Source organism: Massilia sp. AB1 (assembly GCF_018119385.1).
Classification (GTDB): Bacteria; Pseudomonadota; Gammaproteobacteria; order Burkholderiales; family Burkholderiaceae_D; genus Telluria.
The window spans coordinates 1-113670 of sequence record NZ_JAGKSG010000010.1; the positions used below are offsets into that span (position 1 = coordinate 1).

Here is a 113670-nt window from a genome sequence, read left to right on the forward strand (position 1 = left end):
CGGACAGCAGTGCGCGAAGGCGGGGATCCAAGTTTGCATGCGTATCGATAACGCCGGCAGCACTTGGATCCCCGCCTGCGCGGGGACGACGGGTGTTCTTACGTAGCTGGTGCTTAGCTTTGCGCCTTCAGCTTGCGAGCGATCTCCAGCGCGAAATAAGTCAGCACGCCATCAGCGCCGGCGCGCTTGAAGGCCATCATCGATTCCATCATGACCTTGTCATGATCCAGCCAGCCATTCTGCGCCGCCGCCTTGAGCATCGCGTACTCGCCGCTCACCTGGTAAGCAAAGGTCGGCACCTTGAACTCGTCCTTCACACGGCGCACCACGTCCAGGTAAGGCATGCCCGGCTTGACCATCACCATGTCCGCGCCTTCGGCGATGTCGAGCGCCACTTCGCGCAGGGCTTCGTCGCTGTTGGCCGGGTCCATCTGGTAGGTGTTCTTGTCGGCCTTGCCCAGGTTGGCCGCCGAGCCGACCGCGTCGCGGAACGGACCATAGAAGGCCGACGCATACTTGGCCGAGTAAGCCATGATGCGGGTATGGATGTGTCCCTGGCCTTCCAGCGCCTTGCGGATGGCGCCAATGCGCCCGTCCATCATGTCCGACGGCGCCACCACGTCCACGCCGGCTTCGGCCTGGGCCAGCGACTGCCTGATCAGCATCTCGATGGTCTTCTCGTTGACGATGTAGCCGTTCTCGTCCGGCAGGCCGTCCTGGCCGTGGGTCGTGTACGGGTCCAGCGCCACGTCGGTCATGATGCCCAGCTCGGGGAAGTTGCGCTTGAGCTCGCGCACCGCGCGCGGCACCAGGCCTTCCGGATTGGTCGCTTCGATGCCGTCATAGGTCTTCAGCGAGGCGTCCACCACCGGGAACAGCGCCAGCACCGGGATGCCCAGCGCCACGCTTTCCTCCGCCACCTTCATCAGCAAGTCCACCGACACCCGCTCCACGCCCGGCATCGAGGCCACCTGCTGGCGCTGGTTCTGGCCGTCGAGGATGAACACCGGGTAGATCAGGTCCGAGGGCGTTACGACGTTCTCGCGCATCAGGGCGCGCGAGAACGGGTCGCGGCGCATGCGGCGCATGCGGGCTGCGGGATAGGAGGCGGGGGTGATGATGGTCATCGCGTGATTCCTCAACGTTATTCGGTAGGCTGCTCGTCCGCCGGCGGCGCTTCCTCGTCGGCCAGGCCCAGCAGTTCGATGATCTTGTCGTTCGCTTCGTCGATGCCCACGCGCTTCAGGGCCGAGAACAGCTGCACCGTGAACGGGAAGCCGTTGCCTTCCTCGTCGACATAGCTGTCGAGGATCTGGCGCGCCTGGCGCAGGGCGTTGGTCGATTCGTTGCGGTTGAGCTTGTCGACCTTGGTCAGGATGCAGTGGATCGGCTTGCCGGTCGGGGCGAACCATTCGAGCATCTGGATGTCGAGGTCGGTGAACGGGCGGCGCGAATCCATGATCAGGACCAGCGCAGCCAGCTGCTCGCGGCGCTGGACGTAGTCGCCCAGCAGTTTTTGCCAGTGCAGCTTGGCATTGCCCGAGACTTCGGCATAGCCGTAGCCCGGCAGGTCGACCAGCAGTGCTTCGATCTCGTCGACGCGCACCGCATCCTTGCGGTGCTGGCCCACGTGGGCGCCGCCGATCGAGAAGAAGTTGATGTGCTGGGTGCGGCCCGGCGTCTTGGACGCGAAAGCCAGGCCCTTCTGGTTGGTCAGGATATTGATCGCCGTGGATTTGCCCGCGTTCGAGCGCCCGGCGAAAGCGATCTCGGGAACCTGGGTGCCAGGGAGATCGCGCAGCTGATTAACGGTCGTAAAGAACCGGGCTTGCCATAATTTGGACATGGAAAGAGGTGTAAGTGACAACAGAATGGCGATAAGGAAACAAAGCTATTGTACAATAAGGGGTTGTTTGCCGCTCCTCCGGGGGCGGCCGGTAAGGCCGCTGCACTGACATTCCGATTTTGTTTTCGACTTTTTCAGGGTGCTTGAATGAATCGTTTGACGTTTGCGTTGGTGAAATCTCTGTTTGCCCTGGCTGTCTGCGGTAGTGCTGCTGTCGCGGCCGAAGCACCGAAGGCCGCCGCTGCCAAGCCGGATCCGGCCAAAGGCGGCACCCTGTACGACGCCGGCGACGCCGCGCGCGGCCTGCCGGCCTGCATGTCCTGCCATGGCGCCGCAGGCAACTCGACCATCGTGGCCAATCCCAAGCTGGCTGGCCAGATCGACGCTTACACCTACAAGCAGCTGGTCGACTTCACCACCCCGCAACGCCAGAACCCGGTCATGACGACCTACGCCAAGATGCTGACGGACGACGAGAAGAAGCACATCGCCGCCTACCTTGGCACCCAGAAGCAGAAACCGGGCGCCGCCAAGAACAAGGATACCGTGGAACTGGGTCGCAAGATCTACCGCGGCGGCATCGCCGAGAAGGGCGTCGCCGCCTGCGCAAGCTGCCATGGCGCCACCGGCAGCGGCATCCCGGCGCAATACCCGCGCCTGTCCGGCCAGCACCAGGATTACACCTACGCCCAGCTGGAAAACTTCAAGAACGGCGCACGCAAGAACAGCATCCAGATGACCACGCTGGCGCAGCGCATGTCGCCGGAAGAAATGAAGGCCGTGGCGGATTACATCGCCGGCCTGAAATAAGCGGCGGGCCATAGGAAATAGAAAGGGCGGCGGCGTCGAGCTGGCTGCCCTTTTTGCTGTATGCTCAGGCGTTTGCGCGCCTCATGTGAGTAGTGGAAGATGAGTACCACCGGAATTGAACTGAAGACCCGCCGCCGTGGCCTGGCCGAGGCGGTCGAGCTGGTCTCGTCGATGCGTTTCGCGATCAGCCTGCTGACGATCATCGCCATCGCCTCGGTGATCGGCACCGTGCTCAAGCAGAACGAACCGATGCCCAATTACGTCAACCAGTTCGGCCCGTTCTGGTTCGAAGTGTTCGGCAAGCTGGGCCTGTACAGCGTGTATTCGAGCTGGTGGTTCCTGCTGATCCTGGTCACCCTGATCGTCTCCACCGGCCTGTGCGTGGTGCGCAATACGCCCAAGATGCTGCGCGACATGCGCAGCTGGCGCGAACAGGTGCGCGAAGTCTCGCTGCGCAACTTCCACCACAAGGTCGAATGGCTGGCGCCCCTGAAGCGCGCCGACCTGGCCGCCCAGACTGCGGCGCGCCTGCGCCATGCCGGCTACGCCACCAGGATCGTCGAGAAGGACGGCGGCGTGCTGGTGGCGGCCAAGAAAGGCGCCGGCAACAAGTTCGGCTATATCTTCGCGCACTCGGCCATCATCGTGATCCTGCTGGGCGGCATGCTCGATTCCGAGCTGCCGGTGCGCTTCCAGCAGTGGTTCCTTGGCAAAACCCCGTTCACGGGCGGCGGCGTGATCGCCCAGATTCCCGCCCAGCACCGCCTGAGCGTGGCCAATCCCAGCTTCCGCGGCAACACGGCGATCGCCGAAGGCCAGACCACCCATACCGCCATCCTGACCCAGCCGAACGGTGTGCTGGTGCAGGAGCTACCGTTCTCCATCGAGCTGAAGAAATTCATCATCGAGTTCTACTCGACCGGCGCGCCCAAGCTGTTCGCCAGCGAAGTGGTGGTGCGCGACCTCGAGAACGGCCATACCTTCCCGGCTAGCATCAAGGTCAACCAGCCCCTGATCTACAAGGGCATCGCCGTCTACCAGTCGAGCTTCGACGACGGCGGCAGCAAGCTCAAGCTGACTGGCCACCCGATGGCGGGCAACAGCGCCGAGCCCTTCCAGCTCACCGGCGAAGTCAACGGTTCCACCGAGCTGAAGGCCGGCGGCGAGACCTATGCCGTCGAATGGTCGGGTTTCCGTCCGTTCAACGTCGAGAACGTGAACGCCAGCGGCGACGTCCGTGCGGTCAAGAAGGGCGAATCCTTCGAGGAGCAGTTCGCGTCCACCCTCGGCAAGGCGTCCGGCTCGGCCGCCAAGAACGCCAACAACAAGGATTTCAAGAACGTCGGCCCGAGCGTGCAGTACAAGCTGCGCGACAAGACCGGCCAGGCGCGCGAATTCCTGAACTACATGCAGCCGGTGACCCTGGAAGGATCGCAGGTCTACCTGGCCGGCGTGCGCTCCAGCCCGGCTGAGCAGTTCAGCTTCCTGCGCATTCCGGCCGACGACAAGTACGGCGTGGGCGACTGGATGCGCCTGCGCGCCGCCCTCAACGATCCCAAGGCGCGCGCCGAAGCGGCGCGGCGCTACGCCCAGCGTGCGCTGGCGCCGGAACAGCGCGACGGCGCCCTGGCGTCTCAGCTGCAGGAATCGAGCGCCCGCACCCTGGAGATCTTCTCCGGCGAGGGCAGCGGGCGCGGCGGCTTTGTGGCGGTGGCCCAGTTCCTGGAAAAGATCCCGCAGGCCGAACAGGAAAAAGCCGCCAATATCTTCATGAAGATGCTCAACGGCACCTTGTGGGAGCTGTGGCAGGTCGCGCGCGCCCAGGCCGGCAGCGCGCCCGCCGAGCCGACCGAGGCCAATGGCCGCTTCCTGCAGCTGGCCACCAATGCGCTCTCGGACAGCTTCCTGTATGGCGCCCCGGTCTACCTGCAGCTGGACGAATTCAACGAGATCAAGGCCTCGGTGCTCCAGCTGACCCGTTCGCCGGGCAAGAGCGTGGTTTACCTGGGCTGTCTGCTGCTGGTAGCCGGCGTGTTCGCAATGTTTTATATTCGTGAACGACGCATGTGGGTCTGGGTGACCGAGCACGAGGGCGGGGCCCACGCGCTGATGGCGATGAGCACCCAGCGCAAGACGCTCGATTTCGAGCGCGAATTCGACGAACTGAAAGCCAAGCTGCCGCAAGCTTAAGCGGCAGCGGCGTGGAGAACACCATGGAATTGTCCCAAGCAAGCCAGTCCACCTACCAGGAAGAGCCGGGCTACTTCCGCCGCCTGAACGCCGTCGACTGGGTCTACGCCCTGGCCCTGTGTGCGGCGGCGCTGTTCGCGCTGAACCGCTACGCGGACTACATGGACATCTACGAAAAGGCCATCCTGCTGTGCACCGCGCCGGTGTTCGCGGCGCTGGGCTGGCACTGGAAGCCGATGCGCTGGCTGCTGCCCCTGGTGGGCGCGCTGTCGCTGTGGGCGATTTCGATGTACGACGGCTCGCTGGCGGCGGCCAACCAGAAATTCTTCCTCAAGTACATGCTGTCGAGCCAGTCCGCGATCCTGTGGATGAGCGCGCTGTTCGTGTTCTCGACCGTGTTCTACTGGGTCGGCCTGCTCAGCCGGGGCAGCTTCGGCAGCGGCGCCGGCGCCAACCTGTGCTGGGCCGGCGTGGTGCTGGGCGCCACCGGCATGATGGTGCGCTGGTACGAGTCCTACCTGATCGGGCCGGACGTGGGCCATATCCCGGTGTCGAACCTGTACGAAGTGTTCATCCTGTTCGCCCTGATCACCGCCCTGTTCTACCTGTACTACGAAGGCCGCTACGCCACCCGCCAGCTGGGCGCCTTCGTGATGCTGATCATCTCGGCCGCGGTCGCCTTCCTGCTGTGGTACACCGTGTCGCGCGACGCCGCCGACATCCAGCCGCTGGTGCCGGCGCTGCAGAGCTGGTGGATGAAGATCCACGTGCCGGCCAACTTCATCGGCTACGGCACCTTCGCGCTGGCCGCCATGGTCGGCACCGCCTATTTGCTGAAGTCGCACGGCATCCTGGCCGACCGCCTGCCCGCGCTGGAAGTGCTGGACGACGTGATGTACAAGTCGATCTCGGTCGGTTTCGCCTTCTTCACGGTCGCCACCATCCTGGGCGCGCTGTGGGCGGCCGAGGCCTGGGGCGGCTACTGGTCCTGGGACCCGAAGGAGACCTGGGCGCTGATCGTCTGGCTCAACTACGCGGCCTGGCTGCACATGCGCCTGATGTCCGGCCTGCGCGGCCGCATGGCGGCGTGGTGGGCGCTGGTCGGCCTGCTGGTGACGACCTTCGCCTTCCTGGGCGTGAACATGTTCCTGTCGGGCCTGCATTCCTACGGGGCGCTGTAAGCCGGCCGCCGTGGATCACGCGTCCATCGCCTCGGCCTACGACGCCCTGGCCGAGCGCTGGACCGATGCGGCATTCGACCCCAGCAACGGCCTGCGCCTGCACGCGCAGGCCTTGTCGTTTTTGGAAGCCGCGAAGGGCCGGGCGCTGAGCGTCGGCTGCGGCTGCAATACCCGCTTCAACCCGCTGCTGCGCGAACGCGGCTTGCGCCTCGAAGGCATCGACATCTCGGCGCGCATGCTGGCGCTGGCCAGGCAGGCCGATCCCGATGTCGTGCTGTACCACGCCGATGTCTGCGCATGGCGGCCCCCGCACGCCTACCGCTTCATCTCGGCCTGGGACAGCATCTGGCATATCCGGCTGGACCGGCAGCGACCGCTGATGCTGAAGCTCATGCGCGCGCTCGAACCCGGCGGCGTCTTCCTCTTCTCCGCAGGCGGGCTCGACGAGCCGAGCGAGCACACCGACGCGGCAATGGGGCCGGAGGTCTATTACGGCACGCTCGGGATACCGGGACTGCTCGGCGTCGTCAGGGAGGCCGGCTGCATGCTCCGGCATCTCGAATTCGACCAGCTGCCTGAAAAGCACCTCTGCATCGTCGTCCAGCGCCCGGCTTGCGGCATCGGCTAGTCTTCCGTGCGGCCCCGGCCCTCGCGATTGCCTTCGTAATGCCGCGCCAGCGGAAAGGCCGGCAGCCAGGATTCGCGCCGGACGGTCCAGTTCTCGTAGGTCGGCATCAACTGGTCCGGCGCGTCCAGGGCGCCCAGGTGCACCTCGGTCTCGTCCCCGCTGCGCGCGAACACGGAAGAGCCGCAGCGCGGGCAGAAGTGCCGCCCGGCGTAGTCGCGCGTCTCGCCGTCGACCTCGACCGCATCCCGGGGGAAGACCGCGGCGGCGTAGAACAGGGCGCCGTGATGCTTGCGGCAATCGAGGCAATGGCAAAGACCCACGCGGTAGGGACGTCCCGTCGCCACCAGGCGAACGCCGCCGCACAGGCAGCCGCCAGTGAATCGGTCCATGCGATGTCTCCTTGTATTCCTTCAGGGAGTTCCGGCGCCGCCTTTCGACGCCCGATCCAGGTGCTTTGTGCCACGGATCTCGTGCATTGTCGGCATCTGGAACTGCCCGGCCCGCTCTCTGCCTACTATCTTGCTGCAAACAAGGCTTCATGACAAACGTAAAGGAGAGAAAACCATGATCGAGAGCTTCTTTGGCGTGTTCGCGCTGGCGATCGTCGAGTTGTGGGCGGCCATCCCGCTGGGGATCCACCTGAAGCTGCATCCCGGCTTGCTGATTGTCGCAGCCTCGACGGGCGCATGCCTGGGCGCCGTGATCGCGATGTTTTTAGGAAATGGTCTGCGCCGCCTGATGTTCTGGCGCAAGAGTAAAAGCAAAGAGGGTGGGCGCCTTTCGCAGTGGCTGGCCGCGAAAGGGCCATGGGCGATCGGCTTGCTGGGCCCATTGCTCATCGGACCTGTCTTGTCGGCTGGCCTTGCAGGAGCGATCGGCTTGCCGCGGGCTTTCTCACTGGCGCTGCTGGCGGCCGGCATCGTCTTCTGGACGGTGAGCTTCAGCATGCTGGGCACATTCGGACTGGCGGCGCTGCGTTGACCGAAGCGGGTGGTATGCTTCGTCCATGACTACCGATTCCGATATTGAACTGTCCGGCGCCTTCCAGGCCCGGGACAGCAGCGGCCGTACCCTCGACGTCAAGGCGATTCGCATCTTCGACGAGGGTTACGGGATCATCGACGTGTACGTGGAGTTCGCGAAGAAGCTCGAGCCCGGCGCCTACAAGGACACGGTGCTGGTGCGGCAGATCATCGACCGTCTGCGCGCGGTCGGGTACAAGGGGCCGGACTTCGGGCACAGCGATCCGGGCCTGCAGGAAAGCCGCCTGATCGTGCTCGAGGCGCCCGAGGAATTCGCGGCCTTCGCCAAGAGCCGGGGCTGGAAGAACCTGGCGGAAGACTTCGACGAATAAGCCTTGCGGCCGCAGCCCGCATGGCCGAAAGCAGCGCCGGCAGACGCGCGAGGAGGGGGGAGATGAAAACCGCAGTCTTCAGCGCGCGCCGCTACGACAAGTCGATGCTGGCGGACGCCAACCGCGATGCCGGCCATGAACTGGTCTTTTTCGAGGACCGCCTCAGCGCCGCCACCGCTCCCCTGGCCGCGGGATGCGAGGCCGTCTGCGTGTTCGTCAACGACAGCGTCGACGCCGAGGTCCTGGCCATCCTGGCCACCCAGGGCACGCGCCTGGTCGCGACACGCTCCACCGGGTATAACCAGATCGACACGGCGGCCGCCGCGCAACATGGCATCGCCGTCGTCCGCGTTACCGATTATTCGCCGTATTCCGTGGCCGAATTCGCCGTCGGCCTGCTGCTGGCCGTGAACAGGAAGATCGCGCGCGCCAGCGCCCGCACCCGCGACGGCAACTTCGACCTCGAGGGCCTGATGGGTTTCGACCTGCACGGCAAGACGGTCGGCGTCATCGGCACCGGCAAGATCGGGGCGATCTTCGCACGCATCATGCTGGGCTTCGGCTGCACGGTCCTGGGCTACGACCCCTATCCCAGCGCCGCATTCGAAGCGCTGGGCGCGCGCTACGTCCCGGTCGGGGAATTATTGTCCCGCAGCGATGTCGTGTCCCTGCACTGTCCCTTGACCGAACAGACCAGGCACATCGTGAACGGCGACAGCCTGGCGCGCGCCAAGCGCGGCAGCGTACTGATCAACACCAGCCGTGGCGGGCTGATCGATACGGAAGCGGCCATCGGCGCGCTCAAGACCGGGCAACTGGGCGGCCTGGCGATCGACGTCTACGAACAGGAAGCCAATCTGTTCTTCCAGGATTTGTCGTCCACCATCATTTGCGACGACGTGATCCAGCGCCTGGTTTCCTTTCCGAACGTAATCGTCACCGGCCACCAGGCTTTCTTCACCGTCGAAGCCATCGGCCAGATCATGCAGACGACCATCGCCAGCCTGACGGCCTTCGAACGCGGCGAGGAACTCGTCAACCGGGTGCCGCCCGCCTGACATCATTTCGTGCGGCTATGACGGTCTCCGGTTCGAGACAGTTTCGTGATGCTTTTGCCCGCAACCCTTGTCCTGGAGGGACGCCGGACTAGACTGAATTATCCGCAAGCGCAGTGCCGGCTTTGCGGCATCCGACGCCCGCCACGAGGCTGATCCGGCGTGACGCCTGTCCAAAGGTAACTGCTTTGCGAAGGAACGATCATGCGACGCTTATCTCTCCTGATACCCGCATCCCTGCTGGTGCTTGCCGCCGGCGCCGGTGCGCAGACCCAACCCTACCCACCGCCCGACACGGCGCCGATCTCGACCGTGACAGTGACAGCCGCCCCTGCCAAGCCGATCCGGCTCAGGACCGAGGAAGTCAAGCGGATTGCCGGTTCCTATGACATGGAAAACGGCTGGCATTTGAAAGTCGACGCCAGGCCGCAATACATCGACGCGACCATCGACAAGGAAAAGCCGATGCGGCTGCGCGCGGTCTCGAAAAACAAATTCGTTTCCGGCGATGGCAACGTGACCATGGAATTCAACCAGGACACGGGCGACGACATGAAGCTGAGCTACGTACCCGACCCCAGCAAGCCGTCGATGGTGTCGATCCCCGCGCAGAGGACCAAGCGCTGAGCGCCTGGCATCGGGCAGCGAAGCTGGAACGCCAACCGCCGCGGTTGGCGTTTTTCCTGGAGGGCCCCCTTGTCCCGTTCCTGCCGCGCTTCTGCGGCTGAGTATGTTGGCGTACTAACGTTCTTTTAAGCCAATCCGTGTAAGCTGAAGTTTCTCTCTGCTTGCGGGGTTCATCATGCTCATCAAACGCAATCCGAACGGGATCGACCTCCCCTTCCCCTCCGAGATCACGCCCCGCGAGGTCTACGAAGAACGGCGGCGCTTCATCGCCCGCATCGCGGCCACGGCCGCCGTCGGCTCCGGCATCTGGGAAATGGCCAACCGTGAAGCCTTCGCCCAGGACGCGGCCCAGCGCCTGGCCGCCAGCGCCAACCCGGGGCTGTCGACGAAGGAGCCGCAGACCTCGTCCAAGGACGCCACCCACTACAACAATTTCTACGAATTCGGCACCGACAAGTCCGACCCGGCCGAGAACGCGCATACCCTGCGCCCACGGCCCTGGACGGTGACCATCGATGGCGAGGTGAAGAAGCCGCTGACGCTCGACATCGACCGCCTGCTCAAGCTGGCGCCGCTGGAGGAGCGCATCTACCGCCTGCGCTGTGTGGAAGGCTGGTCGATGGTGATTCCCTGGGTCGGCTATTCGCTGTCGAACCTGCTCAAGCAAGTCGAACCGACCGGCAATGCGCGCTACGTCGAATTCACCAGCCTGGCCGACCGCAAGCAGATGCCGGGCCTGCGCAGCCCGGTGCTCGACTGGCCCTATGTCGAGGGCTTGCGCATGGACGAGGCCATGCATCCTCTGACCTTGCTGACCCTGGGCATGTACGGCCAGGTGCTGCCGAACCAGAACGGCGCGCCGGTGCGCCTGGTGGTGCCCTGGAAGTACGGCTTCAAGTCGGCCAAGTCGATCGTGCGCATCCGCCTGACCAGCAAGCAGCCGCGCACTGCCTGGAACGACTCCGCCCCGAACGAATACGGCTTCTATTCGAACGTGAACCCGAACGTCGACCACCCGCGCTGGTCGCAGGCCAGCGAGCGGCGCATCGGCGAGGACGGCTTCTTCAAGCCCAAGCGCAAGACCCTGATGTTCAACGGCTACGACCAGGTGGCTTCGCTGTACACGGGCATGGACCTGAAGAAGTTCTTCTGACGATGGCCTTCAATCCCTCCCCGAAGCAGCTGGGCGCCATCAAGGTGGCGCTGTTCCTGGCGAGCCTGCTGCCCTTCGCGAACATGGCCTGGCTGACGGTGCAGGGCGAGCTGACCGAGCCGCTCGAGTACATCACCCACCAGACCGGCGACTGGGCGCTGTACTTCCTGTGCATTACCCTGACGGTGACGCCGCTGCGCCGCTTCACCGGCTGGAACTGGGTGATCCGCCTGCGCCGCATGCTGGGGCTGTTCTGCTTCTTCTACGCGCTGCTGCACTTCACCACCTTCCTCTGGTTCGACCATTTCTTCGACTGGGGCGAGATGTGGAAGGACGTGCTCAAGCGGCCCTTCATCACGGTCGGATTCATCGCCTTCCTGATGCTGGTGCCGCTGGCGGCGACCAGCACCAACGGCATGGTCAAGAGATTGGGCGGCAAGCGCTGGCGCTGGCTGCACCGCCTGATCTATGTGATCGCGCCGCTGGCGATCCTGCATTTCTGGTGGATGAAAGCGGGGAAGAACGATTTCGCCGAACCGATCCTGTTCGGGACCATCGTGGCGGTGCTGCTGGGCTTGCGGGTATGGTGGAGCCGGGCGCGCACGCAGGCGGCGCCGGCCTGAAAGTAACAGGCCCGCTTGCGCGGGCCTTTTTTCATTACTTCAGCATCGATTCCAGCGCGAACAGGTCGGCCGGATTCTCGCGCTGGCGCACCAGGTGCACCTGGTCGCCGTCGACGATCACCTCGGCCGCGCGGCCGCGGGTGTTGTAGTTCGAGGCCATGGTCATGCCATAGGCGCCGGCGGTCATGACCGCCAGCAGGTCGCCTTGCTCGACCGCCAGCGCGCGCTCGCGCGCCAGCCAGTCGCCCGATTCGCACACCGGGCCCACCACGTCGTAAGTCAGCTTGTCGCCCGCGCGCGGCGCCACTTCCTGCACGCCCATCCAGGCCTGGTACAAGGTCGGGCGCATCAGGTCGTTCATCGCGGCGTCGACGATGCAGAAGTTCTTTTCCTCGCCCGGCTTCAGGAACTCGACCCTGGTCACCAGCACGCCGGTGTCGGCCACGATCGAACGGCCCGGTTCGAAGATCACCTTGATCGGCTGGCCGCCATGCTTCTCGGCGCGCCAGGCGTCGATGCGGGCGAACAGGCGGCCCAGGTAGTCGCGCACCAAGACCGGCGGCTTGTCGCCTTCGGCGCCGTAGTTCACGCCCAGGCCGCCGCCGATGTCGAGGTGGTGCAAATGGATGCCTTCGCTGCCCAGGGTGTCGATCAGTTCGATCAGCTTGTCCAGCGCTTCGAGCAGCGGCGCGTCGTCCAGCAGCTGCGAGCCGATGTGGCAGTCGATGCCGACCACGTCCAGGTGCGGCAGGCTGGCGGCGGCGCGGTAGGTTTCCAGCGCGTCGTCGAAGGCCACGCCAAACTTGTTGGCCTTCAGGCCGGTGGCGATGTAGGGGTGGGTCTTGGCGTCCACGTTCGGGTTCACGCGCAGCGACACTGGCGCGCGCTTGCCCATGCTGCCGGCCACCTCGTTGAGGCGGTGCAGTTCGGGAATCGATTCGACGTTGAAGCACAGGATGCCCTTGTCGAGGGCCAGTTTCATTTCCTCGACGGTCTTGCCGACGCCCGAGAAGATGGTCTTGCCCGGGTCGCCGCCGGCCGCGATCACGCGCAGCAGCTCGCCGCCCGAGACGATGTCGAAGCCCGCGCCCTGACGCGCCAGCAGGTCGATGATCGCCAGGTTCGAGTTGGCCTTCATCGCATAGCAGACCAGCGCGTCACGGCCTTGGCAGGCGTCGTGGTAGGCGGCGAAGTTCTGCAGCAGGGTGGTCTTGGAATAGACGTAGGTCGGGGTCCCGAATTCTTCGGCGATCTTGGGCAAGGCGACGGCTTCGGCGTGCAGGACGCCGTCTTGGTACGAGAAATGCGACATGGCGGTGTTTACTTGGTGGGGGCGGGGACGGAGGCGTTGTTCGACGGGACGGGCTGGGCGGGCTGCTCGACAGGGGCGGTGGCAGGAGCCGATGCGGGTCTGGCGGGCGGATTCGGCAGGTACAGCGGGCCGGTCTGGCCGCAGCCGCTCAGGCTTGCTGCGAGCAGAACGGCAGCAGTTGGGAGCGCGATGGAGGACTTCACGATTAGAATCACGTTTTATTGGCAGATTTTGGAGTGTAGCATGACCGAAACGGAATTTTTGGCGCTGGCCAAAAGCACCCTCGACCAGATCGAACAGGCGCTCGACCGCCTGAACGACGAAGACGCGATCGACGTCGAGTGCAAGCGCAGCGGCAACGTGCTGGAAATCGAATTCCTCGACAACGGGTCGAAGATCATTGTCAACAGCCAGGCGCCGCTGCAGGAGATGTGGGTGGCGGCGCGCTCGGGCGGGTTCCACTACAAGCGGGTGGGGGACGAGTGGCGCAATACGCGCGACGAGTCGGAGCTGTTTGCGTCGCTGTCGAAGTATGCGAGCGAGCAGGGCGGGGCGCAGGTTTCGCTGGTTTGAAAATGGAAACGGCGCCTGAGGCGCCGTTGTTGCGTTTGCGGTGTGCTGCGAACTTGGGCGGGACAATGCCAGTGGCATTGTCCCGGCCTGCGCGGGGACGACGTTGGTTAAGGGTGGGTGATCTACTCGCCCAGCGACTTCGGCCACGTCCTCTGGCACGTCGTCCCCGCGAAGGCGGGGACCCAAGTTCAACCAGCTTTAGAACAACTCATTCCTCACCGCATCCCTCGCCTTCTGCTCAGCCGGCGCCGGCGGCGGTCCCACATCCAGCGTCTGCACCCCGGTCCCCGGCGGGCTCTCCGCATAGTAGTAGTCGTTCCCATACAGCACCAGACCAGGCGGGACTTCGCGCTCCACCACCGGCTCGTTCTTGAGCGCCTTGCCCATGTAGCTGATCCAGATCGGCAGCGCCAGGCCGCCGCCGGTCTCGCGGTTGCCCAGGTTCTTCGGCTGGTCGTAGCCGATCCAGGCGATGCCCACCAGCTTCGGGTTGTAGCCGGCGAACCAGGCGTCGATCGAGTCGTTGGTGGTGCCGGTCTTGCCCGCCAGGTCGGGGCGCTTGAGCGACAAGGCCTTGGTCGCGGTGCCGTAGCGCACCACGTCCTTCAGCATGCTGTCGACCAGGTAGGCATTCCTCGCATCGATCACGCGGTTGGCCTCGATCCCGGCGCGCTCCGGACGCGCCTCCGACAGCACCTTGCCGTCGGCATCGGTGACCTTCGAGATCAGGTAGGGGCTGATGCGGTAGCCGCCGTTGGCGAACACGGCGTAGGCGCCGGCCATCTGCAGCGGGGTGGTCGCGCCCGCGCCCAGGGCCAGGGTCAGGTAGGCCGGGTTGCGGTCCGGGTCGAAGCCGAAGCGGGTCGCATATTCCTGGCCATAGCGTGCGCCGATCTTGTTCAGGATGCGGATCGAGACCATGTTCTTCGACTGCGTCAGGCCGCGCCGCATGGTCATCGGGCCTTCGTACTTGTTGTCGTAGTTCTTCGGCTCCCAGGCCTGGCCGCCGGTCTGGCCGGCGTCGAAGGAGATCGGGGCGTCGTTGACGATGGTCGCCGGCGACAGGCCGCGCTCCAGCGAAGCCGAATAGATGAAGGGTTTGAACGAGGAACCCGGCTGGCGCCAGGCCTGGGTCACGTGGTTGAACTTGTTGCGGTTGAAGTCGAAGCCGCCCACCAGCGCGCGGATCGCGCCGTCCTCGGTGCTGGTGGCAACGAAGGCCGATTCCACTTCCGGCATCTGGGTGATCAGCCACTTGGAGTCGTCGTCCTGCATCACGCGGATCACGGCGCCGCGGCGCAGGCGGCGGTTGGGCGCGGCCTTGTCGCTCAGCCAGGATTTGGCGAAGGCCAGGCCCGGGCCGCCGATCTCGATCGTCTCGCCCGAGGCGATGGTCGCCGACACCTTGGTGGCCGAGGCGCGCAGCACGATGGCGGCGACGATGTTGTCGCTGTCCGGATGCTCGGCCAGCTCGGCCTCGATCGCTTCGTCGGCCTCGCTCTTGTCGCTCGGGATCTCGATATAGCCTTCCGGGCCGCGGTAGGGGTGGCGGCGCTCGTACTCCATCACGCCGCGGCGCACGGCCAGGTAGGCCGCGTCCTGGTCGGCCTTGGTGATCGTGGTGAACACGTTCAGGCCGCGGGTATAGGTGTCTTCCTTGAACTGCTCGTAGACCAGCTGGCGCGCCATCTCGGCCACGTACTCGGCGTGCACGCCGAAGGCGTTGCTGTCGGACTTGATCTTGAGCGGCTCTTCCTTCGCCTGCTTGTACTGGGCGTCGCTGATGTAGCCCAGCGAATGCATGCGCTGCAGGATGTACTGCTGGCGCGTCTTCGCGCGGGTCGGGTTGACCACCGGGTTGTAAGCCGACGGCGCCTTCGGCAGGCCGGCCAGCATCGCCGCCTCGGCCACGCTGATGTCGCGCAGGTCCTTGCCGAAATAGATCTGGGCCGCCGACTGGAAGCCGAAGGCGCGCTGGCCCAGGTAGATCTGGTTCATGTACAGCTCGAGAATCTGGTCCTTGGAGAGGTTCTTCTCGATCTTCCAGGCCAGCAGCGCCTCGTAGGCCTTGCGCTTGAAGGTCTGTTCGGAGGACAGGAAGAAGTTGCGCGCCACCTGCTGGGTGATGGTCGAGGCGCCCTGGCGCGCGCCGCCGGTCGCGTTCTTGAACACGGCGCGCAGGATGCCCCAGTAGTCGATGCCGCTGTGCTCGTAGAAGCGGTCGTCCTCGATCGAGAGCACGGCCTTCTTCATGACGTCCGGGATGTCCTTGAAATGCACCAGGGTGCGGCGTTCCTCGCCGAACTCGCCGATCAGCACATTGTCCGCAGTAAAGATGCGCAGCGGCATCTTAGGACGGTAGTCGGTGATGGTGTCCAGCGCCGGCAGGTTGGGGTAGGCCATCGCGAGCGCGAACACGACCACCAGCACGCCGATGACCGCGAGGCCGGCGAGGGCGCCGATGGCCATCAGGACCAGGCGCTTGGGACTGTATTTCGAGGAAGAAGACTTGGATGCTGCTTGGTTCTCTTTCATGCTGGCTTTCGCTTTATTGATCCGCCTCATTATAAGGCAGCGCTATCGCGTCTGATACTGGATCTAGGGCAACAGAACAGTGCAATATTGCCTTCGAGTACACAGCCGTTGTTGCCTTGAACACAGTGGTTGCAAGGGTGATCAGAGCTTGCGCGCATATGTGGCGCGCATGACGCAGTCGAGGGGGGGATAGTAATGTTCCAGTGCAGAAATTTCTTGTCGCTGGTCAACCTTATTGCTACGATTCAACGCAGTGCCTCATATATATGCACTAAATACCGGTTTTATAAGACAAATTTTCCCTCGCGGGCGTTCACAGCGCCGCTGCAGGGCAGGAAGGGCAGCTGAGGGAGTGCGCTCGTGATCAATCTAGGTTCCTTGTTTGGAAAGTCGAGCCCGCCACTCGCCGGTCTCGACATCAGCACATCGGGCGTACGCCTGGTGGAGCTGGCCGATGCCGGCAAGGGTGAACTGCGCCTGGAGCGCTATGCCGCCGAACCGCTGCCGCGCGGCGCGGTCGTGGACGGCAACATCGAAAATATCGACCAGGTCGCCGAAGCCGTGCGCCGCGTCTGGAAGAAGAGCGGCACCAAGGCCAAACACGTGGCCCTGGGCATGCCGCCGGCTGCCGTCATCACCAAGAAAATCATCCTCCCGGCCGGCCTGGCGGAAGACCAGCTCGAAGTGCAGGTCGAATCCGAGGCCAGCCAGTACATCCCCTTCGCGCTCGACGAAGTGAGCCTGGACTTCGACGTGATCGGTCCCGCGCCGAATTCGGCGGAGGACATGGAAGTCATGCTGGCCGCCGCGCGCCGCGAAAAGGTCGAGGACCGCGTGGCGATCGCCGAAGCCGCAGGCCTCACGGCGACCGTGATGGACATCGAATCCTATGCCGCCCGCAGCGCGCTGGAGCGCGCAATGGAGCGCTCCGCGAACAAGGGTCCCGAGCAGATCGTCGCCCTGTTCCAGATGGGCGCCCAGGCCACCCACGTCTCCGTGCTGCTGGACGGCGAAACCGTCTACGAGCGCGAGCAGCCTTTCGGCGGCAACCAGCTGACCCAGGACATCGTGCGCGCCTACGGCCTGTCCTTCGAGGAAGCCGAGACCCGCAAGAAGTCCGGCGACCTGCCGGAAAACTACCGCGCCGACCTGCTCGCTCCTTTCCTCGAGAACGCGGCGCTGGAAGTCACGCGCGCGATCCAGTTCTTCTACACGTCCACGCCCTACACGCGCATCGACCAGCTCTACCTGGCTGGCGGCAGCGCGCTGGTGCCGGGACTGCTCGACATCATCGCCGGCCGTACCCGGATCCCGAGCGCGCTCGTGAATCCCTTCGAGGACATGCTGATGGGCGCCCAGGTGCGTGAACAGCAGCTGCGCCAGGAAGGCGCCGCCTACCTGGTGGCCTGCGGCCTGGCGATGCGGAGGTTCGGCTGATGATCCGTATTAATCTCCTGCCTCACCGCGAGGCCAAGCGCAAGCAGAAGCAGGCCGCGTTCTACGCCCTGCTGGCCCTGGGTGCAGCCGCCGGCGTCGCCGTGGTGCTGGCGGTCGGTGCCTACAACGCGCGCCAGCTGTCGGCCCAGGACCAGCGCAACCTGGTGCTCAAGAAGGCCAACGCCGAACTCGACAAGCAGATCGCCGAGATCAAGACCCTCAAGGAAGAAATCGAAGCGCTGAAGGCGCGCCAGCAGGCGGTCCAGGACGTGCAGGGCGACCGCAACCAGCCGGTCTACCTGCTGGACGAACTGGTGCGCCAGACGCCGGAAGGCATGCACCTGAAGTCGCTCAAGCAGGAAGGCCGGCGCGTGGTCCTGACCGGCTACGCCCAGTCGCAGGAGCGCGTGGCGGAACTGCTGCGCAATCTGTCGGGCAACTCGGCCTGGCTGGAGCGTCCCGAACTGGTCGAAGTGAAGGCCGTTACCCTGGCGCAGAGCAAGACCGGCCGCAAGGTGGTCGAGTTCACGCTGTCGGTGGCGATCAAGCGCCCGACCGACGGCGAGGAAGAAGGCCAGGACGTGGCAGGCGCCGCCAGGCCTGCGGGCAAAGGCGGGTCCGGAGTGAAGTCATGAACATCGATCTGAAAGACATCGGTCCGCGCCTGGCGGAACAGTTCCAGGACCTGCAGGGCCGCCATCCGGGCCAGTGGCCGCTGGCGCCGCGCCTGCTGTGCGCGGCCGGCGTGATGGCGCTGGTCGCCGGCCTGGGCTACTTCTTCTACTGGAGCGGCCAGTTCGAGAAGCAGGAAAAAGGCGCGCGCGAAGAGCAGAAGCTGCGCGACGAATACAAGAGCAAGATGGCCCAGGCGATCAACCTGGAAGCGCTCAAGCAGCAGAAGATCGAAGTCGACAAGTCGGTTGTGCTGCTGGAAAAGCAGCTGCCGAGCAAGTCGGAAATGGCGCGCCTGCTGTCGGACATCAACCAGGCCGGCGTCGGCCGCGGCCTGCAGTTCGAGCTGTTCAAGCCGGGCCAGGAAGTGGTGCGCGACTACTACGCCGAGCTGCCGATCGAGATCAAGGTGACGGGCCGCTACAACGACATCGGCGCCTTCGCCGCCGACATGGCCAACCTGCCGCGTATCGTCACCCTGAACAACATGTCCGTCGTCACGGGCAAGGACGGCGCCCTGCAGATGGACGCCGTGGCCAAGACCTTCCGCTACCTCGACCAGGACGAGCTGAACGCCCAGCGCCAGGCGCGCGAGGACAAGAAAGCCAAGGGCAAGAAGGGCAAGAAGGCCAAGGGCAAGGGCAAGAACGCCGAAGGAGACGCCAAATGATGCGCCTGAACCGCATTGCGCCACTGCTGGCGGCCGTGCTGCTGGCCGGCTGCGGCGACGGCGGCGTGAACGAAGTCCGCACCTGGATGAAGAAGGTCGAGAAGGAAACCAAGCCTTCGGTCAAGCCGCTGCCGGCCGTCAAGCCCTTCGTCCCGTACGCCTACAATCCGGGCGCGGCCATCGAGCCCTTCAGCCAGGACAAGCTGCTGACCGAAATGGCGCGCGTGGCCGAGGCCTCGGCCAGCAAGAACAAGCCCGACACCAGCCGTCCGAAAGAACTGCTGGAGAATTATCCGCTCGACACCATGCGCATGGTCGGCACCCTACAGAAGGCCGGCGTCAGCTATGCGCTGGTGCAGATCGACAAGGCGGTGTACCAGGTCCGTGCGGGCCAGCGCATCGGCGAAAACTACGGCGTCGTCACCCGCGTGACCGACGGCGCCATCCATATCAGGGAAGTGATGCAGGACGCCACCGGCGACTGGGTCGAGCGCATGGCGACGATCGAGCTGCATGACAGTAAGGAGACTGGGAAATGACCCATCAAGCAATGATTCGTTTCGTCGTCCCGGCATGGCTGGCGCGCGGCGCCGGCGCGATGCTGCTGGCCATGGCGGCCGGCAGCGCCCTGGCGCAAGGCAATGCGATCGAATCGATCACCGCCAACCAGCAGGGCTCGAACGTCGTCATCAACGTGGCGATGCGCGCGGCGCCCGCCAAGGCGCCGATCGGCTTCTCGATCACCAACCCGGCCCGCATCGCGCTCGACTTCGGCGCCACCGCCAACGCCACCGGCAAGAGCTCGCAGGAGATCAACCTGGGCGACGTGCGCGGCGTGAACGTGGTGCAGGCCGGCGAGCGCACCCGCCTGGTGCTGAACCTGGCGCGCCCGCTGAACTACGCCACCGCGGTCGACGGCAAGTCCGTGATCGTCACCGTGGAAGGCTCGGGCGGCGTGGCCCAGGCCGTGAACGCGGCCGGCATGCCTGCCGCGGCGGCGCCGGCCCCGGCGGCCGCCGGCCGCCAACTGCTGCGCAACCTCGATTTCCGCCGCGGCGCCAATGGCGAAGGCCGCGTTGTGGTCGACCTGCCGCACAGCCAGGTGGCGGTCGACGTGCGCCAGGCCGGCAACCAGATCCATGTCGACTTCCTGCGCACCGGACTGCCGGAAGCGCTGCGCCGCCGCCTGGACGTGACCGATTTCGGCACCCCGGTGTCGCGCGTGACCACCTCCGCCCAGGGCGAGAACGTGCGCATGACCATCGACGCGCAAGGCAACTGGGAGCAGTCGGTGTACCAGAGCGACACCCAGCTGGTGGTCGATGTGCGCCCGGTCAAGGAAGACCCGAACCGGGTGGGCCCCGGCCCCCAGGGCTACCGCGGCGAGAAGCTGTCCTTCAACTTCCAGAGCGTGGAAGTGCGCGCCGCCCTGCAGGCGATCGCCGACATCTCGGGCCTGAACATCATCACCAGCGATTCCGTGACCGGCAACCTGACCCTGCGCCTGCGCGACGTGCCCTGGGACCAGGCGCTCGACGTGGTGCTGCAGGCCAAGGGCCTGGACATGCGCAAGAACGGCAACGTGCTGTGGATCGCGCCCAAGGAAGAACTGCTGACCAAGGAAAAGCTCGAGCTCGAGCAGCGCGCCCAGATCGCCGACCTCGAGCCGCTGCGCTCCGAGATCTTCCAGCTGAACTACCAGAAGGCGGAAGCCTTCCGCACCGTGTTCGGCCTGGACGCCAGCGGCGCCGCCGCCGCCGACAGCAAGAACCGCGTGCTGTCCAAGCGCGGCAGCGCCATCATCGACCCGCGCACCAACCAGCTGTTCGTGACCGACATCGCTTCCAAGATCGAGGACATCCGCAAGCTGATCCAGAAGACCGACATCGCCTCGAAGCAGGTCCTGATCGAGGCCCGCCTGGTTGAGGCCAACGACGGCTTCTCGCGCAACCTGGGCGCCAAGCTCGGCTTCGCCGACCTGCGCACCCTGCGCGGCGGCGACTCGGGCTGGCAGGTCAAGGGCAACGAGCGCGTCGCCATCGGCGGCAACCTCACCGGCGTGGGCCAGGTCACCGGCCAGACCCCGGACGAGGGCGACGGCTACACCAACACCACCATGGTCAACCTGCCCGCCGCCGGCATCGCGGGCATCCCGGCCACCTCGCTGGCCTTCAGCCTGTTCTCCTCGGCCGCCAACCGCTTCCTGAACCTGGAACTGTCGGCGCTGGAAGCCGACGGCAAGGGCAAGATCATCTCGAGCCCGCGCGTGGTCACCGAGGACAAGCAGATCGCCGTGATCGAGCAGGGCATCGAGCTGCCCTACCAGGTGGCGACCAGCAGCGGCGCGACCTCGATCGCCTTCAAGAAGGCCAACCTGCGCCTCGAGGTGACGCCGCAGATCACCCCGGACGGCAACGTGGTGCTGGACGTGGACGTGAACAAGGATTCGAAGGGCGAGGAAACCCGCGCCGGCTTCGCCATCAACACCCAGCACGTGAAGACCAAGGTGATGGTGGAGAACGGCGGCACCGTGGTGCTGGGCGGTATCTACCAGCAGGCCGAGCGCAACAGCGAGAGCAAGGTGCCGGTGCTGGGCGACGTCCCGGTCCTGGGCCATCTGTTCAAGACCACCGGCCGGGAGAATACCAAGACCGAATTGCTGGTGTTCATCACACCAAAGATCGTGACCGAGCGCAGTAACAACCTGCGCTGATCATCGCGCCGGCCGGGTCGTCCCGGCCGGTTTTTCGTTTACCACGACGAATTTACCCAAACGGCATAAACAACAGGAACAAGAACGTCATGCAACACACTCCAGAACAGGGAACCCGGACCTCGCCCGGGCATCTGACCCAATTGGCGCTGGCCGCGCTGGTCGCGGCCAGCCTGGCCGCCTGCGGCGGCGGCGGCGGCTCGGCAGGCGTCGGCGGCGACGGCAGCGGCACCGGCACAGGCACGACCCCGGGCACCGGCACCACCCCGGGCACCGGCACGGTCGCCGCGCCGAAGATGGACCTGACCCTGGCCGACGGCGCCGGCACTGCCGTCACCTCGCTTTCCGGCGGCCAGAGCGCCTCGGTCAAGGCGACCGTGCTGACGGCGGCCGGCAAGCCGGCGGCCGGCGCCATCGTCCAGTTCACTGCGGGCACCGCCAACCTGGTCAGCTTCATTCCCGAAACCGGCTCCGCGCTGACCGATGCCAACGGCGTGGCCGTCGTCACCGTCAAGCCGGCCAGCACCAGCGCCGCGGGCGCGGTGGCGATCACCGGCACCGCCGTGGTCGAGGGCAAGACCGCCACCTTCACCCGCAACATCACCATCGGCGCCGCGCCGCTGACGATCGGGACGCTGAGCTTCGCGCCGCAGCCGGCCGGGCGCCTGCCGGCCTTCAGCACCCTGTCGCTGAACATTCCCGTCACCAGCGGCGGCCAGCCGGCCAGCTCGGTCTCGGGCCTGACCATGACTTCGCTGTGCGTCAACAACGGCACCGCCTCCCTGGTGCCGGGCAGCTTCGCCAACGGCGTCCAGACCGCGACCTATACCAACAACGGCTGCCTGCTCGGGCGCGACACCATCACCGTTTCGCTCGGCAACTCGACCCAGACCATCGGCGTCGACGTCGACGCGGCCAATATCGGTTCCATCCAGTTCTCCAGCAGCAGCGTGGCCGGCAGCTCGATCGTGCTGAAGGGTTCGGGCGGCCTGGGCCGCTCCGAATCGGCGCAGCTGATCTTCCGCGTGGTCGACCAGCACGGCAACGGCCTGCCGGGCGTGGACGTGAACTTCAGCGCCACCACCAGCACCGGCGGCCTGGCCGTGTCGCCGGCGCGCGCCACCACCGACAACAGCGGCCAGGTCTCGACCATGGTCTCCTCTGGCACGATCCCGACCCCGGTGCGCGTGGTCGCCGAGGCCACCCGCAACGGCGTGACGATCAGCGGCCTGTCCGACGCGCTGACCATCTCGACCGGCCTGCCGATCCAGAAATCGATGTCGATGAGCGCCTCGAAGTTCAACATCGAGGGCATGGACTACGACGGCGAAAGCACCGACATCACGGTGCGCCTGGCCGACCAGTACGGCAACCCGGTGTCGGACAACACCGTGGTCAACTTCGTCACCGAAGGCGGCGCGATCGGCTCGTCGGCGCAGGGCGCCTGCGTGACCACCGACGGCGGCTGCACGGTGCCGCTGCGCAGCCAGGCCTTCAGGCCGCTCAACGGCCGCGTCACTGTGCTGGCCTATGTGCAGGGTATCGAGAACTTCGTCGACCTGAACGGCGACGGCCAGTACACCTGCACCGGCTACACCGGCAGCACGCCTTACCGTCCGCTGGTCGACGCCTGCCCGAGCGGCGGCGAGCCTTTCCCGGGCGCGAGCACCGGCCAGAGCGGCGACCTGCCCGACGCCTTCCTCGACGCCAACGTGAACGGCGCCTATGAAGCAAGCGCCGGCGACCTGCCGTTCCCGTACAACCGCAGCGCCTACAGCGCCGCGGGCGACGGCAAGTGGGGCCTGAACTACATCCGCCGTTCCTTCGAGATCGTGTTCAGCGGTTCGGACGCCAACATGGTCCGCCAGGTCTGCAGCACCGACAGCAGCGGCAATCCGAGCTGCCGCGACTGGAACAGCGCCCCCGGCGGCGACGGCGACCCGAGCGTGCTCCAGGGCCTGTCGGGAGGCTCCTGCAAATCGGTCGACCTGACCTTCCGCCTGTACGATTCCAACAATAATCCATTGCCTGTCGGCACCAAAGTCGGCGCGACGGACGTGACCAAGGTGAAGCCGGGGACCTTCTTCCCGGACGTGGTGCCCTCGACCAACAACGCCGGTGGCACGATCCACACGGTGACGGTCAAGCCGGAAGACGCTTGCGCAGCGGGCGACTTCCTGCTGCAGGTGGTCACCCCGCGCGGCAAGGGCAAGAGCTACCGCTTCAGGAGCGCATGATCCGGGGCGGGCCTGAGGGCCCGCCTTGCGTTTTTTTACCGGAACAGGGAACGGCCAGTCTATACTGGCCGTTTTACCATCTAAGCGGGTTTGGTAGTGCCTCATCCCAAGAACAACAATATCTTCCTCGTCGGCCTGATGGGAGCGGGGAAGACCACCATCGGCAGGCTGCTTGCACGGAAGTTGAACAAGCGCTTCGTGGACTCGGACCACGAGATCGAAGCGCGCACCGGCGCCTCGATTCCCTGGATTTTCGAGATCGAGGGAGAAGCCTGCTTCCGGCGCCGCGAAGCGGACGTGATCCGCGACCTGAGCGCCCAGCACGACCTGGTGCTGGCCACCGGCGGCGGCGCGGTCCTGAATGCCGCCAGCCGGGCCTTGCTGGCCGAGCGCGGCACCGTGGTCTACCTGCGCGCCTCGATCAACAGCATCCTGCAGCGCACCGCGCACGACAAGAACCGCCCGCTGCTGCAGACCCTTGACCCGCGCAAGAAGCTGGAGGAATTGCTGGCCCAGCGCGACCCCCTGTACCGCGAGATTGCCGACCTGGTCATCGACACCGGCCGTCCTAACGTACAATCGATGGTACAGACCATATTGGACCAGATCGCCGCGCTCGAAGCAGCACGGGCGCGCCGGCTGGCGAAGACATCGATGAACGAACAGGCACCCATTACCCTCAACGTCGAACTCGGCGACCGCAGCTATCCGATCGTGATCGGCCCCCACCTGCTGGACGACGGCGCGCTTCTCTCGCGCCACATCGCCGGCAGCAAGGCCGCCATCGTCACCAACACCACCATCGCGCCGCTCTACCTGGAGCGCGTCGCCGGCCATCTGCGCGCGGCCGGCCTGGAAGTGGTGGAGATCGTGCTGCCGGACGGCGAGGAGCACAAGAACTGGCAGTCGCTGAACCTGGTGTTCGACGCGCTGCTGGCCGCCAAATGCGACCGCAAGACCACCCTGGTGGCCCTGGGCGGCGGCGTGATCGGCGACCTGACCGGCTATGCGGCCGCCAGCTACATGCGCGGCGTGCCCTTCGTGCAGATCCCGACGACCCTGCTGTCCCAGGTCGATTCCTCGGTGGGCGGCAAGACCGGCATCAACCACCCGCTGGGCAAGAACATGATCGGCGCCTTCTACCAGCCGCGCGCGGTGCTGGCCGATACCTCCACCCTCGACACCCTGCCGGCGCGCGAGCTGTCGGCCGGCCTGGGCGAGGTGATCAAGCACGGCGCCATCCTGGACGCCGCCTACTTCGAATGGATCGAGCAGAACATCGCCAAGCTGGTGGCGCGCGATCCGGAAGCGCTGGCGCACGCCATCGCGCGCTCCTGCGAAATCAAGGCCGACGTGGTGCGCAAGGACGAGCGCGAAGGCGGCCTGCGCGCGGTGCTGAACTTCGGCCACACCTTCGGCCACGCGATCGAATCGGGCCTGGGCTATGGCGAATGGCTGCACGGCGAAGCCGTGGGCTGCGGCATGGTGATGGCGGCCGACCTGTCGGCGCGCCTGGGCCTGATCGACGAGGCCGCCGTCGAACGCGTGCGCAACCTGGTGCGCGCGGCCGGCCTGCCGACCACGGCGCCCGACCTGGGCGAGCAGCGCTGGATCGAGCTGATGGCGGTCGACAAGAAGAACGAGGGCGGGGAGATCCGCTTCATCCTGCTCAAGCCCCTGGGCAGCCCGTCGATCACCACGGTGCCGATCGACACCCTGCGCGCCACCCTGGAGGCCTGCACATCATGATGGATTTCGACGCCCATCTCGCAGCTTATGCGGCGCACTCGTCGAAGTCGCGCGGGCGTCGCTACCCGGAACCGGCCCCTGGCTCGCGCAGCGAGTTCCAGCGCGACCGCGACCGCATCATCCACTCGACGGCCTTCCGCCGGCTCGAGTACAAGACCCAGGTCTTCCTCAACCACGAGGGCGACCTGTTCCGCACCCGCCTGACGCACAGCATCGAGGTGGCCCAGATCGGCCGCACGCTGGCGCGCAGCCTGCGCCTGAACGAGGACCTGGTCGAGGCCACCGCGCTGGCGCACGACCTGGGCCACACGCCTTTCGGCCACGTGGGCCAGGACGTGCTCAACGAATGCATGAAGGACTACGGCGGCTTCGAGCACAACCTGCAAAGCCTGCGCGTGGTCGACCACCTGGAAGAGCACTACGGCGCCTTCGACGGCCTGAACCTGAGCTTCGAGACGCGCGAGGGCATCCTCAAGCACTGCTCACTGAACAACGCGCGCCAGCTGGGCGAGCTGGGGCAGCGCTTCATCGACAAGGCCCAGCCCAGCCTGGAAGCCCAGCTGACCAACCTGGCGGACGAGATCGCGTACAACAACCACGATATCGACGACGGGCTGCGTTCGGGGCTGCTGACGATGGCGCAGATGGAAGAAGTGGAGCTGTTCGCGCGCCACCGGCATGCGGTGGAGGCGCAGTATCCGGGCTTGCCGGGCAGGCGGGCGCTGTACGAGACCATCCGGCTGATGATCACGGCGATGACGGCGGACCTGGTGGAGACCTCGGCGGCGCGCATCCTGGACGCCGCGCCGAAGAGCATCGACGATGTCAGGGCGGGGCCGCCGCTGATTCGTTTTTCTGACGAGATGCGGGCGCAGACCACGGCGCTCAAGCGCTTCCTGCATGCGAACCTGTACCGCCACTTCCAGGTCAACCGCATGCGCGTCAAGGCCAGCCGCGTGGTGCGGGAGCTGTTCGATGCGTTCATGCAGGATCCGGTGCTGCTGCCGACGGATTACCAGGTGCAGGGCGATGTGATGAAGCAGGCGAGGAAGATTGCGGATTACATTGCGGGGATGACGGATCGGTATGCGATCCGGGAGCATAAGCGGATTTTTTCGCTTGATCAGTTCTGAGCTGCGGGCCTGCACGCAAACTTGGAGCAGCCACTCACACAAACAAACTCGGCTGCCCCAACTCCACCAACAGCTTCTTGACCGGCGCCGGCAGCGGCGCATCGGCGATGGCATCCAGATGCCACCACACATGCCTCCCGGTGGCGCCCCCACGCGCATCCAGCCTCACCATGAACGGCGCGATATGCAGCCGGTAGTGCGTGAACACATGCACCAGATGCCCCAGCGCCTGCACTTCGTCCACCGTCCCGAACTGCGCCGCCTCGCGCGCGATCTCCGCCGTATCGTATTGGTCGGCCTCGTCCTCCAGCGCCACGTGCCCGCCGACTTCCGGCAGCGACAGCAAGCCGCCCCAGATCCCGGTCCCCGGCCTTTGCTCCAGCAGCACCTGCCCGTTATCGACGACGACCAGCATCGCCGTGCGCTTCTCCGGCGTCGCCTTCTTCGGTTTGCGCACCGGCAGCTCCGCGGTGCGCCCGGTGGCGTAGGCCACGCAGCGCGCCTGCAGCGGGCAGCGGCCGCAATCGGGTTTCGAGCGCGTGCACAAGGTGGCGCCCAGGTCCATCAAGCCCTGCGTGTACGCCTGCATGCCGTCGCCCTCCGGAAGAAGCGCATCCGCACGCCGCCACAGCGCATCCTCGACCGGCTTGGCGCCCGGATAGGCGTCGATGCCGAACACCCGCGCGAACACGCGCTTGACGTTCCCGTCCAGGATCGCGGCGCGCGCGCCGGACGAGAAGGCAGCGATCGCCGCCGCCGTCGAGCGTCCGATGCCGGGCAGCTCGGCCAGCAGCGCCGGGTCGCTCGGAAACACGCCGCCGTAATCCGCGACCACCCGTTTGGCGCAGGCATGCAGGTTGCGCGCCCGGGTGTAGTAACCCAGGCCGCTCCACAGGGCCATGACGTCATCAAGCGGCGCCTCGGCCAGCGCCTGCACGGTGGGGAAGCGCTCCAGGAAGCGGCCGTAGTAGCCCAGCACCGCAGCCACCTGCGTCTGCTGCAGCATGATCTCGGACAGCCAGATGCGGTAGGCGTCGCGCGTGTTCTGCCACGGCAGGGTATGGCGGCCGTGCGTGCGCTGCCAGTCGATCACCGCCTGGGAGAAGCTCGGGTCGGTGAGCTCCTCGAGGTGTTTCATGTTCCCGTCCCTCATGCCGCCGCCCTCCGTTCCGGCGCATCGGCATCCAGGCTGGCGCTCACGCGCCCGGCCAGGTCGGCCAGGTAGGCGCGGGTGCGCTCCAGGTCGGCCTGGCTGGCTTCAAAAGCGCCGATCTTCTGTTCCAGGCTGTCGGTGGCGTCGTGGATGCGCTGGATCGAGGCCTGGCGGTGGCGCAACTGCTCGCGGTGCTGGCGGATCTGCGCTTCCAGCGGCGCCATGATCACCTTCAGCCAGTTTTCCGCATCCAGGTTGGCGGCGCGGAAGGCGCGCCGCACGCGCGAGGCGATCGAGTCGAAGAAGCGCTCCAGCAGGGCCGCGCGGCTGCTGAAGAGCAGGGTGGCGGTGCCGAACTGCTTGTCGAACAAGGCTTCGATCTGGTCGATCTCGTCGCGGTAGCGCGCGAGCGAAAGGCTCATCGGCAGGTTCAGCGACAGGCCATGCTCGGCCGAGAACTTGCGGTACATGGTTTCCATCATCGCGCCGATCTCGCCGACCTTGGCCTGCGATGCATCTAGGCTGGCGCGCAGCAGCTCGAAATAGGTGCGCACCGGGGCGCGCATGCCGGTGGCGAAGCGCGCCGCCTGCATCGCCGCGCGCACGGACTCGGTCTGCTCCTGCACCACGTCCATGCCCAGGGTCGTGTACAGCTCCGTGGACAGGCGCGCGAATACCGCGCGCGTGCCCTGCAGCTTGAACAGGCTGGCGTCGAATTCCTTCTTCTCCGCTTCGACCCGGCGCACCATGTGGGCGATCACGCCCTGGTTCTTGCCGCGCAGGCTTTCCAGTTCGTGCTGCTGCTCGACCAGGTCGCGCAGGCGCGCGCCCGCCAGCGCCTGCGGGCCGGCCAGCAGGGCGTCCAGGTCGGCGCGCAGCTGGCGCCCGATGATCTCCTTGCGCGCCGGGATCAGGTCGTGGAACAGCGCCGCTTCCAGCGTGCCCAGGCGGCTCTTCTCGAACAGGGCCATGTCGCCGTTGATCTTGCCCACCAGGGCCTTCTGCGCCGATACCGGATACACGCGCGCCGTCTCCAGGCCCAGCAGCTGGGCCACGCCGCGCTGCTGGCGCGCGATCTCGGCCTCGTTGTCCTCGCTGGACTTCAGCTCGTCCCACATGGCGTCGATCTTGTTCAGCACCGCCAGGCGGCCCGGCCCCGCGCCGATATGGGTGCGCCAGACTTCGATGTCGCTCTTGGTCACGCCGGTTTCGGCCGCCAGGATGAACAGCACCGCGTGCGCGTTCGGGATCAGGTTCAGGGTCAGTTCCGGCTCGGTGCCGATGGCGTTCAGGCCCGGCGTGTCGAGGATCACCAGCCCCTGCTTGAGCAGCGGGTGGGGCAGGTTGATGATGGCGTGGCGCCATTGCGGGATCTCGACCGCGCCGTCCTGGGCCAGGCCGGCCGCGAGATCGGGGTCGGCCGGGTCGTACAGGCCGTAGCGCTCCGCCTCGGCGGGCGGCACATGGCGGGTCTGGCTGACCTGGCGGAAGGCCTCGATCATGCGCTCGGGCGAATCGAGTTCCAGCGGCAGCACGGTCCAGGCGCCGGCGTCTTCGCGGAAGTCGCTGGTCGACAGCTGCTGGGCGCGGGTCTCGATCGGCAGCAGGCGGATGCAGGGCGGCAGGGCCGGGTCCCACAGCAGCTCGGTCGGGCACATGGTGGTGCGTCCGGCGCTGGACGGCAGGATGCGCTGGCCGTAGTCGGCGAAGAAGAGGGCGTTGATCAGCTCGGTTTTACCGCGCGAGAATTCGGCCACGAAGGCGACCGAGAGCCGGTCGTCGCGCAAGCGCGCCAGCGCGCGGGCCAGCTGCTGTTCGCCGGCGCCGTCGATCAGCGACGCATCCTGCAGCGCCGCGCCGTAGCCCTCCAGCGCGGATGCCACGAGCGCGCGCCACGCTCCATACTGTTGAAAATCCTGCATGTGTTGCCCTACTTATAAGGTCCGGCCTAGCGCTGGCACTGCGCGCAGTAGAAAGTCGAGCGCTGGCCCTGTTTGATCTGGCGGACCGGCGCCCCGCAGTTGCGGCAAGGCACTCCAGCACGATCATAGACGAAATATGTCTGCTGGAAATATCCAGATTGACCATTTACCGCAATAAAGTCACGCAGGGTCGAGCCGCCTTGCACGATGGCGGCGGCCAGGATCTCCTTGATCGCCTCGGCCAGCTTGTCGTAGCGCGCCCGGCTGATGCGCGAAGCGGCCGTCTTCGGGTTGATCCCGGCGCGGAACAGGCTTTCGCAGGCGTAGATATTGCCGACGCCGACCACGATGTCGCCCGCCAGCAGCACCTGCTTGATCGGCGCGTTGCGGCGCCGCGTCTCCCGGTGCAGCAGGGCGCCGGAAAAACCTTCGCCCAGCGGCTCCACGCCCAGGCCGCGCAGCAGTTCGTGCTCGTCCAGGGGCCCTTGTTCGTTACCGTGCCAGAGCACGGCCCCGAAGCGGCGCGGGTCGTGCAGGCGCAGCACCTGGCGCCCTTCCGGTCCGTTTACGATGAGGTCGAAGTGGTCGTGCTTGCGCGGCTCGATCCCCGGCGGCAGCACGCGCAGGTGCCCGGACATGCCCAGGTGCACGATCAGGGTGCCGTGCTCGAAGCCGATCAGCAGGTATTTGCCGCGGCGATCGGTGTGCGTGATGCGGCGCCCGGCCAGCAGTTCCGACAGGCCCGGCGGGAAAGGCCAGCGCAGGCCTTCGCGGCGGAACACCGCCTGTTCGACGACGCGGCCTTCGATATGGGGCGCGACACCGCGCCGGGTGACTTCTACTTCTGGCAATTCAGGCATGGGGGAGGGGATTCGTGTAATCTGTGCAGTAGAGCGACGAGCCGATGGAGCCGCGTGGCGGGGCCGGCTTGAGCGTAGAATCAGACATCATCTCAAACCTGGACTTGCCTTGAAAAACGCTTTCGTCATTGTAACCCTGTCCGGCCTCCTGACGGCGTGTGCTGTCGCGCCGCAACAGCAGCCGGCGGCGCCTGCCCAGGAGGAGGCGACGCCGCTCGCCCAGGAGCAGGCGGAAGATCTTGCGCTGGACGAAGAAGAAGCCCTGGCCAAGGCGCGCGCCGAACTCGAGGCGCGCCTGCCCAAGGTCGAGCTCAGCAGCAACATGCTCTACCAGCTGATGAAGGCCGAGTTCGAATTCCGCAGCGGCGACTGGCAAGGCCCTTATCTGACGATGCTGAGCCTGGCCCAGCAGACCCGCGATCCGCGCCTGGCGCGCCGCGCCGCCGAGATGGCGGTGGCCGCCAAGCAGGCCGACGACACCCTGGCCGCCGTGCGCCTGTGGCACGACCTGGATCCGGAATCCGAGGAAGCGACCCAGTATTTCGTCGGCATGGCCGTCACCTCCGAGAACATCGCCGATATCGAGCCGATCTTCGAGAAGCGCCTGCGCGAAGCGGCGCCGGCCCGGCGCGGCCTGCTGATGTTCCAGATGCAGCAGCTGCTGACCCGCGCCAAGGACAAGGACGCCGCCGGCGCCATGCTGGAACGCCTGATCGCGCCCTATGGCCAGACCATGGAAGCGCGCATCGTACGCGCGCAGATGGCCCTGAGCCGCGGCGACAAGGACGCGGCCCAGCAGGAAGCGCGCGCCGCGCTCGTGGCCAAGCCCGATTCCGAGATCGCGGCCCTGATGCTGGCCCAGACCATCGAGGACGAGGACCAGGTGATGGCGCTGCTGGACCAGTTCCTGAAGAACAACCCGAAGGCGCGCGACGTGCGCGCGGCCCGTGCCCGCATCCTGGTCAACCGCAAGGATTATCCGGGCGCGCGCCAGGAATTCGAACTGCTGCTGCAGGACCAGCCCGATAACGCGGCCCACCTGTACGCGCTCGGCATCCTGGCCACGCAAATGAACGATGCGCCCGGCGCGGAAGGCTATTTCACCCGCTTTATCGAGGTGCTGGGCCGCAATCCGGAGGATGAGCGCGACCCCTCGCGCGCGCTCCTGATCCTGTCCCAGCTGGCGGAGGAGCGGGGCGACCTGGCCGGCGCCCTCCAGTGGCTCGACAAGGTGCCGGACGGTACCGACGCGCAGACCCTGTTCAGCGCCAAACTGCGCCGCGCCCACCTGATCGGCAAGCAGGGCGACCTGCCCAGCGCGCGCCGCCTGCTGTCCGGGATCAAGACCGAGGATGCGGGCCAGGCGGCCCAGGTGGCGGTGGCCGAATCGCAGCTGCTGCGCGACGCCGGCCGCACCATGGAGGCCTATACCCTGATGGAAGCGGCCGCCAAGCGCCATCCGAAGAATCCCGACCTGCTGTACGACTTCGCGCTGCTGGCCGAGAAGATGGGCCGCGTGGACGTGATGGAAAAGCAGCTGCGCGAAGTGATGGCCCAGGCGCCCGACAACCACCACGCCTACAACGCCCTCGGCTATTCGCTGGCCGAGCGCAACGTGCGCCTGCAGGAAGCCTATGGACTGATTGCCAAGGCCATGGAAATGGCGCCGGGCGACCCCTTCATCATGGACAGCATGGGCTGGGTGCACTACCGCCTGGGCAACCTGGACGAGGCGGAAAAGCACCTGCGCCGCGCCTACGGCCTGCGCCGCGACCCCGAGATCGCGGTGCACCTGGGCGAAGTGCTGTGGAAGAAGGGCGACAAGCTCGCGGCCCAGCAGCTGTGGAAGGAAGCGCGCGCCAAGGACCCGCAGAACGACACCTTGCGGACCACGCTGGCGCGGCTCGGCCTGTCCTTGTGAAATAATCCACGTTTTATAGGTTTGGCCGGGATGCGTCCCGGCCAAACCTGTCTGCCATTCACCGATACCACTACCGATGCCGATTTCCCGACGCCTCTCCCTGATCGTTCTTGCCGCCGCCCTGGCCGGCTGCGCCACCACCCGCGCGCCCCTGTCCACCGCCACCGTCGGCGCCTACCGCGAAACCATCGACCTGGCCGGCAAGCTGTCGGTCAACTACATCAAGGACGGCAAGCAGGAATCGCTCAGCGGTAACTTCACCTGGGACCAGGCCCCGGGCCGCATCGACGTCAGCCTGGCTTCGCCGCTGGGACAGACCATCGCCACCATCGTCGTGACGCCCCAGGGGGCGACGCTCACCCAGGCCAACCGCCCGCCGCGCACCGCGGCCGACATCGACGGACTGACCCAGCAGACCCTGGGCTGGACCCTGCCGGTCTCGGGCCTGCGCGACTGGCTGCAGGGCTATGCGCTGGACGCCGAAGGCAAGCGCTTCGCCGCCTCGCCCGCCAACAACAGCGTGGTGACCAAGGACGGCTGGCGCCTGCGCTTCGTCTCCTGGCAGGACGAAACGAGCGCCCAGCCGATCCCGCGGCGCATCGACGCCGAGCGCAGCGCCGCCGGCGACATCCAGGACCTGGCGATCCGCATCGTCGTCAATCCGGCGGGCTGATCCATGCGTTCCCTGCACCATTGCCCGGCCCCGGCCAAGCTCAACCTGTTCCTGCACGTGCTAGGGCGCCGCGCCGACGGCTACCACCTGCTGCAAAGCGTGTTCCAGCTGATCGACCGCGCCGATACCTTGCATTTCGACCTGCGCGAGGACGAGCAGATCCGCCGCACCACCGAAGTCCCGGGCGTGCCCGAGGAGCAGGACCTGATCGTGCGCGCGCTGCGCCTGCTGCAGGCTGAATACCAGCGCCGCCACGGGCGCCTGCCGCCCGGCATCGACGTGGCGGTGGAGAAGATCCTGCCGATGGGGGGAGGGCTGGGCGGCGGTTCGTCCGACGCCGCCACCGCCTTGATGGCGGCCAACCATTTGTGGCAGGCCGGCCTGTCGCGGCAGGAGTTGATGGACCTTGGCCTGCCGCTCGGCGCCGACATTCCCTTCTTCCTGTTCGGCGAGACCGCGTTTGCCGAAGGCATCGGCGAAGCGCTGCAGGCGGTGCCCGGCCCGGACTGCTGGTACGTGGTGATCGAGCCTGGCGTGGCCGTTCCGACCCCTGCAATTTTTTCGGCGCCGGATTTGACAAGGGATACGAAACCGGTCAGAATAGCGGACTTTTCCAGCAACACCGATTCAGGCATTCGGTTGAGCTTCGGAAAGAATGATTTGCAGGACGTGGCCATGCGCCTGTTCCCGCCGGTAGCAGAGGCGGTTGAATGGTTGAGCGGCTACGGCGATGCCAGGATGACTGGCTCAGGGGCGTGCGTGTTCTGCGCGTTCTCCAGCGAAGCCGCTGCCGACCAGGTGTTGGCGGCCATGCCAAATAAGTGGACGGCATGGAAGGCGAAGTCGCTGAAGAGTCACCCGCTGATGAAATCGCTCTTGCAAAATCAGTGAGTTATAGAATAAAATCCTGCCTGTCGACGCGTTAGACGATACAATGTAGAACGCAGCGGCAAGTAGTAAAAGGTCGTGTAGGGGAATCGCCAAGCTGGTTAAGGCACCGGATTTTGATTCCGGCATACCAAGGTTCGAATCCTTGTTCCCCTGCCAAAGTTTTCTTGATCTGTCGATGCGAATGCGTCCAGCAAGGAAATCCGGCGGCGCTAAGCGCCCGTCACTAGCCTAATCAGCCGGACCTCCCGGCTGATTGTTTTTCTAGAATCAACGCTCACCTCTTGGGACTCCCATGGCTTACGAAAACCTGATGGTTTTTACCGGCAATGCCAATCCGGCGCTAGCAGAAGGGGTCGCAAAAAACCTCGGCATTCCTCTCGGCAAGGCCGTGGTCTCGAAGTTCTCTGACGGCGAAGTAATGGTCGAAATCAACGAGAACGTTCGTGGCAAGGACGTCTTCGTTCTGCAATCGACCTGCGCTCCCACCAATGACAACCTGATGGAAATCATCCTGATGGTTGACGCGCTCAAGCGCGCATCGGCAGGCCGCATCACCGCCGCCATTCCTTACTTCGGCTATGCCCGCCAGGACCGCCGTCCGCGTTCGGCGCGTGTGGCGATCTCGGCGAAAGTCGTGGCCAACATGCTGGAAGAAGCCGGCGTCGAGCGCGTCCTGATCATGGACCTGCACGCCGACCAGATCCAGGGCTTCTTCGACATCCCGGTCGACAACATCTACGCTTCCCCGATCCTGCTGGGCGACCTGCAGAAGCGCAACTACGACGACCTGCTGGTCGTATCGCCGGACGTCGGCGGCGTGGTGCGCGCCCGTGCGCTGGCAAAGCGCCTGGGCTGCGACCTGGCGATCATCGACAAGCGCCGCCCGAAGGCGAACGTGTCGGAAGTCATGAACATCATCGGTGAAGTCGAAGGCCGCAACTGTGTGATCATGGACGACATGGTCGACACCGCAGGTACCCTGTGCAAGGCTGCCGAAGTGCTGAAAGAGCGCGGCGCCAAGAAAGTGGTTGCTTACTGCACGCACCCGGTTCTGTCGGGCCCGGCGATCGAGCGTATCTCGAACTCGCCGCTGGACGAACTGGTCGTCACCGACACCATCCCGCTGAGTGCCGCCGGCGCCGCCTGCAGCAAGATCCGCCAGCTCACCAGCGCACCGCTGCTGGCCGAGACCTTCAAGCGGATCGTGAAGGGCGACTCGGTGATCTCGCTGTTCGTCGACTAAGCAACACCCGCTGTTTTTTCGCGGCGCGCCAGGCTGAATAGCCGGCGCGCCGTTGACGTATAAAAGTTTCAGTATTTTCTTGAGTGCGCAGTACGGCGCTCATTTTTTGGCTGTCCCTGGTCGCGGGGATGGCCGCCACTCTGGGCAACCGGGCTGGGGAAATTTCTCCTGCATTCGGGCCCGTTTATTTTTGGAGTTTCACATGAAAGTAGTCGCATTCAACCGCACTCAGCAGGGGACCGGAGCGAGCCGCCGCCTGCGCAACGCTGGCCAGACCCCGGGCATCATCTACGGTGGCGCCGAAGCCCCGCAACTGATCGCTCTGGACGGCAACGCGTTGTTCCACGCGCTCAAGAAAGAAGCTTTCCACGGTTCGATCCTGGACCTCGAAATCGAAGGCAAGACCCAGCAAGTCCTGCTGCGCGACTTCCAGATGCACGCATACAAGCAACTGGTCCTGCACGCTGACTTCCAGCGCGTCGACGCATCGAAGCCGATCCACACCAAGGTCACCCTGCACTTCGTGAACGCCGAGATCTCGCCGGCCGTCAAGCTGAACAGCGCTGTCATCTCGCACGTCGTGAACGAACTGGAAGTGGCTTGCCTGCCGGGTAAACTGCCGGAGTTCATCGAAGTCGACCTGAGCAAGCTGGAAGCCGGCCAGTCGGTCCACGTGAGCGACCTGACCCTGCCGGAAGGCGTGACCGCGGTCGCCCACGGCCAGGACCTGACCATCGCCACCTCGACCATCCCGCGCGGCGCAGCTTCGGCTGAAGCAGCTGCTGAGTAATACCTTCCTTGTGTGCCGCGCAAGCGGCACGCAGGAAACGAAACCCGCCGTGGCCTAGCCCGGCGGGTTTTTTATTGGCCTTGTCCGGCGCATTACCGGAACGTGCGGCGACCGTTTTCAGCGATAATCCTGTTTTTCCCAGAATCAAACTAACGACACGATGTCCATCCGCCTGATCGTCGGCCTCGGCAACCCCGGCCCTGAATACGAACAAACCCGCCACAACGCCGGCTTCTGGCTGGTCGACAACCTGGCCAACAGCATCCCTGGCTGCCGCCTGCAGCGCGAAGCGCGTTTCAACGCCATGGTGGCCAAGACCCGCATCGCCGGCAACGAAGTATGGCTGCTCGAGCCGCTGACCTACATGAACCGCTCCGGCCAGTCGGTCGGCGCACTGGCGCGCTTCTACAAGATCAACCCGGACGAAATCCTGGTCGTGCACGATGAACTCGACATGCTGCCCGGCGCCGCCAAGCTCAAGAAGGGCGGCTCCTCGGGCGGCCACAACGGCCTGAAGGACATCACCTCGGCCCTCGGCACCCAGGATTACTGGCGCCTGCGCCTGGGTATCGGCCACCCGCGCAGCCTGAACCTGCAGCAGGGCGTGGCCGACTTCGTGCTGCACCGTCCGCGCCGCGAAGAACAGACCCTGATCGAGGAATCGATCGACAAGAGCCTGCGCATCATCTCGCTCGTCTGCGAAGGCAAGTTCGACGTGGCGATGATGCAGCTGCACACGCCCTGACCCGTCAGCGCCGCATCACTTATCTTCTTTCGATGACGACCTGCGCGCGCAGGTCGCGCATCATCTTGTCCAGCGCCGGCCGCATGCGCCGGTAGTCCTCCGGCGTGCAGGTGGCCTGCGTATGCCGGAACTGCAGCCGGCGGATCACCGACACCGTGGCGCCGCGCCGCGCATAGCGCGAGCGATAGGCGAAGTTCCCATCCTCGACCACCAGCGGGCGCGGCAGCGCCAGCACCCGCGCGCGCGGCGGCAGCCGGAACTGTAGCTCGTCCTCGGCATCGATGGACGGACACACGAAGTCCTGCTTGCGTTCCGGTTCCTGGACGAAGCCCGACACCGCATCTCCCAGCCCGCCCCAGAAGTTGTAGGTGGTGGCCAGTCCCACCGGCCCCGGGAAGTGGGCGAAGGCGAGGCTATTGCCCGAGAACGAGAGCGTGTAGTCATCGGTGCTGCCGTCGGTATCGCCCGGCTCGAACACGCCCGCTCCCTGTTGCCCAAGTCCTTGCAGCATGCGCTCGACGAAGCGTTCGCGCTCGGCCTGCGGCGTGGCCCGCACCACGCGCCGGTAAGGCTCGGCCGAGGCGCCGCTGCTGGTGCGCGTGACCGTGAAGCGGCTGCTGCCGTCGGCCAGGATGTCGAAGCGGGTGCTGGTCTTGCTGCGCGCGGGCTGCGAGCCGGGCGTCATCGCGAAGCCGCCGCTGTTGCTCAGCAAGACAGGCTTGCCGAGCAGGGCGGGCGGCAAGAATCCTCCCGCCACCGATTCGGCCGTCGGATCCAGGTAGAGCTGGAGGACGGGGACGTAGACGATGGCATGGTTCAATACGCCAAGCGTGGGGACCTCCGGCAGGCGATAGGCGTCGCCGTTGTTGACCAGGGCGGCGGTCGACTCGATGCCGCTTGCGCGCAGCAGGGCTTCGAGCAGCACGGCATGGTCCTTGCAGTCGCCGTAGCGGTTGGCCAGGACGCTGGCCGCGTCGTGCGGCACCACGCCGCCCGGTCCCAGGTAGACGCCGACGTAGCGGATGTTCCTGCGCACCCAGTCCGCCAGCGCGACGGCGCGCGCGTACGGATCGGCGATGCCGCGCGTGATCGAGGCGGCGAGCGCTGCGATGTTCGCATTGGGCACGGCCTTGCCGGCGGCACGCGCGTGGTAGGCGCGTGCGAAGGCCGCGTAGTCGGGGAAGGTCGACACGGCCAGGCGCTTGCCGTAGTCGAGGTAGCTGACGGAATCGAGTTCGATGCGTTCGTTGTCGCCGTCGACGTAGCGCCACTGGTAGCGCCTGCGCCCTGGCGGACTCTGGTCGGGCAGGGGCGCGAAGCCGACCGCGTCCGCGTACAGCGTCATCGTGGGCGGCATGTCGTAGATCAGGCGGAAATCGCGGTGGCGATGAAAGCGCGCCGCGGACAAGTCCTCGAACTGGCCGGGAAACAGCGGCGTATGGCGGCGGATGACGTAGCGCACCGCGACCCGGTCGCCCGGCTGCACGTCCGGGAACACGACGATCTTCAGGCGCGTGTCCTGGAACATGGGCGCTTCCTGGCTGGCGGTTTCCTGCTGGTCGCGGATCTGGTGCGGCTGCACCGCGAGCCGTCGGCCGTCGGCCTTTTCGGTATGGGCATCGATGGCGAGGACTTCGTCGAGCGACTGGTTGTAGCTGATGGTGTACTGCGCGTGGTCGTGCAGCGCCTCGCGCGCGGCCAGGGTCTTGACCTGCTCGACCGTGAGCAGGTAGCTGCCGTCGGGTTCGACCACGAAATGCTGGATGTAGCGGTCGATCACGACCGAGTGGTCGGTGCCGGTATCGCGGCCGAAGGCCGGATGCAAACATAGCAATAGCCACAGCAGCATAACGAGGCGGAAGGACATGGGCGTTCTCCGGACACGCGACCGATCCATGTTACGTACCGGCCACAAGCGATCCTTGAGCCGACGCAAGCCTGCGCTTCCTGCGATAATTTCGGTCATGAAGTCGCTTACCTTCCATGCGGGCCCGCTGGCGCTCGCACAGATCCGCGCGCAGGGCCTGCGCGCCCAGGACATCGCCATCGTGCCCGCCGCGGCGGGCGGCCCGAAAGGCCTGATCTTCCAGTCGCTCGACCAGTGGATGTTCGGCGAGTGGTTCGCCGGCGCCCCGCGCGAACGCACCCTGATCGGTTCCTCGATCGGCGCCTGGCGCATGGCGGCGGCTTGCCAGAAAGACCCGGTCAAGGCCTTCGCGCGCCTGGGCGAACTGTACGCAGGCCAGCGCTACACCAGCAAGAAGCCGACCCAGCAGGAGATCGACGAAGTGGTCCAGGGCCTGCTCGGCGAATTCGTGCGCGGCCACGAGGACGACATCGTCAATCACCCGCACCACCGCCTGCACCTGCTGACCGTGCGCGGCCTGCGTTCGCTGGCGGCGCCGGCGCACCGCTATGCCGAGCTGCGCGGTTTCGCCTCGGCCGCCCTGCACAACATCGGCTCGCGCGCCTGGCTGGGCCGCCTGATGGAGCGTGTCGTGATCGGTGACCGGCGTTCCACGGCGCCCTGGCTGCGTGAGCGTTTCGACGCCTTCACCACCCATTTCTCCGCCTTGAGCCGAGAAAACCTGGCTTCGGGCCTGCTGGCCTCAGGCACCCTGCCGCTCATCATGAAGCCGGTGACCGGCATCGCGGCCCTGCCGCCCGGGCACTATTGGGACGGCGGCATCATCGACTACCACCTGGCGCTGCCCTATGCGCGTGCGGCAGGGGAAGGGCGCAGCGACATCGTGCTGTATCCGCACTTCACGCCGCATATCGTGCCGGGTTGGCTCGACAAGGGCCTGCCGTGGCGGCGTGCCGCGCGCGGCGCCAATCGTGGCTGGCTCGACAACGTCGTGATCGTCGCCCCATCCGAGGAATTCCTGAAAACCCTTCCGCATGCAAAACTCCCAGACCGCAACGATTTCAAGTTCTACGGCCTGGACCACGACGAGCGCATCCGCAACTGGCAACGCGCCATCGGGGAAGGCGAGCGGCTGCGCGACGAGCTAGCGGAGTTTGCCGAGCGGCCGGATCCTTCGCGCATCCAGCCGATCTGATTCCAAGATATTGTTATCGGAGTTCCCAAAACCAGACTTCGCGGGAACTCCAGTAGCAGCCCGTCATTGAGCCATCCAGCTCGTTCCCGCACCGGGTGTACAGGCCCCAGCGGTCCTTCGCCACGATGGCAATGTGCCCCTGCGGATCGACGTCGCCGTAAATGCTGAAGAAGGAAATGATGCCTCGCCGCGTCCCGATCTTTTCCTCGGCCTTTTTGCCACTGCTGAATGTCTCTGGCTTACCAAGGTGGCGTACCAGCCAACTGCTCAGCTTGCGCTGCCTGGTCTCGATGGCGCGGCCCTTGTATTTCCCGGCTTTGATCGGCCAGGCGCCGGGATTGGGATAGCCAGCCCCCAGCAAGGCCAGGCTGAGCCGAATTGCGCAGGTGTTCCGGAAGTTGGGGTTGGCGGTGTTCTCCGGATAGCCGATCCATTGGTACAGCTCATCGGGACTGACGTTGCCGGTATCGGGGAAGTGCATTCTCAAAGTGGCGTAAGGGACTCTCATTGTCTTCTCCGCAGGTGGTCGGGGCAAGGCCATGTCTTGCGCCACACCTCGACGATCAGCTCGGCCGCATTGCGCTTGAGCTGGGCGTCCGGCATGCGCTGAAGGCTGTCCATCGCGGCACTGATGAGTGTGTCCGGCTTGGGCTTGTACTGGCTCCAGCACCATTCTTTGCCTTCGGTCGCATCGTGCAAGGCGTGGATGTAGCCCTGGACGAACTGGCCGTTCGCCATGTCGCGGTATTCGGCGGCAAGCGCCTTGCTGCGGAAGGGACCGTCCGGTGTCCACGCCACCTCGGTGGCGTTGACATTGCCCATCAGCTTGACGAGCCGCTCGCCCGTCATCCACGGGGACAGTGAAACAGCTTGTGCCTGACCCAGCGGCGAGCTGAATGCAAAGGCAATAAACACGCTCAAGCGTGAGAGGACTCGTGCTGGCATAAGCTTTTCCGCGAGTGATAGCACATGCGATTGTTTAATACCGGCATCTCGCACTCGTTGTTACGACGCAAGAAAGATATGCATGGACGACAAGCCTTTGCGCCATCCGGGGACGAGCCGCAGACTGCGGAGCGGCGCCAGTTTCATGTTCCCCAGCCTTATCCGGATGGCACCAGACAGGTCAAGCTGTTGCGTCACGAGATCGTTTTTTGGGCAATACGCCCCGTCCAGAGGTACAATGTGAGGTTTGAGGGCGGCCGCGTCGCCGCCTGCGTCTACCGAGAGAAAGAATTCCCATGAGCCTCAAATGCGGCATCGTCGGCTTGCCCAACGTCGGCAAGTCCACCCTGTTCAATGCGCTGACCAAGGCCGGCATCCCGGCTGAAAACTATCCGTTCTGCACCATCGAGCCGAACGTGGGCGTGGTCGAGGTGCCGGACCCGCGCATCGACCAGCTGGCCGAGATCGTCAAGCCGGAGCGCGTCGTCAAGGCCATCGTCGAGTTCGTCGACATCGCGGGCCTGGTGGCCGGCGCGTCGAAGGGCGAGGGCCTGGGCAACCAGTTCCTGTCGCACATCCGCGAAACCGACGCCATCGTCAACGTGGTGCGCTGCTTCGAGGACGACAACGTGATCCACGTGGCTGGCAAGGTCAGCCCGATCGACGACATCGAAGTCATCCAGACCGAACTGGCGCTGGCCGACATGGGCACCGTCGAAAAGACCATCCACCGCGAGCAGAAGAAGGCGCGCTCGGGCGACAAGGATGCGGCCAAGCTGGTCGCCCTGCTGGAGCGCGTGATGCCGCACCTGGACGCGGGCCAGCCGGTCCGCACCATGGGCCTGGACAAGGAAGAAATGGAACTGGTCAAGCCGCTGTGCCTGATCACCGCCAAGCCGGCCATGTACGTGGCCAACGTGTCGGATACCGGCTTCACCAATAACCCGCTGCTGGACCAGTTGACCGAGTTCGCCAACAAGCAGAACGCGCCGATCGTGGCGATCTGCGCGGCGATCGAATCGGAAATCGCCGAGATGGACGATGCCGACAAGAAGGACTTCCTGGCCGACATGGGCATGGACGAGCCGGGCCTGGACCGCCTGATCCGCGCCGGTTTCAAGCTGCTGGGCCTGCAGACCTACTTCACCGCCGGCGTGAAGGAAGTGCGCGCCTGGACCGTGCCGATCGGCGCCACCGCGCCGCAGGCCGCGGGCGTGATCCACACCGACTTCGAGCGCGGCTTCATCCGCGCCCAGACCATTTCCTTCGACGACTACATCACGCTGAAGGGCGAGCAGGCCGCCAAGGAAGCGGGCAAGATGCGCGCCGAAGGCAAGGAATACATCGTCAAGGATGGCGACGTGCTGAACTTCCTGTTCAACGTCTGATCCGGCAACACGATGCGCCAACGAAGGCCCCGCAGTGCGGGGCTTTTGCTTTTCCAGCCTTGATTACGAGGCCGACAATTCTTCCAGCGCGTCCTCGATCGCCTTCTCGTTGTAGCCGTCCAGGCGGCGCCCTCCGATGAGGATCAGCGGCACCACCTGGCCGTGCAGGGCCGTATAGTCCTGCCGGCCCTTCGCGGCGTCGTTCACGTCGAAGTCGACGAAGGCGATATTGCGTTGTTTGAGGTAGGCGCGCGCCTCGGCGCAGTAGGGGCAGTTGCCGGCGCCGTAGACGATCACTTTGGTCCGCGCGTCCGGATAAAAGGCCTTGAAGTCGCCGGCGACATAATCCGGCGCCATCAGCTGCCCGGTCTCCGGCAAGACGTAGCCGGCGCCCAGGACGAGCGCCAGCATCACTCCAAGCTTCGCCACGGTGTTGACCGACCTGTGCATCATGCGCCTCACGTTTTCATAGTTGCGGACATGCTATTTAGCCACGCCAGGTAATGGCGAAACAGCCCCCGGCATGGGGGAAAACGGATGTGTTGTGCGTGGTAAAGTACTGTTTTGGCAGCAGCGCCATGAGCCCGCGCTGCACCCCTCTGCAGGGGCTTAAAAGCTCCCTTGTTCGCGTGTGCGAGGTGAATGATGAAGAAGTGTTTGCAAGCCGTGGCCGCCAGCCTGGCGCTGAGCTGTGCCGTGCCGGCCTTCGCCGACGAGGCGATCAAGTGCTCGATGTGCGAGGAATGGAACAAGCCCGTGGCCCCGTTCAAGGTCTACGGCAATACCTGGTACGTGGGCACCGCAGGCCTGTCGGCGCTGCTCGTCACCGGTCCCCAGGGCCATGTGCTGCTCGACGGCGCCTTGCCTCAGTCCGCTCCCCTGATCCGCAAGAACATCGAAGCGCTGGGCTTCCGCATGGAAGACATCAAGCTCATCCTCAATTCGCACCCGCACTTCGACCATGCCGGCGCCATCGCCGAATTGCAGCGCGCCAGCGGCGCCACCGTGGTCGCCAGTCCGCAGGCGGCCCAGGTGCTGCGCGAGGGCACGCCGGGGACCGACGATCCGCAGTACGATCCGAAGGAGCGCTTTTATATCCCCAAGGTCGCCGAGGTGAAGGAAATCGCCGACGGCAAGAGCGTCTCGGTGGGCCCGCTGCGCCTGACCGTGCACTACACGCCGGGCCACACGCCGGGCGGCACCAGCTGGAGCTGGGAATCCTGCGAGCAGGGCAAGTGCGCGAGCATCGTCTACGCCGACAGCCTGAACCCGGTGTCGATGGACGGCTTCCACTACAGCGGCGATGCCACCCGCCCGGACCTGAGTGCGAGCTTCCGCAAGTCCATCGCACGGCTCGCCGGCCTGAAGTGCGACGTGCTGGTCGCGGCCCATCCGTCCTTCAGCGACCTGTTCGGCAAGGCGGCCGCCAAGACCGCCGACACCAATCCCTTCATCGATCCGGAAGGCTGCGCCAAGTACGCCGCCTCGGCCAGCCGCAGCCTCGAGGCGCGCCTGCAGCGCGAACGCGACGAGAAGGACAGGGCCAGCCCCACCGCCGCACGCTGAGCCGATTGCTGCCATACTGACGCTCTTTCGCCGCACTCGCATCCTCGCATGGCCACCCTGACCGAACTCGTCGTCTATCCGATCAAATCCTGCGCCGGCTTGTCCGTGCCGCAGGCCACGCTGGCGCCGTCCGGCCTGGTGGCCGAGGGCGTGCACGACCGCGAATGGATGCTGGTCACGCGAGAAGGACAGTTCCTGACCCAGCGCGAGTACCCGCGCATGGCCTTGATCGCGCCGCGCGTCGACGGCGACGCCCTGGTGGTCGAGGCGCCCGGCATGCCGCTGCTGCGCCTGCCGCTGGCGCACGACGCCACCGCCGCCATCTTGCAGGTGCAGATCTGGGACCACAGCGTGCCCGCGGCGGATTGCGGCGACGCCGCCGCGGCCTGGTTTGCCGACGCCATCGGGGGCGCCTGCCGCCTGGTGCGCTTCCGCTCGGACGTGCACCGTCCCACCAGCACCAAGTGGACCGGCGGCACGCCGTCCGAGACGCGCTTCGCCGACGGCTATCCGCTGCTCCTGATCGGCCAGGCCTCGCTCGACGACCTGAACGCGAAACTGGTCGCTGCCGGCCGTGCTCCGTTGCCGATGAACCGCTTCCGCCCGAACCTCGTGGTCGAGGGTATCGAAGCGTTCGAGGAGGATTTCGTCGAATCGTTCTCGACGGATGGCCTGTCCCTGCGGCCGGTCAAACCCTGCGCGCGCTGCCCGATTCCCGCCATCGACCAGGCCAGCGGTATTCCCGGCCCCGATCCGCTCGACATCCTCCAGACCTACCGCGCCAATCCGCGCATGGAAGACGCCGTGTGCATGGGCATGAACTGCATCGTCCAGGAAGGCGCCGGCCAGGTCCTGCGCGTCGGCCAGCACCTGGACGCCAGCATCGCTTTCTAAAGGCGCTCCGGCGGCTGTTGCCAATGCCATAACAGGTGTCGCAAATTCGCCTCCGCCGCGCCCCTCCCGGGGCGCTTTTCGTTTCCAAGCGGCGACGGATGGCGTAATGTTACGGGTAATTGCTGAAAGGAATTCCCATGCACGAGCCGGACGCGTTGACGCGAGAACTGATGGCGGAAAACGAAACCCTGCGCGCGCGCATGGCCTACCTGATCGAACAGGCGGAGCGCAACCACGAAATCATGTGCCGCCACCAGGCCTTCGATCTGCAGATCGTGGGCGCCAGCAGCTTCCCCGAGCTGGTCGGCACCATCTTCCGCACCTTGCCCGTGATTTCCGAGCTCGACATCGTCACCCTGTCGCTGGTGGACGAGGAAGCCGACATCTACACCGTCATGCACAAGCTGGGCGTGGATTTCGAGCAGTTCCCGAACCTGCTGTTCTGCGAGCAGGCGGTGGAGCTGGGCTTCGACCTGGCGGACGGCAAGCGCCTGTGCCCGCTGCTGGGCGCCTATGCGCCGGCCCAGCACTGCGCCATGTTCCCGCACCCGCCCGCCGGGCTGCAGAGCGTGGCCCTGGTGCCCCTGATGCGCAACACGCGCCTGATCGGCAGCCTGAACCTGGGCAGCACCGACCCCAACCGTTTCACGCCGAACCTGGGCACCGATTTCGTCGAGCACATGGGCTCGATCATCGCGATCTGCCTGGAGAACGTGATCAGCAACGAGATGCTGAAGTACATCGGCCTGACCGATTCGCTCACCGGCGTCTACAACCGCCGCTACATGGACCGCCGCCTGCTGGAAGAGATCGCGCGCGCGCGGCGCCAGGGCTACAAGCTGTCCTGCATGTACATCGACATCGACCACTTCAAGCGCGTCAACGACACGGTCGGCCACCAGGGCGGCGACGATGTGCTGCGCGAGGTGTCCGCGCGCATCAAGGCCGAGCTGCGCATGTCCGACGCCCTGGGGCGCTTCGGCGGCGAGGAATTCGTGGTGCTCCTGATCGACGCCGACCTGGAAGCGGCCAGCATGGTGGCCCAGCGCATCCGCGCCAGCGTGGCCGGGCAGCCGGTGGACCTGAGCACCGGCGAGCAGGTGGCGGTGACGGTGTCGATCGGCGTGACGGCGCTGTCCGACTTCGAACGCGATCACGCGATCGAGGGCGTGGCCCAGGACCTGGTGGCGACCGCCGATTCGGCCCTGTATCAAGCCAAGGCGGGCGGCCGCAACAAGGTCGTCACGGTCGCCTGATCGCGCGTCCCTAGAGCAGCCGGGCCTCGGCCCGGCTGACCGATTCTCCCTCGCCGCGCAGCACCACCACATCGCCCGCGTCCAGCACCGTCTCCGGTCCCGCATCGAGCTTTTGTCCTTCGCGCCGCAGGGCCGTCACCTCCGCACCCACTTCATCGAGGCGCAGCTCGGCCAGGGTCTTGCCGACCGCCGCCGCGCCTTCGGGCAGGGTCACCGAATGGAGGCGCACATAGCTGTGCTCCGGATCGTCCGTGATGTCGCCCGCGCCGTGGAAGTAGCCGCGCAGCGCCGCATAGCGCTCGTCGCGCGCGGCCTGCACCCGGTGCACCACGCGCCGCAGCGGCACGCCCAGCATCACCAGCGCGTGCGAGGCCAGCATCAGGCTGCTCTCCAGCGCTTCCGGCACCACTTCGGTGGCGCCCGCGGCCTTGAGCATGTCGAGGTCGCTGTCGTCGTGGCTGCGCACGATCACCGGCAGATTGGGCGCCAGCTCGTGCGCCAGGTGCAGCAGCTTGATCGCCAGGCGGGTGTCGGCGAAGGTGATCACCAGCGCGCTGGCACGGTTGATGCCGGCTGCAATCAGTGCTTCGCGGCGCGAGGCGTCGCCGTAGGAGACGTTGGCGCCGGCGGCGCGCGCTTCCTGCACCCGCTCCGGGTCCAGGTCGAGCGCATACCAGGGCAGCTTTTCCTCGCTCAGCAGGGTCGCCAGGCTCTGGCCGCTGCGCCCGAAGCCGGCGATGATCACGTGCTTCTGGGTCTTCATGGTGCGCGTGGCGAGCTGGGTCAGGGCCAGCGACTGCATCATCCATTCGTTGGCCGCGATCTTCATCACGATCTTGTCCATGTTGGCGATCATGAAGGGCGCCGCCAGCATCGACAGCACCATCGAGGCCAGCACCAGCTGCATCAGGAAAGGATCGATCAGCTTCGAGTCCGAGGCCAGGTTGAGCAGCACGAAGCCGAATTCGCCCGCCTGGGCCAGGGCCAGGCCGGTGCGCATCGAGACGCCGTCCGAGGAGCCGAACAGCTTGGCCAGGCCGGCGATCAGCGCGAACTTGAGCAGCACCGGCAGGACCAGGAGGGCCAGCACCAGCCACCAGTTGGCCAGCACCACCTTGAGGTCGAGCAGCATGCCGATGGTGATGAAGAACAGCCCGAGCAGCACGTCGCGGAAGGGCTTGATGTCTTCTTCCACCTGGTGCTTGTACTGGGTCTCGGAGATCAGCATGCCGGCCACGAAGGCCCCCAGGGCCAGCGACAGGCCGGCCTGCTCGGTGATCCAGGCTCCGCCCAGGGTCACCAGCAGCAGGTTGAGCATGAACAGCTCCTGCGAGCGGCGCTTGGCCACCACCGTGAACCAGCGCCGCATCAGCTTCTGGCCGAAGAACAGCAGCAGGGCCAGCACCGCGGCCGCCTTCAGGGCCGCCAGGCCGAGCGTGGCCGGCAGGTCTTCCGGGTTGCGCGCCAGCGAAGGAATCAGGATCAGCAGCGGCACCACCGCCAGGTCCTGGAACAGCAGGATGCCGATGATGCGGCGCCCGTGCTCGCTCTCCAGCTCGAGCCGCTCGGTGATCAGCTTGACCACGATCGCGGTCGAGGACATCGCCAGCGCCCCGCCCAGCGCGAAGGCGGCCTGCCAGCTGATGTTCAGCTGCGGCGTCAGCATCGCGATGAGTTGTCCGAACAGCATCGTGGCGACGATTGTCAATACGACTTGCGCCATGCCCAGCCCGAATACGATGCGCCGCATCGCCTTGAGCTGGGCCAGGGAGAACTCCAGGCCGATCGAAAACATCAGGAACACGACCCCGAATTCGGCCAGGGCGTGGGTGGCGGGGCTGTCGTCGGCCAGGGCCAGGGCATGGGGGCCGATCAGGACGCCGACGGCGAGGTAGCCGAGCATCGGCGGCAGGTGCAGCATGCGGAAGGCAACCACGCCGAGCACGGCGCAGCCCAGCAGGAGCAGGGTCAGTTCAAGTCCAGAATGCATGCCCCGTTCCGGTCGGTGTTGTTGTTTGTTATGACTGGCAAGTTTTTTGCTTTCCCAATTCGTTTATACTTCCGGTATGAGTTTAACCGATGAAAAAACAATGCTGAAAAGTTTTGACGAGAGCCAGGCCCGCCGCGTGCTGGAGCTGGGGCGCGAGACCCTCGCCATCGAGGCCGACGCGATCCGCGCGCTGCATGCGCGCCTGGGCGACGACGACAGTTTCGTGCGCGCCGCCGACCTGCTGTACGCCTGCAAGGGCAGGGTCGTGGTGTCCGGCATGGGCAAGTCCGGCCACATCGGCCGCAAGATCGCCGCCACCCTGGCATCGACCGGCACCCCGGCGATGTTCGTCCACCCCGGCGAAGCCGCGCACGGCGACCTGGGCATGGTCACGCCCAACGACATCTTCATCGCCATCTCGAATTCGGGCGAGTCGAGCGAGCTGCTCGACATCCTGCCGGCCGTCAAGCGCATGGGCACGCACGTGATCGCCATGACCGGCAAGCCGGCCTCGCGCCTGGCGCAGCTGGCCGAGATCCACCTGAACATCGCGGTGGACAAGGAAGCCTGCCCCCTGAACCTGGCCCCGACCACCAGCACCACCGTGACGCTCGCCATGGGCGACGCGCTGGCGGTGGCGCTGCTCGACGCGCGCGGCTTCCGCGAGGAAGACTTCGCGCTGTCGCACCCGGGAGGGGCCCTCGGCCGCCGTCTCCTGACCCACGTGCGCGACGTGATGCGCAGCGGCGCGGCGATCCCCGCCGTGGCGCCGGAAGTCCCGCTGGCCAAGGCCCTGCTCGAGATCACCCAGAAGGGCATGGGCATGACCGCCGTGGTCGACGCCGACAAGCGCCCGATCGGCGTGTTCACCGACGGCGACCTGCGCCGCCTGATCGAGCGCATGCACGACTTCTCCAACCTGACCATCCGCGACGTCATGCACGCCAACCCGCGCCGCGTGCATCCGGACCAGCTGGCCGTGGACGCCGTGGCCGTGATGGAAGAATTCCGCATCAACCAGATGCTGGTGGTGGACGAGGACGACCGCCTGGTCGGCGCCCTGCACATCCACGACCTGACCCGCGCCAAGGTGATCTGATGCTGCCGCTCGCACACATGGAACGCGCCAAGCGTGTGAAGGTCATGATCTTCGACGTCGACGGCGTGCTCACCGACGGCAGCCTCACCTACGGCCCGGACGGCGAAGTCACCAAGACCTTCAACGTGCTCGACGGCCTGGGCATCCAGCTGCTGAACAAGACCGGCGTGCAGACCGCCATCATCAGCGCGCGCAATTCGCCGATCGTGGTCAAGCGCGCCGCCGACCTGGGCATCACCCACGTGTGGCAGGGCTTCCACGACAAGCGCATCGGCTTCGCCGAACTGCTGGCGAAAACCGGCGTGACGCCGGAGGAATGCGGCTACATCGGCGACGACGTGATCGACCTGCCGCTGTTCACGCGCGTGGGCTTCGCCGTCACCGTGCCCTCGGGCCATCCGGAAGTCCAGCACCGCGCCCACTACGTGACGCGCAACGCGGGCGGCCGCGGCGCCGTGCGCGAAGTGTGCGACCTGGTGATGCGCGCCCAGGGCACCTACGAACAGGCGCTCGCGCCTTACTTCGCCTGATTCGCCGACGCGCCATGGCCGCCTACCTCACCAACAAGCGCACCGCGCACCGCTGGAAGCTGCTGACGATCATGATGATCGCGGTGTTCTGCGCCTTCGGCAGCTTCTGGCTGCTGCAGGCCTTCGACGGCGACGACACCAATGCGCGCCTGGGCGGGCCGCCGACCGAACCCGACTACATCGTCGAGAACTTCTCCTTCGTGCGCATGACCGAAGGCGGCCAGCCGAGCTACCTGGTGTCGGGCAAGCGCCTGACCCACATCCCCGAGGGCGACGTCTCGACCGTGGTGCAGCCGGTGCTGCGCGGCGTCGAGCCGGGCCGCCCGGCCATGACCGTCACCGCCGACAGCGCGCGCATCTATCACCAGGAGCACCGCGTCGACATGCTCGGCAACGTCGACCTGCAACGCCCGCGCACGGCCACCTCGGAAGCGCTGCGCGTGCGCACCCAGTCCCTGACCGCCTTGCCCGACGAGGAAATCCTCAAGACCGATCAGCCGATCGAGATGCAGCTGGGCGCCTCCAGCGTGCGCGGCACCGGCATGGTGGCCAACAACGCGACCCAGAAGATGCACATCGCCAGCCGCGGCCAGATCGTCTATCCGCCGCGCGGCGCCCGACAATGAAGGCGCCGCGTCAACCCAGGACCCAGCACACCATGAAGAAACTATTCGCTGCCGTTTGCCTTTCCCTGCTGTCGCTCACGGCCTTCGCCGAGCGCGCCGACTCGCTCAAGCAGGCCGTCATCAACTTCGATTCGCTCGACGTCGACGAAGTCACCCAGACCCGCATCCTGACCGGCAACGTGGTCGTCACCCGCGGCACCCTGGTGCTCAAGTCGGACCGCGCGCTGGTGAAGGAAACCCCGGAAGGCTACATGAGCGTGACCCTGACCGCGAACCCGGGCAAGGTCGCCACCTTCCGCCAGAAGCGCGACGGCGGCCCCGACTTGTGGGTCGAAGGCCAGGCCCAGCGCATCGAATACGACGAGCGCTCCGAGATGGTCAAGCTGTTCGCCGACGCCGTGGTCAAGGAGCTGGAAAGCAAGCGCGTGACCAACGAGATCATCGCCCCCTTCATCTCCTACGACAACCGCAAGGAAGTGGCCAGCGTGCGCAACGACGCCAGCGGCCAGAGCAAGGTGGGCGGCGGCCGCGGCACCCTGATCCTGTCGCCCAAGCGCACCGCCGCTCCGGCGGCTCCGGCTCCGGCAGGGAAGCCCTGATGGAGGCGCGCGACAGCGGCAGCACCCTGATCGTCAAGGGCCTGCAGAAAAGCTACGGCAAGCGCCTGGTGGTGCGCGACGTCTCGCTCCAGGTCGAGTGCGGCGAAGTGGTCGGCCTGCTGGGCCCGAACGGCGCCGGCAAGACCACGTCCTTCTACATGATCGTCGGCCTGGTGCCCTCGGACGCCGGCTCGATCGACATCAACGGCACCGATATCTCGAGCCTGCCGATCCACCGGCGCGCGGTGCTGGGCCTGTCCTACCTGCCGCAGGAAGCCTCGGTGTTCCGCAAGCTCACCGTCGAGGAGAACATCCGCGCGGTGCTGGAACTGCAGCAGGTCGATGGCCGGCCGCTGGGCAAGGACGAGATCAGCGAGCGCCTCGACACCCTGCTGGCCGAGCTGCAGATCGAGAAGCTGCGCGAGAACCCGGCCATGTCGCTGTCGGGCGGCGAACGGCGCCGGGTGGAGATCGCGCGCGCGCTGGCGACCAACCCGCGCTTCGTGCTGCTCGACGAGCCCTTCGCCGGCGTGGATCCGATCGCGGTGATCGAGATCCAGCGCATCGTGCGCTTCCTGAAGGAGCGCAAGATCGGCGTGCTCATCACCGACCACAATGTCCGCGAGACGCTCGGCATCTGCGACCGCGCCTACATCATCAACCAGGGCGCGGTGCTGGCCTCGGGCCGGCCGGATGATATTATCGCCAACGAATCCGTGCGCCGCGTCTATCTGGGTGAACACTTCCGCATGTAGACATGAAACAGTCCCTGCAACTCCGCACATCGCAGCATCTTGCACTGACGCCGCAACTCCAGCAGTCGATCCGGCTGCTGCAGCTGTCCACGCTCGAGCTGCACCAGGAGATCGAGCAGATCCTGTCCGACAATCCCCTGCTCGAGCGGCTCGACGACCCGCTCGACCGTTCGGTGCGCCTGCTGGCCGACGGCGCCATCAATAACGCGCCCGCCACTGGCGAAGCGCCCGCCGCTCCCGCGCAGGAAGGCGAGGGCGCGTCGGAGGCCTCCGCCGCCTCGGGCGAGAACGGCGAAGGCTTCGAAGGCGGCGACGGCGAGCGCGACGCGCCGGACGCCGACTGGGGTTCGGGCGGCGGCGCGGGCGGGGGCGAGGACGAAGACGGCCGCCCGCAGCTGGAAGCAAGTTCCGTCACCTTGCGCGAGCACCTGATGGAGCAGATCCGTGTCACCGGCTGTTCCGCGCGCGACCGCGCGCTGGCCGAGCTGGTCATCGACGCGCTGGACGACAACGGCTACCTGGAAGAACCGCTGGACGAGATCCATGCGCGCCTGCCGGAAGAGCTCGAGATCGAGATGGACGAGCTGCGCTGCGCGCTGGCGCTGGTGCAGAGCCTGGACCCGGTGGGCGTGGGCGCGCGCAGCGCGGGCGAATGCCTGGCGCTGCAGATCCGCCGCATGCAGGGCGTGCCCCTGGTGACGCGCCGCCTGGCGCTGAAGATCGTCGAAGGCTACCTGAGCTGGTTCGCCCAGCGCGAGTACAGCAAGCTCAAGAAGGCGCTGGATTGCGACGACGAAGACTTGCGCGAGGTGCAAGCCGTGGTGCGCCAGTGCAATCCTCATCCGGGCGCGGCCTTCGCCTCGAACGTGTCAGACTACGTGGTACCGGATGTGATCGTGCGCCGCGCCAAGAACGGCTGGGCCGTGATGCTGAACCCGGACGTGATGCCGCGCCTGCGGGTGAACAGCCTGTATGCGTCGCTGATGAAGCAGGGCAAGTGCGAAGGGCAGATGAACGCCCAGCTGCAGGAAGCGAAATGGCTGATCAAGAATATGCGTCAGCGTTTCGATACGATTTTGCGTGTGGCAGAGGCGATTGTGGAGCGCCAGAAGAACTTTTTCTCCCACGGCGCGGTTGCGATGCGTCCCCTTGTTTTACGTGAGATTGCTGATACACTAGGCCTACACGAAAGCACAATTTCTCGTGTTACAACGCAGAAGTACATGCTGACCCCGCACGGCATGTTCGAGTTGAAATACTTCTTCGGAAGCCACGTCGCCACCGAAGCGGGGGGAGAAGCCTCCTCGACGGCGATCCGCGCTCTCATTGCGCAATTGACAGGAGCAGAAGACCCTAAGAATCCTTTATCCGATAGCAAGATCGCGGAGATGCTCGGGGAACAAGGCATGGTCATTGCGCGCAGGACGGTCGCCAAATACCGAGAAGCGCTCAAGATCCCTCCCGTCAGCCTCCGCAAAGCCTTGTAACAGCGCTGCCCACTCCTGCCTTGCGCCTGGGCGGCGCGCTTTTCAAAGGAGTGTGTATGAACCTCACAATCAGTGGCCACCATCTCGAAGTGACTCCCGCTATCCGTGAATACGTTCAGAATAAGCTCGAGCGCATCATCAGGCATTTCGATCAAGTGATCGATACCCATGTCTTCCTCGCCGTCGACAACCTCACTGAAAAAGAAAAAAGGCAAAAAGCGGAGATTAACGTCCAGGTGTCCGGAAAGACCCTGCACGTGGCGAGTGTCGCCCAAGACCTGTATGCCGCGATCGACACGCTGATGGACAAGCTGGATCGGCAGGTTCTGAAACACAAGCAGATGTTGAAAGACCATAACCACCAGGCGATCAAACGCCTGCCGGATCAAGGCAGCGAAGAAGCCGCTGCGGCCTGACCGGCAGCAGGGCATACCAGCTAAGGGCGTCTGAGGGGGCGCCCTTTTTGCATCCAGCCTTTCCTTTCCCGCATTCCTCCCTAGCGAGCGGCGACGCTCCCGAGCTGCCTGGGCGCAGCGCCCGGGTCGGCTACCAATGTCCACAGGAAACAAGAGATCAGCAGGGCCGTGCCGGAGATCAGGAACAATGTGTGGGCGCCGGCGCCTTTCGCGAGAAGAAAGCCGACCTGGGTGGTGGCCAGCTGCGGGATCACGACCGACAGGTTGAAGATGCCCATGAAGAAGCCCATGCGCTGGCGGTCGATTTTTTCGCTCATGATGGCGAACGGCAGGCTGATGACGGCGCCCCAGCCGATGCCGGCGACCGCCATCAGCACGTACAGCGAGGCCTGGCTGCGCGCGAACAAGGCGATGGCGAGACAGGCGCCGGCCATGAGGGCCAGGCAGGCGGCATGCACCCTGACACGCCCGAACCTGCCCGATGCGCGCGGGAGCGCCAGCGCCGGCACGATGAAGCCGACGACGTTCATGATGGCGAAGGAGACGGCGACGACCTTCCCGGATGCGGCCGCTCCCGCGGCGGCCGCGGGAACGAGATAGGCCTGCACGAAGGCGATCAGGTAGACGAAGATCGCCTGGATTCCGAACCACGCGAACCCATGGGCGATCCAGATCTTCCATAGTTCCGGCCACTCGGTGCCGGTGGAGACGCTCGCATGCGCTGTTTCCGTTTTCGCGAGCACAGGCGCTTCCTTCACGAACAGCGTGGCGCAGGCGAACACCAGGACGATCAGGCAGCCGGCCTGGATCAGCGTCTCGTTGCCGATGAAAGCGCCGATCAGGTAGGCGACCACTCCCCAGAATCCCGACATGGCCTGCATCCACGAGAATCCCCGGGTCCGGGATTCGCCCTCCGGCGTCAGGTCCGCGATCAGGGCGCGCGCCGGATTCAGGCCGATATTGATGGACAAGTCGAGCGCCAGGGCGACGGCGCCGGCGACGATCACCAGGTCGGCGATGCCCAGGGCGCCGGCCAGCTTGTCGATCTTCGTCAGCAGATAGAGCGAGAGGGAGGAGGTGATGCCGGCGAGCAGGATGAACGGACGGCGGCGTCCGCCCCACAGCCAGGTCCTGTCGCTGGACAAGCCGACCAGCACCTGCCCGAGCATGCCGGCTACGGGGCCGGCGGCCCAGACGATCCCGATCTCGTGGATGGCGAGGTGGTATCTGGTGCTGAGCAGCCAGCTGAGCGCCGAGATCTGGACGCACAAGGCGAAACCCATGGCGGTGGCGGGCAGGCTGTTGAGGACGAGGCTGGCCTTCGAGGCAGGGGAGGGCTTGTTCATGCGAGGGGAGTCTTGAAAGTCTGTCTTGCGCAGGCCATGCGGCCTACGACACGGCTTGCGCTTCTTCGATGCGGCGGCCAGGATCGACCGATTGCATCATCTCGATCACAGCGCCGTCCTTGATCTTGATGATGCGCTGCGCGCCCTTGATCGTCTCCGGGCGGTGCGCGATGATCATGCGCGTCACGTCCATGCGCTTGAGCGCTTCCGTGATCAGCTTTTCGTTGTCGACGTCGAGATGGCTGGTGGCCTCGTCGAGCGCGAGGATCTTCGGCTGCTTGTATAGCGCCCGCGCCAGCAGCAGGCGCTGCTTCTGTCCTCCCGACAGGCCGGTGCCCAGGTCGCCCACCAGGGTGTGGAAACCCATCGGCATCCTGACGATCTCCTCGTGCAGGTTGGCGAGCCTGGCGCACTGCTCGACGCGCTCCCGGTCCGGCAGCGTATCGAAGAAGGTCACGTTGTCGGTGAGGCTGCCCGACAGCAGCGCGTCGTCCTGCATCACGGTGCCGATCTTCTTGCGCACGTTCGCCAGGCCGAGCTGGCGAATCGGAATGCCGCCGTAGCGCACCTCGCCCTCGGTCGGCTGCTGCAGGCCGAGCGCGATCTTGAGCAGGGTCGTCTTGCCCGCGCCCGAGGGCCCGGTGATGGCCACGCTTTCCCCGGAGCGGATGGTCAGGTTGACGTCCTTGAGTACCCAGGGCTCGCCCGTCGCATAGCGGAAGCTGACGTTGCGCAGTTCGATCGACGGCTCCAGGTGTTCGAGGTCGTTGTAGGGAATGTTGCCGTCCTCGGTGTCGCGTTCGCGTTCCGTCAGGACGATGTCGCCCAGGCGCTCGGTGTGCAGGCTGAGCATGCGCAGCTGCACGGTGTAATTGATCAGGCCCGCGACCCGGCCGGTGAACTGGCCCTTGTAGCTGAGGAAGGCGAACAGCATGCCGACCGAGATCCCGCCCGCCACGCCGGTCTGGCCGTGGATCACCATGCGCGCACCGAGCCAGAAGATCACCAGGTTCTCGATCCCGAAGATGAGGGTGTTGGCGCAGGCGTACCAGATGTTCATGCGCGCGGTCTTGATATCGCGGTTCTGCACTTCGACGATCAGGTTCTGCCAGCGCGCCCGGCGCTCGTCCTCGCGGCCGTACAGTTTGAGCGGGACGATCGAGCGGATGGTTTCGATGAAATGGGTGTTCTCTTTCGCGGACAGCACCATGCGCTCGGCCGCCGCGTTGCGGTAGGGCTGGTAGCTGAGCCGGCGCATCAGTGCGTAGGCGGCGCAGGAAATCAGGACCGGCACGGCCAGCACCGGCGCATACACGAACATCATGACCAGCGAGGTGATCGCCATGAGCCCGTCGAGCATGGCTTCCACGACCGAGGTGGTGAGGGTGCGCTGGATCGCGCCGACGGCGGAGAAGCGCGAGGTGATGTCGCCCAGGTGGCGCTTCTCAAAGTAGTCCGCGGGCAGCTTCACCATGTGCGCGAAGACGTTGCCGACCCATTGCAGACCGACGGTCTGCCCCAGCACCATGACCATCCAGGAGCGCACCAGCGCGATGAAGGTCTGGACCAGGAGCAGCAGCGCGAAGCCGGCGATCAGGACGTCGAGCAGGTCCAGGTCGCCGGAGGTCAGGACGTTGTCGAGCACCAGCTGGTTGAGGATCGGCCCGGTGATCGCGAACAGCTCGAGCACCAGCGCGAGCGCGAAGATCTGCGCCAGCGAGCGCCACACGCCCGACACCTGCCCGGTCAGCCTCGACAGGCTCAGGCGCGGCTTGGGCGGCTGTTCCTCGAATTCGACGGTGGGCGTGAGCTCCAGGGCGACACCGGTGAAGTGGCGCGACACGTCGGCCATGGCCACGCGCCGCCGGCCCACCGCCGGGTCGAGGATGGTGATGTCCGCACGCGAGACCTTTTCCAGCACCACGAAGTGATTCAGGTCCCAATGCAGGATGCAGGGAAGCACGAGTTCCCGCAGTTCGTCCAGGTCGAGGCGCAGGGGGCGTGCGGCCAGGCCCAGCTCGGCCGAATACGCGATGATGCTCTCGAGCGTGGCCCCTTTGAGCGACAGGGGAAAACGGCGGCGCAGGTCGTTCAGGTCCCAGTGCTGGCCGTGCGCCGTGGCGATCATCGCCAGGCAAACCAGGCCGCACTCGGCCGCCTGGGTTTGCAGCTTGGGTGTCATCGGACTTGTCCTTCAGGCCGCGCGGCAGCCGCGTTGACATCGTCGAGCGCGCGAACCACTTCATCCAGCACCGCGCCGGGCGGGAATCCGCCGGCGTCTTCCAGGCCGTGGCTGACGCCATCCACCAGCTTGACGCTGCAATCGGCCGGCGCGGAGGTCTTGGCGCCCTCGACGCGGCAGGGCCCCGGCGCGGGCAGGGGGAAGAAATAGTCCTGCGCGCCAAACAGGTAGATCACCTTGCCGGTGTAGGGGCCCAGTTGTTCCAAGGTGGTCTTGTTCGCGTTTTGTTGCTCCTGGGCGTAGCGGAGATTCCATCCCACCGGCATCGGGTGTCCCTCGAAGCTGGCCGACAGGATGGCGTTCTCCGGCAGTACCTTGTCATGGAGGCCCAGCCGGTAGATGTCGCGGAACATTTGCTGGCGTAGCGGGAGAAACTCGCGGCTGAGCACTTCGCCGCCCGCGAATTCCCGCATCCTGTCGAGCTGCGGCGGCGTGCCTGGGCTGCCGGCGCAGCTGAAGATCTTTTCCACCGTCAGCTGCTTGTCCGGACAGCGGGCGAAGGCCTTCCTGGCAAGCGCGGCAAAGTGCTCGCGGCTGGTCTGGTACCAGGCGACGTGGGAGACCGGCACCTGCGGCCCGCCGATCGAGACGATGCCCGCCGGCTGGATCGCGCCTTGCCCGGCGAGGACGCTGACGTGATGCATGCCTTCCGAAAACGGCAGGGCGATCTGCCGCAGCTTCCCGGTGCGTGGATGTTCCCGCAGCGCGGTGAACACGCGGCCGGTGTCGGCGGTGATCGACGAGAGGCTGACGCCGGCACGCAGCCGGTAGTCGACGCAGTGCTGCACGAAGGAAGCCGCGCGTGCCGCCGGCGTATCGCCGCGGATGCATGTGCGCGGCAAGGCGTAGCCACGCTGGCCGTAGTAGGCGACGGCATAGCCCGCGGCCAGCAGGCTTGCCGTCGTGCCGCCGCGGCTGTCCGGGTCGTAGGCGGCCCGCTTCAATTCGGAGCCCAGGTAAGGATCCGCTACGCCACCGGAGCCCGGTACGACGACCACGAGCGCCCGCGGCGTGCGGTTCTCCGGCCACGCGACCTCGATCGTGATGGAGGCGCCCTGGTCGAGCGCCACCGGAATATCGATACGGCTGGCCGGGGGAAGCGGCGCGGCGATGCCGGGGGCGGCGATCCAGGCAGCCGAGCAAATGAGCAAATGGCGAAGACGGCGGAATCCGGGCATGGCAAGGCAAAAATAGGTCATTGTAAAGCTGGTATGGCACGACAGGGACGGCGTGGCCGGCCCTGTCGTGCCGGTGATGCTAGTTCAGACGCTTAGCGCAGCAGATTACGGCTTGCAGGACATTTCGTCATCTTCCGGCTTGTCCGAGCTGCTCGAGCTCGAGGTGCTCGGCGACGACGAGGAGCTGGTGGAGCCCGACGAACCCGACGAAACCGGCAGGCACTGCTGGGTGTAGGTCGTGGTCGTGGAGGTGGTCGGCGAGTTCAGGGTGCCGCTCGCGCCCGGGACCGGACCGGTCGCGCTGATGGTGCCCGAGGTGCTGAAGCCGGTCGTGGTGGTCGACTGGGTCATGGTGGTCGTGCCGGCATAGCCCGGTGGGCAATAGTTCGGGAAGGCGGTGCTGCTGCCGCTGCTGGTGCTGGTCGAGCCGGTGCTGCCGCCGGAATCGCCATCGGCCGCCATCATCAGGCCGCCATAAACCACGGTAACTTCTTGTTTTTCTAAGACACGCATTTGAATCTCCAATCAAACTAAAAATCGCCGGACCTTGCCGGCACTTGCTTTCGCATCCCTGCATGGCAGGGGCGAAATCTGGGGGGGCGTCACTGGTGCGCTCAAGGCACCATGCACACGCCTTCGTCGTCTTCGCTCTGGTCGGAAGCACTGCTGCTGCTGCTGTCGCCGCTGGAGCTGGTCGAACCGCTGCCGGTCGAACCGCTGCCGGTGGAACCGCTGCCGCTGGTCGAGCCGGAATTCACCGGCGGCAGGCACTCGTAGCGGGTGCTGGTCTCGACTTTCGGCGCCGGCATGGTGGCCGTGGTCGAGCCGGTGCCCATGCCGCTCGTGGTGCTGCCGGAGGGGTAGGACTGGGTGACGGTGGTGGTGTACAGCGTCACGCCCGAGTAGCCGTCCGGGCAGCCGTAGCGGCCGCTGAAATTCGGGTCCATGGTCGGCTCGGCCATCAGGCCGCCGGCCACGCTTGCCACTTCACTTTGCTGCAAGATTCGCATCTAGTCTCCTTCGATGATTACTGCGATTGATCGGTCCGGCCCCTTGCCGGACCGTCCGTTCGGCCGCGCACTTCGCCGCGGCCTACAAGGTCCCATGTCTGGCGCGTGCCGCCAGGAGCGGGTCGAGCACGAGCTCCCACACCCTGCGCCGGTCCTGCACCACGTCTCCCTCGAGCGCCATGCCCGCCACCAGCGGATACCGCTTTCCATAGGCGTCCACGCTTTGCTCCTTGAGACGTACTTCGATCCGGTACAAGGGCTCGTTCGCCTGCGCGCCCGCCAGCAAGGCCTGCGCCTGCCCCGCCGGCAAGTCCTGCGGTGCGATCGGCGAACTGCTGATGCGGCTGACCTCTCCCTGCGCCATGCCGAATTTCTGGTACGGGAAGGCCGCGTAGCGCAGCCATACTGTCTGTCCGGGCTGCACGAAGCCCCGGGTCCTGCTGGGCGCGTACAACTGCGCCTGCAGGTGCACGTCGCCCTGGTGGTCGGTCGGCAGCAGCACGCCCAGCGTCTGTCCGGCATTGATGGCCTGGCCGGGCTTGACGGTCAGCCCCGAGACGACGCCGTCGCGCGTGGCGCGGATCACGAGCCGGCGCCTGGCTTCGGTTTCGATGCGCTCCTGGCGCAGGGCGGCCAGGCCGCGCTCGACTTCGCCCAGCTCGGTGTTCAGTTGCAGTTCCGCCTGCCGCTGTTCCGCCGTGAAGGCGTCGAGCTGGCTGAGCAGCTCATCGCGGTTGCGTTCGGCGCTGTGCTGGCGCGCCTTGGTGTCGAGGAATTCCTCCTGCTTTTGCTGGGCCTGCATGCCGGAGACGAAGCCGGAACCGGCCAGGCGCGTGAAGCGCTGCAGGCCCTGTTCGGCCAGGTCCACGCGCTGGCGCGCCAGGTCCACTTCGTCTTTGCTCCGCTGCACTTGGGCGGCGAGGCTGCGCACCCTGGCGGCCAGGGCTTCCTGGCGCTGTTGCCCCAGCATGGCGCGGCTGCGGCGCTCCGCCTCCAGCGCGGCGGCGCGCGAGTCGATGTTCTGCAGCACCAGCTCCACCGTGTCGCCTTGCCCGGTCGAGCGGTCCATGCCCAGCGTGGCAAGCACGGCGCCTTGCCGGACCTGCTGGCCTTCCTGTACCGGCAGGTCGACGATCGTCCCCGAGCTCGCCGCGATCACCTGCAAGGCGCCCGCAGCCGGCACCAGGACGCCGGAGACATGCGCCTTGCGCGTGATTTCGCCGAAGGTGCAGAAGGCGATCAGCCCCGCGCCCAGCGCCAGCGAGATCCCGGTCATCAGGGAGAAGTCGAGCCGGCGGCCGACCCGGATGCTGCCGAGCAGGGAGTCGTTCTTCGCCTCCAGGGCTTCTTTCCTGAAGAGCAGGCTCATGCCGATGCCTCCGGCAGATCGGCGAACGGGGCCGCGATGCGCACGGCCGCTTCCAGCACCGGTAGGGCGGGATCGGCGAATTCGATCGTGTCCGCCGTGAGCCGGCGTATCGGCAAACGCTGCGTATCGCCTGCCGATTCGCGCACTGCGAACAAGCCGCCGCCGTGGTCGCAGCGTGCGATGATCCATGCGCCATCGGCGCCGGCCGCGAAGCCGACCGTGGCCGCATGCGCGAGTTCGATGCGGTGGTCGCGCCGTCCGCCGGCAATCTGCTCCCGGATGAAGCGGCCGATGTGCGCGGGATCGGGGGCCTCGCCGGCATGCGAAGGATCCACCGCGCGGAAGATCGCGCGCTTGGCGGCTTCGCGATACAGGCCGGTGCGGTCGGCGCAGAGCCTGGCGCATTGGCGCGCGGCGGCCGCGCGCTGCGCCGGCGCGACCAGGTCGTCGAGCAGCGCGCGCAGCGCAAGCAGGTGCGCGGGCGGCGCCTCGTCCCACACCGCCGCCAGGTCCCATGCCAGGGCCGGCTGCGGGCTTGCGTGGACCATGTCGATGCGCTCGCACTGGAAGTAGCCGATCAGGGCGGCCACGGTCGACCAGAGCAGGGCGCCGTCAGGGCCGCATGCCGCCGCCTGCGCCGCCTCGCGCGGGACGCCGCACAGCCGCAGCGCTTCGCCGGCCAGGGTCTGGCGATAGGCCGATTGCGCGCGTTCGGCCAGCATGGCGATGCGTTCCTCGGTGGCGAAGACGGGATCCAGGTAGCGCCCGAAGAAATAGGCGCTCGCGCGCAGCGCGTCGGGCAGGGTGGCGAAATGCCGGCTGAAAGGCAGGGAGGCCAGCATGGTCGCCACATTGGCCCACGAGGGCACCGCCGAGGTGGCGCCGAAATCGAGCAGTTTGCCGTCCAGGGCGATGTTGGACACGGTGTTGCTGCCGTGCGGCAGGCGGTGGACGAAGGAATACGCGAGTTGCTGCGCCCAGTTCACCCACAGGCGCTCGTAGAGTGCCGCCAGCGTATGCGCGCCCCAGGCGGCGCCGGTGCGGGCGAAGCATGCGGCCACGCGCAGGGTGTCGAACATCCCTTCTTTCGGGTAGCCGGAGTGGAAGGCCGTGGCGCGCTGGAAGTGCGCGGGACGGACGAAGCATGGCCGTACGAGCAAGGTGCGGCGCTCGAGCTTGGGGCCGGCGGATTCCTGCCATTCCTGGACCAGCCCGGTGTCGATGATCGCCAGGGCCGGGATCGCGGAATGGGGAAACTCGGCGCGCACGATTTCGCCGTAGATGACTTCCCTGACCGATTCTTCGAGGTAGGCGCCGCCGGAGGCGTGGGCCGGATCGGTGAGGGCGCTCACCAGCGGCGTGCGTCCGCAACCCTTCACCAGGTAGCCGTTGACGACGACGGCGCGTCCGCTGCCGCCGTTGGCGCCGATGCCGAGGCCGCCATAGCGGTCCGCATGGCCCGTCGTTTCCGCGCCGCTGGTCCAGGCTTCCTCGTCCACCAGGTAGGCGCACGCGGACAGCAGATGCTCCTCGTAGCGCGCGGCATCGCCGCCGCAGGCGGCAAACTGCGGATCCGCCTCGGCTGCGCCGAGGTTCAGCCAAAGGACCCGCGCGTTCTCGATGCGGCGCAGCCTGACCGGTACGTGGTGGCTGCCTTCGCCGAACAGCCACTGGCTGCCGGCTGCGCCGAGACAGGAGACGTCCGGCATCGGCGGATGGCTTTCGGCAGACTGGAGATCACGCATGGCCGGCCCCCGCCTGCTGCAGCCAGCGTGTACCGCGGGCGGCCTGGCTGCTGCGATCCATGCCGATGACATGGGCCGGCCCGTGCTGGCTTGCCGGTACATAGAGCAGGATCCGCCGCTCCTCGGGGAACAGGCCGGTGTGGATGTCGGCCTCCATGGCGTCGAATACCGGCGCCGATACGGAGGCCAGCCACAGGCACAGGATGCCGCCTTCGTTCCATTCCGCGGTATTGAGCTGATGCAGCGGCGCTTGCGCGATACGGGCGATCGTTCGTTCGGACAGCCATGTCCAGGCCAGCAGGCCTGCGGGGGCACCGTCTTCCGTGCGGTACAGGCGCAGCTGGCGCAAGGCCAGCGATTCGCCGACCAGGTGCAGGGTCGCCGACAGCGGCGCCTGCATGTGGACCGGGGCGAAGCGCAAGGCGGTCAGGCTGGCGCCGGTTTCGCCGGCGCGCACGAGGTTCGGCAGGCGTCCGTGCAATACCTCGTCGCGCGGCGTCAGGGGACCCCGGGCGCAGGGCGGGGTGCCGGGCGAAGCGAAAAAGCTGGTGCGGTCGTGGCGCGACACCTGCTTCACCAGTCGGGTGCGGCCCTTGTAGCGGAAATAGGTGGCGCTCTGCGCTTGTGCGAACAGGTGGTCGCGCAGCGCCGCGAGGATGTGGCGCAGGCTGCCGTTGACGGCGCTGAAATCGATCACCCACAGCTCGTCGCCGCTGCGCCAGTCGGCAGGCGCGAGCGCGGCCGGGCCGGAACGGAGCAGCGACTGGCTGAGCGCCGGGCTCACCATTGCCCAGCTGACGAAGCCCACCGTACGTCCGACAGCGTCGGTGAAAAAGCAGTATTGGCTGTTTTCGATTGCCGCCATCAGCCGGTTCAAATGAACCCCGGCAGGAATGCCGCCCCATTGTCCATTGAAATAGCGAACGGCAAGGCCGAGCGCCAATTCTTTTCTGGACTGAGGGTCGCCCGGGAAATGCAGGCGAGCGAGCAATTCTTCAATGACGGCAATACTCATCAAGACGGCTTCTTGTTTTACTACGGCTGGATTATTTATTTAAAGCGGGTAATAAAACTACCTCACCGCATTCCGGGGGCGCTGCGCGACATCGTGCTGCCTGTCCGTCAATATCCCGGCGGGCCAGATTCTAAAGCGTTAACCCGCTTGTTCAGCCGATCTTTAATGATTTCCCGTCAACCTTGCCAGGTTGTTACTTTGATTGGAAATCATATATGCATCTTTGTAGTAAAATTAAAAGAACGCCAGTTATTATGCAGAATGAATGAACTCGGCGCATGCGAATTGGATATATTCGATGGTGCTTTTCATTTCGCGAAGTTTGACTACTTTTATTGCTTGCCGTAGGAAAGCGAATATCGCCGGGAGATAATCCGCATTGGGTAATCCATATTGGATAATTAAAATATCGGATGTAATGCGCATAAATAAAAGCGGCGCGAGTCGATAGCGGCAGAAAGCGATGGGGAAAGCTTGCCCCTGCCGATGTTTCTATCGCGATTCGAGTTCTGTAGAATAGATATCTTTTCGATCACAGAACACGCCATGACCGACCATGTCCTGACCCGCGTCGCCAACCGTACCGGCATCATTACCCTCGATCGCCCGAAGGCCCTGAACTCCCTGTCGCTCGAGATGGTCCGCGCCATGACCGCCATCCTGCTGGACTGGCAGGACGACAGCGCGGTCGATGCGGTGGTCATCACCAGCACCAGCGAAAAAGCGCTGTGCGCAGGCGGCGACATCCGCTTCTTCCATGACGTGGGCCATGCGACCCCGATGGGCGGCAGCGCGCTGCTGGAAGACTTCTTCACCGAAGAATACGCGCTCAACCACCTGATCCATTTCTATCCGAAGCCCTATATCGCCATCATGGACGGTGTGGTGATGGGCGGCGGCATGGGTATCGCCCAGGGCGGCCCGGACTGCGGCCTGCGCATCGTGACCGACCGCACCAAGATGGCCATGCCCGAGGTGAACATCGGCCTGTTCCCGGATGTGGGCGGCAGCCACTTCCTGTCGCATGCGCCTGGGCAGCTGGGCAACTACCTCGGCCTGACCGGGCTGACCGTGGGCGCGGCCGATGCCCTCTATGTGGGACTGGCGGACGTGTTCGTGCCGGGCGCCGGGCTGGCGGGGCTGAACCAGATCATCGAGACCACGCCGGGCAAGGAACTGCCGGCGGCGATCCGCGCATTCGCGGCGCAGTTCGCCGGCCAGGCAGGCGCAAGCGAGCTGCAGGCGCAGCGCGGGGTGATCGATGCGCATTTCGGCGCGGCTTCGGTGGCGGCGGTGATGGCATCGCTGGAACGTGACGAGAGCCCGTTCGCGCAAAAGGCGCTCAAGGCGATGCGGCTGCGCTCGCCCTTGATGATGTGCGTGACGCGCGAGCTGCTGGCGCGCGGGGCGGCGATGGATGTGGCGGATTGCCTGCGCATGGAGCGCAACCTGGTGCGCCGCAATTTCGAGCACGGCGAGGTGCTGGAAGGCGTGCGTGCGCTGGTGATCGACAAGGACAATGCGCCCAAGTGGAATCCGGCGACTTTGGAAGAGGTGACGCCGGAGATGGTGGAGCGCTTCTTCGTGCCGGCGTGGCCGGCGGTTGCGCATCCGTTAAGGCATTTGAAGTAAGACTGCCTCTAGGGGGCAATACAGCATCGTTCGGCCCGCACCACCAGCACGTCGTACGCGCCACTGGCGCCTACGACGTGCTGGGGTAGCGGGTACTAAGTGAGGGGGGAGAGCACAGACAGCTTACGCCGTCAGATTCTTCGGCTGCTCCCGATGCCTGACGATCACCCGCTCGGTCGCTCCGAAATACGCCCCCAGCCTTTCGGCCATGTACACCGAGCGGTGCTGCCCGCCGGTGCAGCCCACGGCCACGGTCAGGTAGCTGCGGTTATCCGTCTTGAACGACGGCAGCCACTTCTCCACGAAAGCCCGGATATCCTCCAGCATCTCCGCCGCGCTCGGCTGCGCGTCGAGGAAGGCGATCACCGGCGCGTCGCGGCCGGTCAAGGGCCGCAGCGCCAGGTCGTAATACGGATTCGGAATCGCCCGCACATCGAACACGAAGTCGGCATCCAGCGGCACCCCCACCTTGAAGGCGAAGGATTCGAAGAACAAAGTCAGCGGCGCGTGGTCGACCTCGGCCAGCTCCTTGATCCAGGCGCGCAGCTTGTTGGCCGACAGTTCCGAGGTGTCGATCACATGGCCCAGGTTCTCGATCGCCGACAGGCGCTCGCGCTCTTCGGCGATGCATTCGATCAGGGTGCGGCGCGAAGCCGGGTTTTCGCCCGGGCGCAGCTCGTGCGACAGCGGATGGCTGCGGCGGGTCTCGGAGAAGCGCGCCACCAGCGAATGGGTGCTCGAGGTCAGGAACATCACCGTGACCGAATGGCCTTCCTCGCGCAGGCGGCGCACGCTCACTGGCAGTTCCACCAGCGACTCGGCGCTGCGCGCATCGACCGCGACCCCGACCTTGCCGGTGCCGGTCTCGTTCACCGCGGCGACCAGGGCCGGCAGCAGCGCAGGCGGCAGGTTGTCGACGCAGTAGTAGCCTGCGTCTTCCAATACGTTGAGGGCAACCGATTTGCCCGATCCGGAGATGCCAGTAATGAGGACGATGTGCATGGCCCGATGATACCGCAAGCCTTGCCGTTCTGTCAGTCGCCGCTCATGGCCTGGCGCTGGCGCTCCATGAACTCCTGCAGGGTGTCGATGCCGCGCAGCTGGAGGATGGTGTTGCGCACGGCGGCCTCGAGCAGCACCGCGATGTTGCGGCCGGCCGCGACGGGAATCACGACCTTGCGGATCGGCAGGCCGAGCACGTCCTCGGTCGGGAAGTGGAAGGGCAGGCGCTCCACCTCTTCGTCGAGCGCGCCGCGCTTGACCAGGTGGACGATCAGCTTGAGGCGCATCTTGCGCCGCACCGCGGTCTCGCCGAAGATCGCCTTGATGTCGAGCAGGCCCAGGCCGCGCACTTCCAGCAGGTTCTGCAGCAGCGGCGGGCAGCGGCCCTCGATCATGTTGGGAGCGATGCGCGAGAACTCCACCGCATCGTCGGCCACCAGGCCGTGCGAGCGCGAAATCAGTTCCAGGCCCAGCTCGCTCTTGCCCAGGCCGGAGTCGCCGGTGATCAGGACGCCCACGCCCAGCACGTCCATGAACACGCCGTGCATGATCACGCGCTGGGCCAGCTTCTTGGACAGGTAGACGCGCAGGAAGTCGATCACCTGGGCCGCCGGCAGCGGGGTCGAGAACAGCGGAATGTTCTGCTCGTCGCAGATGGCGAGGATGTCGGGCGGGGTTTCCAGGCCCTGGGCGATGATCAGGGCCGGCGGACCGCCGCCGATCAGTTCGCCGATCACGTGGGTGCGCGAACTGGACTTGAGGCGGGTGTAGTAATTCAGTTCCTGGTGCCCGAAGACCTGGATACGGCCCGGGTGGATCAGGTTCAGGTGGCCGACCTGGTCGGCGGCCGAAGCGGCGTCGCCCGCGATCTGGCGCTCGCCGCCGGGAAAGCCTGCAAACCAGCCCAGCTGGAGACTATCGCGATTGTCGTCGTACAGCCGTTGGATGGTCAGCGGAGATTGCAGCATGGCGTTTTCTGGAAAGGCGCAGCCAAATTGCCGCGCGGCAGTCGCAGTATAGCTTAGCCGAGAGCTTGCAGGCTTGGCTGCCAGTTGATGATGCGCTCGTGGACCGATTTCGGGTCGGTATCCGTGGCCAGCGCCGTGCGCACCGCTTCGTCGGAGAACAGCTCGGCGATCTCGGACAGGATCTCCAGGTGCTGCTGGGTGACGTGGTCCGGGATCAGGAGGAAGAACAGCAGGCTGACCGGCTGGCCGTCGGGCGATTCGAAGGGAATCGGCTCCTTCAGGCGCACGAAGGCGGCCAGCGGCGACTTCAGGCTCTTGCTGCCCTTGATGCGGCCGTGCGGCACGGCGACCCCATGGCCCAGGCCGGTCGAACCGAGGCGCTCGCGCGCGAACAGGTTGTCCGAGACGGTCGAACGGGCGATGCCGCAGTTGTTCTCGAAGATCAGGCCGGCTTGCTCGAAAGCACGCTTTTTGCTCGATACTTCGAGGTCGAGCTGCACGTTGTCGAGCGAGAGGATTTTGCTAAGGTTCGTCATAACGTATGGTGCGATGCACAAGTGGTGTGCTTGCGAGCACGCATTATAGGCCTGTTTCACAGCCATGACATTCGATTTCGCGTCCGTATCTAGGCCTTGCCGAACGCCCGTCTGACACACGACGAAACAGGGGTCTTTCCGTCTTATTTCTCAGCTATTTTGGAACGCAATTTCCTTAACGAAATCCAGCTGCAGGGCCAGCGAACGTATGCCCGTGCCGCGTTCCACCGACTTTTGAACACGTTCTGCTCAAAAATCGGGCAGTGCTAAAAAGATCATTTTCCATCGTTCCGGATGATGTCGATTCGGCCACGACTGTGGCCAAAATCGTACATCTATCCTTCATGTCCATCGCTTACTGGCGTTTACTGGCGCGCCGTGCGCAGGTTGGACGGCTTGCCGGTGCTGAAATTCGCGCGCCAGGGATTGATGTCCAGGCCGCCGCGCCGGGTATAGCGGGCATAGACCGCCAGCTTGGTCGGCTTGCACTGACGCAGTACATCCATGAAGATGCGCTCCACGCACTGCTCGTGGAATTCGTTGTGCTCGCGGAAGCCGATCAGGTATTTCAGCAGGCCTTCCTGGTCGATCTGCGGTCCCACGTAATGGATTTGCACGGTGCCCCAGTCCGGCTGGCCGGTGACCAGGCAATTCGACTTGAGCAGGTGCGAGACCAGGGTCTCCTCGACCGGCGCTTCCTCATGGTTCGCGCTGAGCAGGTGCGGCGAAGGCACATAGGCGTCGATCTCGACATCCAGGCGGTCGAGCAGGGTGCCCTCGAACTCGCCCATTTTCAGGCTGCCGAAGGCGTCCGGCGTGGTGAGCGCGACGTGGACCGTGGCGCCGAAGGCGTTCGACAGGTCTTCGCGCAGCAGCGCCAGCAGGGCGTCGGTGTTGGCCAGGCGGGTCTGGTTGAAGGAATTCAGGTAGAGCTTGAAAGACTTGGACTCGACGATGTTGGGCGAGTCGGCCGGCGCGCTGAAGGTGGCGATGGCCACCTGCGGCTTGCCGCGCATGTTCAGCCAGGACAGCTCGTAGGCGTTCCAGATGTCGACCCCGAAGAAGGGCAGGGTGCCCGACAGTCCCAGTTCCTCGCGCTTTTGCTGGCGCGGGATCGGGAACAGCAGCTCGGGCGCGTACTGGCTTTGATATGCAGCGGTTTTGCCAAGTGGCGATTGATCAGGAGTATTCATAGAAAAGACAGGGTGCTTGTGACACCCGTAGGGTCGGCAGCTCCGCTGCCGACGCGTTCAATAATCGTGTGCGGCGCCGCGCTGGTAACGCAGCCCGCGTCGGGCCGCTCAGGACCCCAGGAACAACTTATACACCGGATTGGCGCTCTCGTCCCAGTATCGGTAACCGAGCGTGGCGAGGAATTGCCGGAACTCTTCCATCTCCGCCTTCGGCACCTGCAGGCCGACCAGGATGCGGCCGACATCGCCGCCCTGGTTACGGTAGTGGAACAGCGAAATGTTCCAGTTCGGCGCCATGCTGTCCAGGAAGCGCATCAGCGCGCCGGGACGCTCGGGGAATTCGAAACGGTACAGCAATTCGTCGTGCGCCAGCGTGCTCTTGCCGCCGACCAGGTGGCGGATGTGCAGCTTGGCCAGCTCGTCGTAGGTGAGGTCCAGGGTGCTGAAGCCGTGTTCCTCGAAGGTGCGCGCCAGCAGGCCGGATTCGCCGCGGCTGCCGACCTGCACGCCCACGAACACATGGGCTTCGCGCGCGTCGCTGATGCGGTAGTTGAATTCGGTGACATTGCGCGGACCGACCAGGGCGCAGAAGCGGCGGAAGCTGCCGCGCTGCTCCGGGATGGTGACCGCGAACACCGCTTCGCGCGATTCGCCCAGCTCGGCGCGTTCGGCCACGAAACGCAGGCGGTCGAAGTTCATGTTGGCGCCGCAGGCCACGGCCACCAGGGTTTCGTTTTTCACCGGCTCGCGGTCCATCTGCGAACGCTCGACATAGGCCTTGGCGCCGGCCACGGCCAGCGCGCCGGCCGGCTCCAGGATGCTGCGGGTGTCCTGGAACACGTCCTGGATCGCGGCGCAGATGGCGTCGGTGTCGACCAGGATGATTTCGTCGACCACTTCCCTGGCCACGCGGAAGGTTTCCTCGCCCACCAGGCGCACCGCGGTGCCGTCCGAGAACAGGCCGACGTCGGGCAGGGTGACGCGCTCGCCTGCCTTGAGGCTGCGCGCCATCGCATCCGAATCCAGGGTCTGCACGCCGATCACCTTGATGTCAGGGCGTACCGCCTTGATGTAGGCGCCGACGCCGGCGACCAGGCCGCCGCCGCCGATGGCCACGAAGACCGCGTGGATCGGGCCGGAGTGCTGGCGCAGGATCTCCATGCCGATGGTGCCCTGGCCGGCGATCACGTCCGGATCGTCGAAGGGATGGACGAAGGTCAGGCGCTGTTCCTTTTCCAGCAGCAGGGCGTGGTTGTAGGCGTCGGTGTAGGAGTCGCCGTGCAGCACCACTTCCACGCTGGCGCCGCCGCGCGCCTTGACGGCGTCGATCTTCACCTGCGGCGTGGTGGTCGGCATCACGATCAGGGCGCGGCAGCCGAGGCGGCAGGCCGACAGGGCCACGCCCTGGGCATGGTTGCCGGCCGAGGCGCAGATCACGCCGCGCTTGAGCTGCTCGGGCGAGAGGTTGGCCATCTTGTTGTAGGCGCCGCGCAGCTTGAAGCTGAACACGCTCTGCATGTCCTCGCGCTTGAAGTAAATGCGGTTGCCCATGCGCTGGGACAGCGTGGGCGCCAGTTCCAGCGGCGTTTCCTCGGCCACGTCGTAGACGCGGGCGGTCAGGATTTTCTTGAGGTAGTCGGTAGTCATGGTCGGATGTCTGTAATGAGTGCCAGGGGCGCCGGCGGTCCGGGACGACGCGAACTGTTTTGCCGGGAGGGTAGCCGAGGCATGCAGTACCGCACTACGACATGAAGCACTGGATAGCAGGCTCGTCGTATCGTGTCGTGACGATAAGTGAGGGTCATTATAATGGACGCTCAACACTATCGTCCCAGACCACCATCGATGATCGAAAACGCCGTCCTCTGGCTCCTGAATGTGCTCGCCGCGCCGACCGTGGGCCTGACGTCGGTATTCCTCATCAGCTTCGTCTCGGCCACCCTGTTGCCGCTGGGCTCGGAACCGGCGGTGTTCGCGGTGGTGAAGGCCAACCCGGCGATGTTCTGGCCGGCGATCTTCGTCGCCACCGTCGGCAATACCCTGGGCGGGGCGGTGGATTACTTCGTCGGCTACCGCGCCAAGGTGGCCTTCGCCAAGGAACGCCAGAGCAGGTGGTTCGGCTGGCTCAAGAAGTATGGCGCCAAGACCATGCTGCTGTCCTGGGTGCCGGGGGTGGGGGATCCGCTGTGCACGCTGGCGGGGTGGCTGCACTTGCCGTTCTGGCCGAGCGTGATGTACATGGCGATCGGCAAGTTCTTGCGGTATGTGACGATGACGGCGGTGCTGCTGTATATCCCGAACGGGTTCTGGAAGACGGTGGGGGAGTTCTTCGAACGCCTCATCGGTTAAGCCTGCCGCGAACTATGCATCGTCATCCCGGCGAAGGCCGAAACAATGCCACTGGCATTGTTTCGTCCAAGTTTGCGTGAGCAGCCACGCACGCAAACTTGGGTTCCGGCCTTCGCCGGAACGACGGGTGGGGTAGGATGCGGGCAGCTACTTCATTCCGCTTCTAACCCCATGACCCACCGCATCCCCATCGACCTCGAAAAATCCTACCGCCTCTTGAACCACGGCCCCACCGTCCTGGTCTCCAGCCACCACGCCGGCAAGGACAACGTCATGGCCGCCGCCTGGTCCATGCCCCTCGACTTCAAGCCGCCCAAGGTCGCCGTGGTCATCGACAAGAACACCCTCACGCGCAAGCTGGTCGAAGCCTCCGGCGAATTCGCCCTCAACGTCCCCACGCGCGAGCTGGCGAAGCTGACCGTGGACGTCGGTTCCGTGTCGGGCCGCGAGGTCGACAAGTTCGCCGCCTACGGCGCCGCCACCTTCCAGGGCGAACAGGTCGCCGCGCCCCTCCTGGAAGGCTGCATCGCCTGGCTCGAATGCCGCCTCATCCCCGAACCGCACATCCAGGACACCTACGACCTGTTCCTGGGCGAGGTGGTCGCCGCCTGGGCCGATCCGGCCGCCTTCGGCAACGGTCACTGGAACCCGGAGCAGGGCGGCCGCAAGAGCATCCATTACGTGGCCGGCGGGCACTTTTTCGAGACGGGCAAGGCCTTCGAGGTCAAGGACTAGCCGGCATGTGCAGACGGTATGGGATATGTCGTTTTGCTCACGCACCCATACCTTTGACGAAGAACAGGTAATTTGTGCAAATAAAGTTTGCATGAATTGCTTCGTGGCGAGATTTCATTCCAAGGCGGTCTGTAGCAAACTTTGCCAGTCCCCTGCGTGGTGCAGCGCAATAAGCTAGAATGATCATCCTTCGGGCCTGTCCGACGTCGATCCGTATCCCCATGAACGCCCCCGCACATATCCATACCCTGCTCGCCGACAATGCTCCCGCGCGCCTGCGCGAGATCCCGTACAACTACACCTCTTTCTCCGATCGCGAAATCGTGATCCGCCTGCTGGGTGAGTCGTCGTGGCAGCTGCTCGACGCGCTGCGCGGCGCCCGCCAGACCGGGCGCTCGGCACGCATGCTGTACGAAGTGCTGGGCGACATCTGGGTGGTGCGCCGCAATCCCTACCTGCAGGACGACATGCTGGACAACCCGAAGCGCCGGGCCAAGCTGATCGAAGCCTTGCATCACCGCCTGGCCGAAGTCGACAAGCGCCGCCTGACCGTGGACGCCCAGGAAGGCGGCGACAGCGCCTCGCGCAGCGCCGCCGTCGAGCAGCTCCTGGCCGCCGCACGCAAGGCGGTCGACGATTTCGGCCGCGAATTCAGCGACATGTACGACCTGCGCAAGCGCGCCACGCGCGTGCTGGGCGCCTACACCGACAAGCGCAACATCCGCTTCGACGGCATGCACCGCACCTCGCACGTCACCGACGCCACCGACTGGCGCGTCGAGTACCCCTTCCTGGTCCTGCTGCCGGACAGCGAGGAAGAGATGGCCGGCCTGGTCAAGGGCTGTATCGAGCTGGGCCTGACCATCATCCCGCGCGGCGGCGGCACCGGCTATACCGGCGGCGCGATTCCGCTGACGCCGATGTCGGCCGTGATCAACACCGAAAAGCTGCTGGCCATGGGCGAGGTCGAGATGACCCGCCTGCCTGGCGTGGACCGCGAGTACGCGACCATCCACACCGGCGCCGGCGTGGTCACCCAGCGCGTCTCGCAGGCGGCCGAAAAGGCCGGCTTCGTGTTCGCGGTCGACCCGACCTCGGCCCACGCCTCCTGCATCGGCGGCAACATCGCCATGAACGCGGGCGGCAAGAAGGCCGTCCTGTGGGGCACCGCGCTCGACAACCTGGCGTCCTGGCGCATGGTCGACCCCAACGGCGACTGGCTGGAAGTCACGCGCATGGACCACAACCTGTCCAAGATCCACGACGCGCCGGTGGCCACTTTCAAGCTCGAGTGGACCCACCCATCCACGAAAGGCGCCCCGAAGGGCGAGCCTTTCCGCACCGAGACCTTGACCATCGAAGGCCGCCGCTTCCGCAAGGAAGGCCTGGGCAAGGACGTGACCGACAAATTCCTGGCCGGCCTGCCGGGCATCCAGAAGGAAGGCACCGACGGCCTGATCACGTCGAGCCGCTGGATCCTGCACAAGATGCCGAAGTTCACCCGCACCGTGGCGCTGGAATTCTTCGGCCAGGCGCGCGACGCGATCCCGTCGATCGTCGAGATCAAGGATTACCTGGACAGCCTGCCGAAGAACGGCGACCCGGCCTTCGCGACCCTGCGCCTGGCGGGCCTGGAACACCTGGACGAGCGCTACCTGCGCGCGGTCGGCTATGCCACCAAGTCCAAGCGCGGCGTGCTGCCCAAGATGGCGCTGTTCGGCGACATCGTCGGCGACGACGAGAACGCGGTGGCGCTGGCCGCCTCGGAAGTGGTGCGCATCGCCAACACCCGCGTCGGCGAAGGCTTCGTCGCCGTCAGCCCGGAAGCGCGCAAGAAATTCTGGCTCGACCGCGCCCGCACCGCGGCCATCGCGCGCCACACCAACGCCTTCAAGATCAACGAAGACGTCGTCATCCCGCTGAACCGCATGGGCGAGTACACCGACGGCATCGAGCGCATCAACGTCGAGCTGTCGATCAAGAACAAGCTGCAGCTCGCCGAACAGCTGCACCAGTACCTGAGCAACGAGCACCTGCCGATCGAGAAGAGCGACGACGCCACCGGCGACACCGTCGACCGCGCCGAGATCCTGGGCGACCGCCCGCAGCAGGCGCAAGCCCTGGTGCAGCTGGTCGGCAAGCGCTGGGCCTTCATCCTGGCGAATCTGGACGCGCCACTGCGCGACGTGACCGGCGAGCTGGCCGAGCTGGGCCTGGGCCACCTGACCGGTGCGCTCGACCTGCGCATCGGCAACCAGCCGGACGCCACCCTGTTCGACGTGGTCCAGGACCATAGCGTGCGCGTATCCTGGAAGCAGGAGCTGCGCGCCCCGCTGCGCCAGATCTTCAACGGCGCCGCCTACAAGTGCATCCTCGACGAATGCACCGCGATCCACAAGCGCGTGCTGCGCTCGCGCGTGTTCGTGGCCCTGCACATGCACGCGGGCGACGGCAACGTGCACACCAACCTGCCGGTCAACTCGGACGACTACGCGATGCTGCAGGACGCGCACAAGGCCGTCGAGCGCATCATGAAGCTGGCCCGTTCGCTGGACGGCGTGATCTCGGGCGAGCACGGCATCGGCATCACCAAGCTCGAATTCCTGACGGACGAAGAAATCGGCGACTTCCGCGACTACAAGCTGCGCATCGACCCGGAAGGCCGCTTCAACAAGGGCAAGCTGCTGAACCTGGAAGGCGCCCACGCCGACCTGCGCAACGCCTACACCCCGTCCTTCGGCCTGATGGGCCACGAATCGCTCATCATGCAGCAGAGCGATATCGGCGAGATCGCCAACAGCATCAAGGACTGCCTGCGCTGCGGCAAATGCAAGCCGGTCTGCACCACCCACGTGCCGCAATCGAATTTGCTGTACTCGCCGCGCGACAAGATCCTCGCCACCTCGGCGCTGATCGAAGCCTTCCTCTACGAAGAGCAGACCCGCCGCGGCGTCTCGATCCGCCACTGGGAAGAATTCGAGGATGTCTCGGACCACTGCACCGTGTGTCACAAGTGCGTGACGCCGTGCCCGGTCAACATCGACTTCGGCGATGTCTCGATGAACATGCGTAACCTGCTGCGCAAGATGGACAAGCGCAGCTTCAAGCCGGCCAACCGCGCCGCCATGTTCTTCCTGAACGCGACCGACCCGACCACCATCAACGCCACCCGCAAGGCGATGGTGGATTGGGGCTACAAGGCCCAGCGGGTTGGGGCAGGGCTGTTGAAAGGCCTGGCGAAAGAGCAGACCAAGGCGCCGCCGCCGACTACCGGCAAGACCCCGGTGCGCGAGCAGGTGATCCACTTCATCAACAAGAAGATGCCGGGCAACCTGCCCAAGAAGACGGCGCGCGCGCTGCTCGACATCGAGGACGACAAGGTCATCCCGATCATCCGCAATCCGAAGAAGACCACGGCCGACACCGAAGCCGTGTTCTACTTCCCGGGCTGCGGTTCGGAGCGCCTGTTCTCGCAAGTGGGCCTGGCGACCCAGGCGATGCTGTGGGAAGTGGGCGTGCAGACCGTGCTGCCGCCGGGCTACCTGTGCTGCGGTTACCCCCAGCGGGGAGCCGGCCAGTACGACAAGGCCGACAAGATGATGACGGACAACCGCGTGCTGTTCCACCGCATGGCCAACACGCTGAACTACCTCGATATCAAGACCGTGCTCGTGTCCTGCGGCACCTGCTATGACCAGCTGGCGACCTACGAGTTCGAGAAGATCTTCCCGGGCTGCCGCATCATGGACATCCATGAGTATTTGCTGGAGAAAGGCGTCAAGCTGGAAGGCGTCACCGGTACGCGCTACATGTACCACGATCCCTGCCATACGCCGATGAAGATGCAGGATTCGCTCAAGACCGTGAACGCGCTGGTCTCGACCTCGGACAAGGTCCAGATCGAGAAGAACGACCGCTGCTGCGGCGAGTCGGGCACCTTCGCGGTGAGCCGTCCGGACATCGCGACCCAGGTGCGCTTCCGCAAGGAAGCCGAGATGGAGAAGGGCGCCGACAAGCTGCGCGCCGACGGCTTCAAGGGCGACGTCAAGATCCTGACCTCCTGCCCGTCCTGCCTGCAGGGCCTGTCGCGCTACAACGACGACGCCGGCACCACCGCCGACTACATCGTGGTGGAGATCGCCAGGCACCTGCTCGGCGAGAACTGGCTGCCCGACTACGTGGCGCGCGCCAACAACGGCGGTATCGAAAGGGTGCTGGTATGAAGCAGGCCGGTTGCGAACTGTGCGAGCTCTCCGCACCGGTCGTCTGGCGCGGGCCGAAGTTCAGCGTCATCGTCGTCGATGACGCCAGCTATCCGGGCTTTTGCCGCGTGATCTGGAACGAGCACGTGCGCGAGATGAGCGACCTGGCGCAGGAAGACCGCCTGCTGCTCAACGAAGCCGTGTTCCAGCTGGAAGAGGCGGTGCGCGAAGTGATGCAGCCGCTGAAGCTCAATGTGGCCAGCCTGGGCAATGTGGTGCCGCACCTGCACTGGCATGTGATTCCGCGCTATGCGGACGACGCGCATTTCCCGGCGCCGGTGTGGGCGCAGGCGGCGCGCGAGACCCCGCTTGACGTGCTGGCGGCGCGCCGCGCGCTGCTGCCGAAGCTCGAAGCTGCTATCCTTCGCCGGTTCACGTAATCCAGGAAATCGCCATGCCCAACCCGACCGAACTGACCGTCCACCAGAAATCGCGCCTGCTAGACATCGCCTTCGACGACGGCGCCGCGTTTGCGATTCCCTTCGAGCTGCTGCGCGTGTATTCGCCCTCGGCCGAGGTGAAGGGCCACGGGCCGGGACAGGAAGTGCTCCAGGTGGGCAAGCGCGAAGTCGGCATCACGGGTGTCGAGCCGGTCGGGAATTACGCGATCAAGCCGCTGTTCTCGGATGGCCACGCGACCGGTATCTTCAGCTGGGATTACCTGTACAAGCTCGGCAGCGAGCAGCAGGTGTTGTGGCAGCAGTACCTGGCCCGCCTGAAGGCGGCCGGCTTCGACGAGGAAACCGGGCGCGCACCGGGCGCCGAGCTGCCGGGCGCGCCGGTGATGTCGGGCTGCGGCCACAAACATTGATACAGTAAATTGCCTGTAGGGTGGACGGCTCTGCCGTCCACCCTACGGCTGCCGGCTTACCACATCAGATCGTCAGGAATCTTGTAAGCCGCGTAAGGATCGTCCTCCTCGACCGCCTGGCTGGGCTTCTTCACCTGCACCACCAGCGAGGCATCGCGTTCCGCGATCTTCTCGGCGATCACGCGCGGCACCAGTTCGAAGCCGCCCTTGTTGCCAACATTCGTGCCGACGATGACCAGGCGGCCGGCGACCAGGTGTTCCTGCACCTGGGGCGACACGTAGATGCGCTCGATCTTGGTGCCGAAGGTGAAGTTGTAAGGCACGTCGTCCTTGCCGTTCTTCGTCTTCGGCTGCTTGTTCTGCTGCACCATCTGCACGATTTGCGCCATGATGGCCTTCTGCGTCGCGGCCGCGTCGCGCTGGGCGTTCAGCTCGCGCGCACGCTCGGCGTTCTTGCGCTGCAATTCCAGAGCCGCCTCGCGCGACTCGTTCTTCGCTTCCGCGCCGGTGCGCAGTTCGATCTTGTGCTGCTTGCTCTTGTCCTGGTGAACCTGCTTGACCTTCTTCTTGTCGACCAGGCCCGCTTTCAATAATTGATCAGCCAGCGAAACCATGTTGTTATCCCTAGGGTGGTTGCATTCAAACCGCTAGCATAGCAAAGCCTCACTGCGCAGAGGAAGCCCAGGCATCCCAGGTGCCGACATGCCACACATGGCCTTCCGGATCGCGGCAGGCGAAGGTGCGGCCGCCGAAGGGCGCGTCGTCGATTTCCTGGACCACCGTGGCGCCGCTGTCGACCACGCGCGCGTAGACGTCGTCGGCGTCCGCCACCTGAACCCAGGTGGTCTGGGTCTGCACGCCGCCAACGCGATCCGGCGGAACGATGACCCCGGCCAGCCGGTCGTCCATGTGCGAACCGAGCATGACCATGCCGTCGCCGAGCACGAGCTCCGCATGCGCCACGCCGCCGCTCTTGTTCGGGATGACGGTGCGTTTCTGGAAGCCAAAATTCCGGCACAGCCAGTCGATGGCGGCATGCGCGTCCTGGTAACGCAGGCAGGGAATCAGGGTCGAACCCATGGCGGTCTCCTCGTGGTGGCGGCCCGGACATGGTACCGCAAACGGCTTGCCGAACTTGAATTTCGGGTCATGCACACAACATGATTCCTTATCGATGTCTAACGATGAGGAGCACCGCCATGAGCCCATCCGATGCAAACATGCTTCACGATTTCCTGGGCCAGCTGGTCCAGGCCCGCGGCATCAAGAAAGACCCGCAAGCCGACGCCCTGATCCAGCGCGCCTTCGAGCAGCAGCCCGATGCGGCCTACCTGCTGGTGCAGCGCGCGCTGTTGATGGAACAGGCCCTGGACAGCGCCCGCGCCCGCATCGCGGCGCTGGAGAGCCAGGTGAATTCCGCCCAGCAAAGCCGGGGCGGCGGTTTCCTCGATCACGTATGGGGACGCGGCCGATCCCAGCCCACGCAGGCGCCGCAGCATTACCAGCATGCCTACCAGCCGAGCTATCAGCATGCGATGCCCGGCGGGATGAGCCGGGGAGGGGGCTTGCTGGGAACGATGGCGGCAACGGCGGCCGGCGTCGCGGCGGGCAGCTTCCTGTTCCATGGCCTGGACAACCTGTTCCATGACCACGACGGTGGAGGAGGCCAGCATCTGCTGTCGGATAACGATCAGTCCGGCAGTTCGCTGGCCGAACAGGCGGGACTCGGGGCGATCGGAGAGTCGGAAGGCTTTCTAGACAGCAACGACGACAGCCTGGGCGGTTTCTTCGATGGCGATGGCTCGGACGAAGGGCTGTTTGGGTAACGGAAGACCTCGTGGGGATGCGCGGACCATCCCCGTTCCTGCTCAACTCGCCAGGTGTCCGCTAGTATTGCGGCTCTGCCATTTCTGTAAAAGGCAGGGGTGCTTGCTCGGCTGGCCGGCCGGGTCGTCTGAACCTCCGCCGTTCGCGCTTGCGAAAGTGGTCCGGCGAGCACAGCACTCGAAGCGCGACGGGCCTGGGGACGCCGGCTTCTTCCAAAAAATCCAATGCGGGATTCACTCCATGCTGGCCGCAGATATGCAGCCCCGCGTCCACGATTTGTGCGGTTGCCCGGTCTTTGCGAGCGTCGTTCCTGCCGTGTTCACTCATGCGTCCCTCCAGAAGAAAAGGGATGCTATCAGACACGGTTTTGCACTTAAAGTAGTTTGTTAAGAGTTCATCCTAATGGGATGATTCTGTGCGGTTTATGCAAAGTTTACTACTTTGACATTGCACCATTTCTAATGTTTGGGGTAGGAAAAAGCCGGACGGAAATTTTTCCAGAGAGCGCTGCGGATTACATCTGCTGGAAGAGATAGGTGTGGTTGCGGCTCACCTCCAGCTCTCCCGCCCAGTTACGCAGGCGCAGCATTTGCCTTCCCCGCAAGTCGCGCGAGACTTCGCTGATCGCATCGACCCGCACCAGGGTCGAGCGGTGAATCCGCCAGAACTCATCCGGATCGAGTTCATCCGCCAGCTCCTTGAGCGTCTTGCGGATCAGCAGCTCGGCCGTGAGTGTCTGCACCCGTGTGTACTTGTCCTCGGACTGGAAGAACAGCACTTCGCGCGTGCTGATCATGCGCAGGCTGTTGCCCACCTGGGCCTGGATCCAGCGCAGGTAGTTCGGACGCGGTGCGCCAGCGCCATCGCGCAGCAAGCCGCTCAGTTGCGCCAGCTGGGCGCCGATGTCCTGCGGCGGCCGGGCCAGCCGCTTGCCGAGCCGCGCGCGCGTGGTCGCCAGCCGTTCCGTCGTCACCGGCTTGAGCAGGTAATCGATCGCCCCCTGCTCGAAGGCGTCCACCGCATACTGGTCGTAGGCGGTGACGAACACGATATGGCAATGGCTGTAGAGCTGTTTGGCGGCGTCGATGCCCCCCATGCCCGGCATGCGGATGTCGAGGAAGACGATGTCCGGCTGCTGCACCTCGGCCATCGCCACCGCTTCCATGCCATTGGCCGCTTCCGCGACGATGCGCAGTTCGGGCCATGCTTCCTGCAGGCGCATGCGCAGCTGTTCGCGCATCGGCGCCTCGTCGTCCGCGATCAGTGCAGTCGGCGCGGCTGGACTCATCCTTCCTCCGTCATCTTGTAGGGCAGGCGGATCGAGGCGCAGGCGCCGCCGCCCAAGGGGGTCTCGATCACCAGCTCGGCCTGGGCGCCGTATAGCAGCGCCAGGCGTTCGCGGATGTTGGCCAGGCCCACGCCTTCGGGAGCATGCATGTCGATGCCGACGCCGTCGTCGCACACGTCCACGTGCAGGATGGCGCCGACCACGTGGGCGCGGATCACGATGGTGCCGCCCGCCACCTTGGGCTCCAGCCCGTGCTTGATCGAATTCTCGATCAGGGTCTGCAGCATCATCGGCGGGAAGGGCGAGCTGCCCAGGAAATCGGGAACTTCCCAGCGCACCATGAGCCTCTCCTTCATCCTGGCCTGCATGATGGCCAGATAGGCACGCGACAGTTCGACCTGCTTGCCCAGGGTGGCGCCGGTGCCGGCGCGCATCTGCGGCAGCGAAGAACGCAGGTACTCGACCAGGTGGGCGTGCACCCGCGCCGCTTCCTTCTGATCGGTCTCGATCAGCTGGCCGATCAGGGCCAGGGTGTTGAACAGGAAGTGCGGCTCGACCTGGGCCTGGAGCGCCGCCATCTTGGCTTCCATCAGGCGGCGTTCCAGGGTGGCGACGTTGGCCTTGTCCGAGGCTTCCTTGGCCATCAGCTCGGCGCGCCGCTTGCCGCCGGCCAGCACCTTGACGGCCAGCGAGATGACGACGAACCACACGGCTGCTTCGTTCAGGCGGAAGAAGACGCCGAAGGCCAGGACGAGGAACCAGATCAGGTAGAGCTGGCGCCACTCGACCATGGCCAGCCAGTCGAAGAAGCGCCACCACAGGGCGCTGGCCTCGCTGACGGCGTCGCGCACGAAGTCCACGGCGCGGTTGATCTGGGTGGCGGCCATGATTTACTCCACGTCGCGATGGGCGACCGGGCGCGGACGGCGGTCGAAGATGGCGTTGGCCACGTACTTGAACACCAGGAAGGCGATGAACAGGGTCACGGCCAGCGGAATGATGGTCAAGATACAAGCCAGCACGATGGCGGCAACGAGCAGGACCGGCCACGATTGCGCGGCCAGGGTGCGGCTGCCGGCGTTCACGGCGCGTGCGAAGCCGCGGCCTGCGACTTTGACGTCGGTGACGAAGGACTGGAAGCGGGTGGTGGTTTTCATGCGGTGCATTCCTTTCAGTGTGCGAATGGCTTTACTGTAGGCCCGCACAGGAGTGATCGCCAGCATCATCCGATGAAGTGCGCAAATGCCGGGATTAACGGTCGGGAGGGCGGATAAGCGGGAGTGCTGGAAAATAGGCCGCGAACTGCACGGTTGTAGCGCTGATAACGGTTAGTTAGCCGAATTACTACTCCAGCAACTTGAGCGCCTCGCGCCGCATCACATCCAGCATGCCTGCCTCGGGCGTGCGTGCGCAGGCCGCCACGGTGGCGTCCAGCACCGGCCCCATACCGGGGAAGCTCTTGCTCTGGGTCTCGCGGTGCAGGGTGTAGATGAGCTTGCCGATCGACTCCACCATCACCGGCATGCCGCGCACGTCGCGTTCCGGGAAGGTGGCGGCCTGGTAGGCCGCGTCGACATTGAAATCGGCGCAGGTCTTGCCGGCGACCGTCGATGCGTGGTCCTTGCGGAACAGGACCTTCACCAGCCCGGTGCGCACACCCGCGACCGGGGTGGCGGCGTCGCTGCGTTCGGCGATGCGGGCGGCCAGGGTGTCCAGCTCGGCCGAACGCGACGAGGAACGCACCCGCGCCATGCGCCGGCCTTGCCCGTCCAGTGAGACTTCGACCAGGGCTTCGCCCTGCACGCCGCGCCGCGCCAGCTCGGCGGGATAGGCGCCGTCGGCCGGATAAATGACCAGCTCGCGCCATACCGGCACCGTGGCCTGGGCGGCTACCGACTGCTGGACACCCAGCAGGGCCAGCAGGGCAGTCACACCCGCAATGGCTTTCGGGTTCACGCAGCGCCTCCGCCCGCGCTGCGCTCCTCCCAGTAGCTGCGCAGGAGTCCGTAGTTCACCGTGTCGGCGTACTGGCCGTGCACCAGCCAGCGCTGCGGCATATAGCCTTCCTTGCGGAAGCCCAGCTTTTCCAGCACCTTGGCCGAGGCGCTGTTGCGCGGATCGATGTCGGCCTCCACCCGGTTCAGCTTGGCGGCGTGGAAGCCATGCTCGAGCGCGGCGGCGATCGCCTCGGTGGCGTAGCCCTTGCCCCAGTGCGGGCTGCCCAGCGCGTAACCGAGCTCGCAGCGGTTGTTCTGGTTGAAGAAGTGGTGCAGGTTGACCGTGCCGATCAGCTCACCCGTCTCCGCCAGTTCGATGGCGAAGCGGATGTCGGTTTCGTCGCGGTAGCTCTCCATCGCGCGCGCGATCGCGGTCTCGGCGAAGGAAATGTCGGTCCACGGGTCGGCGCTCCAGTAGCGCACCACGGCGGGGTCGGAAAAGACGGCGAACAGGGCGGGCGCATCCTGGTGGGTCAGCGGGCGCAGCACCAGACGTTGGGTCGTGAGGACGGGAGTGGAATAGGTCGACATGTCTCAGTATTGTCAATGTTTTAACCGCAAGCATACCATTCCTGGCGCCAAAAGTCGGCGCGCCGCTCATGGTGATGCATAACAACATGCTATCGATATCACCGATTGATACTAATCAATATGGTCGTGTTCCGATTGCAAGGATGACCAAACTTGTTCACACTTTATCACCGCTCATCGCATGGGCCCATCAAGCCCCCGTTGCCGCGATGCCAAGGAGAAGCGCAATGAACGAGTCGAGACCCAGCTCGCTAGCGTCCTTTTGGATGCCTTTTACCAATAATCGCGATTACAAGAACGATCCGCGCCTGCTGGTCTCGGCCGAAGGCATGTATTACCGCGATGTGGACGGCAATCGCATCCTGGACGGCACCGCGGGACTGTGGTGCGTGCCCTGCGGTCATGCCCAGCCCCGGATCGTCGAGGCGATCGCCACCATGGCCGGCCAGCTCGACTTCGCCCCGACCTTCCAGATGGGCCACCCGGCCGCCTTCGAGCTGGCCGAGCAGCTGATGGAATTCAGCGGCCACAAGTTCGGCCACGTGTTCTACACCAGCTCGGGCTCGGAAGCCGTGGATACGGCCCTCAAGATGGCGCTGGCTTACCACAAGGCGCGCGGGGAGGGCGGGCGCACCCGCCTGATCGGGCGCGAGCGCGGCTACCATGGCGTCGGTTTCGGCGGGCTGACCGTGGGCGGCATCGGCCCCAACCGCAAGCAGTTCGGCCCGCTGCTGCCGGGCGCGGACCACCTGCCGCACACCCACAACCTGCTCAAGAACGCGTTCTCGCGCGGCGAGCCGGACTTCGGCGCGGAACTGGCCGACGAGCTGGAACGCCTGGTGGCGCTGCACGACGCGTCCACCATCGCCGCCGTCATCATCGAACCGGTATCCGGTTCCACCGGCGTGCTGGTGCCGCCGAAAGGCTACCTGAAGCGCCTGCGCGACATCTGCGACAAGCACGGCATCCTCCTGATCTTCGACGAAGTCATCACCGGCTTCGGGCGCCTGGCCACGCCCTTCGCGGCCGACTACTTCGGGGTCGAGCCGGACCTGATGACGGTCGCCAAGGGCATCACCAACGGCGCCGTGCCGATGGGGGCGGTGTTCTCCAGGCGCCACATCCACGACGCCTTCATGGACGCGCCGCCGGGCATCGAACTGTTCCACGGCTATACCTACTCGGGCCACCCGCTGGCCTGCGCCGCGGCCCAGGCCACCCTGCGCGTGTTCCGCGAGCAGGGCGTCATGGAGAACGCCAAGCAGATCCAGCCCTATTTCGAGGACGCCCTGCATTCGCTGCGCGGCCTGCCGCACGTGATCGACCTGCGCTCGGTCGGCGTGGTGGGCGCCATTGAACTTGAGCCGATATCGGGCAAGCCGGGCGCGCGCGCCTACAGCGCCCTCAAGAAAGCCTTTGCGGACGGCATCCTGATCCGCACCACGGGCGACATCATCGCGCTGTCGCCGCCCCTGATCCTGGAACGGCAGCACGTCGACGAACTGTTCGGCAAGCTGGCGACCCTCCTGAAAAACCTTGACTGAGCCGAGCGAAGCATGAGCGACACCCTGATTTCCCATTACATCGGCGGACAACTGGCGGAGCGCCCCGGCGCGCGCCACGCCGACGTCTACAACCCGGCGCGCGGCGAGCCCTGCGCGCGCGTGGCGCTGGCCGACCAGCAGGACGTGGACGCGGCGGTGGCCGCCGCCGCCGGCGCCTTCCCGGCCTGGGCCGCCACGCCGCCGCTGCAGCGGGCGCGGGTGCTGTTCAACTACCTGCAGCTGTGCCGCCAGCATGCCGACGAATTCGCGGCCATCGTCACGCGCGAGCACGGCAAGACCTTGCCCGATGCGAAGGGCGAGGTGGCGCGCGGCATCGAGGTGGTGGAGTTCGCGGTCGGCATTCCCCAGCTGCTCAAGGGCGAGTTCACCGACCAGGTGGCGCGCGGCATCGACGCCTGGTCGATGCGCCAGCCGCTGGGCGTGGTGGCCGGCATCACGCCCTTCAACTTCCCGGTGATGGTGCCGATGTGGATGTTCCCGGTCGCCATCGCCTGCGGCAATACCTTCGTGCTGAAACCCTCCGAGCGCGATCCCTCGGCTTCGCTGCTGCATGCGCGCCTGCTGAAGGAAGCAGGCCTGCCGGATGGCGTGTTCAACGTGATCCAGGGCGATAAGGTGGCGGTCGATGCGCTGCTCGACCATCCCGGGGTGGAAGCGATCAGCTTCGTCGGTTCGACCCCGATCGCCGAGTACATCTACGCACGCGGCTCGGCAAACGGCAAGCGCGTGCAGGCCCTGGGCGGCGCCAAGAACCACATGGTCGTCATGCCCGACGCCGACATGGAGATGGCGGTCGACGCCCTGGTCGGCGCCGCCTACGGTTCCGCCGGCGAGCGCTGCATGGCGATCTCGGTCGCGGTAGCCATCGGCGACGCGGGCGACCGCCTGGTGGCGGCGCTGGCCGAACGCACGGCAACGCTCAAGATCGGCGACGGCATGCAGGACGGCGCCGAGATGGGACCGGTGATCACCAGGGCCGCCAAGGAGCGCATCGAGCGCCTGATCGGCCAGGGCGTGGAGCAGGGCGCCACGCTGGTGGTGGACGGCCGTGGACACACGGTGGCGGGCTGCGAGAACGGCTTCTTCGTGGGCGGCACCCTGTTCGACCACGTGAAGCCCGAGATGACGATCTACAAGGAAGAGATCTTCGGCCCGGTGCTGTGCGTGGTGCGCCTGCCGGACGTGGGCAGCGCCGTGAAACTCATCAACGCCAACGAATACGGCAACGGGGTGGCCATCTTCACCCGCGACGGCGGCGTGGCGCGCGAGTTCGTGCGCCAGATCGAAGTCGGCATGGTGGGCGTGAACGTGCCGCTGCCGGTGCCGATGGCCTTCAACAGCTTCGGCGGCTGGAAGCGCAGCCTGTTCGGTGACCACCACACCTACGGCCCTGAAGGCGTGCGCTTCTACACGCGCCACAAGGCCGTGATGCAGCGCTGGCCGGACAGCGCCAGTTCCGGACCGCAGTTCGCGTTCCCGCAAATGACTTAGACGACCGGCAGCTTCGGTGGCGCCGCATCCCGCCCGAAGGATGCGAAACGGCTGCTCTAACGGAAGCAGCCGCGATGTCCAATACAACTATAAGAGAGTGGCATATGAAAGCACACTGCGTCGAGTCAGCAGTTACCGTGGCGGCGCCTGTCCTGCCGCGCGCACCGGCATCCTTCACCGGAAAGCACATCGCCGTGGTCGGCGCCGGACCGGCAGGCATGGCCTGCGCCCATCGCCTGGCCATGCTGGGCAATGCCGTCACCGTGTTCGAAGCGCGTTCGTACGAGCGCATGCAGTCGGCGCCGGTCCTGATGCTGGAGGAGGAGGGGGCGCAGCAGGAACTCGAGCGCCTGGCCGCCCTCGGGCGGGTGCGGATCGAGTACGGCTGCAAGCTGGGCCAGCACCGCGAGCTGTCGGCGCTGCACCTGTCGCACGACGCCGTCTTCCTGGGCGTGGGCCTGGCCTCGGGACGCGTGCTGGAGCTGACCGGCGCCGAGGCCCCCGGCCTGGTCGACGCCGGCAAGCACCTGGCGGCGGTGCACTCCACCGAAGACCTGCTGGCGCTGCCGGTGCCGCACCGCGCGATCGTGATCGGCGCGGCGCGCGGCGCGGTCGAGATGGCCGCGCGCCTCAAGCGCCTCGGGACCCAGGACGTGACCCTGGTCTACCGCCACGGCCTGGAAGCGGACGGCTACGAAGAACAGACGGCGCGCGCCAGCTACGTGCGCCTGCGCGCCTGGGCCTCGCCGCTCGAGGTGCTGCGCGACGAGCGCGGCGGCGTGCAGGCGGTGCGCTTCGAGCAGACCCGCCTGCTCGACGGCCGCCTGGTCGACACCGGCGGCTTCACCGAGATCGCCGCCCATGCCGTGTTCAAGGCGGTGGGCCGCGCCAGCGATGACGCCTGCCAGCGCGACGAGAGCGCCTGCCGCCTGTCGCAGGAGGGCGACAGGGTGCGCGTCGATCCCTTCATGCGCACCGCGCTGCCGGGCGTCTACGCCGGCGGCGATTGCGTGGCGCCGGGACATGGCATCGCCCTGGCCCTGCGCCATGGCGCGCTGGCCGCGCAGACCATTCACGCCGACCTGCAGTCCTAGGGCGGCGTTCGTCACGCGGGGCTCGATTGCGCTACACTCGCGCGCAAACCAACAAGGAGAGCCGCCCGTGACCAGCCCATCCACCCACAACGACCTCTGGAACGAGGACCTTGCGCCCACCGGCGCGCACCAGCGCACCTGGCGCTGGTACCACTTCGCCGCATTGTGGGTCGGCATGGTGATGTGCATTCCGGCCTACACGCTGTCGGCCAGCCTGGTGGAGGCGGGCATGTCGGCCTGGCAGGCGGTGCTGACGGTCTTCCTGGCGAACGCCATCGTGCTGGTGCCGATGCTGCTGATCGGGCATGCGGGCGCCAAGTACGGGATTCCCTATGCGGTGCTGGCCCGCACCTCCTTCGGTACCAGCGGCGCCAAGCTGCCGGCGCTGATGCGCGCCATCGTCGCCTGCGGCTGGTACGGCATCCAGACCTGGTTCGGCGGCAGCATGATCTATACGCTGCTGGGCGTGATGAACGGCGCGCCGATCGGCGGCGAAGCGATCGCCGGCCTCGGGATCAATCTTGCCCAGTTGCTGTGCTTCCTGGCCTTCTGGGCGATCCAGCTGTATTTCATCGTGCACGGCATGGACTCGATCCGCAAGCTCGAGACCTGGACCGCGCCGCTCAAGATCGCGATCTGCTTCGTGCTGCTCTGGTGGGTCTACGACAAGGCGGGCGGCTTCGGTCCGCTGCTGGAAAAGCCCTCGCAGTTCGTCGCGGGCGGCCCGAAGGAAGGGCAGTTCTGGACCACCTTCTGGCCCTCGCTGACGGCCATGATCGGCTTCTGGGCCACCCTGGCGCTGAACATCCCCGACTTCACCCGCTTCGCCAAGTCGCAGCGCGACCAGGTGGTGGGCCAGACGGTCGGCCTGCCGGTGCCCATGGGACTGCTGGCCGCGCTGGCGGTGATCGTCACCTCGGCCACCGTGGTCCTGTACGGCAAGGCGCTGTGGGACCCGGTCGACCTGGCGGCGCGCATGACCGGCATCGCGGTGCTGGTGGCGCTGATCGTGCTGCTGATCGACACCGTCAGCGTGAACCTGGCGGCCAACCTGGTCGGCCCGGCCTACGACTTTTCCGCGCTGGCGCCGCGCCGCATCAGCTACCGTACCGGCGGCTACCTCACGGCCGGGCTGGCGCTGGTAATGATGCCCTGGAAGATCCTGGAGACCACCCAGAACTACATCTTCACCTGGCTGGTCGGCTACTCGGCCCTGCTCGGCCCGATCGCGGGCGTGCTGATGGTCGACTACTACCTGGTGCGCAAGACGCGGCTGGACGTGGAGCAGATGTACCGCCACGACGGCATCTACTCGTACAAGAACGGTTGGAACATGGCGGCCATCGCGGCCTTCGTGCTGGGCGTGCTGCCGAATATCCCGGGCTTCCTCAACGCGGCCTTCCCGAGCGCCTTCCCGGACGTGGGCGAGGCCTTCAAGACCATCTACACCTACGCCTGGTTCGTCGGCGTGGCGATTGCCGCCGTTGTCTACGGCGTCATGATGCGCTCTGGTTCCCGAGGCTAGCGGCCAGTTCGCGCAGCCAGCGGGGCGCGCGCAGCGGGTTCCACACCAGCCGCACCTGCTCGGTCGACGAAAAGCCCAGGTCGACCACGCGGATGCCGACCAGGCCGTGTTCGCCGGCGGCGAAATCGGGCAGGTAGGCCAAGGCCCGGCCTTCGCGCACGAAGCCGAGCAGCACCTGCAGGTCGTCGGCCCAGTAGCGGATGGTGCGCGGCAGCAGGTCGTCGCGCCATCCGTCCGAGCGGCTGCCGCGGGCGACGCCGCAGAACAGCGAGCGCGCCGGCGAGGCGAAAGGGTATTCCAGTACGTCCACAGCCTGCACCGGCTTGCGGCCCTTGCGTGCCAGCGGGTGCCTGCTGGCGGCGATCACGTTCAGGGCCAGCTCGCCCAGGTCGGTCGCATCCCACTCGGGCGACCAGTGCGGGCTGTCCAATGCCTCCTGCGTGACCAGGGCCGCGTGCAGATCGCCGCGCGCCAGGGCGGCCAGCGCCTCGCCTTCGAACAGGGGCCGCAGATGCAGGCGTGCGCCGGTGTAGGACTGCAAGCCCTCCGCCAGGCCTTCGCCATGGCGCCACAGCAGCACGGCCGGGCCGCCGATGCGGCAATCCATCTCCGCCCGTTCACCCTGCACGTCGAGGCGCGCCTGCTCGGCGAGATCGAGCAGGGTACGCGCCCGGCCCAGCAGCATGGCGCCGCGCTCGTTCAGGACCAGCTGGCGTGTGCTGCGGTCGAACAGCGGCAGGCCGAGTTCTTCTTCGAGGCGCCTGAGGGCCTTGGAAATGGCGGACGGCGTCAAGTGCAGCTCTTCGGCGGCCGCATTCAGCGAATCGTGGCGCGCGACGACAGTGAAGACGCGCAGGTCGGGGAGGTTCATGTTTCCTGTTGGGACACGAAGAGTGAAAATTGGTTGCTTCACTGGAAACGAAGTCCGGCGTACTATGCCCGACATTCGATCAAGGAACAAGCATGGTGAATCTACTTAGACGCGGTCTGCTGCTGGCCGGCCTGGCTGCCGCACTTCCAGCGATGGCGCACGACGCCAGCTATGGCTCGCACGGCATGGCCCTGTTCGGGGACAAGGACGGGCTGTACGCCTCGCACCTGCCCCTGTTCCGCGCGCCGCACGATGTCCAGGCCGTGCTGCAGGTACGCCTGGCCGACCCGCGGCAGGACAGCGAACTGCGCGCCCGCATGCAGGGCACGACTGCCCTGTGGACCATCGACCCCGAACACTTCGAACTCTCGCGCCTCGATCCCGCCAGCACGTCGCCGCTGCGCGCCTTCGGGGCCGACGTCTACAGCGGCCACTTCGAGCGTGGTGGACAGCGCCAGCTCGCACGGGTGCAGTTCGTCGTCGACAAGGTCGTCTACTTCAAGCGGCTCGACCCGGCCATGCGGCAGCGTGCCGAGGCCGAGTATCTGCCGGCGGGGAAGTACCTGTTCAAGCGCCTGGACAGCCGGCCCGACTACGACCACATCGTGAAGCTGGCTGCGCCCGCGCCGGGGCCGCTCAGGGTCGGCAAGCCGGACTTGTCCAATCCCGAAGCGGTGCTGGGCCGGCTGGCGCCGGTGGTCGGCACCGTCTACTTCGAAACCGGCGACCTGCGCTGAGCTGGAGCCGGTTGCAAAATCCTCAGCCTGGCAGGGCGGCGGCAATCCGCGCGGCCAGCGCACGCAGCTGGTCCGGGTCCGCCTGCTCGGCCGCGTGCGGCCTGAGCGGCGTCGCTTCGGTGCGCGGGACGATGTGGAAGTGCACGTGCGGCACGGTCTGGCCGGCCGCGCGGCCGTTGAACTGGGCGATCAGGACGCCCGGCGGCTGCAGCGCAGTTTTGACCGCCTTCGCCACCCTCTGGGTGGTGCGGATGCAGGCCACGGCGCTTGCTTCGGACAGCTCGAAGATCTCGGCGGCGCCTTCCTTCGGCAGCACCAGCACATGGCCTTCGGCCTGCGGCATGATGTCCATGATCGCGAGGGTCATGTCGTCTTCATAGACTTTCACGCATGGCAGTTCGCCGCGCAGGATCTTGCCGAACGGGTTCTGGGGATCGTAGCTCATGAATGGTCCTGTCGAATAGGTGAAGGGTTCAGCCCAGGTTGCGCAGGAAGTCCAGCAGCACCTGGCCCGCGATCTCGGCGTCGTCCGCCGTCATGGTCTCCAGCGGATTATGGCTGATGCCGCCGTTGCCGCAGCGTGTGAACAGCATCGCCACCTCCGTGATCGCGGCCATGCGCATCGCATCGTGGCCGGCGCCGGAGGGCAGGTCGAAGCGCGGCAGGCCGGCGCGTTCGACCGCTTCGCCCAGCCTGTCCATCAGGCGCGGGGCGCAGGGCACGGCTTCGGCTTCCACCAGCTTCCACAGCTTTTCCTCGATGCCGCGGCGGGCGCAGATGGCGCTGATGCCGGCCAGGATGTCGTCCACCGCCGCCAGGCGCTGGGCGTCGTCGGCGGCGCGGATGTCGAGCGACAGGCGGCAGGCGCCCGGCACCACGTTCACCGAGCCGGAGGGCACCTCCAACTGGCCGACCGTGCCGACCAGGGCGCCGCGGTTGCCGCAGCGCTGCTCGACCAGCAGCACGATTTCAGCTGCGGCGGCGGCTGCGTCGCGCCGCATGCCCATCGGGGTGGTCCCGGCATGGCTGGATACCCCCGCCAGTTCCACCAGGTAGCGTGAGCTGCCGGCGATCGCCGTCACCACGCCCAGCGGCAGCCCGTGCTGCAGCAGCACCGGCCCCTGTTCGATGTGGACCTCGACGAAGCCGAGCAGGGAAGCCGGATCGCGCGCGATGGCGGGAATGGACGCCGGATCGTGGCCGGCGGCCGCCAGGGCCTCGCGCATGGTGATGCCTTCCGCATCCTCCTGGTCCAGCAAGGCCATGTCGAAACTGCCCGTGACCGCGCTGCTGCCCAGGAAGGTGCTGCGGAAACGCACGCCTTCCTCTTCGGCGAAACCGATCACTTCCAGGTGGAAGGGCAGGCGCTCGCCGCGTTCGTTCAGGTGGCGCACCAGGGCGATGGGCAGCAGGATGCCGAGCCGGCCGTCGTACTTGCCGCCGTTGCGCACGGTGTCGTAGTGGGAGCCGGTGATGAGGGTTTTGGCATCGCCCTGCGCGGCGGTGTAGCGGCCCACCACGTTACCGACGGCGTCGATGTGGACTTCCATGCCTGCCTCGCGCATCCAGTCCGCGATCTGCGCGGCGGTGGCTTGGTGGGCCGGCGTCATGTAGGCGCAGGTCAGGTTCGATTCGCTGTCGCTGATGGCGCCCAGCTGCTCGGCCCATTCCATCACCTGCGGGCCGAAGGCGAGCGTGACGCCGAGCAGTTCGTTGAGGCGGATTTCAGCGATGCGGTGCACCTGGCGCAGGCATTCGCGCAGCTCGTCGTCACGCTGGTTCTTGAGGCGCCGCGCGAAGGTGTCGATCACCGCGCGCCGGCTCAAGCCGCGTCCTGTGGGTCCCTTGACCGCGAGGATGAAGGGAAAACCGAACTTGCTGTTGTACTGGGCGTTGAGGTCCTGCAGCGCCGTGTATTCCTCCGGCGTGCAGCGGTTCAGGCCCGAGCTGGCCTGCTCGCTGGTCGATTCCGCCGTCAGTTCCCCGGCGATGGCGGTCTTGCCGGCCAGCTCGGGGTGGGCGCGCAGCAGGGCGAGCTGGGCCTCTTCGCCGGCCGTGTCGACCACGGCCTGCAGCGCCAGCTTGAGCGCGGCCAAGTTGGCGAAGGGCCGCTGCGCGGCCGCCCGTTCGGCGATCCAGGGGGAGTGTTCGTAGATGCCGCGCAGGCGCTCGACAAAGGCGGGCGCGTCGCAGGCATTGAGTTCGGTGAGTGTGGTCATGGCCGTCCGTCGTTCGAGCATTGGATGATAAATCCTGCAAGTCGCGCCTTTCATATGCCGTACCGCATACCCCTTATTTTGGCACCAGGGCCTTGGCCGCGCTACTGACCTGGTCGCGCAGCCACTTGTGCTCGGACGACTGGTGCACGCGCTGGTGCCAGAGCTGGTAGAAGCGCATCGGCGGGAACTTGATCGGCACCGTAAAGCTCTTCAGCGGCAGCGTCTTTTCATAGAAGCGGATGAACTGGCGCCCGGTCGTCAGCACCAGGTCGCTCTGGGTCAGCATATAGGGAATCACGCCGAAGTAGGGCGACTCCACCGCGACCTTGCGCTGCATGCCCTGGCGCTCCAGGAAGGCATCGATCACCCCATGGTAGCCCGGCAGCATCTGGGTCGGGGCGACATGGGGCAAGCTCAGATAATCCTCGACCGTCATCGCATCGGCGGCCGTACGCTTTGCGTAGGGGCTGTCGGCGCGCATGGCGCAGATGATCGGGTCTTCGAACAGCTTCGAGATGTGCAGGTGGGGCGGCGGCTCGTCCCAGTTGGCGATCACCAGGTCCATGTCGCCGTCAGACAGCATGCGCAGGTAGTCCGTGCCCGGTCCCAGGCTGTGGATTACCACCTTGCTGTTGGGCGAGCCGCGGCGCAGGGCAGCCACCACGTTGGGCAGGAACTGGGTGTCGAGGTAGTCGGGCGCGGCGATGTGGAAGGTGCGGGCCGCCTGCTCGGGCACGAAGGGTGACTTCTTGACGAACAGGCTTTCGGCCTCGTCGAGGATGCGCTTGGCCGGGTTCAGCAGGCTTTCGCCGTGCTGGGTGGGCACCATGCCGCGTGCCCCGCGCACCAGCAGCGGGTCGCCGGTCAGCTCGCGGAGCTTGCGCAGCGAGGCCGAGATCGAGGGCTGCGGCTGGTTCAGCTTGAGCGCGACGCGCGACACGTTCTTTTCTATCAGCAACAGATACAGGATGCGGATCAGGTGCAGGTCGAGGTGCTGGGGCAGGCTGGACATCGTTGCGTATATCAAGACGGATATGTCGAATATACGCTAGTTTTCATGTTGCTGAAAATGAAATCGGTTTATTGTCGAGGCATTCCATCAACAGGAAGCTCCATGGACGTGTTCGGCTATTTGACCCCGTATGCACTCGAGTGGCTGAACCTGCTCGTACGCTGGCTGCACATCATCACCGGCATCGCCTGGATCGGCGCGTCCTTCTATTTCGTCTGGCTCGACAACACCATCCGCCCGCCCGCGCCCGGCTCCGAACTGGCGAAGAAGGGCGTCTCGGGCGAGCTCTGGGCCGTGCACGGCGGCGGCTTCTACAACCCGCAGAAATACCTGGCGGCGCCCGTCGAACTGCCGAAGGAACTGCACTGGTTCAAATGGGAAGCCTATTCGACCTGGCTGTCGGGCTTCGCGCTGCTGTTCATCGTCTACTACTTCAACGCCCAGGCCATGATGGTCGACCGCAGCGTGGCCGATCTGTCGAGCTGGCAGGCGGTGGGCGTCGGCCTGGGCAGCCTGGTGGTCGGCTGGATGGTCTACGACCTGCTGTGCCGCTCGCCGCTGGGCAAGCGCGACCTGCTGGTGGGCGTGCTGATCTTCCTGTTCCTGCTCGCCAGCAGCTGGGCGCTGACCCACCTGCTCAGCGGACGCGCCGCCTACCTGCACGTGGGCGCGATGATCGGCACCATGATGGTGGCCAACGTGGCGATGGTGATCATCCCCGGCCAGCGCAAGATGGTGAACGCCATGCTGGCGGGGCAGAAGCCCGATCCCATTTACGGCATCAAGGCCAAGCAGCGCAGCGTCCACAACAACTACTTCACCTTGCCGGTGCTGTTCATCATGATCAGCAACCACTACGCGATGACCTACCGCCACGAGCACGCCTGGGCGGTGCTGGGCACGATCATGCTGGCCGGTGTGCTGATCCGCCACTTCTTCAACCTGCGCCACAAGGGGCGCATCGAATGGAAGTACCCGGCGGCCGGCGTGGCCCTGCTGCTCGGGCTGGCCGTGGCGATCGCGCCGAAGGCGCCGGTGCAATCCAGGACCGCGGCCGGAGAAGACGCGGCGGCCCGCTTCGCCGCCGTGCGCACCATTGTCGACCAGCGCTGCGTGGCCTGCCACGCCCAGCAGCCGACCCAGCCCGGCTTCGCGACCGCCCCAAGCGGGGTCATGCTGCATACCCCGGAACTCGTGCACCAGAATGCCGCGCGCATCTACCAGCAGACCGTGCAGACCAAGGCGATGCCGCTCGCGAACCTCACCAACATGACCGACGTCGAACGCGCCCAGATCGCCGCGTGGTTCGAGTCCGGCGCCAAGACAGGGAACAACTAATGGACACACAGCTGCAAGAGCGTCTGTTGCAATGGATCGACGCGCATTTCGACGAGGAGGTAGGCTTTCTCCAGCAGGTGGTGCGCATCCCGACCGATACGCCGCCGGGGAATAACGCGCCGCACGCGGAGCAGGTGGCCGCCATGCTTGGCGGCTTCGGCTGGCAGGCCGAGAAGCACGCGGTGCCGGAGCAGGAAGTGCGCGACTACGGCATGGAGAGCATCACCAACCTGATCGTGCGCCGTCCCTATGGCGCGGGCGGGCCGACGCTGGCGCTCAACGCCCACGGCGACGTGGTGCCGCCGGGCGAGGGCTGGACCCGGCCGCCCTACGGCGCGGTGGTGGAAGACGGCTTCCTGTACGGGCGCGCCGCCGCGGTGTCCAAGAGCGATTTCGCCACCTACGTCTACGCGGTGCGCGCGCTGGAAGCGCTGGGCGTGCCGCTCAGGGGCGCGCTGGAGCTGCACTTCACCTACGACGAGGAGTTCGGCGGGCTGCTGGGGCCGGGCTGGCTGCTGGAGCAGGGCCTGACCCGTCCGGACTACGTGATCGCGGCGGGCTTCGCCTACAACATCGTCACCGCCCACAACGCCTGCCTCCAGCTCGAGATCACGGTGCACGGCAAGGCTGGCCACGGCGCCATGCCGGAGACGGCGGTCGACGCCCTGCAGGCCGCGACCCGCATCCTGAACGCGATCTACGGCCAGCTGCCGGAACTCAAGAAGATCAAGAGCAAGGTGCCGGGCATCGATTCGCCGACCATGCTGGTGGGCCGCATCGACGGCGGCACCAATACCAATGTGGTGCCGGGCAAGGTGGTCATGAAGATGGACCGGCGCATGATTCCGGAGGAAGACCCGGTGGCCGTGGAAGCCCAGGTGCGCGCCCTGGTCGAGGACTCGGTGCGCGGCGTGCCCGGCATTCGCCTCGAGATCCGGCGCCTGCTGCTGTCGCATGCGCTGCGCCCGCTGCCGGGTTCCGAGAAGCTGGTGGCGAGCCTGCAGCAGCACGGCCGCGCCGTGATGGGCGAAGAGATCACGGCCCAGGGCACGCCGCTGTATGCCGACGCCCGCCTGTACGGGGAGCGCGGCATCCCGGCGGTACTGTACGGCGCAGGGCCGCGCACGGTGCTGGAATCGAACGCCAAGAAGGCCGACGAGCGCCTGCTGCTCGACGACCTGCGCAAGGCCACCAAGGTGGTGGCGCTGACCCTGCTCGACTTCCTCGGTCCGCAGGCCTGAACGCGGCTCTGAGCGCGGCTATTTTGTGCGCGGCACGATAGCGAACTGCGGACCGGCGCCGAAGTTCGGCTTGAAGCTGCGCGCCATGAACTGGCGCCATGCCTTCCAGCCCTCGTCCCCGAGGGTGTCGGCGGCATAGGCCAGGGCGGGCTGCATGTTGGCGGGAGAGGCCGAGGTGCCGCTCGAGTAGCCCAGCATTTCGCCTGGCTTGCGCTTGAGCGCAGCCATCATGGCGTCGCTGGCGCAAGGCAGGTCCCTTGCCTGTTCCGGCAGGCTGGCGCGGACCATCTCGCCAATCGTCGGGTAGAAGGGGCCATCCGGCTTGTCGCGGACCATCCATGCATAGCTGGACGCGGCGACCCAGCAGCTTCCTTCGCCCACCATGCGCCTCGCCGGAAAGCGCGCCTTCCAGGCGAGCAGGGTCTTGGCCTTGCCGAAGCCGAGTTCCGCGGCGTGACCGACGGCGGAGGTGAAGAAGTCGTCCTGCCAGGGCGCGATGCCGCGTCCCCGCTCATAGACGATGGCATAGCCGAAGGTGAGGAAGCCCTGTTCGGGAGCGCGCGGGTTGTTGGTGTACTCGGTGTTGTACCAGTCGAGGTTATGGTCGAGCAGGGACAGGAAGTGCGGCTTGAGCGGATGCTTGTCCGGCGTGATGTAGGCCGCCTGGGCCAGTGTGCGCAGCGACCACGCCTGGCCCCTTACCTGGTCCCATTTCAGGACGCCTTTGCCGTAGAACCGGTAGGGAGGATTCGAGGCGAACACGTTGTACATGGCCCAGAACTGCAGTTCCTCGAGGTAGTAATGATCCCCTGTGAGCAGATAGGGAAGGTAGGCGAAGCCGGGTTGATGCGAGGTGTCGTGCAGATTCGGCGTGCGACAGGCCTCCGGGCGCACGCAGTCGGGAAAGGCCTCGCTGCGCTTGGCCACCGGGTTGAACTTCACCGACGGGCCGCCGAGCGTGGAGAGGTAAGGATAGTCGACCACGCTGACCGGCAGGTCGGTGCGCCGGTCGCGGTAGTGCATCGACCAGCTGCCGGCCAGGTCGGCGGTCCCGAAGGTGATCTCTCTCGCGCGCGGATCCATGCCCAGCAGGTACATCACCGCCCATCCCGGCAGCAGGCCGATGTCCGGCCGCCCGCCGGTGGTGGGCATGGCCGGCAGCGCCGCGCCGACACCCATCGGTTCGGTCTTGGGTCCGGACCAGGCCTTGTGCATCGCCGTCAGCGCGCTGTCGTCGATCCGCACCGAAGCGTCGTAGTTCGGCAGCGCGCGCGAGGCCAGCAGCTGGGCGGTGTCGTGGCGCACGTGGATGGCGGGGGCTCCTCCCGTCCAGGCGAGCTTGCGCCAGCGCGCGTGATGGTAATGCACCAGCTCCGGCTGGCGGAACACGGTGTCCCCGTTCACGGCCAGTTCGGCGTCGTAGGTCAGGTTCGACGGGTTCGGTTCGAAGGCCCAGTCGTTTTCGACCGTCAGGTCGACCCGCGCCTTGCGCAGCTCGGGATACCAGCGCAGCGCGAAGCGGGCGCTCAGATGCGGGTGGGGGCGTCCCGCCGCGTCGGCAAGAGGGATGGCTGCCACCCATTCCTGCACCACGGGACCGGCCAGCCAGCTGCGCGGCTTGCCCTTGGCGAAAGCCCGCGCCAGCGTCGCGACCCAGGGCTTGCCGTCCAGCGTGGCGGTGAAGGTGGCGTCCACGCCTTCCGGCAGCGCCGGCGCGCCGCCGGCTTGCGGCGCAGCCCCGGAAGCAGGCAGCAGACCCAGCGCAAGCGGATGCTTGCTTGGCACGGGCAGGATGGCCGAGACGACGGCATGACGCAGCGAGCCGTCGGGATGGCGTGCCTTGACGTCGACCTGCAGCGGGACGCGGCTGCCGTCGGCCAGCTTGCCCGCCAGGCCGGCGCCGCCCGCGACTGCGCCCGGAGCGAATACCTGTCCCACACTGACGGGCACGCGCTTGTCCTGGGTGGCGCCCGTGGATTCGATGCGCAAGGTGGCAAGCGCCCCTTCGATCGCGGCCGGCGCGGCCCCGCTTTCGGCGGCCGCGGAAGCCTTCCCGTAGCGGGCGTCGAGCACGCGCTGCGGATCGAATCCTCCGCCGGCCGGCAGGCCCTGGAAGGCCTGCGCATGCAGCAGCGAGGAGGGCGCGGCCGTGATGGCCAGCAGGAGAGTGCAGGCGAGTCTGGGAAGAATTGCGGCGGGAAGGGTCATACGCAGCGAGTGAGGAAGTTAAAAAGGCGCCCGGAGGCGCCTTTCATCTTACCGTTTTACTGCTTGAGGGTGCGCTCGAACAGCTTGTAGATGCGGCGGTACTGGTCGAACCAGGCTTCCGGCTGCACGTAGGCGTGGCGCTCCAGCGGATAGCTGGCCAGTTCCCAGTTGTCCTTTTTCAGTTCGATGAGGCGCTGGGCCATGCGCACCGAATCCTGGTAGAACACGTTGTCGTCCACCATGCCGTGCGAGATAAGGAGGTTGCCCTTCAGATTCTCGGCGTACTCGATCGGCGACGAAACCTTGTAGGCCTGCGGGTCGATGTCCGGCGTGTTCAGGATGTTGGCGGTGTACTCGTGGTTATACGTCGTCCAGTCGGTCACCGGGCGCAGCGCCGCGCCGGACTTGAACACCTCGGGCGCGCGCATCAGGGCCATGAAGGTCATGAAGCCGCCGTAGCTGCCGCCGTACACGCCCACATTCGCGGCGTCGCCCTGGTGGTGCTTGACCATGTAGTTGACGCCGTCGATGTAGTCCTGCAGTTCAGGATGGCCCATCTGGCGGTAGATCGCGTTGCGCCACTTGGCGCCGTAGCCTTTCGAGGCGCGGTAGTCCATGTCGAGCACCACGTAGCCCTTCTGCACCAGCAGGTTGTGGAACATCTGCTCGCGGAAGTAGTTCGGGTAGCGCTTGCTGACGTTCTGCAGGTAGCCGGCGCCGTGCACGAACATCACGACCGGGTACTTCTTGCCCGCTTCCAGCTGGGCCGGGCGGTACAGCTTGGCCCAGACCGGGTCGCCGCCGGCGCTCGACGGCACGGCCACGTATTGCGGCTCGATCCAGGTGCGCGCCTTGAAGTCCGCCGTGCGGGTGTCGGTCAGCCTGGTGGCGGCGCCGCCGGAGACCGGAACGGTCGCGATCTGCACCGGGGTGTAGCTGGCCGACCAGTGCAGCAGCAGCTTGTCCTCGCCCGGCGATAAACGGAAGCGCTCGACGCCGTCGAGCTGGGTCACTTCGCGCACGGCGCCGGTCCTGGCGTTGACCGCGCAGACTTCGTAGTCGCCCGGAGTGGCGCGGTTGCACATGACGTAGGCGGTGCCGCCGTCGCGGGTCCAGCGCACGTCCGAGGCTTCCCACTTGCCCTGGGTGAGGGCACGGATGCTGCCGGTCGCGGTGTCCGCCGTGTACAGGTGCGAGTAGCCGCTTTCCTCGGACAGGAACCACAGGCTGCGGTTGTCCGGCAGCCAGCCGAATTCGTTGTTGTCGTAGTTGACCCAGGCGTTGTCCGTCAGGCGGTGCAGCGGCTTGAGCTTGGCGCCGTCCAGGTCGACGGTGGCGATCCAGCGGTCCTTGTTGTCGACCGCGCGCAGCATCACGGCCACGCCGGCGCCGTTGGCGCTCCAGCTGATGCCGTCGACGCCGTCGATCACGCGCACCGCGCGGTTGCCCTTGAGCGGATCGCGCTTGGCGGCGGCGCGCAGCTCGGCCAGCGGGTCCTGGTTCACGCCCGGCAGCACGTCGAAGGAGAGCTCCTGCACCTTGTTGGTGCGCAGGTCGACCAGCTTCAGTGCATGCGGCGCCGGCATGTTGCGTCCCACGCGGGTGCGCTGGTCGTCGAATTCCTCGTAGCCCGACTCGGTCACGTAGCGCGGCATCTTGCCGACGCGGCCCTTGTCGCTGCCCTTGGGCGCGGTGGCCACGATCAGCCAGCGGCCGTCCGGGGACAGGCTGCTGTTCTCGATCTCGACCTTGTCGCCGAGATAGACGGGCGCAGGCGCCATGCTCGGGTCGATGCGGCGCAGTTCTTCAGTACGCGCGCGCATGGCGTCGCGCTCGTCCTTCTGGCGCTTGAGGGTGGTGATCAGGCGCAGCTGCATGGTGCGCAGCGCATCGTCGTCGGTCGCCGCCGGGTCCTTGGCGGCGCGCGGCAGCGCGGCCGGGCCGACCACCTTGGATGCGCGGTCCCACAGGTACCAGTCGTTGCCGATGCGGTACTGCACGCCGCGGCCGTCGGCCGTGAACTGGGCGGCGTCCAGCTTGCTCGCGCCGCGCGTGATCTGGACCAGGTCGCCGTTCTTCAGGCTGCGCTCGAACAGGTCGCCGTTGCGCAGGACCAGCATGCGGCTGCGGTCCGGGCTATAGAACACATCCGGGCTGTCGACCTTCGCCAGTTCGGTGTCGGCCACCAGGCGCGGCTTGGCGCCGGCCTGGAAGGTGTCGCGGAGGGGCGAGCCGGTGCGCTTCTGCTTGTAGTAGACCTGCTTGCCGTCCCAGCTCCACCATGCGGCTTCCACCGGCGTGCCGATCCAGTCCGGGTGGTCCATGGCCTGGTCGAGGGTGATGGGCGTGGAGGCCGCCGCCGGCAGCGCGATCAGCGCCGCGAGAATCGTGGGGAAGAAGGGTGGTCGCATCGTAATCATGGTGAGGTGGGTGAACACATGCTTGCCTGGTAAGGCGAGTGCATTCTAGCTCAGCCACTGCTGGCGACGGCGTCAATACAGGCAGGTTTTTTTGCCGTAACGACAAACGCCGATCACACATATGTATGACCGGCGTTGGGAGGATATCTATGTTGCACCGCAACGGTGCGCGGCGATCTCAAATCGCCTTGTAGGGACCTTTCGGTGCGCGCGGCAGGAGCATGGCAATGCGGACAGCGACGGCCAGTGCGGCCAGGGCCACCAGTGCGTATTCGAACAAGTCCATGCTCAGCCTCGCACGGAGGGAGCCCAGCCGCCGTGTGCGGCGTAGAGTTCTTGCGAGAAGCTGCGGATGGCGGCCAGTGCGGCGGCGATGAAGCTGGTGGTAGCGGTCATGTCGAATCTCCGATAAATACTGCGATGTTGCGTTGCAGTATAGAACCGTTTTCGTCATAAACAAACTTTAGATTCGTGATTCCATCGATACATAGCGTGAATAATTGTCGCGCCGGCTCGTGCGCAGATATGTGTTGCGCGAATGTCTCGCCAGACAGGGCGTGAATAAGAGGGGCATGCCGAGGAATGCCCAAAGCGAGGTGGTGCGAATCTTGCATGACCAGTTGGCATGAAATCGCCAGATAGTGCTTCATCCCATTTGCGTATCGTCGTGGTGCTCCCCGCCACAGCGCCCGACGCCGGTTCGGACGCCATGCATGCCGAGCAGGCCCGGCGCAGCGCCGCGCTGCGCATCGGCTTGCTGGAATCGGGTTACGACCTGGTCGCTTCGCTGCCGGCCGACGTCTTCCTGCCCGAGCGCATCGCCCAGCTTCAGCCGGACCTGATCATCGCCGACAGCGAGCTCGATGCGCGCGACATCCTGGAGCACATCGTGATCGCCACCCGCGACGAGCGCCGTCCCATCGTCCTGTTCACCGAGGACGATGCGCCGGCCAGCATGGACGCGGCCATGGCGGCCGGGGTCTCGGCGTATATCGTGGCGGGGCTGCAGCCGGAGCGGGTCAAGCCGGTGCTGGACGTCGCGCTGGCGCGCTTCCGGCGCGAGCAGAAGCTCCTCGACGAACTCTCCGACACGCGCCAGAAGCTGGCCGAGCGCAAGCTGCTCGACCGCGCCAAGGGGCTCCTGATGACGCGCTACCGGCTGAGCGAGGAGCAGGCCTACCAGCGCCTGCGCAGCCTGGCCATGAACAAGAACATGAAGCTGGCGGAGATCGCCCAGCGCATCCTCGACGTGGAAGACCTGCTGGGCTGACCGCGGCAGGCGGAAGGAAACTATGAAAAGCAAGCACGCCTGGGCCGCGGGCTCGGACAAGCCCGAGATCGAGACGATCAGAATCGGCTTCATGCCGCTGGCCGACTGCGCGCCGGTGGTGATGGCCTCGGTGCTGGGACTGGACGAACGATACGGGATCAAGTTCGTGCTCAGCCGCGAACTGTCCTGGACCGGCATGCGCGAGCGCCTGCTGGGCGGTGAGCTGGACGCGGCCCATGTGCTGTACGGGCTGCTGTACGGGGTCCATACGGGCATCGGCAGCCAGCAGCGCGGCATGGCGGTGCTGATGAACCTGAACCAGAACGGCCAGAACATCACGCTCTCGCGCCGCCTCGCCGCCTTCGCGCGGGAGCCCGCGCTGCTGGCGCGGCTGCTGCACGAGGAACGCCGCAGGCTCACGCTGGCCCACACCTTCCCGACCGGGAACCATGCGATGTTCCTCTATTACTGGCTGGCGGCGGCGGGCATCGACCCCTTGCGCGACTGCCAGATGGCGACGGTGCCGCCCGGCCAGATGGCGCCGAGCCTCGCGGCCGGCCACATCGACGGCTTCTGCGCCGGCGAGCCCTGGGGCCAGCGCGCGCTGCGCGAAGGGGCGGGCTTCCTGGCCGCCTCCAGCGAGCGGATCTGGCCGAACCATCCCGGCAAGGTGCTGGGCACGCGCGCCAGCTTCGCGGATGCGCATCCGAACGCCTGCCGCGCCATGGTCGCGGCCCTGCTGGATGCGGCGCGCTGGCTGGACGCGGCGCGCGCCAACCGCGAGGCGGCGGCCGAGGTGCTGGCCAGCCCGGCCTATGTCAACGCCGGGCGCGAGCTGCTGCAGTACTGCCTGGCCGGGCGGCAGCCGGAGGGTGGCGCCTGGCGCGGCCACAACGGCCTGCGCTTCTATGCGGACGGGGAGGCCACCTTCCCCTGGCTGTCGGACGGCATGTGGTTCATGACCCAGCACCGCCGCTGGGGACTGCTCAGGAGCGATCCCGACTACCTGGCCGTGGCGCGCGAGGTCAACCGCGTCCAGCTGTACCGCGAAGCGGCCGAACGCACCGGCACGCCGCTGCCCGCGGGGGAGATGCGCAGCTCGGTCCTGATCGACGGCGCGGTCTGGGACGGGCGCATCGCCCTGGGCGCGCTGTAAAGACGCACGCGCATGCATCATTCTGGGGAATGGTGCACTGCAATGTAGCGCCACCGGCCCCGGTTCCGCGGCCTTCCCTCTTGGAGAGAGGCTGGCACGGCTCTTGCAATTACCCCAAGCAGGATCAAAGGCGATCCTCTTCATTTCAACGCCGGCCTAACGAGGGGCCGGCACCTGGACAACGGCGTCCGCAGCTCCTGCCTCCGGCAGACAGCGCGGACGCCGTTTTGTTTTTCAAAGGGATAAAACATGGCCAGCAAAGCGGACAGCATCAAGCTCTTCTCGTTCACCGGCGCGCCGATGCGCGCCTTCCACCTGACCTGGGTGGCCTTCTTCGTCTGCTTCTTCGCCTGGTTCGCCTGCGCACCGCTCATGCCGGTGATCAAAGGCGAATTCGGGCTGTCGATGGAGCAGATCGCCAACATCAACATCGCCGCCGTCGCCATCACCATCTTCGTGCGCCTGCTCGTCGGGCCCCTGTGCGACCGCTTCGGCCCGCGCAAGACCTATACCGGCCTGCTGCTGCTGGGTTCCATCCCGGTGCTGGGCGTGGCGATGGCCCAGAGCTACGAAAGCTTCCTGCTGTTCCGCCTGGGGATCGGCGCGGTCGGCGCCAGCTTCGTGATCACCCAGTACCACACCTCCGTGATGTTCAGCTCCAGGGTGGTCGGCACCGCCAACGCGGCCGCCGCCGGCTGGGGCAATGCGGGCGGCGGTGCGGCCCAGGCCCTGATGCCGCTGCTGCTGGGCGCCGTGGTCATGCTGGGCGTGAGCGAGGCGCTGAGCTGGAGGGTGGCGCTGGTGGTGCCGGGCGTCCTGATGATCGTGATGGCCTTCGTCTACTGGCGCTATACCCAGGACTGCCCGGACGGCAACTTCGACGAGCTGCGCAAGGCCGGCACGCTGCCGGAAGGATCCGGCAAGGGCGGCTGGTCCAGCTTCGTCGCCGGCTGCAAGAACCACCGCGCCTGGCTGCTGTTCGTCACCTACGGCGCCTGCTTCGGCATCGAGATCTTCATCCACAACATCGCCGCCGTGTACTACGTCGAGCACTACGGCCTGTCGCTGGGCGCGGCCGGCCTGGCCGCCGGCAGCTTCGGCCTGCTGGCCCTGTTCGCCCGCGCCCTGGGCGGCTGGGTATCGGACCGCGCCGCCCGTGCCGGCACCCTGAACAGCCGCGTCACCGTGCTGTTCGTGCTGATGATCGGCGAGGGCCTGGGCCTGCTGTGGTTCGCCAACGCCGACGCCGTCACCTACGCCGTGATCGCCATGCTGATCTTCGGCCTGTTCACCCACATGGCCTGCGGCGCCACTTATGCGCTGGTGCCTTTCGTGGCGCCCAAGGCGCTGGGCGGCGTGGCCGGCATCGTCGGTGCGGGCGGCAACGTCGGCGCGGTGGCCGCCGGCTTCCTGATGAAAGGCACGGGCGATGTGCGCCAGACCCTGATGATTCTGAGCGTGCTGGTCCTGGTCTCGAGTATCTGCGCGATCGCCGCGCGCTTTACCATGACGGCCGCCGACAGCGCGCCCGCCGTCTCTGCAGCATAAAGGAGTCAGCAATGCATATCGTCGTCATCGGCCACGGCATGGTCGGCCACAAATTCGTTGAAACCCTGGCCCAGGAAGCGCGTCCGGGCCTGCGCGTCACGGTACTGGGCGAGGAGCCGCGCCCGGCATACGACCGGGTCCATTTGTCGGAATTCTTCTCGGGGAAAAGCGCGGATGAGCTGTCGCTGGTCGAACCGGGCTTCTTCGAGCGCGAGGATGTGGTCCTGCGCCTGAACGCGAAGGTCGTGGCGGTCGACTGCGATGCGCGCACGGTTTCCCTGGCCAGCGGCGAACAAGTCTCGTACGACAAGCTGGTGCTGGCCACCGGCTCCTATCCCTTCGTGCCGCCCGTGCCCGGCGCGGACCGCAAGGATTGCTTCGTCTACCGCACCATTGAAGACCTGGAAGCGATGCAAGAGTGCGGTTCGCGCTCGCGCACCGGGGTGGTGGTCGGCGGCGGCCTGCTCGGCCTGGAATGCGCCAAGGCCCTGCGCGACATGGGCCTGGCCGCCCATGTGGTCGAATTCGCGCCGCGCCTGATGGCGGTGCAGGTCGATGATCCGGGCGCGCGCGTGCTGCGCGCCAAGATCGAAGAGCTGGGCGTGGGCGTGCACACGCAAAAGAACACCCTTGCCATCATCGACGGCGAAGACGGCACCCACCGCATGCAGTTCGCCGACGGCAGCCACCTGGACACCGACATGATCGTGTTCTCGGCCGGCATCCGTCCGCGCGACGAGCTGGCGCGCAAGGCCGGGCTGGCGATCGGCTCGCGCGGCGGCATCGTCATCGACAACCGTTGCCTCACCACCGACCCGCACGTCTACGCCATCGGCGAGTGCGCTTGTTGGCGCGGCCAGCTGTTCGGCCTCGTGGCGCCGGGCTACGACATGGCGCGCACCGCCGCGCGCCACATCCTCGGCACGGATGCAGCGTTTGCCGGCGCCGACATGAGCACCAAGCTGAAGCTGATGGGCGTGGACGTGGCCAGCATCGGCGACGCCCACGGCGCCACGCCGGGCTCTCGCAGCTATCAGTTCCTGGACGAGCGCAAGCAGGTCTATCGCAAGATCGTGACCTCGGATTGCGGCAAGTACCTGCTGGGCGCGGTGCTGGTCGGCGACGCCGCGTCCTACGGTTCGCTGCTGCAGACGGCGCTCAACCGCATCGAGCTGCCCGAATCTCCGGAATTCCTGATCCTGCCGGATGGCGGTGGGGCCGAACGTCCCGCTATCGGCGTCGACAAGCTGCCCGCCGGCGCCCAGATCTGTTCCTGCAACGACGTCTCGAAAGGTGCGCTGTGCCAGGCGGTGGCGGATGGCGCGACCACTGTCGGCGCACTGAAGAGCTGCACCAAGGCCGGCACCGCCTGCGGCGGCTGCGTGCCCCTGATGACCCAGGTGATGAACGCGGAACTCAAGAAGCTGGGCGTGGCCGTCAACAACCACCTGTGCGAGCACTTCCCGTACTCGCGCCAGGAGCTCTACCACCTGGTGCGCGTGGAAGGCATCCAGAGCTTCGGTGCGCTGCTGGAGCGTCATGGCAAGGGCCTGGGCTGCGACATCTGCAAGCCCACGGCCGCCAACATCCTGGCCTCGGTCTGGAACGACTTCGTGCTGAAACCCAAACACGCGAGCCTGCAGGATTCGAACGACTACTTCCTCGGCAACATCCAGAAAGACGGCACCTATTCGGTGGTGCCGCGCATGCCGGGCGGCGAAGTCACGGCCGACGGCCTGATCGCCGTGGGCCAGGTGGCCAAGAAATACGGCCTGTACACCAAGATCACCGGCGGCCAGCGCGTCGACCTGTTCGGCGCCCGCGTGGAGCAGCTGCCGGCGATCTGGGAAGAGCTGATCGCGGCCGGCTTCGAATCCGGCCATGCCTACGGCAAGTCGCTGCGCACCGTGAAGTCCTGCGTCGGTTCGACCTGGTGCCGCTACGGCGTGGGCGACAGCGTCGGCTTCGCCATCGCGCTGGAGAACCGCTACAAGGGCTTGCGCGCCCCGCACAAGATCAAGTTCGGCGTCTCGGGCTGCACCCGCGAATGCGCGGAAGCCCAGGGCAAGGATGTGGGCCTGATCGCTACCGACAAGGGCTGGAACCTGTACGTGTGCGGCAACGGCGGCATGAAGCCGCGCCACGCGGAACTCATCGCCTCGGATCTCGACGACGCCACCGTGGTGCGCTATATCGACCGCTTCCTGATGTTCTACGTGCGCACCGCCGAGCGCCTGCAGCGCACCAGCGTGTGGCGCGAGAACCTCGAAGGCGGCCTGGATTACCTGAAGCAGGTCGTGATCGAGGACAAGCTGGGCATCGGCCACGAACTCGAGGCCCAGATGCAGCACGTGATCGACACCTATGCCTGCGAATGGAAGGAAGCCGTCACCGATCCGGCCGTGCGCCGCCGCTTCCGCCACTTCGTCAACAGCGAGCAGGGCGACGACAACGTCGTGTTCGTGCCGGAGCGCGGCCAGATCCGCCCGGCCGACCCGATTGAGCGCCGCCGCGTCATTCCCATTGCCAGAGCAGCTTAAATAGGAGAACCATCATGCACCGTGATCTTCAACTGGATAACTGGACCGCCATCTGCGCCATCGACGAGATCGTTCCCGACACCGGCGTGGCCGCGCTGCTGAACGGCCGCCAGGTGGCCGTGTTCCGCCTCGGCGAGGAGCAGCCGCGCGTGTTCGCCATCGACAACTACGATCCGAATTCGGAAGCCGCCGTGCTCTCGCGCGGCCTGGTGGGCAGCATCGGCGAGCGCATCGTGGTCGCTTCGCCGATCTACAAGCAGCACTTCGACCTGCAAAGCGGCGAATGCCTGGAAGCGCCCGAGCGCTCGGTAGCCAGCTACCCGGCGCGCCTCGAAGGGGGCAAGGTATGGATCGCAGCGTAAAACCTTCTCTCGTCGTGGTGGGCAACGGCATGGCCGGCATGCGCACCGTCGAGGAATTGCTGGCGCTCGCGCCCGGCATGTACGACATCACCGTGTTCGGCGCGGAGCCGCGCGTGAACTACAACCGCATCATGCTCTCGCCCGTGCTGGCCGGCGAAAAGGCCTTTGACGAGATCGTGCTGCATACCCGCGAGTGGTATGCGGAAAACGGCATCACCCTGCATGCGGGCGACCCGGTGGTGGCGATCGACCGCCGGCGCCATCGCTGTACTGTGCGCGCGGCCAGCGGGCGCGAAGTCGCCTATGACCGCCTGCTGCTGGCGACCGGCTCCCAGCCTTTCATCGTGCCGGTGCCGGGCGCCCAGCTGCCGGGCGTGGTGGGCTTCCGCGACCTGGACGACGTCGAGACCATGCTGCAGGCGGCGCGCGATGGCGGGCGCGCGGTCGTGATCGGCGGCGGCCTGCTGGGCCTGGAGGCGGCCAACGGCCTGCTGCGGCGCGGGATGGAAGTCACGGTCGTGCACCTGACCGGCAGCCTGCTCAACCAGCAGCTCGACAGCGACGCCTCGCTGCTGCTGAAGGGTGCACTGGAAAACCGTGGCCTGCACATCCTGCTCTCCAGCCAGACCGAGGCGATCCTGGGAAGCGAGAAGGTCGAGGGCGTGCGCTTCAAGGACGGCAGCGAGTGCGCGGCCGACCTGGTGGTCATGGCGGCCGGCGTGCGCCCGAACGTGGCGCTGGCGGTTGATGCAGGCCTGCACGTGGAGCGCGCCGTGGTGGTCGACGACACCCTGCAAACCTACGACCCGCGCATCTACGCGGTGGGCGAATGCGTCCAGCACCGCAAGAACACCTTCGGCCTGGTGGCGCCGATCTGGGACCAGGCCCGCGTCTGCGCGGCCCACCTGGCGGGCCTGGGCCACCGCCGCTACGTGCAGCAGGCCACCGCGACCAAGCTCAAGGTCACCGGCATCGACTTGTACTCGGCGGGCGACATCGTCGGCGGCGCGGGCAGCGAAGACCTGGTGCTGCGCGACCGCCGCTCGGGCGTCTACAAGCGCCTGGTGCTGGCGGGGAACCGCGTCACCGGCGCGGTGCTGTACGGCGACGTCTCGGATGGCCCCTGGTACTTCGAGCTGATCCAGCGCGGGGCCGACATTACCGCTTTCCGCGACCGGCTGCTGTTCGGGCCCACACTCTGCGAAGCCGCCTGAAGGAATCAATGATGGAAATGCACCTCCAACCCGTCCGCACCACCTGTCCCTATTGCGGCGTCGGCTGCGGCGTCAAGGCCACGCCCGCCGGCGGGGCCGGAGCGCTGATCGAAGGCGACGTCCTGCACCCGGCGAGCCGCGGCCGCCTGTGCGTCAAGGGCTCGGCCCTGGGCGAGACCCTCGGCCTCGAGGGGCGCCTGCTGCATCCGGCGATCCGGGAGGGGGGCAAGCTGCGCCAGGCCAGCTGGGACGAGGCGCTCGACAGCGTGGCCGGCAAGCTGTCCGCCATCATCGCCGAGCATGGCCCGGACGCCGTGGCCCTGTACGTCTCCGGCCAGCTGCTGACCGAGGATTACTACATCGCCAACAAGTTCATGAAGGGCTACGTCGGCAGCGCCAACATCGACACCAATTCGCGCCTGTGCATGTCCTCGGCAGTCGCGGGCCACAAGCGCGCGTTCGGCGAAGACGTGGTGCCGGGCTGCTACGAAGACTTCGAGCTGGCCGACCTGATCGTGCTGGTCGGCTCCAACGCCGCCTGGTGCCATCCGACCCTGTTCCAGCGCATCGCCAAGGCCAGGGAGACGCGACCTGGACTGCGCATCGTCGTGGTCGACCCGCGCCGCACCGCCACCTGCGAGCTGGCCGACCTGCACCTGCCGGTCAAGCCGGGCACCGACGTCTGGCTGTTCAATGGCTTGTTGAGTTACCTGGCGCAACATGGCCTGACCGATAAGGCCTACATTGAGGCGCATACGGAAGGACTGGGCGGCGCCCTGGCCGCAGCGGGCGATCCCGAGCTCGCGGCGGTCGCATGCGGCCTCGATCCCGCGCTGGTGCGCGAGTTCTACGCCCTGTTCGCCGCGACATCCAGGACCGTCACCGCCTTCTCGATGGGCGTGAACCAGTCGACCAGCGGCACCGACAAGGTCAACAGCATCATCAACTGCCACCTGCTGACGGGCCGCATCGGCCAGCCCGGCATGGGCCCGTTTTCGCTGACCGGCCAGCCCAACGCCATGGGCGGACGCGAAGTCGGCGGCCTGGCCAATATGCTGGCGGCGCACCTCGACATCGACAACCCGGCGCACCGCGAGGCCGTGCGCAGCTTCTGGGACTCGCCCCGCATCGCAGCCAGGCAGGGCCTGAAGGCGGTCGACCTGTTCCGCGCGGTGGAGGAGGGCAAGGTCAAGGCGGTCTGGATCATGGCCACCAACCCCGTGGTCAGCCTGCCCGACGCGGACCAGGTGCGGCGCGCACTCGATGCGTGCGAACTGGTCGTGGTGTCCGACGTGGCCGGCGACACCGATACCGCCGCCCATGCCGACGTGCTGCTGCCGGCCCTGGCCTGGGGTGAGAAGGACGGCACCGTCACCAATTCCGAGCGCTGCATTTCGCGCCAGCGCGCCTTCCTGCCGGCGCCGGGCGAAGCGCGCGCGGACTGGCAGGCCTTGTGCGGCGTGGCCCAGCGCATGGGCTATGCCGGCTTCGACTACCTGGGCGCGCACGAGATTTTCGACGAGCATGCCCGCCTCTCGGTGTGGCGCAACGAAGCGGACCAGCTGCCGCGCGCCTTCCGCCTCGATCCGCTGATCGGCATGGACCGCAGCGCCTACGATGCGCTCGAACCGGTCCAGTGGCCCCTGGGCACGGTCCGCATGTTCTCCGAAGGCGGTTTCTCGCATCCTGGCGGCCGCGCGCGCTTCGTGCCGACCGCGCCGCGCCTGCCCCAGAACGCGCCGGGCGGCGAATTCCCGCTCTCGCTCAACACCGGCCGCCTGCGCGACCAGTGGCACACCATGACGCGCACCGGCAAATCGCCGCGCCTGGCCGGCCACGCACCGGAACCCTTCGTCGACCTGCATCCGCACGACGCGCTGCTGGCCGGCGTGCGCGAGGGCGAACTGGCGCGCGTCACCAGCCGGTGGGGCGCGATGGTCGCGCGCGTGGCCCACGGCGGCGGCATCGCGCGCGGCTCGGCCTTCGTGCCCATCCACTGGAATGGCCAGACCGCGTCGGATGCGCGGGTCGGCGCCCTGGTCAACCCGGAAGTCGACCCGGTCTCCGGCGAGCCGGAATTCAAGCACACGCCGGTGCGGGTGGAACCCTTCGGCGTGGCCTGGCACGGCTTCATCCTCAGCCGCGAAGAGCTGGGCCTGGAGCGGATCGCCAACTGGACGCGGGTGCGCGGCAGCGGCTTCGTGCGCTACGAGCTGGGCGGACGCGAGCCGGTGTCGCCGGCATGGGCGCGCGCCTTGTTGAACGCGGACGAGGACGCCGACTGGATTGACTACGAAGACAAGGCCGAAGGCATGCTGCGCGCCGCCCTGGTGGTCGACGGCCGCCTGCAGGCCTGCCTGTTCGTCTCGCGCCGGCCGGACCTGCCGTCGCGCGCCTGGCTGGGCGGCTTGTTCGCGCTGGAGCAACTGGGCGCCCTGGAACGCGCCACCTTGCTGGCGGCGCGGGCGCCCAGGCAGGGACCCGATCCTGGGCCGACCGTGTGCTCCTGCTTCGGCGTCGGACGCAACACCATCATGCTGGCGATCAGGGACAAGGACTTGAAGACCTCCGGCGAAGTCACCGCCTGCCTGCGTGCCGGCGGCAACTGCGGTTCCTGCGTGCCGGAGATCCGCAAGCTGCTGGAGGAAGTCCGCTGCGCCGAAGCGTGAATGATTGGCTTACCTGCGCCGGCGCAGCGGACCGGCTCAGGCGGCCGCCTGCTTGCAGGCGTCGGAGCGCGCGCGGGTGACGACGGCTTCGGTACCGAACAGCGGCAGCTCCAGGTAGGGCCGTTCGGTGGCGTGCACCGCGATGATATAGGCCTGGCGCTCCAGCTTGTGGCGCAGTCCGACCTGGGCCACGAACACGGGCGCCAGCAGGCGCTGGGTCTTGCGCCTGCCCGTGTCCAGATAGCCGAACTGCATGGTGGCGCTCTCGATCACGTCGGGCGGACGCGGATCTTTCGCCCGCCCGAGGAGGCTGGTCAAGCGCTCGACGACCTGGCTCGCCGCCTGTTCCTGGCCGATGATCGCCGCGTTGTCCAGGCTCTCGCCCAGCAAGGGGCGCACGTTCACCGACAAGCCGTCGACCCGGCCGTCACCGGCCAGGGTCAGCGCCACCGAGGCCCCGCCCAGCACCGGAATCCCGGCGAGCGCATGGCGCCAGGCGCCGGTGGCGCGCACCAGCAGCTGCGGCGAAACGCGCTCCTCGCGGTCCGCGCCCTGCGCCTTGGTCTGCCACAGGCGCTCGAAGGCGAGGCTGCCTCCTTCCTCGCTCCAGGACGTGAGCTTCAGGCGCTGGGCCGCCTCGCCCAGCCGGCGCACCAGGAAGCCCGGTTCCTCCAGCCGCTCGAAGGGCGCCGCGAAGGGAGCCAGGCCGGAGCGGTACTCCAGCGCGCCCGAGGCGTGGTAGGCGACGACGCGCGCGCCTTCCGGCAGGTGCACGACGCTGCGCTCGCCGCGTTCAAGCATGTGGGCGCGGTCCGCGGGACAGTGGCCGCTTTCCTGGAGCGTGTTCAGGAAGCGGCTGATGCGGGAGCGGATCTCGTCCTGGGTCAGCTGGCGCAGGGCGATGACGTCTGCGCGCGCGGGCAGGGCGCCGGCACTGGCCTGTGATTGGCACAGGCTGTCGATCAGGTGTTGGTGGTTCATGCTCAGCCCTCCGTCCACATCCACAGGAGACATGCCTGCTGGGCAGGCGCCAGGTCGGGGTCGACATTCCCTTCGCCCCACAGGTGGTCGCGATTGAGGTAGGACCGGTCCCAGCGGATGTTGCCGCCGTTCCAGGTGGCGGCGTCGCCCACGCACACGGTGACCGGGTGGTTGTCGACCCACCAGTCCGCGACCCCGTTGTGCCAGGCGTGGCAGACCGTGTCGCCGTCGACCAGGTTGTCGGCCACGTCCTCGCCGCATTCGTCGGTGGTGATGCCGTCATACATATTGCCCCAGGCGCCGCAGTAGATGTGCATGCGCGCGAAGATGTTCCACAGGCCGGTGACGCGGTTCAGGTCCACCGTTTCGCAGGAATAGGCCATCACCCATTCGTTGTTCCAGTCTTCGCCCAGCTGCCACTGGCTGGAATAGGTGCGCCAGTTGGTGTGCGCCGTGTCGTACAGCATGCGCGCATTGCCGTTGGTTTCGTGGCCGCCGTGGGTTTCGATCCAGAACAGGTCGACGTTGTCGACCCAGTTGCGGTCGTCGCCGCCCTGGTCGGTGTCGCGGATGTCGGTTTCCCAGACGTTGGTGTTGGCCCAGTAGAACGAGCGCGTATGCCCGGCGGAACGCAGCTTCGCATCGAAGCCGTTACTTCGGTTGAAGGTGTAGCTCAGGTCCCCCGCCGTGCTCACGCCGGCGGCGCGCGCATGATTGAAGTACCGGATCGCTTCCACTCCGAAACTTGCCATGGAGTTCTCCTTTCGTGTCGGTGGGCTACATTGACGTCCCGTCGCAGGCGCATCAGGCGGTAGCAGCCGATACAGTAGAGCGCGCCCGTTGAGCGGACTCTGGCGTAGTTCAAGAAAGGCGGAAGTTGTGGGGGGAAGGGCAGGGCGGCGGCGCCGCGGCTTGCGTGGCGTCGAAAGGATGCGCCGCCCGGCGGGACTGCACGGGCGGCCGGAAAAATGATGCTTAGAAGGTTTCCCAGCCGTCGGCGGCGGCCGCAGCCAGTTGGCGCTGCGGCGCGGGCATGGACGCCGGCCGCGCACTGGAAGGCCTGGACGCCTTGACGGTGGGCGGTGCAGCCTCCTGCATGCCATCCAGGCGGAACACGCTGACGGCTTCGCTCAGGCGGCCGGCCTGCACCTGCATGGTTTCCGCGGCCGCTGCCGCTTCCTCGACCAGGGCGGCGTTCTGCTGGGTGACCTGGTCCATCGAAGCGATCGCCTGGTTCACCTGCTCGATGCCTGCGGTCTGTTCCTGGCTGGCGGCGCTGATCTCGCTCATGATGTCCGTGACGCGCTTGACGCTGTCGACGATCTCGAGGATGGTGGCGCCGGCCGCGTTCACCTGCCGGCTGCCGTTCTCGACCTTGCTGGACGAATCTTCGATCAGTTCCTTGATCTCCTTGGCTGCGCCCGCGGAGCGCTGGGCCAGGTTGCGCACTTCCGTGGCCACCACCGCGAAGCCGCGGCCCTGCTCGCCGGCGCGCGCCGCTTCCACGGCGGCATTCAGGGCCAGGATGTTGGTCTGGAAGGCGATGCCGTCGATCACGCCGATGATGTCGCGGATCTTGCTGGCCGAGGCGCTGATGTCCGCCATCGTGCCCATCACTTCGCCGATGGCGGCGCCGCCTTTCTGGGCCACGTTCGAGGCGGCATCGGCCATCAGGTTCGCCTGGCGCGCATTGTCGGCGTTCTGCTTGACGGTGCCGGTCAGCTCTTCCATCGAGGCAGCGGTTTCTTCCAGCGAGCTGGCCTGTTCTTCGGTGCGCGAGGACAGGTCCTGGCTGCCGGCCGCCACCTGGGACGAGTTGGAGGCGATCGCATCGGTACCGCTGCGTACCTGGGCCACGATGCCG

The 113670-nt window shown here is 66.3% G+C and carries 102 protein-coding genes and 1 tRNA gene (1 of these 103 only partly in view); 60 read left to right on the plus strand and 43 right to left on the minus strand.

The features are described from left to right. Positions 1-113: 113 nt before the first annotated feature. Together hemB and yihA are read right to left on the minus strand one after the other, a co-directional pair. Positions 114-1127 carry a porphobilinogen synthase gene (hemB, locus tag J8847_RS08095; RefSeq protein WP_211524183.1) on the minus strand — a complete coding sequence of 338 codons (1014 nt, stop codon included), beginning with the start codon at positions 1125-1127 and terminating at the stop codon, positions 114-116. Positions 1128-1144: 17 nt separating this feature from the next. Next, entirely contained in the window at positions 1145-1846 is a 702-nt protein-coding gene (yihA, locus tag J8847_RS08100; protein WP_211524184.1) for a ribosome biogenesis GTP-binding protein YihA/YsxC, read from the minus strand. Between the two features lie 147 nt (positions 1847-1993). Between yihA and J8847_RS08105 the strand changes: the two genes are divergently transcribed. The 4 genes from J8847_RS08105 to J8847_RS08120 all read left to right on the plus strand — a co-directional run bounded on the left by J8847_RS08105 (position 1994) and on the right by J8847_RS08120 (position 6655). Continuing rightward, complete coding sequence (locus J8847_RS08105) at positions 1994-2656, plus strand: cytochrome c (RefSeq protein WP_211524185.1); 663 nt, start codon at positions 1994-1996, stop codon at positions 2654-2656. 99 nt (positions 2657-2755) lie between these two features. After that, complete coding sequence (locus tag J8847_RS08110; protein WP_211524186.1) at positions 2756-4846, plus strand: cytochrome c biogenesis protein ResB; 2091 nt, start codon at positions 2756-2758, stop codon at positions 4844-4846. Between the two features lie 23 nt (positions 4847-4869). Then, the gene (gene ccsB / locus J8847_RS08115; protein ID WP_211524187.1) at positions 4870-6027 is read left to right on the plus strand and encodes a c-type cytochrome biogenesis protein CcsB; all 1158 of its coding nucleotides are present in this window, start codon (positions 4870-4872) and stop codon (positions 6025-6027) included. Between the two features lie 10 nt (positions 6028-6037). After that, a complete protein-coding gene (locus J8847_RS08120) occupies positions 6038-6655 on the plus strand; it encodes a methyltransferase domain-containing protein (protein ID WP_211524188.1) in 618 nt (205 codons plus the stop codon). On the opposite strand, the gene J8847_RS08125 is transcribed toward J8847_RS08120, so the two are convergent. After that, a complete protein-coding gene (locus J8847_RS08125; RefSeq protein WP_211524189.1) occupies positions 6652-7044 on the minus strand; it encodes a GFA family protein in 393 nt (130 codons plus the stop codon). The two genes, J8847_RS08120 and J8847_RS08125, sit on opposite strands and share 4 nt — an antisense overlap. Positions 7045-7219: 175 nt before the next feature. On the opposite strand from J8847_RS08125, the gene J8847_RS08130 reads away from it, so the two are divergent. The 6 genes from J8847_RS08130 (at position 7220) to J8847_RS08155 (ending at position 11467) form a co-directional block, all read left to right on the plus strand. Next, positions 7220-7636 carry a hypothetical protein gene (locus J8847_RS08130; protein WP_211524190.1) on the plus strand — a complete coding sequence of 139 codons (417 nt, stop codon included), beginning with the start codon at positions 7220-7222 and terminating at the stop codon, positions 7634-7636. A gap of 25 nt (positions 7637-7661) precedes the next feature. Next, positions 7662-8009 carry a hypothetical protein gene (locus J8847_RS08135; RefSeq protein WP_211524191.1) on the plus strand — a complete coding sequence of 116 codons (348 nt, stop codon included), beginning with the start codon at positions 7662-7664 and terminating at the stop codon, positions 8007-8009. 62 nt (positions 8010-8071) lie between these two features. Then, positions 8072-9067 (plus strand): 2-hydroxyacid dehydrogenase, encoded by a 996-nt coding sequence (locus J8847_RS08140; protein ID WP_211524192.1) that lies wholly within the window; start codon positions 8072-8074, stop codon positions 9065-9067. Positions 9068-9268: 201 nt separating this feature from the next. After that, the gene (locus J8847_RS08145; protein ID WP_211524193.1) at positions 9269-9691 is read left to right on the plus strand and encodes a hypothetical protein; all 423 of its coding nucleotides are present in this window, start codon (positions 9269-9271) and stop codon (positions 9689-9691) included. 175 nt (positions 9692-9866) lie between these two features. Beyond that, positions 9867-10844, plus strand: a complete 978-nt coding sequence (gene msrP, locus J8847_RS08150) for a protein-methionine-sulfoxide reductase catalytic subunit MsrP (RefSeq protein ID WP_211524194.1) — start codon at positions 9867-9869, stop codon at positions 10842-10844. Between the two features lie 2 nt (positions 10845-10846). Continuing rightward, positions 10847-11467 (plus strand): sulfite oxidase heme-binding subunit YedZ, encoded by a 621-nt coding sequence (locus J8847_RS08155; RefSeq protein ID WP_211524195.1) that lies wholly within the window; start codon positions 10847-10849, stop codon positions 11465-11467. Positions 11468-11501: 34 nt separating this feature from the next. Here J8847_RS08155 and lysA read toward each other — a convergent pair whose 3' ends face one another. Beyond that, entirely contained in the window at positions 11502-12779 is a 1278-nt protein-coding gene (lysA, locus tag J8847_RS08160) for a diaminopimelate decarboxylase (RefSeq protein WP_211524196.1), read from the minus strand. 8 nt (positions 12780-12787) lie between these two features. Next, positions 12788-12994: a lipoprotein gene (locus tag J8847_RS24505; RefSeq protein WP_373999860.1), complete on the minus strand. Its 207-nt coding sequence runs from the start codon at positions 12992-12994 to the stop codon at positions 12788-12790. 28 nt (positions 12995-13022) lie between these two features. Here J8847_RS24505 and cyaY point away from each other — a divergent pair, with 28 nt between their 5' ends. Then, a complete protein-coding gene (cyaY, locus tag J8847_RS08170; protein WP_211524197.1) occupies positions 13023-13352 on the plus strand; it encodes an iron donor protein CyaY in 330 nt (109 codons plus the stop codon). 198 nt (positions 13353-13550) lie between these two features. On the opposite strand, the gene J8847_RS08175 is transcribed toward cyaY, so the two are convergent. Then, positions 13551-15887 (minus strand): penicillin-binding protein 1A, encoded by a 2337-nt coding sequence (locus tag J8847_RS08175; RefSeq protein ID WP_211524198.1) that lies wholly within the window; start codon positions 15885-15887, stop codon positions 13551-13553. A gap of 360 nt (positions 15888-16247) precedes the next feature. Here J8847_RS08175 and J8847_RS08180 point away from each other — a divergent pair, with 360 nt between their 5' ends. The 8 genes from J8847_RS08180 (at position 16248) to J8847_RS08215 (ending at position 26498) form a co-directional block, all read left to right on the plus strand. Next, positions 16248-17324 (plus strand): pilus assembly protein PilM, encoded by a 1077-nt coding sequence (locus J8847_RS08180; RefSeq protein WP_211524199.1) that lies wholly within the window; start codon positions 16248-16250, stop codon positions 17322-17324. Beyond that, a complete protein-coding gene (locus tag J8847_RS08185; RefSeq protein WP_211524200.1) occupies positions 17324-17959 on the plus strand; it encodes a PilN domain-containing protein in 636 nt (211 codons plus the stop codon). Before J8847_RS08180 ends, J8847_RS08185 begins: the two co-directional genes overlap by 1 nt. Beyond that, positions 17956-18666, plus strand: coding sequence for a type 4a pilus biogenesis protein PilO (locus J8847_RS08190; RefSeq protein WP_211524201.1), 711 nt, complete (start codon positions 17956-17958; stop codon positions 18664-18666). Before J8847_RS08185 ends, J8847_RS08190 begins: the two co-directional genes overlap by 4 nt. Then, positions 18663-19205 carry a pilus assembly protein PilP gene (locus tag J8847_RS08195; RefSeq protein ID WP_211524202.1) on the plus strand — a complete coding sequence of 181 codons (543 nt, stop codon included), beginning with the start codon at positions 18663-18665 and terminating at the stop codon, positions 19203-19205. The genes J8847_RS08190 and J8847_RS08195 overlap by 4 nt, the downstream gene beginning before the upstream one ends. Next, the gene (gene pilQ / locus J8847_RS08200) at positions 19202-21379 is read left to right on the plus strand and encodes a type IV pilus secretin PilQ (RefSeq protein ID WP_373888742.1); all 2178 of its coding nucleotides are present in this window, start codon (positions 19202-19204) and stop codon (positions 21377-21379) included. Before J8847_RS08195 ends, pilQ begins: the two co-directional genes overlap by 4 nt. An 89-nt stretch (positions 21380-21468) precedes the next feature. After that, a complete protein-coding gene (locus J8847_RS08205; protein ID WP_211524203.1) occupies positions 21469-23616 on the plus strand; it encodes an Ig-like domain-containing protein in 2148 nt (715 codons plus the stop codon). Between the two features lie 138 nt (positions 23617-23754). Next, a complete protein-coding gene (aroKB, locus tag J8847_RS08210) occupies positions 23755-25365 on the plus strand; it encodes a bifunctional shikimate kinase/3-dehydroquinate synthase AroKB (RefSeq protein ID WP_229429503.1) in 1611 nt (536 codons plus the stop codon). Continuing rightward, the gene (locus tag J8847_RS08215) at positions 25365-26498 is read left to right on the plus strand and encodes a deoxyguanosinetriphosphate triphosphohydrolase (RefSeq protein WP_211524286.1); all 1134 of its coding nucleotides are present in this window, start codon (positions 25365-25367) and stop codon (positions 26496-26498) included. The genes aroKB and J8847_RS08215 overlap by 1 nt, the downstream gene beginning before the upstream one ends. Positions 26499-26532: 34 nt before the next feature. On the opposite strand, the gene mutY is transcribed toward J8847_RS08215, so the two are convergent. The 3 genes from mutY to mutM are packed head-to-tail and all read right to left on the minus strand — an operon-like array spanning position 26533 to position 30433. Further along, a complete protein-coding gene (gene mutY / locus J8847_RS08220; RefSeq protein WP_211524205.1) occupies positions 26533-27636 on the minus strand; it encodes an A/G-specific adenine glycosylase in 1104 nt (367 codons plus the stop codon). A gap of 11 nt (positions 27637-27647) precedes the next feature. Beyond that, positions 27648-29573 (minus strand): dynamin family protein, encoded by a 1926-nt coding sequence (locus tag J8847_RS08225; RefSeq protein WP_211524206.1) that lies wholly within the window; start codon positions 29571-29573, stop codon positions 27648-27650. A gap of 26 nt (positions 29574-29599) precedes the next feature. Beyond that, complete coding sequence (mutM, locus tag J8847_RS08230) at positions 29600-30433, minus strand: bifunctional DNA-formamidopyrimidine glycosylase/DNA-(apurinic or apyrimidinic site) lyase (RefSeq protein WP_211524207.1); 834 nt, start codon at positions 30431-30433, stop codon at positions 29600-29602. Positions 30434-30542: 109 nt separating this feature from the next. On the opposite strand from mutM, the gene J8847_RS08235 reads away from it, so the two are divergent. The 7 genes from J8847_RS08235 to pth all read left to right on the plus strand — a co-directional run bounded on the left by J8847_RS08235 (position 30543) and on the right by pth (position 36696). Further along, complete coding sequence (locus tag J8847_RS08235; protein ID WP_211524208.1) at positions 30543-32354, plus strand: tetratricopeptide repeat protein; 1812 nt, start codon at positions 30543-30545, stop codon at positions 32352-32354. Positions 32355-32430: 76 nt separating this feature from the next. After that, the gene (locus J8847_RS08240; protein ID WP_211524209.1) at positions 32431-33027 is read left to right on the plus strand and encodes an outer membrane lipoprotein LolB; all 597 of its coding nucleotides are present in this window, start codon (positions 32431-32433) and stop codon (positions 33025-33027) included. 3 nt (positions 33028-33030) lie between these two features. Then, on the plus strand, positions 33031-33918 hold the full coding sequence (ispE, locus tag J8847_RS08245; RefSeq protein ID WP_211524210.1) for a 4-(cytidine 5'-diphospho)-2-C-methyl-D-erythritol kinase: 888 nt from the start codon (positions 33031-33033) through the stop codon (positions 33916-33918). A 79-nt stretch (positions 33919-33997) separates the two neighbouring features. After that, positions 33998-34074 (plus strand) — tRNA-Gln (locus J8847_RS08250). Between the two features lie 136 nt (positions 34075-34210). Further along, positions 34211-35161 (plus strand): ribose-phosphate pyrophosphokinase, encoded by a 951-nt coding sequence (locus tag J8847_RS08255; protein ID WP_211524211.1) that lies wholly within the window; start codon positions 34211-34213, stop codon positions 35159-35161. 202 nt (positions 35162-35363) lie between these two features. Then, the gene (locus J8847_RS08260; RefSeq protein ID WP_211524212.1) at positions 35364-35951 is read left to right on the plus strand and encodes a 50S ribosomal protein L25/general stress protein Ctc; all 588 of its coding nucleotides are present in this window, start codon (positions 35364-35366) and stop codon (positions 35949-35951) included. A 160-nt stretch (positions 35952-36111) separates the two neighbouring features. Continuing rightward, entirely contained in the window at positions 36112-36696 is a 585-nt protein-coding gene (gene pth, locus J8847_RS08265; protein WP_211524213.1) for an aminoacyl-tRNA hydrolase, read from the plus strand. A 19-nt stretch (positions 36697-36715) separates the two neighbouring features. Here pth and J8847_RS08270 read toward each other — a convergent pair whose 3' ends face one another. Then, positions 36716-38563: a DUF3857 and transglutaminase domain-containing protein gene (locus J8847_RS08270; protein WP_211524214.1), complete on the minus strand. Its 1848-nt coding sequence runs from the start codon at positions 38561-38563 to the stop codon at positions 36716-36718. 97 nt (positions 38564-38660) lie between these two features. On the opposite strand from J8847_RS08270, the gene J8847_RS08275 reads away from it, so the two are divergent. Then, positions 38661-39758, plus strand: a complete 1098-nt coding sequence (locus J8847_RS08275) for a patatin-like phospholipase family protein (RefSeq protein ID WP_211524215.1) — start codon at positions 38661-38663, stop codon at positions 39756-39758. Between the two features lie 13 nt (positions 39759-39771). Here J8847_RS08275 and J8847_RS08280 read toward each other — a convergent pair whose 3' ends face one another. Together J8847_RS08280 and J8847_RS08285 are read right to left on the minus strand one after the other, a co-directional pair. Next, complete coding sequence (locus J8847_RS08280) at positions 39772-40266, minus strand: T6SS effector amidase Tae4 family protein (RefSeq protein WP_211524216.1); 495 nt, start codon at positions 40264-40266, stop codon at positions 39772-39774. Then, positions 40263-40703, minus strand: coding sequence for a Rap1a/Tai family immunity protein (locus tag J8847_RS08285; protein ID WP_211524217.1), 441 nt, complete (start codon positions 40701-40703; stop codon positions 40263-40265). The genes J8847_RS08280 and J8847_RS08285 overlap by 4 nt, the downstream gene beginning before the upstream one ends. Before the next feature lie 296 nt (positions 40704-40999). Between J8847_RS08285 and ychF the strand changes: the two genes are divergently transcribed. Beyond that, entirely contained in the window at positions 41000-42091 is a 1092-nt protein-coding gene (gene ychF, locus J8847_RS08290) for a redox-regulated ATPase YchF (protein ID WP_211524218.1), read from the plus strand. A 63-nt stretch (positions 42092-42154) separates the two neighbouring features. Here the strand turns inward: ychF and J8847_RS08295 are convergent, their stop codons facing one another. Continuing rightward, positions 42155-42544: a glutaredoxin family protein gene (locus tag J8847_RS08295; RefSeq protein WP_211524219.1), complete on the minus strand. Its 390-nt coding sequence runs from the start codon at positions 42542-42544 to the stop codon at positions 42155-42157. Positions 42545-42733: 189 nt separating this feature from the next. On the opposite strand from J8847_RS08295, the gene bla reads away from it, so the two are divergent. From bla to J8847_RS08310, 3 genes are all read left to right on the plus strand, one after another. Further along, positions 42734-43657: a subclass B3 metallo-beta-lactamase gene (gene bla, locus J8847_RS08300; protein WP_229429489.1), complete on the plus strand. Its 924-nt coding sequence runs from the start codon at positions 42734-42736 to the stop codon at positions 43655-43657. 48 nt (positions 43658-43705) lie between these two features. Further along, the gene (locus tag J8847_RS08305; protein ID WP_211524220.1) at positions 43706-44551 is read left to right on the plus strand and encodes an MOSC domain-containing protein; all 846 of its coding nucleotides are present in this window, start codon (positions 43706-43708) and stop codon (positions 44549-44551) included. A 137-nt stretch (positions 44552-44688) separates the two neighbouring features. Continuing rightward, positions 44689-45807: a diguanylate cyclase gene (locus J8847_RS08310; RefSeq protein WP_211524221.1), complete on the plus strand. Its 1119-nt coding sequence runs from the start codon at positions 44689-44691 to the stop codon at positions 45805-45807. Between the two features lie 10 nt (positions 45808-45817). Here J8847_RS08310 and J8847_RS08315 read toward each other — a convergent pair whose 3' ends face one another. Next, entirely contained in the window at positions 45818-47797 is a 1980-nt protein-coding gene (locus tag J8847_RS08315; RefSeq protein WP_211524222.1) for a monovalent cation:proton antiporter-2 (CPA2) family protein, read from the minus strand. A gap of 76 nt (positions 47798-47873) precedes the next feature. On the opposite strand from J8847_RS08315, the gene J8847_RS08320 reads away from it, so the two are divergent. The 7 genes from J8847_RS08320 to hpf are packed head-to-tail and all read left to right on the plus strand — an operon-like array spanning position 47874 to position 53309. Beyond that, positions 47874-48896: an SIS domain-containing protein gene (locus J8847_RS08320; RefSeq protein ID WP_373888743.1), complete on the plus strand. Its 1023-nt coding sequence runs from the start codon at positions 47874-47876 to the stop codon at positions 48894-48896. Continuing rightward, positions 48896-49426, plus strand: a complete 531-nt coding sequence (locus J8847_RS08325; protein ID WP_211524224.1) for an HAD family hydrolase — start codon at positions 48896-48898, stop codon at positions 49424-49426. Before J8847_RS08320 ends, J8847_RS08325 begins: the two co-directional genes overlap by 1 nt. 14 nt (positions 49427-49440) lie before the next feature. Beyond that, a complete protein-coding gene (gene lptC, locus J8847_RS08330; RefSeq protein WP_211524225.1) occupies positions 49441-50052 on the plus strand; it encodes an LPS export ABC transporter periplasmic protein LptC in 612 nt (203 codons plus the stop codon). Positions 50053-50084: 32 nt separating this feature from the next. Then, on the plus strand, positions 50085-50651 hold the full coding sequence (gene lptA, locus J8847_RS08335; RefSeq protein ID WP_211524226.1) for a lipopolysaccharide transport periplasmic protein LptA: 567 nt from the start codon (positions 50085-50087) through the stop codon (positions 50649-50651). Then, positions 50651-51406: an LPS export ABC transporter ATP-binding protein gene (gene lptB / locus J8847_RS08340; protein ID WP_211524227.1), complete on the plus strand. Its 756-nt coding sequence runs from the start codon at positions 50651-50653 to the stop codon at positions 51404-51406. The genes lptA and lptB overlap by 1 nt, the downstream gene beginning before the upstream one ends. Positions 51407-51408: 2 nt before the next feature. Beyond that, the gene (locus tag J8847_RS08345) at positions 51409-52893 is read left to right on the plus strand and encodes an RNA polymerase factor sigma-54 (protein ID WP_211524228.1); all 1485 of its coding nucleotides are present in this window, start codon (positions 51409-51411) and stop codon (positions 52891-52893) included. 56 nt (positions 52894-52949) lie between these two features. Further along, a complete protein-coding gene (gene hpf / locus J8847_RS08350) occupies positions 52950-53309 on the plus strand; it encodes a ribosome hibernation-promoting factor, HPF/YfiA family (RefSeq protein WP_211524229.1) in 360 nt (119 codons plus the stop codon). A gap of 80 nt (positions 53310-53389) precedes the next feature. On the opposite strand, the gene J8847_RS08355 is transcribed toward hpf, so the two are convergent. From J8847_RS08355 to J8847_RS08390, 8 genes are all read right to left on the minus strand, one after another. Next, the gene (locus J8847_RS08355; protein WP_211524230.1) at positions 53390-54655 is read right to left on the minus strand and encodes an MFS transporter; all 1266 of its coding nucleotides are present in this window, start codon (positions 54653-54655) and stop codon (positions 53390-53392) included. A gap of 43 nt (positions 54656-54698) precedes the next feature. After that, positions 54699-56837 (minus strand): peptidase domain-containing ABC transporter, encoded by a 2139-nt coding sequence (locus tag J8847_RS08360; protein ID WP_211524231.1) that lies wholly within the window; start codon positions 56835-56837, stop codon positions 54699-54701. Further along, entirely contained in the window at positions 56834-58096 is a 1263-nt protein-coding gene (locus J8847_RS08365; RefSeq protein ID WP_211524232.1) for a hypothetical protein, read from the minus strand. The genes J8847_RS08360 and J8847_RS08365 overlap by 4 nt, the downstream gene beginning before the upstream one ends. An 84-nt stretch (positions 58097-58180) precedes the next feature. Further along, complete coding sequence (locus tag J8847_RS08370) at positions 58181-58588, minus strand: hypothetical protein (protein ID WP_211524233.1); 408 nt, start codon at positions 58586-58588, stop codon at positions 58181-58183. A 101-nt stretch (positions 58589-58689) separates the two neighbouring features. After that, positions 58690-59085: a hypothetical protein gene (locus J8847_RS08375; RefSeq protein ID WP_211524234.1), complete on the minus strand. Its 396-nt coding sequence runs from the start codon at positions 59083-59085 to the stop codon at positions 58690-58692. Between the two features lie 82 nt (positions 59086-59167). Next, on the minus strand, positions 59168-60454 hold the full coding sequence (locus J8847_RS08380) for an HlyD family secretion protein (RefSeq protein ID WP_211524235.1): 1287 nt from the start codon (positions 60452-60454) through the stop codon (positions 59168-59170). Further along, on the minus strand, positions 60451-62199 hold the full coding sequence (locus J8847_RS08385; RefSeq protein WP_211524236.1) for a hypothetical protein: 1749 nt from the start codon (positions 62197-62199) through the stop codon (positions 60451-60453). Before J8847_RS08385 ends, J8847_RS08380 begins: the two co-directional genes overlap by 4 nt. Next, complete coding sequence (locus J8847_RS08390; RefSeq protein ID WP_211524237.1) at positions 62192-63064, minus strand: toxin-activating lysine-acyltransferase; 873 nt, start codon at positions 63062-63064, stop codon at positions 62192-62194. Before J8847_RS08390 ends, J8847_RS08385 begins: the two co-directional genes overlap by 8 nt. Here J8847_RS08390 and J8847_RS08395 point away from each other — a divergent pair. Continuing rightward, positions 63041-63562: a hypothetical protein gene (locus J8847_RS08395; protein WP_211524238.1), complete on the plus strand. Its 522-nt coding sequence runs from the start codon at positions 63041-63043 to the stop codon at positions 63560-63562. The genes J8847_RS08390 and J8847_RS08395 overlap by 24 nt on opposite strands. A gap of 198 nt (positions 63563-63760) precedes the next feature. Continuing rightward, on the plus strand, positions 63761-64846 hold the full coding sequence (locus tag J8847_RS08400; RefSeq protein WP_211524239.1) for an enoyl-CoA hydratase/isomerase family protein: 1086 nt from the start codon (positions 63761-63763) through the stop codon (positions 64844-64846). Positions 64847-64969: 123 nt separating this feature from the next. On the opposite strand, the gene rapZ is transcribed toward J8847_RS08400, so the two are convergent. The 5 genes from rapZ to ilvA all read right to left on the minus strand — a co-directional run bounded on the left by rapZ (position 64970) and on the right by ilvA (position 70279). Next, entirely contained in the window at positions 64970-65848 is an 879-nt protein-coding gene (gene rapZ, locus J8847_RS08405) for an RNase adapter RapZ (RefSeq protein ID WP_211524240.1), read from the minus strand. Between the two features lie 32 nt (positions 65849-65880). Then, on the minus strand, positions 65881-66816 hold the full coding sequence (gene hprK, locus J8847_RS08410) for an HPr(Ser) kinase/phosphatase (RefSeq protein WP_211524241.1): 936 nt from the start codon (positions 66814-66816) through the stop codon (positions 65881-65883). Positions 66817-66869: 53 nt separating this feature from the next. After that, entirely contained in the window at positions 66870-67352 is a 483-nt protein-coding gene (locus J8847_RS08415; protein WP_211524242.1) for a PTS sugar transporter subunit IIA, read from the minus strand. Positions 67353-67717: 365 nt separating this feature from the next. Beyond that, positions 67718-68545 (minus strand): NADPH-dependent 7-cyano-7-deazaguanine reductase QueF, encoded by an 828-nt coding sequence (gene queF, locus J8847_RS08420; protein ID WP_211524243.1) that lies wholly within the window; start codon positions 68543-68545, stop codon positions 67718-67720. Positions 68546-68653: 108 nt separating this feature from the next. Continuing rightward, entirely contained in the window at positions 68654-70279 is a 1626-nt protein-coding gene (ilvA, locus tag J8847_RS08425; protein ID WP_373888746.1) for a threonine ammonia-lyase, biosynthetic, read from the minus strand. A gap of 111 nt (positions 70280-70390) precedes the next feature. Here ilvA and J8847_RS08430 point away from each other — a divergent pair, with 111 nt between their 5' ends. The 5 genes from J8847_RS08430 (at position 70391) to J8847_RS08450 (ending at position 76702) form a co-directional block, all read left to right on the plus strand. Then, positions 70391-70894, plus strand: a complete 504-nt coding sequence (locus J8847_RS08430; protein WP_211524245.1) for a YqaA family protein — start codon at positions 70391-70393, stop codon at positions 70892-70894. Between the two features lie 171 nt (positions 70895-71065). Then, positions 71066-71629 (plus strand): flavin reductase family protein, encoded by a 564-nt coding sequence (locus tag J8847_RS08435; protein WP_211524246.1) that lies wholly within the window; start codon positions 71066-71068, stop codon positions 71627-71629. 221 nt (positions 71630-71850) lie between these two features. Beyond that, positions 71851-75852 carry an FAD/FMN-binding oxidoreductase gene (locus J8847_RS08440; RefSeq protein ID WP_211524247.1) on the plus strand — a complete coding sequence of 1334 codons (4002 nt, stop codon included), beginning with the start codon at positions 71851-71853 and terminating at the stop codon, positions 75850-75852. Then, positions 75849-76271, plus strand: coding sequence for an HIT family protein (locus J8847_RS08445; RefSeq protein WP_211524248.1), 423 nt, complete (start codon positions 75849-75851; stop codon positions 76269-76271). The genes J8847_RS08440 and J8847_RS08445 overlap by 4 nt, the downstream gene beginning before the upstream one ends. 14 nt (positions 76272-76285) lie before the next feature. Next, the gene (locus J8847_RS08450; RefSeq protein ID WP_211524249.1) at positions 76286-76702 is read left to right on the plus strand and encodes a gamma-butyrobetaine hydroxylase-like domain-containing protein; all 417 of its coding nucleotides are present in this window, start codon (positions 76286-76288) and stop codon (positions 76700-76702) included. A 56-nt stretch (positions 76703-76758) separates the two neighbouring features. Here J8847_RS08450 and J8847_RS08455 read toward each other — a convergent pair whose 3' ends face one another. Then, complete coding sequence (locus J8847_RS08455) at positions 76759-77316, minus strand: DUF2058 domain-containing protein (protein WP_211524250.1); 558 nt, start codon at positions 77314-77316, stop codon at positions 76759-76761. Between the two features lie 49 nt (positions 77317-77365). Beyond that, on the minus strand, positions 77366-77857 hold the full coding sequence (locus J8847_RS08460; RefSeq protein ID WP_373999864.1) for a VOC family protein: 492 nt from the start codon (positions 77855-77857) through the stop codon (positions 77366-77368). Between the two features lie 44 nt (positions 77858-77901). Between J8847_RS08460 and J8847_RS08465 the strand changes: the two genes are divergently transcribed. Continuing rightward, positions 77902-78528 carry a DUF2076 family protein gene (locus tag J8847_RS08465; RefSeq protein ID WP_211524251.1) on the plus strand — a complete coding sequence of 209 codons (627 nt, stop codon included), beginning with the start codon at positions 77902-77904 and terminating at the stop codon, positions 78526-78528. A gap of 515 nt (positions 78529-79043) precedes the next feature. On the opposite strand, the gene J8847_RS08470 is transcribed toward J8847_RS08465, so the two are convergent. From J8847_RS08470 to J8847_RS08490, 5 genes are all read right to left on the minus strand, one after another. Then, positions 79044-79817, minus strand: a complete 774-nt coding sequence (locus tag J8847_RS08470) for a LytTR family DNA-binding domain-containing protein (RefSeq protein WP_211524252.1) — start codon at positions 79815-79817, stop codon at positions 79044-79046. Further along, positions 79814-80704, minus strand: coding sequence for a sensor histidine kinase (locus J8847_RS08475; protein WP_211524253.1), 891 nt, complete (start codon positions 80702-80704; stop codon positions 79814-79816). The genes J8847_RS08470 and J8847_RS08475 overlap by 4 nt, the downstream gene beginning before the upstream one ends. A 3-nt stretch (positions 80705-80707) precedes the next feature. Then, complete coding sequence (locus tag J8847_RS08480) at positions 80708-80974, minus strand: hypothetical protein (protein WP_229512632.1); 267 nt, start codon at positions 80972-80974, stop codon at positions 80708-80710. Between the two features lie 187 nt (positions 80975-81161). Beyond that, a complete protein-coding gene (locus J8847_RS08485) occupies positions 81162-81773 on the minus strand; it encodes a TonB family protein (protein ID WP_211524254.1) in 612 nt (203 codons plus the stop codon). After that, positions 81770-82345: a GNAT family N-acetyltransferase gene (locus J8847_RS08490; RefSeq protein ID WP_211524255.1), complete on the minus strand. Its 576-nt coding sequence runs from the start codon at positions 82343-82345 to the stop codon at positions 81770-81772. Before J8847_RS08490 ends, J8847_RS08485 begins: the two co-directional genes overlap by 4 nt. A 227-nt stretch (positions 82346-82572) precedes the next feature. Here J8847_RS08490 and J8847_RS08495 point away from each other — a divergent pair, with 227 nt between their 5' ends. The 4 genes from J8847_RS08495 to J8847_RS08510 all read left to right on the plus strand — a co-directional run bounded on the left by J8847_RS08495 (position 82573) and on the right by J8847_RS08510 (position 88020). Further along, a complete protein-coding gene (locus J8847_RS08495) occupies positions 82573-83889 on the plus strand; it encodes an aspartate aminotransferase family protein (RefSeq protein WP_211524256.1) in 1317 nt (438 codons plus the stop codon). Between the two features lie 12 nt (positions 83890-83901). Then, complete coding sequence (locus J8847_RS08500; protein WP_211524257.1) at positions 83902-85401, plus strand: CoA-acylating methylmalonate-semialdehyde dehydrogenase; 1500 nt, start codon at positions 83902-83904, stop codon at positions 85399-85401. Between the two features lie 104 nt (positions 85402-85505). After that, complete coding sequence (locus J8847_RS08505) at positions 85506-86495, plus strand: FAD-dependent oxidoreductase (protein WP_211524258.1); 990 nt, start codon at positions 85506-85508, stop codon at positions 86493-86495. 67 nt (positions 86496-86562) lie between these two features. Beyond that, positions 86563-88020: an NCS1 family nucleobase:cation symporter-1 gene (locus J8847_RS08510; protein WP_211524259.1), complete on the plus strand. Its 1458-nt coding sequence runs from the start codon at positions 86563-86565 to the stop codon at positions 88018-88020. On the opposite strand, the gene J8847_RS08515 is transcribed toward J8847_RS08510, so the two are convergent. Beyond that, positions 87992-88891 (minus strand): LysR family transcriptional regulator, encoded by a 900-nt coding sequence (locus J8847_RS08515; protein WP_211524260.1) that lies wholly within the window; start codon positions 88889-88891, stop codon positions 87992-87994. The two genes, J8847_RS08510 and J8847_RS08515, sit on opposite strands and share 29 nt — an antisense overlap. Positions 88892-88983: 92 nt before the next feature. On the opposite strand from J8847_RS08515, the gene J8847_RS08520 reads away from it, so the two are divergent. Continuing rightward, a complete protein-coding gene (locus J8847_RS08520; protein ID WP_211524261.1) occupies positions 88984-89628 on the plus strand; it encodes a hypothetical protein in 645 nt (214 codons plus the stop codon). A gap of 22 nt (positions 89629-89650) precedes the next feature. Here J8847_RS08520 and J8847_RS08525 read toward each other — a convergent pair whose 3' ends face one another. The 3 genes from J8847_RS08525 to J8847_RS08535 all read right to left on the minus strand — a co-directional run bounded on the left by J8847_RS08525 (position 89651) and on the right by J8847_RS08535 (position 92859). Continuing rightward, on the minus strand, positions 89651-90073 hold the full coding sequence (locus J8847_RS08525) for an HIT family protein (protein ID WP_211524262.1): 423 nt from the start codon (positions 90071-90073) through the stop codon (positions 89651-89653). Positions 90074-90101: 28 nt separating this feature from the next. Continuing rightward, positions 90102-91847 carry an allantoate amidohydrolase gene (locus J8847_RS08530; RefSeq protein WP_211524263.1) on the minus strand — a complete coding sequence of 582 codons (1746 nt, stop codon included), beginning with the start codon at positions 91845-91847 and terminating at the stop codon, positions 90102-90104. A 73-nt stretch (positions 91848-91920) separates the two neighbouring features. Next, positions 91921-92859 carry a LysR substrate-binding domain-containing protein gene (locus J8847_RS08535; RefSeq protein WP_211524264.1) on the minus strand — a complete coding sequence of 313 codons (939 nt, stop codon included), beginning with the start codon at positions 92857-92859 and terminating at the stop codon, positions 91921-91923. Positions 92860-92961: 102 nt separating this feature from the next. On the opposite strand from J8847_RS08535, the gene J8847_RS08540 reads away from it, so the two are divergent. Both J8847_RS08540 and J8847_RS08545 read left to right on the plus strand, forming a co-directional pair. Next, positions 92962-94197 (plus strand): urate hydroxylase PuuD, encoded by a 1236-nt coding sequence (locus tag J8847_RS08540; RefSeq protein ID WP_211524265.1) that lies wholly within the window; start codon positions 92962-92964, stop codon positions 94195-94197. Then, positions 94197-95438, plus strand: coding sequence for a M20/M25/M40 family metallo-hydrolase (locus J8847_RS08545; protein ID WP_211524266.1), 1242 nt, complete (start codon positions 94197-94199; stop codon positions 95436-95438). Before J8847_RS08540 ends, J8847_RS08545 begins: the two co-directional genes overlap by 1 nt. 18 nt (positions 95439-95456) lie before the next feature. Here J8847_RS08545 and J8847_RS08550 read toward each other — a convergent pair whose 3' ends face one another. Together J8847_RS08550 and J8847_RS08555 are read right to left on the minus strand one after the other, a co-directional pair. Beyond that, positions 95457-97646: a hypothetical protein gene (locus J8847_RS08550; protein WP_229512634.1), complete on the minus strand. Its 2190-nt coding sequence runs from the start codon at positions 97644-97646 to the stop codon at positions 95457-95459. A gap of 56 nt (positions 97647-97702) precedes the next feature. After that, complete coding sequence (locus tag J8847_RS08555) at positions 97703-100057, minus strand: prolyl oligopeptidase family serine peptidase (protein ID WP_211524291.1); 2355 nt, start codon at positions 100055-100057, stop codon at positions 97703-97705. A 634-nt stretch (positions 100058-100691) separates the two neighbouring features. Between J8847_RS08555 and J8847_RS08560 the strand changes: the two genes are divergently transcribed. From J8847_RS08560 to J8847_RS08590, 7 genes are all read left to right on the plus strand, one after another. Continuing rightward, positions 100692-101336, plus strand: a complete 645-nt coding sequence (locus tag J8847_RS08560) for an ANTAR domain-containing protein (RefSeq protein ID WP_211524267.1) — start codon at positions 100692-100694, stop codon at positions 101334-101336. Positions 101337-101358: 22 nt separating this feature from the next. Continuing rightward, positions 101359-102492: a CmpA/NrtA family ABC transporter substrate-binding protein gene (locus tag J8847_RS08565; protein WP_211524268.1), complete on the plus strand. Its 1134-nt coding sequence runs from the start codon at positions 101359-101361 to the stop codon at positions 102490-102492. Positions 102493-102741: 249 nt separating this feature from the next. Next, positions 102742-104040 (plus strand): MFS transporter, encoded by a 1299-nt coding sequence (locus J8847_RS08570; RefSeq protein ID WP_211524269.1) that lies wholly within the window; start codon positions 102742-102744, stop codon positions 104038-104040. 11 nt (positions 104041-104051) lie between these two features. Then, positions 104052-106580, plus strand: a complete 2529-nt coding sequence (nirB, locus tag J8847_RS08575) for a nitrite reductase large subunit NirB (RefSeq protein WP_211524270.1) — start codon at positions 104052-104054, stop codon at positions 106578-106580. Between the two features lie 14 nt (positions 106581-106594). Then, positions 106595-106942 carry a nitrite reductase small subunit NirD gene (gene nirD / locus J8847_RS08580; protein WP_211524271.1) on the plus strand — a complete coding sequence of 116 codons (348 nt, stop codon included), beginning with the start codon at positions 106595-106597 and terminating at the stop codon, positions 106940-106942. After that, complete coding sequence (locus tag J8847_RS08585; RefSeq protein WP_211524272.1) at positions 106927-108156, plus strand: NAD(P)/FAD-dependent oxidoreductase; 1230 nt, start codon at positions 106927-106929, stop codon at positions 108154-108156. Before nirD ends, J8847_RS08585 begins: the two co-directional genes overlap by 16 nt. 17 nt (positions 108157-108173) lie before the next feature. Further along, complete coding sequence (locus tag J8847_RS08590; RefSeq protein ID WP_373999866.1) at positions 108174-110825, plus strand: molybdopterin-dependent oxidoreductase; 2652 nt, start codon at positions 108174-108176, stop codon at positions 110823-110825. 36 nt (positions 110826-110861) lie between these two features. On the opposite strand, the gene J8847_RS08595 is transcribed toward J8847_RS08590, so the two are convergent. From J8847_RS08595 to J8847_RS24410, 3 genes are all read right to left on the minus strand, one after another. After that, on the minus strand, positions 110862-111806 hold the full coding sequence (locus tag J8847_RS08595; protein ID WP_211524274.1) for a hypothetical protein: 945 nt from the start codon (positions 111804-111806) through the stop codon (positions 110862-110864). A 2-nt stretch (positions 111807-111808) separates the two neighbouring features. Beyond that, positions 111809-112558, minus strand: a complete 750-nt coding sequence (locus tag J8847_RS08600; protein ID WP_211524275.1) for a DUF6345 domain-containing protein — start codon at positions 112556-112558, stop codon at positions 111809-111811. A 223-nt stretch (positions 112559-112781) separates the two neighbouring features. After that, positions 112782-113670, minus strand: partial view of a methyl-accepting chemotaxis protein gene (locus J8847_RS24410; protein ID WP_307727505.1) — the 3' portion only. Its footprint extends 800 nt past the window's final position; only the last 889 of its 1689 coding nucleotides appear in the window; its start codon lies beyond the right edge, outside the window; it ends in the stop codon at positions 112782-112784.

Bases quoted from the DNA above. Each gene is read 5' to 3' on its own strand.
- hemB (WP_211524183.1), bottom strand. From the start codon at position 1,127: ATGACCATCATCACCCCCGCCTCCTATCCCGCAGCCCGCATGCGCCGC.
- yihA (WP_211524184.1), bottom strand. From the start codon at position 1,846: ATGTCCAAATTATGGCAAGCCCGGTTCTTTACGACCGTTAATCAGCTG.
- J8847_RS08105 (WP_211524185.1), top strand. From the start codon at position 1,994: ATGAATCGTTTGACGTTTGCGTTGGTGAAATCTCTGTTTGCCCTGGCT.
- J8847_RS08110 (WP_211524186.1), top strand. From the start codon at position 2,756: ATGAGTACCACCGGAATTGAACTGAAGACCCGCCGCCGTGGCCTGGCC.
- ccsB (WP_211524187.1), top strand. From the start codon at position 4,870: ATGGAATTGTCCCAAGCAAGCCAGTCCACCTACCAGGAAGAGCCGGGC.
- J8847_RS08125 (WP_211524189.1), bottom strand. From the start codon at position 7,044: ATGGACCGATTCACTGGCGGCTGCCTGTGCGGCGGCGTTCGCCTGGTG.
- J8847_RS08130 (WP_211524190.1), top strand. From the start codon at position 7,220: ATGATCGAGAGCTTCTTTGGCGTGTTCGCGCTGGCGATCGTCGAGTTG.
- J8847_RS08135 (WP_211524191.1), top strand. From the start codon at position 7,662: ATGACTACCGATTCCGATATTGAACTGTCCGGCGCCTTCCAGGCCCGG.
- J8847_RS08140 (WP_211524192.1), top strand. From the start codon at position 8,072: ATGAAAACCGCAGTCTTCAGCGCGCGCCGCTACGACAAGTCGATGCTG.
- J8847_RS08145 (WP_211524193.1), top strand. From the start codon at position 9,269: ATGCGACGCTTATCTCTCCTGATACCCGCATCCCTGCTGGTGCTTGCC.
- msrP (WP_211524194.1), top strand. From the start codon at position 9,867: ATGCTCATCAAACGCAATCCGAACGGGATCGACCTCCCCTTCCCCTCC.
- J8847_RS08155 (WP_211524195.1), top strand. From the start codon at position 10,847: ATGGCCTTCAATCCCTCCCCGAAGCAGCTGGGCGCCATCAAGGTGGCG.
- lysA (WP_211524196.1), bottom strand. From the start codon at position 12,779: ATGTCGCATTTCTCGTACCAAGACGGCGTCCTGCACGCCGAAGCCGTC.
- cyaY (WP_211524197.1), top strand. From the start codon at position 13,023: ATGACCGAAACGGAATTTTTGGCGCTGGCCAAAAGCACCCTCGACCAG.
- J8847_RS08175 (WP_211524198.1), bottom strand. From the start codon at position 15,887: ATGAAAGAGAACCAAGCAGCATCCAAGTCTTCTTCCTCGAAATACAGT.
- J8847_RS08185 (WP_211524200.1), top strand. From the start codon at position 17,324: ATGATCCGTATTAATCTCCTGCCTCACCGCGAGGCCAAGCGCAAGCAG.
- J8847_RS08190 (WP_211524201.1), top strand. From the start codon at position 17,956: ATGAACATCGATCTGAAAGACATCGGTCCGCGCCTGGCGGAACAGTTC.
- J8847_RS08195 (WP_211524202.1), top strand. From the start codon at position 18,663: ATGATGCGCCTGAACCGCATTGCGCCACTGCTGGCGGCCGTGCTGCTG.
- pilQ (WP_373888742.1), top strand. From the start codon at position 19,202: ATGACCCATCAAGCAATGATTCGTTTCGTCGTCCCGGCATGGCTGGCG.
- J8847_RS08205 (WP_211524203.1), top strand. From the start codon at position 21,469: ATGCAACACACTCCAGAACAGGGAACCCGGACCTCGCCCGGGCATCTG.
- aroKB (WP_229429503.1), top strand. From the start codon at position 23,755: ATGGGAGCGGGGAAGACCACCATCGGCAGGCTGCTTGCACGGAAGTTG.
- J8847_RS08215 (WP_211524286.1), top strand. From the start codon at position 25,365: ATGGATTTCGACGCCCATCTCGCAGCTTATGCGGCGCACTCGTCGAAG.
- mutY (WP_211524205.1), bottom strand. From the start codon at position 27,636: ATGAAACACCTCGAGGAGCTCACCGACCCGAGCTTCTCCCAGGCGGTG.
- J8847_RS08225 (WP_211524206.1), bottom strand. From the start codon at position 29,573: ATGCAGGATTTTCAACAGTATGGAGCGTGGCGCGCGCTCGTGGCATCC.
- mutM (WP_211524207.1), bottom strand. From the start codon at position 30,433: ATGCCTGAATTGCCAGAAGTAGAAGTCACCCGGCGCGGTGTCGCGCCC.
- J8847_RS08240 (WP_211524209.1), top strand. From the start codon at position 32,431: ATGCCGATTTCCCGACGCCTCTCCCTGATCGTTCTTGCCGCCGCCCTG.
- ispE (WP_211524210.1), top strand. From the start codon at position 33,031: ATGCGTTCCCTGCACCATTGCCCGGCCCCGGCCAAGCTCAACCTGTTC.
- J8847_RS08255 (WP_211524211.1), top strand. From the start codon at position 34,211: ATGGCTTACGAAAACCTGATGGTTTTTACCGGCAATGCCAATCCGGCG.
- J8847_RS08260 (WP_211524212.1), top strand. From the start codon at position 35,364: ATGAAAGTAGTCGCATTCAACCGCACTCAGCAGGGGACCGGAGCGAGC.
- pth (WP_211524213.1), top strand. From the start codon at position 36,112: ATGTCCATCCGCCTGATCGTCGGCCTCGGCAACCCCGGCCCTGAATAC.
- J8847_RS08270 (WP_211524214.1), bottom strand. From the start codon at position 38,563: ATGTCCTTCCGCCTCGTTATGCTGCTGTGGCTATTGCTATGTTTGCAT.
- J8847_RS08275 (WP_211524215.1), top strand. From the start codon at position 38,661: ATGAAGTCGCTTACCTTCCATGCGGGCCCGCTGGCGCTCGCACAGATC.
- J8847_RS08280 (WP_211524216.1), bottom strand. From the start codon at position 40,266: ATGAGAGTCCCTTACGCCACTTTGAGAATGCACTTCCCCGATACCGGC.
- J8847_RS08285 (WP_211524217.1), bottom strand. From the start codon at position 40,703: ATGCCAGCACGAGTCCTCTCACGCTTGAGCGTGTTTATTGCCTTTGCA.
- ychF (WP_211524218.1), top strand. From the start codon at position 41,000: ATGAGCCTCAAATGCGGCATCGTCGGCTTGCCCAACGTCGGCAAGTCC.
- J8847_RS08295 (WP_211524219.1), bottom strand. From the start codon at position 42,544: ATGATGCACAGGTCGGTCAACACCGTGGCGAAGCTTGGAGTGATGCTG.
- bla (WP_229429489.1), top strand. From the start codon at position 42,734: ATGATGAAGAAGTGTTTGCAAGCCGTGGCCGCCAGCCTGGCGCTGAGC.
- J8847_RS08305 (WP_211524220.1), top strand. From the start codon at position 43,706: ATGGCCACCCTGACCGAACTCGTCGTCTATCCGATCAAATCCTGCGCC.
- J8847_RS08310 (WP_211524221.1), top strand. From the start codon at position 44,689: ATGCACGAGCCGGACGCGTTGACGCGAGAACTGATGGCGGAAAACGAA.
- J8847_RS08315 (WP_211524222.1), bottom strand. From the start codon at position 47,797: ATGCATTCTGGACTTGAACTGACCCTGCTCCTGCTGGGCTGCGCCGTG.
- J8847_RS08320 (WP_373888743.1), top strand. From the start codon at position 47,874: ATGAGTTTAACCGATGAAAAAACAATGCTGAAAAGTTTTGACGAGAGC.
- J8847_RS08325 (WP_211524224.1), top strand. From the start codon at position 48,896: ATGCTGCCGCTCGCACACATGGAACGCGCCAAGCGTGTGAAGGTCATG.
- lptC (WP_211524225.1), top strand. From the start codon at position 49,441: ATGGCCGCCTACCTCACCAACAAGCGCACCGCGCACCGCTGGAAGCTG.
- lptA (WP_211524226.1), top strand. From the start codon at position 50,085: ATGAAGAAACTATTCGCTGCCGTTTGCCTTTCCCTGCTGTCGCTCACG.
- lptB (WP_211524227.1), top strand. From the start codon at position 50,651: ATGGAGGCGCGCGACAGCGGCAGCACCCTGATCGTCAAGGGCCTGCAG.
- J8847_RS08345 (WP_211524228.1), top strand. From the start codon at position 51,409: ATGAAACAGTCCCTGCAACTCCGCACATCGCAGCATCTTGCACTGACG.
- hpf (WP_211524229.1), top strand. From the start codon at position 52,950: ATGAACCTCACAATCAGTGGCCACCATCTCGAAGTGACTCCCGCTATC.
- J8847_RS08355 (WP_211524230.1), bottom strand. From the start codon at position 54,655: ATGAACAAGCCCTCCCCTGCCTCGAAGGCCAGCCTCGTCCTCAACAGC.
- J8847_RS08360 (WP_211524231.1), bottom strand. From the start codon at position 56,837: ATGACACCCAAGCTGCAAACCCAGGCGGCCGAGTGCGGCCTGGTTTGC.
- J8847_RS08365 (WP_211524232.1), bottom strand. From the start codon at position 58,096: ATGACCTATTTTTGCCTTGCCATGCCCGGATTCCGCCGTCTTCGCCAT.
- J8847_RS08370 (WP_211524233.1), bottom strand. From the start codon at position 58,588: ATGCGTGTCTTAGAAAAACAAGAAGTTACCGTGGTTTATGGCGGCCTG.
- J8847_RS08375 (WP_211524234.1), bottom strand. From the start codon at position 59,085: ATGCGAATCTTGCAGCAAAGTGAAGTGGCAAGCGTGGCCGGCGGCCTG.
- J8847_RS08380 (WP_211524235.1), bottom strand. From the start codon at position 60,454: ATGAGCCTGCTCTTCAGGAAAGAAGCCCTGGAGGCGAAGAACGACTCC.
- J8847_RS08385 (WP_211524236.1), bottom strand. From the start codon at position 62,199: ATGCGTGATCTCCAGTCTGCCGAAAGCCATCCGCCGATGCCGGACGTC.
- J8847_RS08390 (WP_211524237.1), bottom strand. From the start codon at position 63,064: ATGGCGGCAATCGAAAACAGCCAATACTGCTTTTTCACCGACGCTGTC.
- J8847_RS08400 (WP_211524239.1), top strand. From the start codon at position 63,761: ATGACCGACCATGTCCTGACCCGCGTCGCCAACCGTACCGGCATCATT.
- rapZ (WP_211524240.1), bottom strand. From the start codon at position 65,848: ATGCACATCGTCCTCATTACTGGCATCTCCGGATCGGGCAAATCGGTT.
- hprK (WP_211524241.1), bottom strand. From the start codon at position 66,816: ATGCTGCAATCTCCGCTGACCATCCAACGGCTGTACGACGACAATCGC.
- J8847_RS08415 (WP_211524242.1), bottom strand. From the start codon at position 67,352: ATGACGAACCTTAGCAAAATCCTCTCGCTCGACAACGTGCAGCTCGAC.
- queF (WP_211524243.1), bottom strand. From the start codon at position 68,545: ATGAATACTCCTGATCAATCGCCACTTGGCAAAACCGCTGCATATCAA.
- J8847_RS08430 (WP_211524245.1), top strand. From the start codon at position 70,391: ATGATCGAAAACGCCGTCCTCTGGCTCCTGAATGTGCTCGCCGCGCCG.
- J8847_RS08435 (WP_211524246.1), top strand. From the start codon at position 71,066: ATGACCCACCGCATCCCCATCGACCTCGAAAAATCCTACCGCCTCTTG.
- J8847_RS08440 (WP_211524247.1), top strand. From the start codon at position 71,851: ATGAACGCCCCCGCACATATCCATACCCTGCTCGCCGACAATGCTCCC.
- J8847_RS08445 (WP_211524248.1), top strand. From the start codon at position 75,849: ATGAAGCAGGCCGGTTGCGAACTGTGCGAGCTCTCCGCACCGGTCGTC.
- J8847_RS08450 (WP_211524249.1), top strand. From the start codon at position 76,286: ATGCCCAACCCGACCGAACTGACCGTCCACCAGAAATCGCGCCTGCTA.
- J8847_RS08455 (WP_211524250.1), bottom strand. From the start codon at position 77,316: ATGGTTTCGCTGGCTGATCAATTATTGAAAGCGGGCCTGGTCGACAAG.
- J8847_RS08465 (WP_211524251.1), top strand. From the start codon at position 77,902: ATGAGCCCATCCGATGCAAACATGCTTCACGATTTCCTGGGCCAGCTG.
- J8847_RS08470 (WP_211524252.1), bottom strand. From the start codon at position 79,817: ATGAGTCCAGCCGCGCCGACTGCACTGATCGCGGACGACGAGGCGCCG.
- J8847_RS08475 (WP_211524253.1), bottom strand. From the start codon at position 80,704: ATGGCCGCCACCCAGATCAACCGCGCCGTGGACTTCGTGCGCGACGCC.
- J8847_RS08480 (WP_229512632.1), bottom strand. From the start codon at position 80,974: ATGAAAACCACCACCCGCTTCCAGTCCTTCGTCACCGACGTCAAAGTC.
- J8847_RS08490 (WP_211524255.1), bottom strand. From the start codon at position 82,345: ATGTCGACCTATTCCACTCCCGTCCTCACGACCCAACGTCTGGTGCTG.
- J8847_RS08495 (WP_211524256.1), top strand. From the start codon at position 82,573: ATGAACGAGTCGAGACCCAGCTCGCTAGCGTCCTTTTGGATGCCTTTT.
- J8847_RS08500 (WP_211524257.1), top strand. From the start codon at position 83,902: ATGAGCGACACCCTGATTTCCCATTACATCGGCGGACAACTGGCGGAG.
- J8847_RS08505 (WP_211524258.1), top strand. From the start codon at position 85,506: ATGAAAGCACACTGCGTCGAGTCAGCAGTTACCGTGGCGGCGCCTGTC.
- J8847_RS08515 (WP_211524260.1), bottom strand. From the start codon at position 88,891: ATGAACCTCCCCGACCTGCGCGTCTTCACTGTCGTCGCGCGCCACGAT.
- J8847_RS08520 (WP_211524261.1), top strand. From the start codon at position 88,984: ATGGTGAATCTACTTAGACGCGGTCTGCTGCTGGCCGGCCTGGCTGCC.
- J8847_RS08525 (WP_211524262.1), bottom strand. From the start codon at position 90,073: ATGAGCTACGATCCCCAGAACCCGTTCGGCAAGATCCTGCGCGGCGAA.
- J8847_RS08530 (WP_211524263.1), bottom strand. From the start codon at position 91,847: ATGACCACACTCACCGAACTCAATGCCTGCGACGCGCCCGCCTTTGTC.
- J8847_RS08535 (WP_211524264.1), bottom strand. From the start codon at position 92,859: ATGTCCAGCCTGCCCCAGCACCTCGACCTGCACCTGATCCGCATCCTG.
- J8847_RS08540 (WP_211524265.1), top strand. From the start codon at position 92,962: ATGGACGTGTTCGGCTATTTGACCCCGTATGCACTCGAGTGGCTGAAC.
- J8847_RS08545 (WP_211524266.1), top strand. From the start codon at position 94,197: ATGGACACACAGCTGCAAGAGCGTCTGTTGCAATGGATCGACGCGCAT.
- J8847_RS08550 (WP_229512634.1), bottom strand. From the start codon at position 97,646: ATGACCCTTCCCGCCGCAATTCTTCCCAGACTCGCCTGCACTCTCCTG.
- J8847_RS08555 (WP_211524291.1), bottom strand. From the start codon at position 100,057: ATGCGACCACCCTTCTTCCCCACGATTCTCGCGGCGCTGATCGCGCTG.
- J8847_RS08560 (WP_211524267.1), top strand. From the start codon at position 100,692: ATGAAATCGCCAGATAGTGCTTCATCCCATTTGCGTATCGTCGTGGTG.
- J8847_RS08565 (WP_211524268.1), top strand. From the start codon at position 101,359: ATGAAAAGCAAGCACGCCTGGGCCGCGGGCTCGGACAAGCCCGAGATC.
- J8847_RS08570 (WP_211524269.1), top strand. From the start codon at position 102,742: ATGGCCAGCAAAGCGGACAGCATCAAGCTCTTCTCGTTCACCGGCGCG.
- nirB (WP_211524270.1), top strand. From the start codon at position 104,052: ATGCATATCGTCGTCATCGGCCACGGCATGGTCGGCCACAAATTCGTT.
- nirD (WP_211524271.1), top strand. From the start codon at position 106,595: ATGCACCGTGATCTTCAACTGGATAACTGGACCGCCATCTGCGCCATC.
- J8847_RS08585 (WP_211524272.1), top strand. From the start codon at position 106,927: ATGGATCGCAGCGTAAAACCTTCTCTCGTCGTGGTGGGCAACGGCATG.
- J8847_RS08590 (WP_373999866.1), top strand. From the start codon at position 108,174: ATGCACCTCCAACCCGTCCGCACCACCTGTCCCTATTGCGGCGTCGGC.
- J8847_RS08595 (WP_211524274.1), bottom strand. From the start codon at position 111,806: ATGAACCACCAACACCTGATCGACAGCCTGTGCCAATCACAGGCCAGT.
- J8847_RS08600 (WP_211524275.1), bottom strand. From the start codon at position 112,558: ATGGCAAGTTTCGGAGTGGAAGCGATCCGGTACTTCAATCATGCGCGC.